Source organism: Pseudomonas sp. BCRC 81390 (assembly GCF_030341915.1).
Taxonomy (GTDB): Bacteria; Pseudomonadota; Gammaproteobacteria; order Pseudomonadales; family Pseudomonadaceae; genus Aquipseudomonas.
The window spans coordinates 331,475-421,711 of sequence record NZ_JATAAG010000063.1; the positions used below are offsets into that span (position 1 = coordinate 331,475).

Here is a 90,237-nt window from a genome sequence, read left to right on the forward strand (position 1 = left end):
TATTTCAAGAACAACAAGGTGCCCCAGCATGCATTACCCCACCCTGAACTTCGCCCTGGGCGAAACCATCGACATGCTCCGCGACCAGGTCCGCACCTTCGTCGCCGCCGAACTGGCGCCACGCGCCGCGCAGATCGACCACGACAACCTGTTCCCCGCCGACATGTGGCGCAAGTTCGGTGACATGGGCCTGCTGGGCATTACCGTGCCGGAAGAATACGGCGGTGCCGGCCTGGGCTACCTGGCCCACGTGGTGTCGATGGAAGAAATCAGCCGTGGCTCGGCCTCGGTGGCGCTGTCCTACGGCGCCCACTCCAACCTCTGCGTCAACCAGATCAACCGCAATGGCAGCCACCAACAGAAGCTCAAGTACCTGCCCAAGCTGATCAGCGGCGAGCACATCGGCGCCTTGGCCATGAGCGAGCCCAACGCCGGCTCCGACGTGGTGTCGATGAAGCTGCGCGCGGAAAAGCGCGGCGACCACTACGTGCTCAACGGCAGCAAGACCTGGATCACCAACGGCCCCGACGCCAACACCTATGTGATCTATGCCAAGACCGACCTGGACAAGGGCGCGCACGGCATCACCGCATTCATCGTCGAGCGTGACTGGAAAGGCTTCAGCCGCAGCAACAAGTTCGACAAGCTGGGCATGCGCGGCTCCAACACTTGCGAGCTGTTCTTCGACGGCGTCGAAGTGCCCGAAGAAAACATCCTCGGCCAGCTCAACGGCGGTGTGCGCGTGCTGATGAGCGGCCTGGACTACGAACGCGTGGTGCTGTCGGGCGGGCCGACCGGGATCATGCAAAGCTGCATGGACCTGGTGGTGCCGTACATCCACGACCGCAAGCAGTTCGGCCAGAGCATCGGCGAGTTCCAGCTGATCCAGGGCAAGATTGCCGACATGTATACCCAGCTCAACGCCAGCCGCGCCTACCTGTATGCCGTGGCGCAGGCCTGTGACCGTGGCGAGACCACCCGCAAGGACGCTGCCGGGGTCATCCTCTACACCGCCGAGCGCGCCACGCAGATGGCGCTGGAGGCGATCCAGATTCTGGGTGGCAACGGCTACATCAACGAATTCCCGGCAGGCCGCCTGCTGCGCGACGCCAAGCTGTACGAGATCGGTGCCGGCACCAGCGAAATCCGCCGGATGCTGATCGGCCGCGAACTGTTCAACGAAACCCGCTGAGCACAAGGGACGGGCGCACATGGCTACCTTGCATACCCAGATCAACCCGCGTTCGGCGGAGTTCGCCGGCAACCGCGCGGCCATGCTCGAACAGGTCCAGGCCCTGCGTGGCCTGCTCGCCCAGGTGGCCCAGGGCGGCGGGCCCAAGGCCCAGGAACGCCACACCTCACGCGGCAAGCTGCTGCCGCGCGAACGCATCGACCGCCTGCTGGACCCCGGCTCGCCATTCCTCGAGATCGGCCAGCTGGCCGCCCATGAGGTGTATGGCGAAGACGTGCCGGCTGCCGGCGTGATCGCCGGCATCGGCCGCGTCGAAGGCGTGGAATGCATGATCGTGGCCAACGACGCCACGGTCAAAGGCGGTTCCTACTACCCACTGACGGTAAAGAAACACCTGCGCGCGCAGACCATTGCCCTGCAGAACCGCCTGCCGTGCATCTACCTGGTGGACTCCGGCGGCGCCAACCTGCCGCGCCAGGACGAAGTGTTCCCCGACCGCGACCATTTCGGGCGGATCTTCTTCAACCAGGCCAACATGAGTGCCCTGGGCATCCCGCAGATCGCCGTGGTCATGGGCTCGTGCACGGCCGGCGGTGCCTACGTGCCAGCCATGGCCGACGAAGCGATCATGGTGCGCCAGCAGGCCACCATCTTCCTTGCCGGCCCACCGCTGGTAAAGGCCGCCACCGGTGAAGTGGTGAGCGCAGAAGACCTCGGCGGCGCCGATGTGCACTGCCGCACCAGCGGCGTGGCCGACCACTATGCCGACAACGACGAGCACGCCCTGGCCTTGGCCCGGCGCAGCGTGGCCAACCTCAACTGGCGCAAGCTGGGCCAGTTGCAGCGCCAGGCGCCGGTGGCACCGCTGTATGCCGCCGAGGAGCTGTACGGCGTGGTGCCGGCCGATGCCAAGCAGCCGTTCGACGTGCGTGAGGTGATCGCGCGGCTGGTCGACGGCTCGCTGTTCGATGAATTCAAGGCGCTGTTCGGCACCACCCTGGTGTGCGGCTTCGCCCACCTGCACGGCTACCCGGTGGCGATCCTGGCCAACAACGGCATCCTTTTCGCCGAAGCCGCGCAGAAAGGCGCGCACTTCATCGAACTGGCCTGCCAGCGCGGCATCCCGTTGCTGTTCCTGCAGAACATCACCGGTTTCATGGTCGGCAAGAAGTACGAGGAAGGCGGCATCGCCAAGCACGGCGCCAAGCTGGTCACCGCGGTGGCCTGCGCCCAGGTGCCGAAGTTCACGGTGATCATTGGCGGCAGCTTCGGTGCCGGTAACTACGGCATGTGCGGCCGCGCCTACGACCCCCGCTTCCTGTGGATGTGGCCCAACGCGCGGATTGGCGTGATGGGTGCCGAGCAGGCTGCCGGCGTGCTGGCCCAGGTCAAGCGCGAGCAGAGCGAGCGCAGTGGCCAGCCGTTCAGCGCCGAAGACGAAGCCAGGCTCAAGCAACCGATTCTCGACCAGTACGAGCACCAGGGCCACCCCTACTACTCCAGCGCCCGCCTGTGGGACGACGGCGTCATCGACCCGGCGCAGACCCGCGACGTGCTCGGCCTGGCCTTGTCGGCCGCGTTGAACGCAGCGATCGAACCGAGCCGCTTCGGCATTTTCCGGATGTGACCCATGAGCGATTTCAGCACCCTCGAAGTGATTCGCGACCCGCGCGGTTTCGCCACCCTGTGGCTGAGCCGCGAGGACAAGAACAACGCTTTCAACGCCTTGATGATCCGCGAGCTGATCGTCGCCCTCGACCAGCTGGCCGAGGACGCCAGCCTGCGCTTTGTGCTGCTGCGCGGCCGTGGCCGGCACTTCAGCGCCGGCGCCGACCTGGCCTGGATGCAGCAGTCGGCGCAACTGGACTTCAACACCAACCTGGACGACGCCCGCGAGCTGGGCGAGCTGATGTACGCCCTGCACCGCCTCAAGGTACCGACCCTGGCCGTGGTCCAAGGCGCCGCCTTTGGTGGCGCACTCGGCCTGATCAGCTGCTGCGACATGGCCATCGGCGCCGAAGATGCCCAGCTGTGCCTGTCGGAAGTGCGCATCGGCCTGGCCCCGGCGGTGATCAGCCCGTTCGTGGTCAAGGCCATCGGTGAACGCGCCGCACGCCGCTACGCCCTCACCGCCGAACGTTTCAGTGGCGTGCGAGCGCGCGAACTGGGCCTGCTGGCCGAGGTGTACCCAGCCAGCGAGCTGGACGCCCAAGTCGAAGCCTGGGTCGCCAACCTGCTGCAGAACAGCCCGCAAGCGCTGCGCGCCACCAAGGACCTGTTGCGCGAAGTGGACGCCGGTGAACTCAGTCCGGCCCTGCGCCGCTACTGCGAAAACACCATTGCCCGCATCCGCGTCAGCGCCGAAGGCCAGGAGGGCCTGCGCGCCTTCCTGGAGAAACGCCGCCCCGCCTGGCAAACCGATGACAAGAAGGAGCCGCGCCCATGAGCCGCCCCACTTTGACCACCCTGCTGGTCGCCAACCGCGGCGAAATCGCCTGCCGGGTGATGCGCACCGCCAAGGCCATGGGCCTGACCACCGTCGCCGTGCACAGCGCCACCGACCGTGACGCCCGACACAGCCGCGAAGCCGATATCCGCGTCGACCTCGGCGGCAGCAAGGCGGCCGACAGCTACCTGGTGGTCGACAAGATTCTCGCCGCCGCCAAGGCCAGCGGCGCCCAGGCCATTCACCCCGGCTATGGCTTCTTGTCGGAAAACGCAGGCTTTGCCCGTGCCATCGAAGACGCCGGGCTGATCTTCCTCGGCCCACCGGCCAGCGCCATCGATGCCATGGGCAGCAAGTCGGCGGCCAAGGCGCTGATGGAAGCCGCTGGCGTGCCGCTGGTGCCGGGTTACCACGGCGAAGCCCAGGACCTCGACACCTTCCGCGCCGCCGCCGAACGCATCGGCTACCCGGTGCTGCTCAAGGCCAGTGCCGGCGGTGGTGGCAAGGGCATGAAAGTGGTCGAGGAGGAAAGCCAGCTGGCCGACGCCCTGGCCTCAGCCCAGCGCGAGGCGCAATCGTCGTTCGGCGATGCGCGCATGCTGGTGGAAAAGTACGTGCTCAAGCCGCGCCACGTGGAAATCCAGGTGTTCGCCGACCAGCACGGCAACTGCCTGTACCTCAATGAGCGCGACTGCTCGATCCAGCGCCGTCACCAGAAAGTGGTTGAAGAAGCGCCTGCGCCTGGCCTGTCGCCGGAATTGCGCCGGGCCATGGGCGAGGCGGCGGTCCGCGCCGCCCAGGCGATCGGCTATGTCGGCGCAGGCACCGTCGAGTTCCTGCTCGACGCCCGTGGCGAGTTCTTCTTCATGGAGATGAACACCCGCCTGCAGGTGGAGCACCCGGTTACCGAGGCCATCACTGGCCTCGACCTGGTGGCGTGGCAGATCCGCGTGGCCTGCGGCGAACCCCTGCCGATCACCCAGGAACAAGTGCCGCTGATCGGCCATGCCATCGAAGTGCGCCTGTACGCCGAGGACCCGGCCAACGAATTCCTGCCCGCTACCGGCACGCTGGCGCTGTACCGTGAGTCGGCGCCTGGCGAAGGCCGGCGGGTGGACAGTGGCGTCAGCGAGGGCGATGCGATATCGCCATTCTACGACCCGATGCTGGGCAAGCTGATTGCCTGGGGTGAGGACCGCGAGCAGGCACGCCTGCGCTTGCTGGCCATGCTCGATGAATTTGCCATTGGCGGGTTGAAGACCAACATTGCCTTCCTGCGGCGCATTCTTGCGCACCCGGCGTTTGCCACGGCCGAGCTGGACACTGGCTTCATTCCGCGCCACCAGGACGTTCTGCTGCCCGCGCCCCAGGCGTTGCCAGCCGCTTTCTGGGAAGCCGCGGCCGAGGCCTGGCTGCAAGGCCTGGCCGGGCAGCAACGGGATGACGACCGCTGCTCGCCGTGGGCCGAGCGCAGTGGCCTGCGCCTGGGCCTGCCGGCACGCAGCAGCCTGCCTCTGGCCAGTAACGGGCAGGATCAGGCGGTTGCCCTGGAACGCAGCGCCGCGTCCACCTGGCAGCTGCTGGGCGAGCACCTGGTGCATGACCACGCAGGGGTACGCCGCCAGCATCTGGCGATCCGCCGTGGCGGCACGTTGTACCTGCACTGGGACGGCGAGATGCATGCAGTGGAAGCCTTCGACCCGATCGCCGAGGCCGAGGCCAGCCACAGCCATCAGGGCGGTTTGGGTGCGCCGATGAATGGCAGCATCGTGCGGGTGCTGGTCGAGCCAGGGCAACGGGTGGAAGCGGGGACGGCGCTGGTGGTGCTGGAGGCGATGAAGATGGAGCACAGCATTCGCGCGCCGCATGGCGGCACGGTGCAGGCGTTGTTCTGCCAGGAAGGCGATATGGTCAGCGAAGGGACGGTGCTGGTCGAATTGGCGCAGTGACCGAGTTGGCTTGAGGTTTGTGGGGCCTATGAGATCGAGCGCTCGCGCGCGCGGCGCTCGATCTCCAATGCGCCACAATAACCACGCCTGGCACGCGCCAGCTGCACCAGAATCTCAAGCCCTAAAAAACCCCATGCACCCGCACGACCACACCCAGAAATTCGCAACCTTCTTCACATAACAACGCCGGGTAGTTGCTGTTCAAGGCCTTCAGGTACCGCTGCCCGCCCTCTTCCGCCAGCTCACGGAAGATCGCCGGCTTGCCCGGCTGCCGGGCGATGACCAGGCGCCCTGCCTCGGCCGCCAACCCTGGGTCCACCAGCATGCGCATCCCCTGCGGCACGCTGCGGCCACTGCTGGCACTCATCGCGTCATTTTCAACGGTCAGCCAGAACGCCTTGCCTTGGGCGATATAGTCCGTCTGCTCGAACACCCCGGGCTTCGCCTCTTCCGCAGTCCCCAGCTCATCCCAGGCCAGCACCGGGTAGCGGAAACACACGATGTATTGCATGAGGTCCAGCTCGTCCTCGCTGTCATCCACCTCGTAGCTGCCACGCTCTTCACCCACCTGCCCCTGAATCCGCAGCTGCAGGCTGACGTGATAATGCGGCATGCCGATCTCGACGAAGGTGCGGTTCATCGACTCGATCTTCGGTTGACGCCGCTTGTTCAGCCAATGCGCAACGCTGCCCTGAGAAACGCCAACGCGCTCAGCAAGCTGCTCTTGAGTGAGCCCTAGCTCCTCCATCCGGTCGCGGACGAGGGCAATCCATTTATCCATGTTCATCGCTGGCACGATACGGACTGCCCTCTGGCGCTCAATAAACATTTAGTATTATTTCATCGGAAGCGCGAAAATACTCAAGGTATTAGTATCGTCCTGTCCCCAATTCCTACTGGCTTGAGCAGGTATCAGGATGAAACCACCGAAAAACGACGAAACAGATCTCGACAGCGAAGCCGCCCGCCGCGCGCTCGACTATTACCTCAACCCCAACCCGCCGCGCTCCACACTGGACAACCGGATCTGGACGTTGCACGAAAGCGTGACCGGCGACCAGGCCCGGGAGCATGCCATCGCCCTGCTACGTTGCGCCGCCGCTACTGCCCAGGAAACCGCCACCCACCAGCACGGCAGCCAGCGCGAGCTGACTTTCGCCCTGATGCACATGATGGACATGGCGCGCGCGCTGCTGGAGCACAAACGCGCTGTGGAAACAGGCATTTAGGCAATAAAGAAGGGAGAGAACGTGATTGGCCGGTAACGGCAAAGGCCCCGATTGCCGGGACAAGGAAGCGCACCGGTAAAACTTTTTTACCGGATAAGCGAAAAATTCATTTGACTGTCAAATGATAACGATTATTATTGCACTCAACTGATCGCGAGATCAGCTGGATAACCTGGAGCTTAGGTCGCTCTCAGATTATCTCCTCATCAGGCTAATCACGGTTTTGGACCCGGCTTTTTTGCCGGGTCTTTTTTTTGGCTCTTCAGGCTAATGAAGATCGTGATGGCGCGCATGGTAGCAAAAGTGTTTCTGGGCGTGAACGTTCATTGCAGAACATTGCGAAAACAGCACTTGAGAATCAATATCGTTTGACTTACGCTGACGTTGCGTCACGGAAGATGCCCCCACTCCCATCCAGCAAGGAGCTGACCATGAGCCGCCTGCTACTACCGCTCGAGCACCCAACCCCGGCTGCGGGGCACGATACCGAAGCGTCTCTACTGCACGCCTTGAGGCATTTGCCACGGCGCGTACAGCAAGTGTTCCTGCTCAGCCGCCTGGACCAGCTGGGCTTCGCCGCCATCGCCGCCCGCCTCGACCTGCCCCTGGCGAGCATCGAACGGCACATGGGCCAGGCCCTGCAAGCCGGCCACTCACGCCGCGATGCGCTGGCGAGCATCGCCCGGCATTGGTACGTACGCTTGCAGAACCCCGAGGTGACCGCCTGCGAGCGCATCGACTTCCGTCGCTGGCTGGACGCAGACCCGGCGCACCTGCAAGCGTTTCATGACACCGAACTGCATTGGCGCAGCCTGCTGGTACCGGCACGGCAACTGGGGCATGACGGCTGGTACCGGCAAGGACGAGCCGCGCTGTCGCTGGGCGGCTGCTCGGTCGCGCTAGGTCTGGGCGTAGCGGCGCTGGTAGTGCTCGGGTTTTGCGCCTGATCAACGCACTGCGACGCAGTCAGCGCTTTCGCGACAACAGCGCAACCACCCACCCCGCTCAATAATTGAAATCATGGCCCAGCTGGCCCTGCATCCATTCGAGAAATTGCCGCACCCTGTGGGTTTCGGCATGGCCCCGGGGAAACACCAGATGGTGAGCACTGACCGGGGTCGCCAGGTCCTGCGCGAATACCGGCACCAACTCGCCACGGGCAATATAGTCCTGCGCCAGCAACGAACTCTCCAACGCCAGCCCGTAACCGTGGCTGGCGGCTTCAAGGCTCATGTACGAGCGATCGAAACTCAGCGCATACGGCGCTTGCGGCAAGGCTACCCCTTGCTGGGCGAACCACTGCGGCCATTGCACCAATGCGGCCTCCGACAGGATCAGGTTCTGCCCCAGCAGGTCGCTGGGCTGCCTGACCGGTGTGCGTTCGAGCAGCCGCGGCGAAGCCAGCACGGTGGCGCGTTCATGGCGGATGGTGCGCACTTCCAGGCTGGGCCAGTTGGGATAGCCATGGCGGATATCCAGGTCGATCTGGTGACGGCCGAAGTGCAGTGACTCGTACGAGCAGGACAGATTGATCTGGATTTGCGGGTGGCTGTTGCGGAAGTGGTCCAGGCGCGGCAGCAACCAGAGCAGCCCGAAACTGGGGGCGGAATGCAGCCGCAGGCAATCGAAGCCCACGGCGTTACCGGCGCGCTCGGTGGCCATGGCCAGGCTCTGCAGGATGCCCGATACCTCGCGCAGGTATTGCTCACCCGCTGGGGTCAGCGCCACACCGCGTGCCTCGCGAATGAACAATGGTCGCCCAATCAAAGCCTCCAGGTTGGCGATCTGATGGCTGACCGCAGAAGGCGTGAGGTTCAACTGCTCGGCGGCCCGGGCAACGTTGCCGAAGCGGGCGACTTGCTCGAAGGCCTGAATTGCTTTCAGCGAAGGGATTTGCGGGGACTTTCTGAGAAGGTCCAGGCTCATGGGCATTCCTGCAGGGTTCGCGGCGGTACCCTGGGTTTTACCCGTCCATCGAGCCCAGGCACAAGCCAAGGGCTGAATTTTTTTCAGCATCGGGTGAAACCGGCAGCGTTGCTCGGCCCGCCCAGCGAGACGAAGCTGTGCCTATCGGTTCTGCCTGAACCGCCGCTCACAACAACAATCACTGGAGCACTCTCGATGCTGTTAACTGGAAAATTTGCCGTCGTCACTGGCGCTGCCTCGGCCCGCGGTATCGGCCGCGCGACTGCCCAGGCGTTCGCTGAACAAGGCGCCAAGGTCGCGATTCTCGACCTTGATGCAGCCGCCGCCGCCGAAGCCGCCGCTTCCCTCGGCGAAGGCCACATTGGCCTGGCCGCCAACGTTGCCGATGAAGCGCAAGTGCGTGATGCCATCGCCCAGGTGCTGGCCCGGTTCGGACGAATCGACGTGCTGGTCAACAACGCCGGTATCACCCAGCCAGTGAAGACCCTGGACATCACTGGCGCGGATTATGACCGCATTCTGAACGTGAACCTGCGCGGCACGCTGCTGATGTCCCAGGCGGTCATCCCGACCATGCGTGCGCAGCAGGCCGGCAGCATCATCTGCCTGTCGTCGGTGTCTGCACAACGCGGTGGCGGCATTTTCGGCGGCCCCCATTACAGCGCCGCGAAGGCTGGCGTACTCGGCCTCGGCAAGGCCATGGCCCGGGAGCTGGGGCCGGATAACATCCGCGTCAATTCGATCACCCCTGGCCTGATCCACACCGACATCACGGGCGGCCTGATGCAGGATGAGCGCCGTCACGCCATCATCGAAGGCATCCCGCTGGGGCGCCTGGGCGAGGCCCGCGATGTTGCCAATGCGGCATTGTTCCTCGCCAGTGACCTGTCCAGCTACCTCACGGGCATCACTCTGGATGTCAACGGCGGCATGCTGATCCACTGAGCATCCGCCGCATCGTGACCGGCGCCCGAGCCCGGCGCAGGTCACGCGTTCGATAACAACAAGAGATCAGAACGAAATGACCACACTAGCGCTCGATGCGGTGTCCGCCGCACGCAGCAGTGCCTACCGCAAGACGGCCTGGCGACTGATGCCCTTTCTCATGCTCTGCTACCTGTGTGCCTACCTCGACCGGGTCAATGTCGGCTTCGCCAAGCTGCAGATGATGGACGACCTGGCCCTGTCCGAAGCGGTCTATGGCCTGGGTGCCGGCATGTTCTTCATCGGCTACTTCCTCTGCGAGGTGCCCAGCAACATCATCCTGCACAAGGTCGGCGCCCGGCGCTGGATCGCCCGCATCATGATCACCTGGGGCATCATCTCGGCAATGTTCGCCCTGGTGGAGACGGCCTGGCAGTTCTATGCCCTGCGCTTCCTGCTGGGTATCGCCGAGGCGGGCCTGGCACCTGGGCTGCTGCTGTACCTGACCTACTGGTTCCCCTCCTATCGCCGGGCGAAGATGACTGCGCTGTGGTTCATCGCCATTCCGCTCTCGGGGATGATCGGCGGCCCGCTGTCGGGCTGGATCATGGAACGCTTTGCCGGCGTGCACGGCTGGGCGGGCTGGCAGTGGATGTTCCTGCTCGAAGCCATCCCCACGGTGCTGGTGGGGATCCTGGTGCTGAGCTACCTGAAGGATGGCGTCGACCAGGCACACTGGCTGAGCGACGAAGAAAAGGCCCTGGTGCGCAAGGAACTGGCCGAAGACGAGCAACACAAGGTCACGCATGGTTCGGTGTCCGATTTCATCCGCGACCGTCGCCTGTGGCTGCTGGCCGGCATCTACTTCTGCGTGGTGATGGGCCAGTACGCGATCACCTTCTGGCTGCCTACGCTGGTGCGCAATGCCGGTGTCAGCGAGCCCTTGCACATCGGCCTGCTGACCAGCCTGCCGTACCTGTGCGCCATCGTCGCGATGCTGCTGGCCGGACGCAGTGGCGACCGCCACCGTGAGCGCCGCTGGCACCTGGCGATCCCCATGCTGATCGGCGCCCTGGGCTTGAGCCTCGCCGCCGCGCTGGGCAGCAGCCTGACCCTGTCGATCCTCAGCCTGTGCCTGGCTGCGGCCGGGGTGCTGTCCGCTTCCTCGCTGTTCTGGATGTTGCCTACCACGCTGCTGGGCGGGGTTTCGGCAGCAGCCGGCATCGCCGCAGTGAACAGTTTTGCCAACCTCGCCGGGTTCTGCTCGCCGTACCTGATCGGCTGGGTTACCACCACCTTGGGCAGCAACGCCATCGGTATGTATCTCATCACCGCCGTGCTCATCCTTGGCGCCTTCCTGGTGTCGCGAGTACCGGCTCATCTGGTCAATCGCTGATTCGAAAAAAGGAGTCACCCCCATGACTGCTGTGCCTTCCACCAACGAGGCGCTGCCACTGGCTGTGCGCGCCCGCAATATCCGCCGCCATGCATTGCGCATGGGCCAGGTCCAGGGCCAGGGCTATGTTGGCCAGGCCCTGGGCGCTGCCGACCTGCTGGCCGTCGCGTACTTCCACGCGCTGCGTATCGACCCCGGCAACCCAGAGTGGGAGCGGCGCGACCGCTTCTACCTGTCCATCGGGCATTACGCGATCGCCCTCTACGCCGCACTGATCGAGGCCGGCGTGATTCCCGAAGAGGAGCTGGAAACCTACGGCAGCGACGATAGCCGCCTGCCCATGTCGGGCATGGCGGCCTATACCCCCGGCATGGAAATCACCGGCGGTTCGCTGGGTCACGGGCTGGGCATCGCGGTCGGCGCCTGCCTCGGGCTCAAGCGCAAAGGTTCGGACAGCTGGGTGTACAACCTGCTGTCCGATGGCGAACTGAACGAGGGTTCGACCTGGGAGGCGGCGATGTCGGCCAGCCATTGGCGCCTGGACAACCTGATCGCGATCATCGATGTGAACAATCAACAAGCCGATGGCCACTCCAGCGAAGTGCTGGCCTTCGAGCCGATTGTCGAGCGTTGGCAAGCGTTTGGCTGGTTCGTGCAGCGCGTGGATGGCAACGACCTGGATGCGCTGGTCAGCGCCTTCGACCAGGCCCGCGCCCACCCGGCGGCACAACCGCGGGTAATCATCTGTGACACGCGCATGGGCAAAGGTGTGCCGTTCCTGGAAAACCGCGACAAGACGCACTTCATTCGCGTCGATGAAAACGAATGGGATCTCGCCCTGGAGGCGCTGGACGCCGGGAGCCAAGCATGAGCACAGTAAATTCACCGAAGAAACGCCTGACCACCTCGGCCATGATCGCCTCGATTGCCGCCGAAGGTCAGCCAACCCGCCCTGCCCCGTTCGGCCACGCCCTGGCCAGCCTGGCCGAGCAACGCCAGGATATCGTCGGGCTCAGTGCCGACCTGTCCAAGTACACCGACTTGCACATCTTTGCCAAAGCCCACCCCGAGCGGTTCTACCAGATGGGCATGGCCGAGCAGTTGCTGATGAGCGCTGCCGCTGGCATGGCCCGCGAAGGCATGACCCCCTTCGCCACTACCTATGCGGTATTCGCTTCGCGTCGGGCTTATGACTTCATCTGCATGGCGATCGCCGAAGAAAACCTCAACGTCAAGATCGTCTGCGGTTTGCCTGGCCTGACGACCGGTTATGGCCCGAGCCACCAGGCCACGGATGACCTGGCGATCTTCCGGGCGATGCCCAACCTGATGATCGTCGACCCCTGTGATGCGCTGGAAATCGAACAGGCCGTGCCGGCGATCGCCGCCCACCAGGGGCCGGTGTACATGCGCCTGCTGCGCGGCAACGTACCGTTGGTGCTGGATCGCTACGACTACCGCTTCCAGCTGGGCAAGGCCCAGGTGCTGCGTGGTGGCCGCGACGTGTTGCTGATCGCCAGCGGCCTGATGACCATGCGTGCCCTGGAAGCTGCAGAGCAGTTGCACAAGGATGGCGTGGATGTGTCGGTACTGCACGTGCCGACCATCAAGCCGCTGGATGAACAGACCCTCCTCGCCGAGGCACGCAAGCCTGGGCGCCTGGTGGTCACGGCGGAAAACCATTCGATCATCGGTGGCCTCGGCGAGGCGGTGGCGGGCGTGCTGTTGCGTAACGGGGTCACGCCCACCTTCCGCCAGATCGCACTGCCGGATGCGTTTCTCGATGCGGGCGCGCTACCGACACTGCATGACCGCTACGGAATTTCCACCGACGCGGTGTCGAAGCAGATCAAGGCGTGGTTGTAGCGCAGCCAGTCGTTGCGGGTCAGGCTGGGATGGCACCGGCTTAGCCGGTGTTCGCGGGTGACCCCGCTACCACAGGTTGTGCGCAGCGTTTGCGAACAGCCTGTGCAGCCAAGGTGATCGCCAGGTGACACACCGTCACTATCGCCGAGGGTATACTCTTTGCGGTGCCTTGGCCTGGCGAACAGTTGCATCCGGAGAGTGCCCAGTACGAGCGCCTGAACACGAATTTCAGGGCTAGATGCTCGTAACGCTGGACGCTTCTCTCCAGCAACAACCCGCCACGGTGGAAGCCCGGATTTCATGGACTGATTTCTGGACCATAAAAGCCCGGATGCCCATGGAACGAAGCGGCTTTGACTGAAACGAAAAAAGACGCCTAAGCGTCTTTTTTCAATGACCTACAGACTTCCATGGAACTCTGTAGACCGATATTTGGAGCGGGAAACGAGACTCGAACTCGCGACCCCGACCTTGGCAAGGTCGTGCTCTACCAACTGAGCTATTCCCGCGTCGTGATGGGTGCCATTCTAGCGATTTCCAAAATGGCGTCAACCCCTTGATTCAAAAAACTTTTTATTTCCGTTCCGAGCCTTCACGCAGGTGCGGCCAGGCGGCCAGTAGGTAGTGCACCATCGACCACAGCGTCAGCCCCGCCGCCACCAACAGCAGTGCGTAGCCGAGGATGACCCAGAAGGTCACAGCCGGCGGGTTGGCCAGCAGGATCACCAGGGCCAGCATTTGCGCGGCAGTCTTCCACTTGCCCAGGTTGGACACCGCCACCTGCGCCCGTGCCCCCAGTTCGGCCATCCACTCGCGCAATGCCGAGACCACGATCTCGCGGCCGATGATGACTGCCGCCGGCAGGGTCAGCCAGAAATTGGCGTGGGTCTGCACCAGCAGCACCAGCGCCACCGCCACCATCAGCTTGTCGGCCACCGGGTCGAGGAAGGCGCCGAACGGCGTGCTCTGCTGCAGGCGACGCGCCAGGTAACCATCCAGCCAGTCGGTAGCGGCGGCGACGGCGAACACGCTGCTGGCAGCCATGTAGCTCCAGTGGTACGGCAGGTAGAACAGCAGGATGAAAATCGGGATGAGCAGGACGCGCAGAACGGTGAGCAGGTTTGGAATATTCATCGGTACGACTGGCGGCAAGTTGAGCCCGGCATTCTACTCGCTATGCAGGCTGGCATAAATCGACTCGGCAAGCTTTTTACTGATGCCGGGGGCCTTGGCAATTTCGTCGACACTGGCGCGGTTGAGTTCCTGCAGGCCGCCGAAATGTTTCAGCAGGTCGCGGCGGCGCTTGGGCCCTACCCCGGCCACATCCTCCAGGCTGGACACCCGCCGCGCCTTGCCACGCCGTGCGCGGTGGCCGGTAATGGCGAAACGGTGCGCTTCGTCGCGGATCTGCTGGATCAGGTGCAACGCCGGTGAATCGCCCTTGAGGGTGAATTCGTGATGCACATCATTCAGGTACAGGGTTTCGAAGCCGGCCTTGCGCGTTACGCCCTTGGCCACGCCGAGCAGGGTCAGGTCGGTAAAGCCCAGCTCCTGCATGACGTCGCGGGCCATGTTCAGCTGGCCTTTGCCACCGTCTACAAGCAGCACGTCGGGCAGCTTGCCCTCGCCGTCGCGAATGCGCCCGTAGCGGCGGGTCAGCGCCTGGTGCATGGCGGCGTAGTCGTCGCCGGCGGTGACGCCTTCGATGTTGAAACGGCGGTAGTCGGACTTCAACGGGCCTTCCGGGCCGAACACCACGCAGCTGGCCACGGTGGCCTCGCCGCTGGAATGGCTGATGTCGTAGCACTCCAGGCGCTGCGGCACTTCGTCCAGGCCCAGCACCTCGGCCAGCGCTTCGAAGCGGGCGGCCATGTGCTGGCGGTTGGCCAGGCGCGCATTGAGGGCCTGCTCGGCGTTGGTCACCGCCAGCTGCTGCCAGCGGGCGCGGGTGCCGCGCACGCGGTGGCTGATGGCCAGTTCGCGGCCACGCAGGGTCTGCAGGGCTTCGCCGATGGCCGCGAAGTCTTCATGCACCACGTTGACGATCAGCTCGCCGGGCAGTTCGCGCTCGGCATTGCCCAGGTAGTACTGGGCAAGGAACGCGGCCATCACTTCGGCCACCTCCTCCTCGATGCCTACCTGCGGGAAGAAGTTCTTGCTGCCCAGCACCCGCCCGCTACGCACGCTGATCAGGTGCACGCAGGCACCGCCGGGGTTGACGAAGGCGGCGACGACGTCGACGTCACCACTGCCGCCTTCGATGTATTGCTGGTCCTGGACCCGGCGCAACAGGGCGATCTGGTCACGCAGCTCGGCGGCCTTCTCGAAGTTGAGGGCCATGGCGGCCTTCTCCATTTCGGCATTCAGCTCGTTGCCCAGCTGCTGGCTGCGGCCCTCGAGGAACATCACCGAGTGACGCACGTCTTCAGCATACTCCTCGGCGCCTACCAGCCCGGTGCACGGCCCTTTGCAGCGCTTGATCTGGTACTGCAGGCACGGCCGGGTGCGGTTGGCGTAGTAGCTGTCTTCGCACTGGCGCACGGAAAAGGCCTTTTGCAGCAGGCTGAGGCTCTCGCGTATGGCGCCGGCGCTGGGGTACGGGCCAAAGTAGCGGCCCTTGGCCTTCTTCGCCCCGCGGTGAATGCCCAGGCGCGGAAATTCACCGTCGGAAAGAAACACGTAGGGGTAGGATTTATCGTCGCGCAACAGGATGTTGTACGGCGGCCGCCACTCCTTGATCAGGTTCTGCTCCAGCAGCAGCGCCTCGGTTTCGTTGGCGGTGATGGTGGTTTCGACCTGGGCGATGCGCGCCACCAGCGCGGCGGTCTTCGGTGCCAGGCCGGTCTTGCGGAAATAGCTGGCCAGGCGCTTCTTGAGGTTCTTGGCCTTGCCTACGTAAAGCAGGCGAGCTTCGCCATCGAACATCCGGTAGACGCCCGGGCGACCGCTGCAGGTCGCCAGGAAAGCGCTGGCATCGAAAACTTGGGACATGAGGTTCTACAGGCTTGCGTCGACCATACCGTGGCGAACGGCCAGCAAGGTCAGTTCGACGTCGCTGGTGACCGAGAGTTTTTCAAAGATCCGATACCGGTAAGTATTGACGGTCTTGGGCGACAGGCACAACTTGTCGGAGATGATCTGCACTTTCTGGCAGCCGACGATCATCAGGGCAATCTGGATTTCCCGTTCCGACAGGGCATCGAACGGCGAGCCCTGTGGCTGGAAGGGTTTCAGCGCCAGTTGCTGGGCGATCTGCGGGCTGATGTAGCGCTGGCCGGCGAAGGCCAGGCGGATGGCCTGGACCATTTCGTCAAGGCCGGCGCCCTTGGTCAGGTAGCCGGCGGCGCCGGCCTGCAACAGGCGTGTGGGGAACGGGTCTTCCTCACAGACGGTCACAGCGACTACCTTGATGTCCGGGTGGCTGCGCAGCAACTTGCGGGTGGCCTCGAGGCCGCCGATGCCAGGCATTTTCACGTCCATCAGCACCACGTCCGGCTTCAGCTCGCGGGCCAGCTTGAGTGCTGACTCGCCGGAGTCCCCCTCACCCACCACCTGCAGGCCGTCGATGTCGGCCAGCATGCGGGTAATACCGGTTCGTACCAGATCGTGATCGTCAACCACTAGGACCCTAATCAAGCACACACCTCGTCAGCAGGGCGATTGGATCCCGCCACCTTAACAAAATTTTTCATGGCGGGCCTAACGCATTCCTTCTGTCAGAAACGACTGAGCTTCTGCGCTGAACGGTCTTACTGTCTGCCGTGGCCTGGCATGGTGGGTCAAACGCCCCATCAAGTGCCAAAGTGCTGCCTGATCCTCGCCCGACAACTGCCGGAAAGCTGCCAGCAAACCGGCCTCATCCATGCTCAGCCCCTCCAGTGCAGCCGGGGTGCGCGTGCCGTTGAGCACATACAAGGCATCCACGCCCTGGGCCGCCAATGCCGCCAGGTAATCGAGCCGCGGCGTGCGTTCGCCACTCTCGTACTTGCCCTGGGCGTTGGGTTCGACCCCACCGATTTCGCCAAACGCCCGCTGGGTCATGCCCAGGCGCTCACGTTCCTTCCGCAACCGCGGCCCGATTCCATCCATAGCGGTTCTCCTGTTACCAGGGTCCACTATGCCGATGCTCTTTGGCCACTACAAGCCATCATTAAGCTATCAATCGATCGTGCGCTGCATGCGCACGAAACATTCGTCCTCGCCCATTTCGACAAAGCCGTGCCGCTGGTACAGCAGGCGCGCCGGGTTGCTGCGAAACACCATCAACCGCAACAGCGGCAGGCGGCGTTGCCTGGCCCATTGCGCCAGCTGCTCCAGTACCCAACTGCCGACGCCCCGCCCACGCTGCTCGGGAAGCAGGTGCAGTTCGCGGATGAACAACGCCTGGCGGTCCTGGCTGAGGCTGCAAAAGCCCAGCAGGGCGTCACCTTCGGTGACCAGCCACTGCTCACGCCAGCCCCAGGCTTCGTCGAACGCTTCCTCGAGCCACAACAGGCCGTATTCGCGGTAGTACGGCAGCATGGCACGCCGCGTCAGATCGCGGGCGAAGGCGCAGTGGCTGGCGTTGGCGGGGGTAAGGCTCAGCGGCATCAACAGTCGGGCTCTTGGGTTCGTCAATCCTGGGCGTAGCATACCGGCGAGCTGCCGGGCCCTCGTCTATCCAGCTCGTCTTCAAGCCATTCGGCCAGAACCCGGGCATTGTTGCACTCGGTGTCCTTGCCGGCGTAGAGCAAGGTCAGCGTGCCCTCCCCCGCCACGTCCAGCAGCGGATACCAATGCGCGGGATGAGCTGCCAGCTCTTTCCGGTAGCGCCGGGTGAAACCGGTAAAGTCCACGCTTCCCTGATGAAATGCCTTGCGCAACTCATCCGACGGCGCAACTTCGCGCAGCCACTGCCCGTGCAGGTCCTCCTTGCGCTTGTTGCGCGGCCACAGGCGGTCAACCAGCACCCGTTGGCCATCGCCTGGCTCAACCGCATCATAGACACGCTTGCAGCGAATCATCGGTTTCTCCTGCCTTCACCGTCTGTCACAAGCCTAGGTAATTCATTGATCGAGGTCACGGCCAGGCAGCGAATTGTTTCTATGCTCCAGGCCTTCGGCACCTTAGCCAACGCCAACCGGAGCCCTCATGGCTGCCCCGCTACTGGCCAGCCAGCCGCAGCTGGCCGAACAGCACGCCCGCCCGCATGGCTGGGCTTGCCTGCCTCTTCTTCGCATACCCTGATCGGTTCGATCATCGGCGTCGGCGTGGCCAATGCGCTGATGCATGGGCGTGACGGCACCAGCGGTGTGGACTGGGCCCAGGCCAGCAAGGTCGGCTATGCCTTGCTGTTCTCACCCTTGATCGGTTTTGTCTGCGCCGCCCTCCTGCTGGTGGCATTGCGAGCGCTGGTCAAGCGCAAGGCACTGTACCAGGCGCCGCAGGGGCAGACGCCACCGCCGTGGTGGATCCGCGGCGTGTTGATCCTGACCTGCACCGGGGTGTCCTTTGCCCACGGTTCCAACGACGGCCAGAAAGGCATGGGCCTGATCATGCTGATTCTGGTCGGCACCCTGCCGATGGCTTACGCGCTGAACAAGACCATGCCCAATGAGCAGGCGCTGCAGTTTTCCGCCATTGCCGAGGCAACCCGCCAGGCGCTGGTACGCAGTGCCCCGCAAACGGCCCCGGCCGACCCGCGCCAGCTGCTTGCCCGCTTCGTTGCCGAACCCGAGGCCAGCCCGCAACTGGTACCGGCACTGGCTGCGCTGACCGGGACGATCGGCGAAGAGGTCAGCGGCTACGGCTCGCTCAAGCGTGTGCCGGCCGAGGCCATGGCCAATGTGCGCAATGACATGTACCTGGCCAGCGAAGCCATTCGGCTGATCGAGAAACACCAGCTGGTGACCTTCGATAGCGGCACCCGCAGCCATCTGCAGCTGTTCAAGACCCAACTGGACGACGCCACCCGCTATATCCCGCTATGGGTGAAGGTGGCCGTGGCCATCGCGCTCGGGCTGGGGACGATGGTCGGCTGGCGGCGCATCGTGGTGACGGTGGGCGAAAGGATCGGCAAGACCCATCTCAGCTACGCCCAGGGTGCTTCGGCGGAAGTGGTGGCGATGTGCACGATCGGTGCGGCGGACCTGTTCGGGCTACCCGTGTCTACCACCCATGTGCTGAGTTCAGGCGTTGCCGGGGCCATGGTGGCCAACGGGTCTGGCCTACAAAAGCGTACGCTGGTGAACTTGCTGATGGCCTGGGTGCTGACATTGCCGGCGGCGATGTTGTTGGCGGGCAGCCTGTACTGGCTGCTGCGCCCGCTTTTCTGAACGTCACAGGCAAGCCTGGAAGTGTGAATGAGCCCGGCAAGCCCTGACCACTGGCAAATTTGCCAGTAGAGGAAAAGCTCGTAGCTGCTGATGCTGATGCTTCAATCAACCACAGCAGAAGGCTACGCATCATGGCATACCAACATCAAGCGTTAGATCTCAAAAGCGCAAAAGAAAAAACTACTGCCCAAGGCGTGTTCAACGTAAAAGTCTCGCACGCGGGGGGCTCGAAAGAGCTTGTATTAACAAACGTCCATTTCTCCCCAGTGCTCGTTTTCGGATCGGCTGATGGTTACTTCCTGTCAATCGGTTGCAGCACTGGACTGGAGGTCGGACACCACGAGGTCGGGCCGAATGAGGGCGATTATTTCTCACAGCTGGTAGTGCCGGAGGGCAGCAACGGTTTTGCCACTGAGGGCGAAATTTACATCACCGAAGCCACGAACGACCTCCTGAGTGGCAGTTTCACACTCACCTATGACGACGGCTACGCGGCTGAAGGTAACTTCACCGTGCGGCCTTGAACACGGTAGTTTTCCGTCAACGAACAGGCGCCGGGACAGGCCTGTCCGTTGACGATTGGTATTCTTCACCCTGTGGCCGAAACGTTGCCGCAGTCATGGGCACTCAAGGAATGGTCAGGCCACGTTGCACCGCTGGTCGTTCGAGGAACACCGCCAGCACCCGCTGCACTTCCTTGAACTGATCGAAACCGACCAGCTCGCGGGCGTTGTACCGCTCTACCAGGTTGCGCACCCAAGGGAAGATTGCAATGTCGGCGATGCTGTAGTCATCGACCATCCAGTCCCGCCCGTGCAGATGCCGGTCCAGCACTCCGAGCAGGCGCCTGGATTCGTTGACATAGCGATCACGCGGGCGCTTGTCTTCGTATTCCTTGCCAGCAAAGAAGTGGAAAAAGCCGACCTGGCCGAACATCGGCCCGATGCCGCCCATCTGGAACATCAGCCACTGGATCGTCTGATAGCGCTGGGCCGGGTCGCGGCTCAGCAACTGCCCGCTCTTTTCCGCCAGGTACTGCAGGATCGCGCCCGATTCGAACAGCGCCAGCGGCTGGCCGCCTGGCCCGTTGGGGTCGAGGATGGCGGGGATCTTGTTGTTGGCGCTGAGCGAAATGAACTCGGGGCTCAATTGGTCGTCATTGTCGAAGCTGACCTTGTGCGGCTCATAGGCCAGGCCGATTTCCTCCAACATGATCGACACCTTCACGCCATTGGGCGTAGGCAGCGAATACAGCTGCAAGCGCTCGGGGTGCCGCGCCGGCCATTTACGGGTGATGGGGAATGCGCTCAGATCGGTCATGCTTGGCCCCTGCAGAAATGGAAGCCACCACTTTAGGGACAACGTCGCGGTTTGACCATTGCCAGGCAGCTGAGCGAAGGCGCGGCTCCCTGCCGCGCCCGCGTGGCGATCAGTAACGCGGTGCTACAGCCTCGGCTCCCTGCGAGATGATGACCTCGACGCGGCGGTTGAGCTGGCGTGATTGCGCGTCGGCATTGGTCGCCACCGGGTACTCCTTGCCATAGCCAACGCTGGTGATACGCGCGGCCGCCACGCCCTGGCGCCGCAAGGCATTGGCCACGGCCCCGGCGCGGCGCTCGGACAACTGCTGGTTGAAGGCCTCGCTACCAGTGGCGTCGGTAAAGCCTTCCACCAGCACCTTGCGCTCCGGGTTGGCCAGCAGGTACTCGGCCAGTTGCCGGATGTTACGCTGGCTGCCGCCACGCAACTCCGCGCGGCCGGTATCGAACAACACATCGCCGAAGGTCACCACCGTACCGCGCTCGGTCTGTTTGGCCTTGAGCGCCTGTAGCGCCTTCAGCTGGGCGGTGCGCACATCCAGACGCGCCTGGGTGCGCTGCGCCTCGATACCTTGCAGGCCCGCTTCCGCCTGGCGCAGCAGGATGGTCTGCTCGGCGCTTTCGATCTTGCGCTGGGCCAGGTAGGCCAGTTGCTCGACGTCGGGGGATTTCCGATTGTTCAGCGAAGCCCCTTCGGCCTTGCCCAGGGCGATGTAGGCTTCCTGGGTTTCCAGTGCGGCAATCCGGCTGGACTCAGGCTTGCCTTGCAGTACCGAGTAGGCCTCACGGGCTTCCAGCAGGCGGGCATTTTCCGGCGTGGCAGCGCAGCCGGCCAGCAACAGGCCAAGGAGCGGAACCATTGTAAACAGTGGGCGTTTCGACATGTTCGTGTCCTTCAGTGGATGGCGTTCTGCGGCGCTTCGAGCATCTCCTGGCGGAGCACCTCGATGCCTTTGCGGGCGATATCCAGTTGTTCCTGGCGTTTACTGGCCATGGCCTTGCGCTCGGCCAGACGGGCATCGGCCTCAGCCTGCTCGGCCAACCGGCGGACCTGCTCGAGGTCGTCCTGGCCGAGGGCGCGATCCATGGCGCTGAGTTTTTCCTGGGCCGCGCGCATCTCGACCGGGGCATATTGCGTGGCATCGGCAGACACCGCGCGGTTGACGGCGCTTCGCGTCAGTTCGATCTGCTCGCTGGGCACCAGGGCGCTGGCGCAGCCGCCGAGCAATACCAGCGAGCCGATGAGCAGGCTTTTGACTGTGGATCTGGCACGCATGAAGGGTCTCTCCTTGAATGCGTCTGCAAAGGTGTCGGGCACGGCATTGCCGCCGTTGCCGGAGTGTCGATGCAGAAGGTTGGGAATGAACCAGGATGGGGCGAGAAGCCCGCCCGCGTCAGCGGGCCGGGCGAAGGGGCAGCGTGAAACCTGTGGTCATCCTGGGCTTCTTGTGGTGAAGACGCGGCCAGAGTAGTGCGAAAAGCGGGAAGCCCAAATCGGACCTATCCGTGAAACACGTGCGATTTTTCAACAGGAAGGCGGCATAACGCCGGGCTCAACCTTGCCCGTGCGCCTTGAGCTTGAGCTTTTCCGTGTCCACGCGCACGAACACCGAGTCGGCGCTGACCGTCAGTACATCACCGGCCCAGACCTCGCAGAGTACCCGCGTCTTGCGCCCGACTTCACCTTCCACGCGGGCCTTGAGCAGCAGTTCGACGCCCATCGGTGTCGGTTTCAGGTAGCTCAGGTTGAGCGTGCCAGTGACGCAATCGATACGCGGCAGGCTGCCCGCTTCGCGGCCTTCGGCGCGGTAGTGGTAGGCCATCGCCGTCCAGTTGGAGTGGCAGTCCACCAGCATCGCCAGCAAACCTCCGTAGACCAGGCCGGGCCAGCCGATGAAGGTGCTGTCCGGGGCATGTCGGCATAACAGATGGATGCCGTCGGTGTCCCAGTGGCTTTGCAGGTGCAGGCCGCTGGGATGGGAGCAACCGCAGCCATAGCAGGTGCCATCGGGTGCAGCCAGGGCCTGGAGGGAAAGGGGCTGGTCGTTCATACGCTTCCTGTGCTTGTTGGAATGGGGGCGGATAACGCCCCCATTTAAGCAGAAACATCAGGCTGGCTGGGTGACTGCCTTGCCGCGTTTCTGGGTCAGCGACACCAGCAGGATGAACAGGGTAACCCCAGCGGTCATCAGCGTCTCGTAGCGATAGGCATCGCTGAACAGCATGTAGCCCAGGACCATGACGATGGTGCCGATCACCAGCCAGGTCAGCCACGGGAACAGCCACATCTTCAGCTCCAGCTGGCGCCCTTCACGCTCGGCACGGGCACGCATGCGCAGCTGCGACACGGCAATCACCAGGTACACCAGCAAGGCGATGGCACCGGTGGTGGACAGCAGGAAGCCGAACACTTTGCCAGGGAACACATAGTTGACGAAGCAACCGGCAAAACCGGCCAGGGTCGAGAACATCACCGCCACGGTCGGTACCCCGGCGCCCGAGATGCGCTTGGTCACGCTCAGCGCCTGATCACGGGCACCCAGCGAATAGAGCATGCGTGACGCGGTGTACAGGCCCGAGTTCATGCAACTGGTCACGGCCACCAGCACCACCAGGTCGACCAGCAGCTTGGCGCCCGGCACATTCAGCACTTCCAGCACGCGCTGGAACGAACCCACCGCTTTCAACCCCGGGTCGTTCCAGGCCACCAGCGACACCACCAGGAAGATCGACGCCAGGTAGAAGATGGCGATGCGGTACACCACCAGGTTGGTGGCACGGCGGATCTTGTCTTTCGGGTTGGCGGTCTCGTCCGCAGCAATGGTGACGATTTCCGCACCGAAGAACGAGAAGATGGTGATCAGCACGCCGCCCAGCACGGTACCGAAACCGTTGGGCATGAAGCCACCGTGGTCCCACAGCCGGCTGACCCCGGACACCTCGGCCAGCGGCCACGCACCGAACACCGCCAGGCTGCAGACCACGATGAAGGCGATGATCGCCACCACCTTGACCAGGGCGAACCAGTATTCGAAAGCGCCGAAGTTCTTCACGCTGATCAGGTTGGTACCCGACAGCACCAGCATGATCAGCAAGGCGAACAGCCAGGACGGCACCGCTGGAAAGTAGGCATGCAGGATATCGGCGCCGGCAATCGCCTCGACCGGGATGATCAGCACCCAGAACCACCAGTACAGCCAGCCGATGGTGAAGCCGGCCCAGGGGCCGATGGCTTCGGAGGCATAGGTGGAGAACGAACCGCTATTGGGGTTGGCGATGGCCATTTCTCCCAGCATGCGCATGACCAGCAGTACCAGCAGGCCGGTCATGGCGTAGGAAATGAGGATGGCCGGGCCAGCGGTGGCGATGGCGTTGGAAGAACCGATGAACAGGCCGGCGCCGATGATGCCGGCAATGGAGATCATGGAAACCTGACGGGAGGTCAGGCCGTGCTGCAAGGAGCGCTGTTTGTTGTTATGTAGCGAAGCCATGAACAACCCTCGAATGGCTCGGCCGCAGCAAAGCGGCGGAAGACTGGAGCAGAATTCTGGTCAATTTCTGATGCTGGTTATTGTTGTTTTGCAGATGCTGGAAAGGTAACTGACCTCCTCTTCGCACAACCGGTTGTCATCGTTGATCCAGGTCAGTATTAATCTATAGGCCGGGGTCAACAAACGACCTTTTCGAAGCACATGATTCCGATATGGAATGAACTCCTTCCTTTTTTGCTCGGTATTTGCTCCCCATGTCCAAACGCCTGATGCCTTCGACCACCGCCCTCCAGTGCTTCGAAGCGGCCGCGCGCCACCTCAGCTTCACCCGCGCGGCGCAGGAACTGCACCTGACCCAGAGCGCAGTCAGCAAGCAGGTGGCACAGCTCGAGGACATGCTGGCGCACTCGCTGTTCCAGCGCATTCGCCGCCGCCTGCACCTGACCCCGGCCGGTGCGCTGTACCTCACCGAAGTGAACAAGATCCTCACCCAGATCGACATTTCCAGCCGTTACATCCTCAGCTATGGCGACGAGACCGAAGTGCTGCGCATTGCCACCCAGCCCACCTTCGGTGCGCGCTGGCTGGTGCCGCGGTTGAAGGGTTTTGGTGACCGCTACCCGCGCATTCACCTGGACATCCGCAACGAGCTGGAGCCATTCGACCTGGTCCAGGCCAAGGCCGATATCGCCTTCTTCTTCGGCCAGGGCACCTGGCCCGGGGCGACTTGCATCGAGCTGTTCAGTGAGGAAGTGGTACCGGTGTGCAGCCCACAGTTGCTGGCCAGCTGTCGTTTCGACAGCGCCCAGGCACTGACCGAACACCGCCTGCTGCAATGCGTGTCGCGCCCGGAGGCCTGGCACGAATGGTTCCTGGGCTTGGGCTTGCACAGCCAGAACAGCTACCACGGGCCGCGCTTCGACACGTTCTACCTGTGCATCCGCGCGGCCATTGCCGGCTGCGGCATCGCCTTGATCCCGCGCTACCTGGTGGCCGAAGAGCTGAGCGAGGGCAAGTTGGTGGTGGCCTGGGACCACCCGGTGGCGAGCAATGGCCGGCACTTCATCGCGCATGCCGAACATGCAGCCGAAGTGCCCAAGGTGAGGGCCTTCGTGCAGTGGATTCGCGAGCGGGTGGCTGAGGGGGATTGAGTTAACCTGTACCGGCCTCTTCGCGGGCTCGCCCGCTCCCACAGGATCACCACAGGTTCGGACCTTGTGCAGTACCTGTGGGAGCGGGCAAGCCCGCGAAGAGGCCGGTACAGACATCACAAAAAAATTAGGTAGATCACGAATCGAAGGAATGACCCCAATCGAATAATTCGTTTGCGGAATAACTGGCCAACACGCTTGGATAATAAGAAACCCGAACAAAGGTCCGCGTGCCCATGAATCAGGAAAGTATCAGCCAGTCCATTGCCATCGTTCATCCGATCACACTTTCCCATGGCCGTAATGCCGAAGTCTGGGACACCGACGGCAAACGCTACATCGACTTTGTCGGTGGTATCGGTGTACTCAACCTGGGCCATTGCAACCCGGCGGTGGTCGAGGCGATCCAGGCCCAGGCCAGCCGCCTCACCCACTCCGCCTTCAACGCCGCCCCACACGGCCCGTATCTGGCCTTGATGGAGCAACTGAGCCAGTTCGTGCCGGTCAGCTACCCGTTGGCAGGCACGCTTACCAACAGCGGCGCCGAAGCTGCGGAGAACGCCCTGAAAGTGGCCCGCGGTGCCACCGGCAAGCGCGCTATCATCGCCTTCGATGGCGCCTTCCACGGCCGCACCCTGGCCACCCTGAACCTCAACGGCAAGGTTGCCCCATACAAGCAACGGGTCGGTGAACTACCCGGGCCGGTCTACCACCTGCCCTACCCCAGCACCGACACCGGGGTTACCTGCGAACAGGCACTCAAGGCCATGGACCGCCTGTTCAGCGTCGAACTGGCGGTGGAGGACGTCGCCGCGTTCATCCTCGAACCAGTACAGGGCGAAGGTGGCTTCCTCGCCCTTGACCCGATTTTCGCCCAGGCGCTGCGCCGCTTCTGCGACCAACACGGTATCCTGATCATCATTGACGAGATCCAGTCGGGCTTCGGCCGCACCGGCCAGCGCTTCGCCTTCCCCCGTCTGGGCATCGAGCCGGACCTGCTGTTGTTGGCCAAGAGCATTGCCGGTGGCATGCCGCTAGGCGCCGTGGTCGGGCGCAAGGAATTGATGGCGGCGCTGCCCAAGGGCGGCCTGGGCGGCACCTATTCGGGCAACCCGATCGCCTGCGCGGCAGCCCTGGCCAGCCTGGCGCAGATGAGCGACGAAAACATCGCCACCTGGGGTGAGCGCCAGGAGCAGGCGATCGTTCGCCGTTTCGAGCGCTGGAAGGATTCGGGCCTGACGCCGTTCATCGGCCGCCTGACCGGCGTCGGCGCCATGCGCGGCGTCGAGCTGGTCAATGCCGACGGCAGCCCGGCACCCGCGCAACTGGCCAAGGTGATGGAAGCGGCACGGGCCAGGGGCCTGCTGCTGATGCCCAGCGGCAAGGCCCGGCACATCATTCGTCTGCTGGCGCCGCTGACCATCGAAGCCGAGGTGCTCGAGGAAGGCCTGGACATCCTCGAACAGTGCCTGGCGGAGCTGGGCTGAAGCTCAAGGCCCAGTGTTTGCGGTTTGACAAAGTCGCACTCGAAGGCAATCCAGCCGCCTTCGAGTTCGGCATGGCCGTAGACGATCGGGGCCATAGTAGGTCAGGCCGTTCTCCAGCGCCATGCAGATATGCGTGGCCGACCTCGGGACCGCGAGTGCACGTGAACGCGCGCCGGTCTGCCTCAGTTCATCCCGGCCGCCTGACGCAATACCCCGGCCTTGCTCGACTCACCGGTTATCACAGCAGTGTGCGGGTGAAAGGTCCAGGCGCTGTCGGCACCGATCCCCTCTCCCCAAATGGCCAGGTCCGGCAGCCACTGGCCGAGCTGCGCGCCGTAGGTGTTTTTGAACAAGGCGAAGTCCGACTGGCTTGGCAGACGCATGCCGAGCGACCGGCAGAGTTTCTCGGTATTACTCCACGTCGAACTGGCGGCAAGAATTTCCAGCCCGACCAGGCCAGTGATGATCAACGTGTACTGCTGCGTGCTACCTGCGGCGAGTGAAGCGGTGATGGTGGTACTACCGTTTCGCAAGACGCTGACATTACCGGCTCCGTCCACCGTAGCAACACTCGCATCGCTGCTCTTGTAGCCTGTCGCGCCGAGCAGGGGCCGGGCGAAACGCATCTGCGCCGGCAATTGCTGCGGCAGCTTGATCTTGCCGTTGTGATAGAACACCGGCAGCCGCAAGGCGGAAAGATCCACCACATGGCCGCCGGTAAAGCCATCGCTGATGTCGAACTCGAGGGCCGGGCTGGGGCCGTCGGTGCCTACCGTGTAGTAGACCTTGAGTTTGCCACTGCCCTTGACGAAAAACTGGCTGGCAAAACGCAGGGTGATGTTTTGGTCGTTATGGTTTACCGGCAGGCTCTTGCTGGCCAGCTGTGTGCCATCGGCCTTGGCCAGCACGACAGTCAACTCCTCGCCTGCATACATGGCGTCGAGTTGGATATCGACCGCTGCGCCTTGTACTGGCAGGCGGTCCGGGTCCAGCCAGCCGGCAATGGCGTGATGCGAAGTCGGCGTGTTGAGGTTGCTCATGGGGCGCTCCTGTCGAGGGCGGCGTTGCGACTGACCACCAGGCCCTGCTATCGAGTCTGAAATTAAGTGCGCTGGGCGCGCAGTTTTTGAACCAGGTCGACCTGGGCGGGCAGGCTATAGCCGCCGTACCGGCTATCTCCCCAGGTCAGCACGCGGCCATCCTGGGTCAATGCGGTGAAGGCAAGTGAGTTAGCGTAGATTGCCCTGACGTTGATCAATTGCCCGGCGAGGGCATTGGCGTTGCCGCCATGGCTGGCAGCGCCCCAGCATCTGACCGAGCCATCAGCGAACAATGCGGCGAACGCTGCGCCTGTAGCGCTGACTTGCACCACATCGGCGCGTTTGGCGATGTCGGCGGGCAGATTCCCGCCGTTCGACGCATGCCCCCACGCCACGATGTGCCCGTTACTGCGCCTGGCACAGAAGGCGCTAGCGGTAGCAGTTACCTCGATGACGTCGGTCAGCCGCGCGATCTCGGCAGGCACGCGTCCGCCGCTGGATGCATAACCGAACGCCAGTACCTGGCGCTGGCTGGTCAGCAAGCAGAAAGCTGTATTCGTGTGCGCCTCGATCGATTCGATGTCATCGCGTTGAGCGATGGCTGCAGGTACATTGCCGACATAGCGAAAGTCCCCCCAAACGAACACCTTCTTGCGCCCGTCGATAGTGATTCGCCGGCCAATGAAAGTGCCGCCGGTACCTTGCAGTTCCACTACATCGTCAAGTATCTGGTGGGCTGGCGGCATAACACCGCCATACATCGAATCTCCCCAGGCCACCACACCGCCATTACTGCGCAGGGCCGCGAATGCGTAGTGAGTGGCGACTATGTCATCAACGTCACGCAGGTCGAGAATATATTGCGGAATCCGCCCACCGTGCGCACGGTTGCCCCAGCCGGTCAGGCATCGATCGCCAGTGCTCGTGCCATACAGTGCGATGAAGGCATCGTAGTTGGAGCGAACCTTGAGAAAATTCCGCCGCACCACATCCTCGGGCCGCATGATCGAACCGTAGCCCGCCTGGCCCCAGCAAGTGATCGCACCATTCAAACGCCTGGCCGCCATGGCCAGGCCATTGACCGAGAGATCGACCACATCGTTGAGCGCAGGTGCCGCGGCGATGCTACCCCACGACCTAAGCCCGTAAGCGCCTGGCACCAAGGTATCGGTCAGGGCAGTGAAGCCCCTAGAGTTGCCCAGCACGTTGGCCACATTGAGCACGATGCTCTGCGCGCGGGTACGCACTTCGAGCAAACGCTCTGGCTGGGTATCGCGCCAGGTCTGCGCCGGTGTCCAGTTGGCGTCGCCACTGTAGCGCCATTCGGCGATGATCGGGCTGGAGGTCAATGCATGCACGGCCGTCAGGCGCTTCGGCGGTGTTATATCAGCCCTGCCATCAACGTTGTAGCGCGCCCCCATGACTCTCAATGGCGCAGCGCTGACCACCTGGTTGACCGAGTAGAACTGCTCCAGCGATTGCTCGATCCGGCCATCGACGAAGCGTTTGATCCTGTAGCTCAGCTTCAGCCCATGGTTCATGTGGGTCGTGATGATCCCAGACGCGACTGTGATATGCAGTGCCAACCCAGGCTCGCCTGCCTGCACGGTATGGGTAATAGTGTCCATATGCCCGGACAGCAGCCCCACCACATCGACCAGCACTTCATCGCCGATCTCCAGCCCGGCGGTCGCTGCAATCATCGCCGTAGCCTGGCCCTTGAGGTCGAACGGGTTGATATTGCCCTGTACTGCCTCGGCGATTACGGCGTTCGGCAAGGCGCCGCGCTGCACCCGGAACTTGATGAGGCCGGACCAATCTGAAGGGCGCTTGAGGGCGAAACGAATGATCTCGTATTGCACATCAACCTCACCGTTCTCGCTGGCCAGTACATAGCGCAGGTCGATCGGCAGAATGCGCGCCTGCCCCTCCTCGCCCCTGGCCACCGAATCGTGGACCTCGGTGATGCTATTGGGCTGATCACCATTCCAGTAGACCACCACCTTGTCACCGGCAGCCAGCCCAGCCGCAGCCGGAATCGTCACCGTCGCCGCGATACCGAGCATGGAAGGGTCGAGCACATCCTGCTGCACTTCGTTGACCACGGGCAGGGGCAAGCCAAGCTGCGGCTGTTTGCCCAGCACCAGGTCAAGGTCGAACGACACCTGGTCCGGTTGCCCAGGCTGCACGATGCGGTAGTAAACCGCCACGTCCAAGGTCTGGGTCAGGCCGGGATCGAGCTGCACGCGTGGAATTTGGAACTTGATGCTGGTGCCGCCCGAGGCGGGTACATTCTGGGTGTCCAGATAAACCCCGCCGGTTGAAGTACTCCATTCGATTTCAACGGTACTAGGCGAGGTGATCGTGTTCGGCAGCGGCACGACCAGGTCCACCCCGTGTGCGTATTCGGCCAGCGCGGGGTCGAGCACGCCGTTGGCGGGGTCTGGATCGAGCGTAGGCGCAACCAAGGTTTCCAAGGTGTCACCGACATCCAGCAAGGCCGGCTCGGACAGCAACTGTGCCTTGCCACGGGTGACCGAGTAGGAGATATCCAGCGTGCCACCATCGAGCGGCTGCAGCACCTTGCTGCCATCCAGACGAAACACAGCATCCTGTCCAGCCTGGGCGCTGCTGATACGCAGCGGCGCGGGCTTTTCGAGCAGCAGCGTGGTATCCGGACGTACGCCCCGCCATGTCAGGGTGACCAGATCATTGGCTTGCAGCTTGGCGGCGGCCGGGACCACCACGATGGTGGGGTCGAGGTCGGCGTCTACATACCCCTGGCTGATGCCATTGAGCTGCGGCGACGGCAGCTTGAGCGCGGCTCCGACGAAATTCACCCGGGTGCGCTTGGAATATTCGATCTTGGCACCTTGATAGCACTCGTAGCTGGCAATACCCCGGCCACCCCATAACGGCTGCAGGTATTGGGCCGGCAGGGCGAATACCAGGGTTCGGGTGCCACGTACCACCACCTGCGTGCCCAGGTCGACGACCGTGCTCACCCCCTGGGCATCCTCACCGGTCCACAGCGCATGAATCTGGTCACCGACCTTGAACCCTGCGGGCGGCGGATCGATTTCGACACTGAGCCCAGCCGAACCTGGCGAGCCCGGTTGCAGGCGCGTCACACTCTGGCCCGTCTGCGGGTCCACCACATGCGGCGCCACCAAGCCTTTGGCCAGGTCGTTGGGGATCAGCGTGTCGGGTGACCAGTCGTAGGACTCGTTGCCCACCTCGTCGACCACGTAGTAACTGATTTCCACATTGACGTCGCTGGAGCCGTCGACCACCGCATCGGGGATATCAGCGATGACATCCTTGCCGACCTGGCGGCTGGTCACCTCATGCTCAAGCATGTGCCCCGACCAGCTCAGCTGGATGCGATCATAGCGGCGCATCTTGGCATACGGCGGCACCGTCACCTGCACGTTCCTGCTGTTCAGGTCGATCCTGGCGTGGGATACCGTGACGGGTGCCAACTGATCTTGAAGGGTTGAATCTTCGCCAGGATAATTGAGCCGCACCAGCACATTGAGGCGCAAGGACTGCTCCTCGGCTGTCGCACCGGGCGCGGTGACACTGTAATAGAGTTCGGTAATGCCCGCCGGAATGTCATCGGCTGGTATGTTCAGCGTCAGCGGCTGGCCCTGCTGCCCGATGCGCACTTTGTGCGTCCAGACCTGATCGTCGTCCCAATAGACCTTGATCACATCGTCCACTTGCATGTTCGGGTACGCCGGTATGACCACCGGCAGGCCAGCACTGCCTTCATTGATGAGATCACCGCTGACACCCACTTCGGCGCCTTTGGTCTTGAGCGGGCGCACACCCTCGGGAATATATATATGACCCAGGCTCCCAGGCGGGATACTGTTGGGATCGAGTTTCAATAGGTAGGCAATGAAATCATCGATATCGTTCTGCAGTGCGTCAGCAGGGGTAGTTGGCATTTTATCCTCCGCTATTAATATTAACAGGCGCAGAAAGCTGATGATCGATAATCAGCCTTAACCTTTCAGCTTGCGCGTGAGCACGCGTTGTTGTATTTGTACTGTTCATTCGAAGTATTGATCTTCTGGGCGATACTCTACCAACCGACCATTGGCCGCATAAGTATCCAGTGCCAATACAGGCAGGTACCCGCCAGCGGTATCCTGATTGAATTCTCGCTGATAGCGTCTCGCATTTTCTCTGGCGGTTGCGGTGCTTCGATAATAAAATGCCTCCAGCGGCAAGTCCGCCGGTACATTGTCGGGCCAGACGTTCATCACCGCTTCGTTCCAATCTTTTGCGGAACGTAGTTTTCTGACTTCCGCCGCCAACTGAAACCCCGGCTGGTCTGTATCAAAGGCACAGCTGCCGCTCTGGCCGCCGTTATAGCGGCTGTTCCACTGTTGAGCCGTCGTGATACCCAAGCTTCGGCAGTTTCCCTGATGAGAGCACGGATTATTTCTGCCGGATGTGCCGCCATTTTGCGGATACATACAGCGCAACGTAATGGGCTGAGCTGCCGGAGCACCCGACGCTTTTAATATATAGCCCTGCGTATAAACTGGCGCTTGAACCACTTGGGTATCGGCCGCAAAGAAACTGAACGAAACAGCATTATAACGTTTAGAGTCAGGCGAATTGTTCCAAGCTCGAAAGTTCCCAACGCCGGTTCCACGCACCCACACGCCATTGCAGTTGTAACGGGCACTTCCATCCGGGCAGGCAGGCGCCGTATCCACATATCGGGCGTTGACTCGTGCTGCTACAGCGTAACCTTCGTATAACTGCTCAGATTGAGCGAAACCGAAGACAAGGGGATCATTCGGCTGGTAGCGCAGAAGCGGTAACCATTCGCCCGTGGCCCGATACCAGCTCAATTGGTGTCTCTGCCCCCGCCACAATGCGCCCGGAACGCCCAAGCGGTAATACAGTGCCTGCACGGCCACTTTGGCCGGAGTTTGGTCATCCCAATTGGCCACCTCGACGGTCTCGTGATGCGGCCGAATGCTCACGTCGTAAACCTTGTCCTGGGCCAACGCTTCGAAACGGTTCATGAGGATGAAGCCGGTCTTCTCCGTAACCGTCGCCGCCGGCAAATCACTGCGCAGGTAGACAAACATCTCACTGCCACGTTGGCTGGCCGCCGAATCATGCTCCCAGAACTTGTACGGATGGTTCTGCGCCATTGGCCTTACCAGCACGCCGCTACAGGCATAGTCGGGTTGATTGGCAGCGCATTTCTCGGGGGTATCAGCCAGACGCATGTTTAGCGCGTCAGCAATCTCGGGACCACTCATGGCCCAGATACCGGAGGTGAACAGGCATAGCAGGGCCATACCGCAAATTTGCAGCACTACGCGATTCATGGTCGACTCCTGAAAAGGCTATGGCACACGTTCTGCAACCAGCAGCGGTGCATTGGGCGAAGCACTGCACCGGCGGTGACAGGGTCCTTCAGCCTGGGGGATATCCCCCCGAGCCCCTAGAGATACGGTACAGCCGGCCAGACATTGCAGCCCTCGGCGAGTGCTTGCTGGTGCGTGGCATCTGGACGTATGGGTTCCATGTTGTAGGTCGGTTTGTCACGTATCGCGCGTCCCTTGTCGGTGCCAGCCAAATGGCAGACCAGTTGCCTGCGCATGCCAGCCCCATACCGATCCCCACTCCAACGCGGATCATCGCCATATTTTCTCAGCAACTCCGCATACATCGCTTCCGTCTCGTTCGCAGCGATGCGCCGGCCGTGCGCCGTTGGCGTGACCGCCAGGGTCCATACGTCTTTGCCCAAGTGCGGGTCGTCACGCTGAATCCAGCTCGCGCTTTGAATATAGGGCTGAGTAGAACTTGTCTGAATTGGCCGCGGCAGGTCTCGATGCTGCGCACCTGCCTCACAGGAGAAGTGTGCAGCGCTGTTGGCGGCCTGCGGAAAGTCGAACCTGACCACCGGCACCCATGACCCGGTGTGCTGATAATAATCAAACTGGTTTTTCATGGCTTGCTTGCGGCCGGCCGCAACATTGTAGAAAAAGGCAGCCACCGGAACTTTATCGTTATTCCAGGTCGCCACGCGCAACTCGGTTTGAGTCTCCAGCGCATCACGGGTATTGGCGATCGCCTGGCGGGCTGCGATAAAGTCCTTGAACGCCTCGGTACGTTGCGCACGGCCAAGGCTTTTTTTCAAGCTGAAACCACATTGTTTCTTATGACGGTCGCTTGTGGTGGATGCCTGCAGACCGTTGAAATGACGCGTCCACCCTACTGCATCGGTAATCCCGAGTGCCTGACAACTCTCTTCAGCTTCAGCAGTTTTATTATTATCCAAACAGCCACGATCTCCGCGAAAGTCGGTCCAGGCATCGATTGGAAACGCACAAACTACATTCAGCTTTTTATCAGGATCGTTCACAAACTGACGAGGCGTGAATATGATCCCGTTGTTCGCCGACAGGCCAGGATCTCGGTAAGCGATTTGATCGGCACGCATCCAGGATACTGAAACCCCACCCGAAGCTACCGATGCCGGGCTAGGGTTCCAAACATGATATTTGAGAGGGTCGGTCGGCGCGGGAACCTTTTCCGGATTTCCAACTTTTTCGTCCCAACGATGCGTGGCCCTCAACATCACCCCGCTGCAGTCAACAGCCGGATCTACGCCACAGTTGGATCGTGTATCGGAGTACCAACTATCAATCTGCTTGACGACATCTTCACATGTGACGGCGCCTGCAGCCCCAATAAATGTCGACAGTGGCATCACGGCACAGGCGATTCCCGCCTTTATCCTGTTCATCCTGGCATCCTCTTGCCGAAGTATTTCCCGACTTCGATGCTAAGGATGCCCAAGGGCAGCCACAACTAGCAGAAATGCTAGTTTTCCAACTTTCCGTCTATGGAAGTTGCAATGACGCTTTTATCGCCGTGCTGCAGCGCTTACAGCCCCAGCTCTTCGGGGCTGAGCATGTCGCACTCGAAGGCAATCCAGCCGCCTTCGAGTTCGGCGTGGCCGTTGACGATCGGGCCGTAGTAGGTCAGGCCGTTTTCCAGGGTCACGCAGATGTGCGTGGCGGACTTTTCCGGGGCTGCGAGCGTACCGACGAAATGCACCTTCTTCAGCGTTTCGGTGACGGCCTCCAGGCCAACGCGCATGCCCGAGTTCTCCGAGGCTTCGGCGTCGCCGCCACGGTCTTCGGCGCTGACGGTAATGGTGGCGATGTACAGGTACTGGATGCTCAAGCGGGGTTACCTCGGTGGGTGGGTAGGCGTATGGGCGCGTAGAGTACGGCAGGTGATCACGCTTGTCTCTACTGGCCGCATCGCCGGCAAGCCAGCTCCCCCAAAATGCTTGAGCGCTATGCGGTTGAGCTTGCACCAGGTGATCTGCCGGGCCTGATCTGTTAGGGTGCCCGCCGATGCACGCCACATACACGAGGATCCCCGAGTGAGCGCCGAAGAACCCCTGATCGCCGACCTGTTCGAAGTCGACAAACGCCTGTCCCTCAAGCCTGTGGTGGACTTCAACAGCTACCTGCGCAATGCCTTCGGCGAAGGCCCGTGCCGCTGCCACCGCTGCGCCGAAGGTGGCGAGCAGAGCAGCTACAGCCACCCCCACACCTTCACCTTCGACGGCCGCCCGTGGCACCGCCGCTTCGCCAGCACGGCGGCCAGCGACGTCGCCCAGGTGCTGAAAAAGGCCTGGCTGTCATACACCAAGGCTGACCTGAACCTGGTCGGCAACCTGGACCTGACCACGCTCAAGACCTTTACCGAAGCCGCCCTGCACAGCCGTCTGCTGGCCCTGCTGCCGGCCAGCGGCCTGGCGCGCGAAGAAGATGGCCGCTGGCTGCTGCTGGCCCAGGCTGACTGACAGCCCGGCGGCACGGCAGGATTCTGCCGGTCTGCTAACGTGGTGGAATCCGACCATTCGCAGGTAGTCCGCCATGGCCCGCACAACGCCCATCGAGCTGTACCGCAATATCGGCATCGTCGCCCACGTGGATGCTGGCAAGACCACCACCACCGAACGGATCCTGTTCTACACCGGGGTCAACCACAAGATGGGCGAGGTGCACGACGGCGCCGCGACCATGGACTGGATGGCCCAGGAACAGGAACGCGGCATCACCATCACTTCGGCGGCGACCACCGCGTTCTGGCAAGGCTCGACCAAGCAGTTCGCCCACAAGTACCGCTTCAACATCATCGACACCCCGGGACACGTCGACTTCACCATCGAGGTGGAGCGCTCGCTACGCGTACTGGATGGCGCGGTGGTGGTATTCAGCGGCGCCGACGGGGTCGAGCCACAGTCCGAGACGGTGTGGCGCCAGGCCAACAAGTACCACGTGCCGCGCCTGGCCTATATCAACAAGATGGACCGCCAGGGCGCCGACTTCCTGCGCGTGGTCAAGCAGATCGACCAGCGCCTGGGCCACCACCCGGTACCGATCCAGCTGGCCATCGGCAGCGAGGAAAACTTCCAGGGCCAGATCGACCTGGTGAAGATGAAGGCCATCTACTGGAACGACGCCGACCAGGGCACCAGCTATCGCGAAGAAGCCATCCCCGCCGAACTGCAGGCGCTGGCCGATGAATGGCGGGCGCACATGGTCGAGGCGGCAGCCGAGGCCGATGACGAGCTGCTCGGCAAGTTTCTCGAAGGCGAAGAACTGAGCACCGAAGAGATCAAGGCCGGCCTGCGCAAGCGCACCCTGAACAACGAAATCGTGCCGACCATCCTTGGCTCGTCGTTCAAGAACAAGGGCGTGCCGCTGATGCTCGACGCGGTCATCGACTATCTGCCCGCGCCGTCGGAAATCCCCGCTATCAAGGGCACCGACCCGGACGACGAAGAGAAACACCTGGAGCGCCACGCCGACGACAGCGAGCCATTCTCGGCGCTGGCCTTCAAGATCGCCACCGACCCGTTCGTCGGCACCCTGACCTTCGCCCGGGTCTATTCCGGCGTGCTCAGCTCCGGTAACGCGGTGCTCAATTCGGTCAAGGGAAAGAAGGAACGCATCGGCCGCATGGTGCAGATGCACGCCAACCAACGGGCGGAAATCAAGGACGTGTGCGCCGGCGATATCGCCGCACTGATCGGCATGAAGGACGTGACCACCGGCGATACCCTGTGCGACATGGACAAGCCGATCATCCTCGAGCGCATGGACTTCCCCGACCCGGTGATTTCCGTGGCCGTGGAACCAAAGACCAAGGCCGACCAGGAAAAAATGGGCATCGCCCTGGGCAAGCTGGCCCAGGAAGATCCGTCATTTCGCGTGCGCACTGACGAAGAGACCGGCCAGACCATCATCTCGGGCATGGGTGAGCTGCACCTGGACATCATCGTCGACCGCATGCGCCGCGAGTTCAACGTCGAGGCCAATATTGGCAAGCCGCAGGTGGCCTACCGCGAGAAGATCCGCAACACCTGCGAGATCGAGGGCCGTTTCGTCCGCCAGTCCGGTGGCCGTGGCCAGTACGGCCACTGCTGGATCCGCTTCGCCCCCGGCGATGAGGGCAAGGAAGGCCTGGAGTTCATCAACGAGATCGTCGGTGGCGTGGTACCGCGCGAGTACATCCCGGCGATCCAGAAGGGTATCGAAGAGCAGATGAAGAACGGCGTGCTCGCCGGCTACCCGCTGATCAACCTGAAGGCTGCGGTGTACGACGGCTCGTACCACGATGTCGACTCCAACGAAATGGCCTACAAGATCGCGGCCTCGATGGCCACCAAGCAGCTGTCGCAGAAAGGTGGTGCGGTGCTGCTGGAGCCGGTGATGAAAGTCGAGGTGGTAACGCCGGAGGAGTACCAGGGTGACATCCTCGGTGACCTCAGCCGGCGCCGCGGGATGATCCAGGACGGTGATGAAACGCCGGCCGGCAAGGTGATCCGTGCCGAAGTGCCGCTGGGCGAGATGTTCGGCTACGCCACCTCGATGCGCTCGATGACCCAGGGCCGGGCGAGCTTCTCGATGAAGTTCACCCGCTATGCCGAGGCGCCGACAAGCATTGCCGATGTCATCGTGAAGAAGAACCGCGGGGAATAAGTCCTTCCCTTGCACCGGCCTCTTCGCGGGCATGCCCGCGAAGAGGCCAGCACAGGCAACAGCCCTTCTCAGTGCTGCTCCCCCGCCCGCTTCAACAGCTTCTTGCAGCGCTCCGACAAATGCACCACGCGCATATGCTTGCCGGCCTTGGCATAGCGTTCGCGCAAGGTCTGCAGCGCCGCAACTGCCGAGTAATCGACAAAGCTCAGATGCTGGCAGTCCAGCGTGACCCGGGCCGGGTCGTTGGCGGTGTCGAACTGTTCGAGGAAGGCGGTGGTCGAGGCAAAGAACAGCGTGCCATGCAGCCGGTAGTGCTTGCCCCCTTCGCCGTCTTCATGGCTGTCGGCATACAGCTCCCGCGCATGCTGCCAGGCAAAGTTCAGCGCGGCGATGATGATGCCGAACAGCACCGCCACCGCCAGGTCGGTGAACACCGTGACCACGGTTACCGCAATGATCGCCAGCACATCGTTCAGCGGCACCTTGTGCAGCACCCGCAGCGACGCCCAGGCGAAGGTCTGCTGCGCCACCACGAACATCACCCCGACCAGTGCTGCCAGCGGAATGCGTTCTATCAGCGGGGCCAGGAACAGCACGAACAGCAACACCATGCCTCCGGCCACCACCCCCGACAGTCGCCCACGGCCATTGGAGCTGAGGTTGATCACGGTCTGGCCAATCATCGCGCAACCGCCCATGCCGCCGCACAGGCCGGACACCATGTTGGCCGCGCCAAGGGCCACGCATTCGCGGTCCGGGAAGCCACGGCTTTCGGTGATTTCATCGGTCAGGTTGAGGGTCAGCAGGGTTTCCAGCAGGCCGACCATGGCCATCAGCACCGCATAAGGTGCGACGATCTTCAGGGTTGCCAGGTTCCACGGCACGTCCGGCAGCGCCAGCTGCGGCAGGCCCCCGGCAATCTGTGCCATGTCGCCCAGGGTGCGGGTAGGCAGGCCAAGCAGGTACACCAGCAAGCCGACGCCAAGGATCGCCACCAGTGCCGGCGGCACCGCGCGGGTCAGCTTCGGCAACAGGTAGACCACCAGCATGGTCAGCGCCACCAGCCCGACCATCAGGTACAGCGGGGTACCACTGAGCCATTGCCCACCTTGCTTGAAGTGTTCCAGCTGGGCCAGGGCGATGACGATCGCCAGGCCGTTGACGAAACCGAGCATCACCGGGTACGGCACCAGGCGCACCAGCTTGCCCAGGCGCAGCAAGCCGAACAGGGCCATCACTGCACCACCCAACAGTACCGTCGCCAGCAGGTATTGCACACCGTGTTGCACCACCAGGGCGACGATCACCACCGCCATCGAGCCGGCCGCGCCGGAAATCATCCCCGGCCGGCCGCCGAACAGTGCCGTCAGGGTGCAGATGATGAACGCCCCGTACAGGCCCATCAGCGGGTTGAGGTGGGCCACCAGGGCGAACGCAATGCATTCGGGCACCAAGGCGAACGAAGTGGTCAGGCCGGCGAGCAGGTCGGCGCGAAGTCGGGCGGGTTTCATGGGGATCCTGTGGTGCAGTCCGGAGCGGACGGGGAAAAACGAGGGGCGCGATGTTACGGAATTTGTCTGCCAGCAGCCACCGTTCAGCGCACCCGGTCCCGGCTTTGTATGGCCAGGTCCAGCGCACGCTGCATGTCCAGGCGCGCCGAGCGCCCCAGGTCAGGGTGGTCCAGTCGCCCGCCGCGCTCCGACGGCAATATCGGCGCAGTCAGGTCTTCGGCATCCACGGCCTCGAAGTCCTGTTCGCTGCCCAGGGTCAGCGCGCTGCGCCGCAACAGCATGCGCACCTGCTGCGGGGTCAGGGCCGGGTTGATCGCCAGCATGGTCGCCACGGTGGCCGTGACCAACGGCGTGGCGTATGACGTGCCGCAGTGCGGCCGATCAGCGGCCACCGGACGGATGCAGGCGGCAGCACTGACATCCACGCGCATGTCGATGTTCGAGCTGTGGCGCTTGCGGACATGCCGAGGGTCTTCGACCGGCACCGCCTGGTCACTGCGCTGATGCCCGCCCACCACCAGCAGCTGCTCGGTGACGAACGAGGAAGGCAGCCGATATTCATCGGTGCCCGACCAGGACGCCCCATTGCCGGCCGAGTTCACCACCAGCACATCGGGATGCCTGGCCCGCAGCCAGAGGAAGAATTCTTCGAGCAACTCTTCATAGCCACTCATCGCCAGCCCCGAGCGCACCAGTGACTCGACCTCATCCCCCTGCAGGTTCTTCGCCCCGACCCGGTGGATGCCCCAGCTCCAGTTCAACACCCGCACGCCGTCTTCGACCAGGTTCACCGAGGCAGCGATATTGGCGGTGATCCCGGCATCCGAGTTGCGCCCGACAATCACCTCGAAACCGGGGCTGTGCCGGCCCAGCCCGGGCAGGAAGCCTTCGCCCCGGGCCGCCAGGATGCCGGCCACATGGCTCCCATGGCTGCCCGGGCGATCGCCGTCGGGGGCATACAGGCAGGTCTGCCCTTTGCCACAAGCGCCCCGGTAGGCACTGAAGGGCGGCGCATCGAAGTCCACGTCGCGCTCGATCACCCCTACGCGTACCGGTTGCACCGGCACCCCGGAAGCGGGAATGCGCCGCTGGTAGAAGTACAGCGCATCCAGGAAACGGTTGGCCGCCCATTCGTCTGCCTGGTCGATGGCCGATTGGCCGTCGCCATCACCCTCCTCGCCACGTTCCGGGGCGGACTCTTCAACGATCACCGCATCCACGCTGACCTCGGTGCCGAGGCGCAGGACCAGCGCATCGCGCTGCACCAGGTCGCGCACCGGCAAGCGCAACTGGTAGACATTGAGCGGCGGGATGGCACCGACCACCTGGGCACCGTACTTGCCGGCAATGCGCCGGGCTTCGGCGGCGCCATCGTACTTTTCTTCGATCAACAGGCTGACCAGGTCGAGGTAGGTGGTCAGGCCATCCATGTTCTTCGCCACTTCGCCAGGCCCGGCGGCGACCACGTGGCTGCGCTGCGTGCTCAGCCAGACGGCGTTGCTGGTACGTTCACCGTCTTGCAGCCACAGTGGCGCGCTGCGCTGGCCTGCCGTGGGCAGCGTCAGTCTGAGCGTGTTGCCTTGCCGCTCGATGGCGGCCTCGGCGAGCTGCGATCCGCCCAGCCGGACCGTCGGCACAGCGGCACCCAGGCCCTCGGCGCGCAAGCACCAGTGCTGTGCGCCTTCGCCCAATAGATCGCCGCAACGCTGCAGTTGTTTGATGCGCAGCGTGTCTGGCTGCGCCGACACGGCACTGCTGAAAATGGCCATCAGAACGATGACATGGCGCTTCATGCGATCAGCCCCCCGCCTTTCCTGTCATTGCGACTACCCGACATGCGCCAAGGTTCAGCGCCATGCAGAGCAACTTGTGACCTGGGCCCGGCACAAGCGCTACAAATTTGCCATCATGTTCATTCCACCCGCGGAGATCATCCCCATGCCGCTACGCCCCCTTTTCGCCTCGCTGCTGCTGGCCACCAGCCTTACCGTCCACGCCGCCACCGAGGTCGTGCCGCTGCAACACCGCAGCAGCGCCGAACTGCTGCCGGCAGCGCAGGCGTTCATCGGCAAGGACGGCAGCGTCACTGCCTTCGAGAACAAGCTGATCGTCAACGCCAGCGCCGAGCGCATCGACGACCTGCGCGCCCTGCTGCAACAACTGGACACTGCACCCAAGCGCCTGCTGATCAGCGTCGACAACAATGACAGCAACTTCCAGGACAACCGCGGCAACGCGCGCGTCATCCACTACGGCACCAGCAACCGCGATGGTGGCATGCAACAGGTTCAGGCCAGCGAAGGCCAGCCGGCGCTGATCCAGGTTGGCCAGAGCATCCCGGTTACCAGCACCAGCACCGACAGCTACGGGCGCTTCCAGAGCAACACCGAATACCGCAACGTGACCCAGGGTTTCTACGTTACCCCAAGCCTGAGTGGCGATACGGTTCGTCTGCAAATAAGCACCAATAATGACCGCATCAGCCAGGAACGTGCCGATGTAGTGAAAGTGCAAAGCACCGACACGACGGTCACCGGCAGGCTGGGTGAGTGGATCACCCTGGCGGGGTTCAACCAGCAGAGCCAAGCCGAGCGCAGTGCATCCAGCCACAGTTACAGCACCCAGCGCGGTGAAAACATGACGTTGCGGGTCAAAGTCGACCTTGTCGACTGATCCCAGGCAACTCAAGGCCTCGACCAAAGGCCTTGAAACTGACTACCGAGTCGCATTAGACCAAAGATGTAGTAAGCACAAAAAAGCACTACAAAACATTTGACAGGGTCTTTTTGCCAAGGGCATGATGGCCTCGCTCCCGCTAATCAGGGGCCCTGGCAAGGGCCTTCGAGACGCGCTCCTCCCACCCCTGGAGGCGTCTCGTGTCAATACGGCCCACAAGGCGGTTCGACGGGATTGCGACTGCAACGAAGAAGTTGTCCCGAGGGACGGAAGCGCATCACCGCAGTACTGGCAATCGCGTAGCACCGCAGCAAGGCAACCACGAGCCGACCTGCCGGAGTTCCTTGCGCCTGGCCTGCATCCCCTTCCCCTTCGAGCCTTCGCGTTCGCCGCCGCACTTCCTCGAACAGGACAGCCGCCAGCTTCCCTGATCGGCCCCGAGCATCAGCACAATTACCCCAAGATCGATGCGACGAGGTTTATTTCCATGGCACTGACACGCGAACAGCAAATTGCAGCCCTCGAGAAAGACTGGGCCGAGAACCCGCGCTGGAAAGGCGTGACCCGTACCTACACCGCCGCTGATGTCGTTCGCCTGCGTGGCTCCCTGCAGCCGGAGCACACCCTGGCCCGCCTGGGTGCAGAAAAACTGTGGAAGCTGGTCACCGAAGGTGCCCACCCGTCCTTCCGCCCAGAAAAAGATTTCGTCAACTGCATGGGCGCCCTGACCGGCGGCCAGGCAGTGCAGCAGGTCAAGGCTGGCATCCAGGCCATCTACCTGTCGGGCTGGCAGGTTGCCGCCGACAACAACTCGGCCGAGTCGATGTACCCTGACCAGTCGCTGTACCCGGTCGACTCGGTGCCGACCGTGGTCAAGCGCATCAACAACGCCTTCCGTCGCGCCGACCAGATCCAGTGGAAAGCCGGCAAGAACCCGGGCGACGACGGCTACATCGATTACTTCGCGCCGATCGTGGCGGACGCCGAAGCCGGTTTCGGCGGTGTGCTGAACGCCTACGAGCTGATGAAGAACATGATCGAAGCGGGCGCCGCAGGCGTGCACTTCGAAGACCAGCTGGCCTCGGTGAAGAAGTGCGGCCACATGGGTGGCAAGGTGCTGGTACCGACCCAGGAAGCCGTGCAGAAGCTGGTGGCCGCGCGTCTGGCCGCTGACGTGTCGGGCGTACCGACGATCATCCTGGCCCGTACCGACGCCAACGCCGCCGACCTGCTGACCAGCGACTGCGACCCGTACGACCAGCCATTCGTGGTGGGCGAGCGCACCCGCGAAGGCTTCTACAAGGTACGCGCTGGCCTCGACCAGGCCATCGCCCGCGGCCTGGCCTACGCCCCGTACGCCGACCTGATCTGGTGTGAAACCGCCAAGCCGGACCTGGACGAAGCCCGCCGCTTCGCCGAAGCGATCAAGAAGGAATACCCAGACCAGATCCTGTCGTACAACTGCTCGCCTTCCTTCAACTGGAAGAAGAACCTGGACGACGCGACCATCGCCAAGTTCCAGCGCGAGCTGTCGGCAATGGGCTACAAGCACCAGTTCATTACCCTGGCTGGCATTCACAACATGTGGCACGGCATGTTCAACCTGGCGCACGACTACGCCCGCAACGACATGACCGCCTACGTCAAGCTGCAGGAGCAGGAATTCGCCGATGCCAGCAAAGGCTACACCTTCGTGGCGCACCAGCAGGAAGTGGGCACCGGCTACTTCGACGACATGACCACCGTTATCCAGGGTGGTGCTTCGTCGGTGACTGCGCTGACCGGCTCGACCGAGGAGGAGCAGTTCCACTGATTGTGGGTTGCGGTTGAATAAAGGCCCGGGGCTTGCGAAAGCCCTGGGCCTTTGTTTTTGCCTGCACCGAAGCGTTCAGAGTTATGCGGGACCTGGTATTTTTGACAGTTTCGTCAATCCAGTGCTTCGCTGAACATTGTGGCTCCACCTACAAGGAGTTACATCATGTCGACCACCAGCAAAGCAGGACACCTAGACCCTCAATTCGCTTCGCAGGGGCGCTTTTCGCACAGCGCTTACGACCACCTCGGCCCGATCACTCTCGATTCAAACCAGAAAACCCTTATCTCTTCTGCACCAAGGGCCGCGTCCGTCATCAAGATGCTGCGCCTGGAGCCTAACGGTGCGCTTGATACCGGATTTGGTGTGCAAGGGGTTGCAACGGTGGAGTATGACGGGGCTCTGCGTGTGTTCCTGACTGGGATCGTTACGGACGAAACCGGGCGAATTTTCATAGTCGCCGATTATAACTATGCCCCGGATTCGTATCACCCGATGATCATTCGCTTGCTGCCCAATGGAGCGCCCGACACCAGCTTCGGCGAAGACAATAAAGCTTATCGCGTCTACCGAGCGATCAGTTCCACGTCGAAAGATGGGGCGATCAAACTTCGCTCGGACGTCCAAAGTCAAAGCCGCTCCTTGAACGCATCGAATTCCGTCGGCATATGGGACGGCATCCTCTACTTCCACTCGCGCGACCATATCGTGGCAGCTACGCTGGCAGGCGACCTGGCAACCGAGTTCAATGGAACAGGCTATTGGCGAGCCACCCACGACAACAGCCCTGTCTTATTGAGGGCAATGACCACAAGTGAGGGCAGCATTTATGCAGCCTTCGCCCCTCTGCCTGGAGAAGAATTCGAGGAGTATGTCTTCGTAACCCGCCTTGACAGGCACGGCAAGGTCGACGCAAGTTTTGCCGAGGATGGTTACCTGAGACTGGCCACCCCTGGCTACCCGGTGCTTCCGGCAGTACTCAGGCAATCCGTCTCCAACCAGCACTTTGTTCTGGCCTGCAGCATCGACGTCAATACCTATGATGAGGGAACTGCATTGATGGCCTTCAACAGCGATGGCACCTTGACCGACACCTTTAACAACGGGAACCCCGTCATCATCGAAAAGAACCCAGAGATTGTTGCCTCCCCCAATGACCTGGCCTTCGACGCGAACACCAGCGAAGCGGAAAAGCTGTACCTTGCCGTGCTTTATGAAGACAAAAACCTTTACTCCCCTTTTACGACCCTGCGCCTGAACAGCGACGGCAAACTGGACCCCACATATGGCGCCGATGGCTGGGCCTTTATCGGGGAAAGTGGACTTGCCAGTAGCATCACTTGCCAACCCAATGGGCAACTGCTGGTCGCCAGCAACCTCAAGCTTCCAACCGACCCCAGAGCCGGACTCTACCTGACACGCCTGCTCGCCTAGAACAGACAGGACTCCGCTGCTCGGCCGTTCGCGGACTGCCCGCGAACGAGCCGGGGCAGGCAACAGCAAAACCCAGGATCAGGGCTATGCTTGTGGCAACCCGGAAGCAAGGACCGCCCATGCCCCGCCCAAGCCACCTGACCCTGCTCGCCCTGGCCGCGGCTGCCCTCTATATATATGCACTGGCCAGCGACAACACCCTGCTCGCCCTGCTCGCCAAACCCGTTCCGGTATTGGTGCTGATCGCCTGGCTGCGCAGCGCAGCCGCCACACCCTACCGGCGCTGGATCACCCTCGGCCTGGCGTTGTCGCTGCTCGGCGACATCCTGCTGGCCATCCCCACCGACCTGTTCGTCTTCGGCCTGGCCGCCTTTCTCTGCGCCCACCTGGCCTATCTGCGCGGCTACTGCAGCAGAACCTTGCGCCCAGCCTGGCCCGCACTGCTGCTGAGTACAATCACCGGCCTCACCTTGTTTGGCGTGCTTGCCAGGCACGGCCTTGGGCCGCTCCTGCTTCCGGTGTCGGCCTACGCCCTGGCCATCAGCGCGATGCTCTGGCGCGCCCTGGCCAGCGGCGGCCTGGCGGCGCTGGGGGCTGGCCTGTTCGTGCTCTCCGACAGCCTGATCGGCATCGACCGCTTCGTCAGCCCGTTCGCCGCCGCACCGTACCTGATCATCCTGACCTACTGGCTCGGCCAATGGGCAATCGCCTCGTCAGCCAGTCATCGGCCAATCGGTAAAGTATTGACCCAGAGCGGTGCGAGCGGTGTCGGAAGTTGCTAGAACAGGCGTTTTTCGCGTTTGCAAGTAGGGGCAACCGCCAGATGAACTTTTCAAGGCGCAGAACAGCCGAATTATCAGGCATCAGGGCAAATGATATTAATTATCATTACGAAGTTTGCCCTTCGTTACCAGCGGCAAGAAACATAATTAACAAAACCGCACGCAATGCCCTAACCTCAAGGCTTTCAGCCGGTTACACGCGGGTTTTGTACTTAATCCTACGAATAAATTTGCGACAGAAATTTTACTTGCACCGGGTTTACCCATAAAATCAGCCCGATTGATTCAGCTGCGACATTTGGTCACTGCACGTGCGACACCAGGTCGCCGCTCTACACTTATTTCAGACTGCAGAGCTGGGTCTCTGTATAAGGATTTCTAGCATGTCCGATTCGGCAGGACTCATCGCCCACAACTGGGGCTTTGCCATCTTCCTCCTGGGTGTCGTCGGCCTGTGCGCCTTCATGCTCGGCCTGTCCAGCCTGCTCGGTAGCAAGGCCTGGGGTCGCGCCAAGAACGAACCCTTCGAATCCGGCATGCTGCCCGTCGGCAGCGCCCGCCTGCGCCTGTCCGCCAAATTCTATCTGGTCGCGATGCTGTTCGTGATCTTCGATATCGAAGCCCTCTTTCTCTTTGCATGGTCTGTGTCCGTCCGCGAAAGCGGCTGGACCGGATTCGTCGAAGCACTCGTTTTCATAGCAATTCTGTTGGCAGGTCTTGTCTACCTTTGGCGCGTCGGGGCACTTGATTGGGCTCCCGAAGGTCGCCGCAAGCGGCAAGCGAAGCTGAAACAATGAGGCTTTGGCATGCAATACAATCTCACCAGAATCGATCCGGATGCGCCCAACGAGCAGTACCCGGTCGGTGAACGGGAAACCGTCACCGATCAACTGCTGGAGGACCAGGTCCACAAGAACATCTTCATGGGCAAGCTCGAAGATGTGCTGCGTGGCGCGGTCAACTGGGGTCGCAAGAACTCCCTCTGGCCGTACAACTTCGGCCTGTCCTGCTGCTACGTGGAAATGACCACGGCCTTCACGGCACCCCACGACATCGCCCGCTTCGGCGCCGAAGTCATCCGGGCCTCGCCGCGTCAGGCCGACTTCATGGTCATCGCCGGTACCTGTTTCGTCAAAATGGCGCCGATCATCCAGCGCCTGTACGAGCAGATGCTCGAGCCGAAATGGGTCATTTCCATGGGTTCGTGTGCCAACTCCGGCGGCATGTACGACATCTACTCGGTCGTTCAGGGGGTCGACAAGTTCCTCCCCGTGGACGTCTATGTGCCCGGCTGCCCGCCGCGCCCTGAGGCTTTCCTGCAAGGCTTGATGCTGCTGCAGGAGTCGATCGGCCAAGAACGACGCCCGCTTTCCTGGGTTGTTGGTGATCAAGGCATCTACCGTGCCGAGATGCCAGCCCAGAAGGACCTGCGTCGTGAGCAGCGCATTGCCGTAACCAACCTGCGCAGCCCCGACGAAGTCTGATCCAGCGACCTGCCGCCCGCTCCTTGGAGCCGGCGGCCTGGCTTCATTCTTAACGTTGACCCAAAGCGACCGAGACCATGACAGCGGACAACGCTATTTTCATTCCGCCCTACAAGGCAGACGACCAGGATGTGGTCGTCGAACTGCACAACCGTTTTGGCGCCGAAGCATTCGTCGCCCAGGAAACCCGCACCGGCATGCCCGTGCTGTGGGTCAAGCGCGAGCAGCTCAAGGAAGTGCTCAGCTTCCTGCGCGGCGTGGCCAAGCCGTACAGCATGCTGTACGACCTGCACGGCGTCGACGAACGCCTGCGTACCCAGCGCCGCGGCCTGCCAGCCGCCGACTTCAGCGTGTTCTACCACCTGCTGTCGATCGAGCGTAACAGCGATGTGATGATCAAGGTGTCGCTCAGCGAAGGCGACCTGAACCTGCCGACCGTGACCGGTATCTGGCCGAACGCCAACTGGTACGAGCGCGAAGTCTGGGACATGTTCGGCATCGACTTTGCCGGCCACCCGCACCTCAGCCGCATCATGATGCCGCCCACCTGGGAAGGCCACCCGCTGCGCAAGGACTACCCGGCCCGCGCCACCGAGTTCGATCCCTACAGCCTGACCCTGGCCAAGCAGCAGCTTGAAGAGGAATCGGCACGCTTCAACCCGGAAGCCTGGGGCATGAAGCGTCAGGGCGCCAACGAGGACTACATGTTCCTCAACCTCGGCCCCAACCACCCTTCGGCGCACGGTGCCTTCCGTATCGTCCTGCAGCTGGACGGTGAAGAAATCGTCGACTGCGTACCGGACATCGGCTACCACCACCGTGGTGCCGAGAAGATGGCCGAGCGCCAGTCATGGCACAGCTTCATCCCCTACACCGACCGTATCGACTACCTCGGTGGGGTGATGAACAACCTGCCGTACGTGCTCGCGGTCGAGAAGCTGGCCGGTATCAAGGTGCCACAGAAGGTCGACACCATCCGCGTGATGCTGGCCGAGTTCTTCCGTATCACCAGCCACCTGCTGTTCCTGGGTACCTATATCCAGGACGTCGGCGCCATGACCCCGGTGTTCTTCACCTTCACCGACCGCCAGCGCGCCTACACCGTGATCGAAGCGATCACCGGTTTCCGCCTGCACCCGGCCTGGTACCGCATCGGTGGTGTCGCCCACGACCTGCCGCGCGGCTGGGACAAGCTGGTCAAGGACTTCGTCGAATGGCTGCCGAAACGCCTCGACGAGTACGAAAAAGCTGCCCTGCAGAACAGCATCCTCAAGGGCCGTACCATCGGCGTTGCCGCGTACAACACCAAGGAAGCCCTGGCCTGGGGTACTACCGGTGCCGGCCTGCGTGCCACCGGTTGCAACTTCGACCTGCGCAAGGCCCGCCCCTACTCCGGCTACGAGAACTTCGAGTTCGAAGTACCGCTGGCCCACAACGGCGATGCCTACGATCGCTGCATGGTCCGTGTCGAGGAGATGCGCCAGAGTATCCGCATCATCGACCAGTGCCTGCGCAACATGCCGGAAGGCCCGTACAAGGCGGACCACCCGCTGACCACGCCGCCGCCGAAAGAGCGCACCCTGCAGCACATCGAGACCCTGATCACGCACTTCCTGCAAGTCTCGTGGGGCCCGGTCATGCCGGCCAACGAGTCGTTCCAGATGATCGAGGCGACCAAGGGCATCAACAGTTACTACCTGACGAGCGATGGCGGCACCATGAGCTACCGCACCCGGATCCGTACCCCGAGCTACCCGCACCTGCAGCAGATCCCTTCGGTGATCAAAGGCAGCATGGTCGCCGACCTCATTGCGTACCTGGGCAGTATCGACTTCGTTATGGCTGACGTGGACCGCTAAGCATGAACAGCACGCTTATCCAGACAGACCGTTTCGCCCTGAGCGAAACCGAGCGCTCGGCCATCGAGCACGAAATGCATCACTACGAGGACCCGCGCGCGGCGTCCATCGAAGCCCTGAAGATCGTCCAGAAGGAACGTGGCTGGGTACCGGACGGTGCCATCCACGCCATCGGCGAAGTCCTGGGTATCCCGGCCAGCGACGTCGAGGGTGTGGCCACCTTCTACAGCCAGATCTTCCGTCAGCCGGTCGGCCGCCACATCATCCGCGTGTGCGACAGCATGGTCTGCTACATCGGCGGCCATGAGTCGGTGGTCAGCCAGATCCAGAGCGAGCTGGGCATCGGCCTCGGCCAGACCACCGCCGACGGTCGCTTCACCCTGCTGCCGGTGTGCTGCCTGGGCAACTGCGACAAGGCCCCGGCGCTGATGATCGATGACGACACCTTCGGTGACGTGCAGCCGGTTGGCGTTTCCAAACTGCTGGAGGGTTACGTATGACCATTACTTCCTTCGGCCCGGCCAACCGCATCGCGCGCACGGCCGAAACCCACCCGCTGACCTGGCGCCTGCGTGACGACGGCGAGCCGGTCTGGCTGGCCGAGTACGAGTCGAAGAACGGCTATGCCGCGGCGCGCAAGGCGCTGGCGCAGATGTCGGCCGACGACATCGTGCAGAGCGTCAAGGACTCCGGCCTCAAGGGCCGTGGTGGTGCAGGCTTCCCCACTGGCGTGAAGTGGGGCCTGATGCCCAAAGACGAATCCATGAACATCCGCTACCTGCTGTGCAACGCGGACGAAATGGAGCCGAACACCTGGAAGGACCGCATGCTGATGGAGCAACAGCCCCATCTGCTGGTCGAGGGCATGCTGATCAGCGCCCGCGCGCTGAAGGCCTACCGTGGCTACATCTTCCTGCGCGGCGAATACACCACCGCCGCCAAGCACCTCAACCGCGCCATTGAGGAAGCCAAGGCCGCCGGCCTGCTGGGCAAGAACATCCTCGGCAGCGGCTTCGATTTCGAGCTGTTCGTGCACACCGGTGCCGGCCGCTACATCTGCGGTGAAGAAACCGCGCTGATCAACTCGCTGGAAGGCCGCCGCGCCAACCCGCGCTCGAAGCCGCCCTTCCCTGCCGCCGTGGGCGTGTGGGGCAAGCCGACCTGTGTCAACAACGTCGAAACCCTGTGCAACGTGCCGGCCATCGTCGCCAACGGCAACGACTGGTACAAGTCGCTGGCCCGCGAAGGCAGCGAAGACCACGGCACCAAGCTGATGGGCTTCTCCGGCAAGGTGAAGAACCCGGGCCTGTGGGAACTGCCATTCGGCGTCACCGCCCGCGAGCTGTTCGAAGACTACGCCGGCGGCATGCGCGACGGCTTCAAGCTCAAGTGCTGGCAGCCAGGCGGCGCCGGTACCGGCTTCCTGCTGCCCGAGCACCTCGACGCACAGATGTACGCCGGCGGCATCGCCAAGGTCGGCACCCGCATGGGTACCGGCCTGGCCATGGCGGTCGACGACAGCATCAACATGGTGTCGCTGCTGCGCAACATGGAAGAGTTCTTCGCCCGCGAGTCGTGCGGCTGGTGCACGCCCTGCCGTGACGGCCTGCCGTGGAGCGTGAAGATGCTGCGCGCACTGGAAAAAGGCCAGGGCCGCGCCGAAGACATCGAGACGCTGCTGGGCCTGGTCAACTTCCTCGGCCCAGGCCGCACCTTCTGTGCTCACGCACCGGGTGCCGTCGAGCCGTTGGGCAGTGCCATCAAATACTTCCGCTCCGAGTTCGAAGCCGGGGTTGCTCCAGCAGCCGCTGGCGACACCCTGCGCCCGGATCTGGCCAAGCCAATCCAGGCCGGGCCGATCGTGGTCGGCGCATAACAAGATGATCAGGCGAGTGGTCCGTGCCACTCGCCAGCTTGCCGCCAGGCCCGAGTCGCTCGTGGCGTGTCGCAAGCTCACCGTTTTCCATTAGCCACGCCCGCTCACGCGGGCCAACGAAGAACTTTGAACAATGGCCACTATCCACGTAGACGGCAAAGCGCTCGAAGTCAACGGTGCAGACAACCTGTTACAGGCCTGTCTGTCGCTCGGCCTCGACATCCCTTATTTCTGCTGGCACCCGGCGCTTGGTAGCGTTGGCGCCTGCCGGCAATGTGCGGTCAAGCAGTACACCGACGAGAACGACACCCGTGGTCGTATCGTCATGTCCTGCATGACCCCTGCCTCCGACGGCACCTGGATTTCCATCGACGATGAAGAGTCCAAGGCGTTCCGCGCCAGCGTCGTCGAATGGCTGATGACCAACCACCCGCACGACTGCCCGGTGTGCGAGGAAGGCGGTCACTGCCACCTGCAGGACATGACGGTAATGACCGGCCACAACGAGCGCCGCTACCGTTTCACCAAGCGTACCCACCAGAACCAGGACCTCGGCCCGTTCATCGCCCATGAGATGAACCGCTGCATCGCCTGCTACCGCTGCGTGCGCTACTACAAGGACTATGCCGGCGGTACCGACCTGGGCGTATACGGCGCCCACGACAACGTGTACTTCGGCCGCGTCGAAGACGGCGTGCTGGAAAGCGAATTCTCCGGCAACCTGACCGAGGTCTGCCCGACCGGCGTGTTCACCGACAAGACCCACTCCGAGCGCTACAACCGCAAGTGGGACATGCAGTTCGCCCCGAGCATCTGCCACGGCTGCTCCAGCGGCTGCAACATCAGCCCGGGCGAGCGCTACGGCGAACTGCGCCGGGTGGAAAACCGCTTCAACGGTTCGGTCAACCAGTACTTCCTGTGCGACCGTGGCCGCTTCGGCTACGGCTACGTCAACCGCAAGGATCGCCCCCGCCAGCCGCAACTGGCCGACGGCACCAAGCTGAGCCTGGACGCCGCCCTGGACAAGGCCGCCGACCTGCTGCGCGGGCGTACCATCGTCGGTATCGGCTCGCCGCGCGCCAGCCTGGAAAGCAACTACGGCCTGCGTGAGCTGGTCGGCGCCGAGTACTTCTACTCGGGTATGGAAGCCGGCGAACTGGCCCGCGTGCGCCTGGCCCTGGACGTGCTGAACAACAGCCCGCTGCCGGTGCCGACCCTGCGCGACATCGAAGACCACGACGCCGTGTTCGTGCTCGGCGAAGACCTGACCCAGACCGCAGCCCGCGTCGCCCTGGCCGTGCGCCAGGCCACCAAGGGCAAGGCCGAGGCCATGGCCGAAGCGATGAAGGTACAGCCGTGGCTCGACGCGGCCGTGAAGAACATCGGCCAACACGCGCTGTACCCGCTGTTCATCGCTTCGCTGGCGGAAACCAAGCTGGACGACGTCGCCGAAGAATGCGTGCATGCCGCCCCGGCCGACCTGGCCCGCATCGGTTTCGCCGTGGCCCACGCCATCGACCCGAGCGCGCCTGCCGTTGCCGGCCTGGATGCCGAAGCGCAAGCACTGGCCCAGCGCATCGCCGACGCCCTGGTCGCGGCCCAGCGCCCCCTGGTGGTCGCCGGTACCTCGCTGGCCGACCCGGCGCTGATCGAAGCCGCCGCCAACATCGCCAAGGCCCTGAAGCTGCGCGAGAAGAACGGTTCGCTGAGCCTGGTGGTGCCTGAAGCCAACAGCCTGGGCATGGCCATGCTCGGTGGTGAGTCCGTCGACGCTGCGCTGGACGCCGTCATCAGCGGCAAGGCCGACGCCATCGTGGTGCTGGAAAACGACCTGTACACCCGCGTGCCAGCGGCCAAGGTCGACGCAGCCCTGGCCGCGGCCAAGGTGGTGATCGTTGCCGACCACTCGAAAACCGCGACCGTCGATCGCGCCCACCTGGTGCTGCCGGCCGCCTCGTTCGCCGAAGGCGACGGCACCCTGGTCAGCCAGGAAGGCCGTGCCCAGCGCTTCTTCCAGGTGTTCGACCCGCAGTACCTGGACAGCAGCATCCTGGTTCACGAAGGCTGGCGCTGGATGCACGCCCTGCGTGCCACCCTGCTGAACAAGCCGGTCGACTGGACCCAGCTCGACCACGTCACCAGCGCCTGCGCCGAAGCCGCCCCGCAACTGGCTGGCATCGTCAACGCCGCGCCATCTGCCGCGTTCCGCATCAAGGGCCTGAAGCTGGCCCGCGAACCGCTGCGTTATTCCGGCCGTACCGCCATGCGCGCCAACATCAGCGTGCACGAGCCACGTACCCCGCAGGACAAGGACACCGCGTTCGCCTTCTCCATGGAAGGCTACTCGGGCTCCGCCGAACCGCGCCAGCAGGTGCCGTTCGCCTGGTCGCCGGGCTGGAACTCGCCGCAGGCCTGGAACAAGTTCCAGGACGAGGTCGGTGGCCACCTGCGCGCCGGTGACCCGGGCGTGCGCCTGATCGAATCGCAAGGCGACCGCCTGAACTGGTTCACCCGCATTCCGGGGGCCTTCAACCCGGCCCGTGGCACCTGGACCGCGGTGCCGTTCTTCCACCTGTTCGGCAGCGAAGAAAGCTCCTCGCGCGCCGCCCCGGTGCAGGAACGCATCCCGACTGCCTATGTCGCCCTGGCCAAGTCCGAAGCCGACCGCCTGGGCGTCAACGACGGCGCCCTGCTGAGCCTGACGGTCGGCGGTGTGGCGCTGCGCCTGCCGCTGCGCATCAATGAACAGCTGGGCGCTGGCCTGGTCGCATTGCCGAAAGGCCTGGCCGGCATTCCGCCAGCCATCTTCGGTGCATCCGTCGAAGGTCTGCAGGAGGCGGCACAATGAGCTGGTTCACCCCCGAAGTGATCGATGTGATCCTCTCCGTGCTGCGGGCCATCGTGGTCCTGCTGGCGGTGGTGGTCTGCGGTGCGCTGCTCAGCTTCGTCGAGCGTCGCCTGCTGGGCTGGTGGCAGGACCGTTACGGTCCGAACCGCGTCGGCCCGTTCGGCATGTTCCAGATCGCTGCCGACATGCTGAAGATGTTCTTCAAGGAAGACTGGAACCCACCCTTCGTCGACCGCGTGATCTTCACCCTGGCACCGGTGGTGGCCATGAGCGCCCTGCTGATCGCCTTCGTGGTCATCCCGATCACCCCGACCTGGGGCGTCGCCGACCTCAACATCGGCCTGCTGTTCTTCTTCGCCATGGCCGGCCTGTCGGTGTACGCGGTGCTGTTCGCCGGCTGGTCGTCGAACAACAAGTACGCCCTGCTGGGCAGCTTGCGTGCCTCGGCCCAGACCGTGTCGTACGAAGTGTTCCTGGGCCTGGCGCTGATGGGCGTGGTGGTGCAGGTAGGCTCGTTCAACATGCGCGACATCGTCGACTACCAGGCACAGAACCTGTGGTTCATCATTCCGCAGTTCTTCGGCTTCTGCACCTTCTTCATCGCTGGCGTCGCCGTGACTCACCGTCACCCGTTCGACCAGCCGGAAGCGGAACAGGAACTGGCCGACGGCTACCACATCGAGTATGCCGGCATGAAATGGGGCATGTTCTTCGTCGGTGAGTACATCGGCATCATCCTCATCTCGGCGCTGCTGGTGACCCTGTTCTTCGGCGGCTGGCACGGCCCGTTCGGCATCCTGCCGCAGCTGTCGTTCCTGTGGTTCGCGCTGAAGACCGCATTCTTCATCATGCTGTTCATCCTGCTGCGCGCCTCGATCCCGCGCCCACGCTATGACCAAGTGATGGACTTCAGCTGGAAGTTCTGCCTGCCGCTGACCCTGATCAATTTGCTGGTGACCGCTGCGCTCGTGCTCTACAACGCGCCAGCCGTCGCGGCCCAGTGAGGATTTGACCCATGTTCAAGTATATCGGCGACATCGTTAAGGGCACCGGCACCCAGCTGCGCAGCCTGGCCATGGTGTTCTCCCACGGGTTCCGCAAGCGCGATACCCTGCAGTACCCCGAAGAACCCGTGTACCTGCCGCCGCGCTACCGCGGCCGCATCGTCCTCACCCGCGACCCTGATGGCGAGGAGCGCTGCGTGGCGTGCAACCTCTGCGCGGTGGCCTGCCCGGTCGGCTGCATCTCGCTGCAGAAGGCCGAGACCGAGGACGGCCGCTGGTATCCGGAGTTCTTCCGCATCAACTTCTCGCGCTGCATCTTCTGCGGCCTGTGTGAAGAAGCGTGCCCGACCACCGCGATCCAGCTGACTCCGGATTTCGAAATGGCCGAGTTCAAGCGTCAGGACCTGGTGTACGAGAAAGAAGATCTGCTGATCTCCGGCCCCGGCAAGAACCCTGACTACAACTTCTACCGTGTTGCGGGTATGGCGATCGCTGGCAAGCCGAAAGGCGCTGCGCAGAACGAAGCCGAGCCGATCAACGTGAAGAGCTTGCTCCCATAAGGACAGAAAGATGGAATTCGCTTTCTATTTCGCATCCGGGATCGCCGTGCTCTCCACCCTTCGGGTGGTGACCGGTACCAACCCCGTGCACGCCTTGCTGTACCTGATCATTTCGCTGATTTCCGTGGCCATGATCTTCTTCGCCCTGGGTGCGCCGTTCGCCGGCGCCCTGGAAGTGATCGCCTACGCCGGCGCCATCATGGTGCTGTTCGTGTTCGTGGTGATGATGCTCAACCTCGGGCCGGCTTCGGTCGCCCAGGAACGCGGCTGGCTCAAGCCCGGCATCTGGGCCGGGCCAGTGATCCTCGCCGCCCTGCTGCTGCTGGAGCTGCTGTACGTGCTGTTCGTCGCCCCGAGCGGCGCCGCCATCAGCGGTACCACCGTGGGCCCGAAAGCCGTGGGCATCAGCCTGTTCGGCCCGTACCTGCTGGTGGTCGAACTGGCGTCGATGCTGCTGCTGGCTGCAGCCGTCACTGCCTTCCACCTGGGCCGCAACGAGGCGAAGGAGTAAATCATGGGTGCTATCCCTCTCGAGCATGGTCTGGCGGTCGCCGGCATCCTGTTCTGCTTAGGTCTGGTTGGCCTGATGGTCCGCCGCAACATCCTTTTCGTGCTCATGAGCCTGGAAGTCATGATGAACGCCTCTGCCCTGGCGTTCATCGTCGCCGGTGCCCGTTGGGTCCAGCCCGACGGCCAGGTGATGTTCATTCTGGTGATCAGCCTGGCAGCCGCCGAGGCCAGTATTGGCCTGGCCATCCTGCTGCAGCTGTATCGCCGCTTCCACACTCTCGACATCGATGCTGCCAGTGAGATGCGCGGATGAACCTTCTCTTCCTGACTTTCGTCTTCCCCCTCCTCGGCTTCCTGCTGCTGTCGTTCTCGCGCGGGCGCTTTTCGGAGAACCTGTCGGCCCTGATCGGCGTCGGCTCGGTGGGCCTGTCGGCCGCCGTGGCCGCCTACGTCATCTGGCAATTCAATGTCGCCCCGCCTGAAGGCGGCGCGTACAGCCAACTGCTGTGGCAGTGGATGTCGGTGGACGGCTTCGCGCCGAGCTTCACCCTGTACCTGGACGGCCTGTCCGTGACCATGCTCGGCGTGGTCACCGGTGTCGGCTTCCTGATCCACCTGTTCGCTTCCTGGTACATGCGTGGCGAAGCCGGTTACTCGCGCTTCTTCTCGTACACCAACCTGTTCATCGCCAGCATGCTGTTCCTGGTCCTCGGCGATAACCTGCTGTTCATCTACTTCGGCTGGGAAGGCGTGGGCCTGTGCTCGTACCTGTTGATCGGTTTCTACTACAGCAACCGCAACAACGGTAACGCGGCACTCAAGGCATTCATCGTCACCCGCATCGGCGACGTGTTCATGGCCATCGGCCTGTTCATCCTGTTCGCCCAGCTGGGCACCCTGAACGTGCAGCAGCTGCTGGTGCTGGCACCGCAGAAGTTCCAGGCTGGCGACACCTGGATGGTCCTGGCCACGCTGATGCTGCTGGGTGGTGCGGTCGGTAAGTCGGCACAGCTGCCACTGCAGACCTGGCTGGCCGACGCGATGGCCGGCCCGACGCCGGTCTCCGCACTGATCCACGCGGCAACCATGGTGACCGCGGGCGTGTACCTGATCGCCCGCACCAACGGCCTGTTCCTGCTGGCGCCGGACATCCTGCACCTGGTTGGCGTGGTCGGTGGCGTGACCCTGGTACTGGCCGGCTTCGCCGCGCTGGTGCAGACCGACATCAAGCGTATCCTCGCCTACTCGACCATGAGCCAGATCGGCTACATGTTCCTCGCCCTGGGCGTGGGTGCCTGGGACGCGGCGATCTTCCACCTGATGACCCACGCCTTCTTCAAGGCCCTGCTGTTCCTGGCTTCCGGTGCGGTGATCGTTGCCTGTCACCACGAGCAGGACATCTTCAAGATGGGCGGCCTGTGGAAGAAACTGCCGCTGGCCTACGCCAGCTTCGTGGTCGGCGGTGCTGCCCTGGCCGCCCTGCCGATCGTGACCGTCGGCTTCTACTCCAAGGACGAGATCCTCTGGGAAGCCTTCGCCAGCGGTAACACCGGCCTGCTGTATGCCGGCCTGGTCGGTGCATTCATGACCTCGCTGTACACCTTCCGTCTGATCTTCATCGCCTTCCACGGCGAAGCCAAGACCGAAGCCCACGCAGGCCACGGCATCAGCCATTGGCTGCCGCTGGGCGTGCTGATCGTGCTGTCGACCTTCGTCGGCGCCTGGATCACCCCGCCGTTGGCAGGCGTGCTGCCGGAAAGCGCCGGCCACGCCGGTGGCGAAGCCAAGCACGCGCTGGAGATCACCTCGGGTGCCATTGCCATCGCCGGTATCCTGCTGTCGGCCCTGCTGTTCCTGGGCAAGCGCCGCTTCGTCAGCGCCGTGGCCAACAGTGGCATCGGCCGTGTCCTGTCGGCCTGGTGGTTCGCTGCCTGGGGCTTCGACTGGATCTACGACAAGCTCTTCGTCAAACCGTACCTGTTGATCAGCCATATCCTGCGCAAGGACCCGGTTGACCGCACCATCGGCCTGATTCCTCGGATGGCGCGTGGCGGCCACGTCGCCATGAGCAAGACCGAGACTGGCCAGCTGCGCTGGTACACCGCCTCTATCGCCGTGGGTGCCGTGCTGGTGCTCGGTGCCGTGGTAGTGGCTGCGGTATGACTATGAATCTTGCGACTTTGCCAAAGGAAACCAACCCGTCATGATTTTGCCTTGGCTGATCCTGATCCCCTTCATCGGCGGCTTCCTGTGCTGGCTGGGTGAGCGCTTCGGCGCCACCCTGCCGCGCTGGATCGCGCTGCTGACCATGTCCCTGCTGCTCGGCATCGGCCTGTGGCTGTGGGCCAACGGCAACTACACCCTCGCCCCTGCTCCTGGCGCCGAGCCGGCCTGGGCCCTGGAATACAAAGTCCAGTGGATCCAGCGCTTCGGCATCAGCATCCACCTGGCCCTCGACGGCCTGTCGCTGCTGATGATCCTGCTCACCGGCCTGCTCGGTGTGCTGTCGGTACTGTGCTCCTGGAAAGAAATCCAGCGCCACGTCGGCTTCTTCCACCTCAACCTGATGTGGATCCTCGGCGGCGTGGTCGGTGTATTCCTGGCCCTGGACCTGTTCCTGTTCTTCTTCTTCTGGGAAATGATGCTGGTGCCGATGTACTTCCTCATCGCGCTCTGGGGTCACAGCTCGGCAGACGGCAAGAAGACCCGGATCTACGCGGCGACCAAGTTCTTCATCTTCACCCAGGCCAGCGGCCTGATCATGCTGGTGGCGATCCTTGGCCTGGTGCTGGTCAACTACACCAACACCGGGGTGATCACCTTCAACTACAGCGACCTGCTGAAAGCCGAACTGCCAGCCGGTACCGAGTACCTGCTGATGCTGGGCTTCTTCATCGCCTTCGCGGTGAAACTGCCGGTGGTGCCGTTCCACTCCTGGCTGCCTGACGCTCACGCCCAGGCGCCGACCGCAGGTTCCGTGGACCTCGCCGGTATCTTGCTGAAGACTGCGGCCTACGGCCTGCTGCGCTTCGCCCTGCCGCTGTTCCCGAATGCCTCGGCCGAGTTCGCGCCGATCGCCATGACCCTGGGCCTGATCGGTATCTTCTACGGCGCCTTCCTGGCCTTCGCGCAAACCGACATCAAGCGCCTGGTCGCGTTCTCCAGCGTCTCGCACATGGGCTTCGTGCTGATCGGTATCTACTCCGGCAGCCAGCAGGCGCTGCAAGGCGCGGTGATCCAGATGCTGGCCCACGGCCTGTCGGCTGCCGCGCTGTTCATTCTGGCCGGCCAGCTGTACGAGCGCCTGCACACCCGTGACATGCGCGAAATGGGCGGCCTGTGGCACCGCATCGCCTACCTGCCGGCCATCAGCCTGTTCTTCGCCGCCGCCTCCCTGGGCCTGCCCGGTACCGGCAACTTCGTCGGCGAATTCCTGATCCTGATCGGCAGCTTCGCCAGCGTGCCGTGGATCACCGTGATCGCCACCACTGGCCTGGTGTTCGGTTCGGTGTACTCGCTGATCATGATCCACCGCGCCTACTTCGGCCCGGCCAAGGCCGACAGCGTGCTGGCCGGCATGGACGGTCGCGAGCTGATCATGGTCCTGGGTCTGGCAGTACTGCTGATCCTGCTGGGCGTGTATCCGCAGCCGTTCCTCGACACCTCTGCCGCCACCATGAGTGGTGTGCAGCAGTGGCTCGGTTCCGCTTTCACTCAACTCGCTTCGGCCCGGTAAGAGCGCTATGGAATTCACCACTCAACACTTCATCGCATTGGCGCCGATGCTGATCACCACCATCACCACGGTGGTGGTGATGCTGGCGATCGCCTGGAAGCGCAACCACTCGCAGACCTTCCTGCTGTCCACCGTGGGCCTCAACCTGGCCCTGCTGTCGATCCTGCCGGCGCTGAAGGTTGCGCCGCTGGCGGTCACCTCGCTGGTGACCATCGACAAGTTCGCCTGCCTGTACATGGCGATCATGCTGGTGGCCACGCTGGCTTGCGTCACCCTCGCCCACGCCTACCTCGGCGAAGGCGCCAAGGGCTTCCCGGGCAACCGTGAAGAACTCTACCTGCTGTTGCTGATGTCGGCCCTTGGCGGCCTGGTGCTGGTCAGCGCCAACCACCTGGCCGGCCTGTTCATCGGCCTGGAACTGCTGTCGGTACCGGTTTACGGCCTGGTGGCGTATGCCTTCTTCAACAAGCGCTCGCTCGAGGCCGGCATCAAGTACATGGTGCTGTCGGCTGCCGGCTCGGCGTTCCTGCTGTTCGGCATGGCCCTGCTGTACGCCGACGCCGGCAGCCTGAGCTTCGACCAGATCGGCAAGGCCCTGGCCGCCACCAGCATGCCAAGCCTGCTGGCCCAGCTGGGCCTGGCCATGATGCTGGTCGGCCTGGCCTTCAAGCTGTCGCTGGTACCGTTCCACCTGTGGACCCCGGACGTGTACGAAGGCGCCCCGGCGCCGGTCGCCGCGTTCCTGGCCACTGCCAGCAAGGTGGCGGTGTTTGCCGTGGTAGTACGCCTGTTCATGCTCTCCCCTGCGGCCAGCAGCGGCGTGCTGAGCACCGTGCTGGCGGTGATTGCCGTGGCCTCGATCCTGATCGGTAACCTGCTGGCGCTGACCCAGAGCAACCTCAAGCGCCTGCTCGGTTACTCGTCCATCGCCCACTTCGGCTACCTGGTCATCGCCCTGGTTGCCAGCAAGGGCCTGGCCCTGGAAGCCATGGGCGTGTACTTGGTCACCTACGTGATCACCAGCCTTGGCGCATTTGGTGTCATCACCCTGATGTCGTCCCCATACGGCGGCCGTGACGCCGATGCGCTGTACGAGTACCGCGGCCTGTTCTGGCGCCGCCCGTACCTGACCGCGGTACTGACCGTGATGATGCTGTCGCTGGCCGGTATCCCGCTGACCGCCGGCTTCATCGGCAAGTTCTACATCATCGCCACCGGCGTCGAGTCGCACCTGTGGTGGCTGGTCGGTGCACTGGTGATCGGTAGCGCCATCGGTGTCTACTACTACCTGCGCGTCATGGTCACCCTGTACCTGGTCGAGCCGAACCTGCGTCGCCACGACGCCCCGCTGAAGTGGGAACAGCGTACCGGCGGCGTCATGCTGCTGGCCATCGCCATTCTCGCCTTCGTGCTTGGCGTGTACCCGCAACCGCTGCTGGAAATGGTCCAGCAGGCAGGCCTGCAACTGATCGGCTGATTACCCCGGCAAAACAAGACACCCCGCTCATGCGGGGTGTTTTTTTATCTGCCTTGTTTTTCCTGCAGGCACCTCTCCCGCCTCAAGCTTTTGATCAGCGCCAAGGCTGATGCGAAGCTCTCGCAAGCTTTTGCCAAGTTTCTTCGTGCTTCAAGGGTGATTTCGCTCGTCTCAACGCCGTTGTCATTTGCCCTGTCACCTGGAGTCGTACCATGCGTTGCGTTTTGCCCCTATCGTCCTGCCTCGGCCTGCTGGCTGCTTTGGCTGCCAACCAGCCTGCGGCAGCCTCCTCGGTCGAACTGGACCAGGTGCTGGTCACTGACGAGGAGCAGAACGACCTGAGCGCAGCCAGCGAACGCCTGCGCGAAGTGCCAGGGGCTAGCAACCTGGTGGACATGCAGCGCGCAGGACAGGGCCGGCTCGCAAGCAACCAGGACGTGCTTGCCTACCAGCCGGGGGTATTCGCCCAATCGGCGGGCAACGATGGCATCAAGTTGTCGATCCGCGGCTCGGGCATCAACCGCGCCCCAGGGGCCCATGGCTCCGGGGTGTACACGCTGTTCGACGGCCTGCCCCTGACCGGCCCGGGCGGCACACCCTACGAACTGTTCGAGCCACTGTGGCTGAGCCGTGCCGAAGTGCTGCGCGGCGCCAATGGCTTCGACCAGGGCGCGCTGGCCCTGGGCGGAGCGCTCAACTACATCACCCACACCGGCTACGACGCCGCGCCGCTGCAGCTGCGCTACGAAGTCGGCAGCCGTGGCTACCAGCACCGGCAGGTCAGTTCCGGCCAGGTACTGGGCAAACTCGACTATTACCTGGCCTTGACCGATTCGGAATATGACGGCTACCAGGCGCACAGCAGCGGCAGTGCCAAGGGCGTTGCCGCCAATTTCGGCTACCGCTTCAACCCTGACCTGGAAACGCGCTTCTACCTGCGTTATCGGGAAACCGAGAACGAACTGGCCGGGCGCCTGACCAAGGAGCAGATCAAGCACCACCCCCGCGCTGCCAACCCGAACTACCTGGCCCGCGACGACAGCCGCCCGCAGCCGGGCAGCACCTGGCTGGGCAACAAGACCACCTTCTACCTCGACGACGACGCACGCCTGGAAGCCGGCCTGGTCTACCACGACTACCCGATGGACCTGCGCGAAGGCCCGATGCGCCTGAAGGTGGCCTACACCGATGTCAGCGGCACCTTGAATTACTTCCGCCGCGACACCCTGATGGGTCATGACAGCAAGACCACCGTAGGCTGGCGCACCACCAAGCACCTGCCCAACAGCGGCGCCTCGCAATTCGAACGGACGGGTGACGTGTTCGGCAAGCGTACCCGCGACTTCACCTACCAGGGTTCGGACACGGTGCTGCACGCCGGCAACGACCTGGAACTTGTGCCGGACCTGTGGCTGACCACTGGCCTGGCGCTGATCTACACCCGCCGCGAAAGTGCGGTCACCTACCCTGCCGAAGGCGGCAAGGTGAGCCTGCATGACTGGGACTATGCACCTCGCCTGGGGCTGCGCTATGACATCCGCCCGGACCTGCAGGTGTACGGCAACCTGAGCCGCTCGGTCGAACCTCCACATCCCTGGTCGCTGATCTGGAGCGCGCCGACCGCCTACCAACCGATCGAAATGCAGAACCAGACAGCCACCACGCTGGAGCTGGGCGCGCGCGGCGATTCGGCAATAGGCCATTGGGACCTGGCCTGGTACTACGCGCAGGTGCGCCATGAACTGCTGGCTGTGGAAATCCTCCAGGGCGCACCGGCCAAGGAATTCAATGCCAGCGCCACCGTGCACCAGGGGCTGGAGGCAGGCCTCGACAGCACGCTGTGGGAACGCGCCGGGGCTGGCAGGCTCAGCTTGCGCCAGGCCTACACCTTCAGTGACTTCCACTACCGCGACGACGACCAGTTCGGCGACAACCGCCTGCCCGGCATCCCGATGCACTACTACCAGGCCGAGCTGCGCCACGACTGGCCCAGCGGGTTCTACGCGGGGATCAACACGCAGCTGGCGTCGAAAGTGCAAGTCGACTATGCCAACAGCTACCACGCCGACGCCTATGCCTTGCTCGGCGCGCGCCTCGGCTGGAATTCACCGAAACAGGACTGGCAGACCTGGCTTGACCTGCGCAATCTGACCAACAAACGCTATGCGGCAACGGTGACACCCGGCTACAACGACGCGGGCAAGGACGTGGCCCGCTCGACACCGGGCGAAGGGTTCGCTGTGTATGCCGGGGTTTCCTACAGCTTCCGTTGAAGCGCTGCACACAGCTGGCCTGGTGTCCCAAAGGGCTGCTGCGCAGCCCTTCGCGACACCAGGCCGCTCAAGGCGGTCAAACCGCCCTGTTCAACTTCACCCACGAAGCGAACTTGTCGATGAAACCCTGCAGGAACGGCCGGGTCTTGTCGTTGAGCTTGCCGGCCTCGTCGAACAGGCTGGCCGCACCGCCAATGTAGGCTTCGGGCATTTGCATGCATGGCATGTCCAGGAATACCAGCGACTGCCGCACGGCATGGTTGGCACCAAAGCCACCAATGGCTCCCGGCGATACACTGACCACCGCCGTCGGCTTGCCACTCCAGGCACTTTGCCCGTAGGGCCGCGAGCCGACATCGATGGCATTCTTCAGGCAGCCCGGCACCGAACGGTTGTACTCCGGGGTGACGAACAGCACTGCATCGCTGCGGCGGATCTCATCGCGAAAACGCTTCCACGATTGCGGCGGCGCATCGGCCTCGACATCCTCGTTGTACAGCGGCAAGTCGCCGATCTCGACAATCTTCAAGGCCAGGCTGGACGGCGCCAGCTCCGAGAGTGCGCGGGCAACCTTGCGGTTGTAGGAGTCCTTGCGCAAGCTACCGACGACGACTGCTACCGAATACACCTGGGTCATGGCAATTTCCAACCTTTGCTGGGTAAAGGGACGTTGTAGTTATAGATGACCGTTGTTCGCCACTTTGGTTTTTTTTCCGGCAGGCGAAAACTTCCGAGGCGGTTCCACGGTCTATCCGTTCAGACATTCCCTACGAAATTCAGAGGTTTTCACACAAATGGCAGCAGTAATGGTCGGCCAATTCCACGCCCGTGACGCCGAAGGCCGCATCTACCCCGTGCACGAGTTTCAGGAGTCGACCCTGCAAGTGGACGGCAGCACGCTGGGCGCGCCCATCACCACTTACCGCCTGGCCATCGGCGACAAGGTCAACCACCTGGGTGAAAACCGCTTCGAACTGGCCCGCAGCGGCGTCGAGCTCATTCGCATTCCCTGATGCAATCCACCGTGTAGCGGCCACTTTCGCTCTGCAGGCCATGCACGTCGGCGAGAAAGCCCGGGAAGCCCTGGTTGAACGCCCTGGCAAAGGCCAGGTAGTCGAGTATCGACCGGGTTGCTTCGGTGAACCGTTCCCCCGGCATGATCAAGGGAATGCCTGGCGGGTACGGCACCAGCATCACCGCCGCCACCCGCCCCGACAGTGCCTCGATCGGCACCGCCTCCACTTCGCCACGCACCATCTGGTCATAGGCACTGGCCGGGCTCATGGCGACCTCCGGCAAGCGGGTGAACAACCGCTTCAGTTGCTTGGCGGTGGCATTGGTGCGGTAGCAGCCATGCAACTGGTCGCACAGCTCGCGCAAGCCCATGCCCTGGTAGCGGGACGTATCGGCAGCCATTACGCTGGGCAGGCAGTCGTTCAACGGTGTGTTGCCGTCATAGTGGCGCTTGAACTCCAGCAACTCGGTGAGCAACGTGCTCCACTTGCCCTTGGTAATGCCCATGGAGAACAGCACCAGGAAGCTGTACAACCCGGTCTTTTCCACCACCAGCCCGCGCTCCCAGAGAAACTTGCTGACCACCGCAGCCGGGATGCCATGTTCGCCCAGCGCACCGCCCGCACTCAGGCCAGGCATTACCAGCGTCACTTTCAGCGGGTCGAGCAGCACATAGTCATCCGCCACCTCGGTGAAACCATGCCACTCGGCGCCCGGCTGCAATAGCCAGTCCTGCGCGGCCAGGCGATGAATGCCTTCGGTGCCTGGCGGCTGCCAGATGCTGAACCACCAGTCGTCTGCGGCAATGTGCTCGCGCAGGTTGGCCAGGGCCCGGCGGAAACTCAGGGCCTCGTCGAACATTTCTTGCAGCAGTGAATGCCCGGCCGGGCCCTCCATCATGGTCGAGGCCACGTCCAGCGAGGCGAGGATGCTGTACTGCGGCGAGGTCGAAATGTGCATCATGAACGCTTCGTTGAAGCGGTCCCGGTCCAGTTGGCGCCTGGCCCCATCCTGCACGTGAATCATCGAGGCCTGGCTGAACGCGGCCAATAGCTTGTGGGTGGAATGGGTGCTGAACACCAGCGGGCTGTCCGCCGCACAGGCCGTGCCCATGGCGTAGCGCCCGGTGAAGAAGCCGTGGAACGCCGCGTAGGCGAACCAGGCCTCGTCGAAGTGCAGCACCTCGACACTGGGGCCCAGGGTCTGCTTGATCAGCCCGGCGTGGTAGCACAGGCCGTCGTAGGTGGAGTTGGTCACCACTGCCAACTTGATGCGCTGCCCACGGTCGCGCGCAAGCGGGTTGGCCTGGATCTTGGCCTGGATCGACGCGGGGCTGAACTCACTGAGCGGGATCGGCCCGATGATCCCCAGTTCGTTGCGTTCGGGGCACAGGTACAGAGGGATGGCGCCGGTCATGATGATCGCATGCACCACCGACTTGTGGCAGTTGCGGTCCACCAGTACCAGGTCGTCACGGCCAACCATGGCGTGCCAGACGATCTTGTTGGCGGTGGAGGTGCCATTGATGACGAAGAAGGTGTGGTCGGCGCCGAAGTTGCGCGCCGCCCTGGCCTCGGCTGCGGCCAGGGGGCCGGTGTGGTCGAGCAGCGAGCCCAGTTCCGGCACCGAAACCGACAGGTCCGAGCGCAGGGTATTCTCCCCGAAGAATTGATGGAAAGCCTGGCCCACCGGGCTTTTACGGTAGGCCACACCGCCACCGTGGCCCGGCGTGTGCCAGGAATAGTTGGATTGCGCGGTGTGCTGCACCAGGGCCTTGAAGAACGGTGGCAGCAGCCCGTCGAGGTAAGTGTGCGCCGCACGGGCGACCTGGCGCGCGAGAAACGGCACGGTGTCTTCGAACAGATAGAGGATGCCACGCAGCTGGTTCAGCTCGCTCATGGCTTCGGCAGGGGCATTTTCCAGGGTGACCTGCTCGCCCAGGGCGAAAATCGGCAGGTTGGGCGCACGCAGCCGAGCCAGGCGGATCAGCTCGGCCATGTTCTGCAGCAGATGGGTATTCTCGGCGACACCTTCGGCCGCAATTAGCATGCAGGCCAGGCCGTGGTGGGTGGTGGCGACCAGGCGCGCTTCGGCGTGGTCGGCGGCCTTGATGACGGTAAAGCCGTCCTGGCTCAGCTCCTCGGCGATACCGCGCACACGCTCGCCGGCAACGCTGTCGGCCTTGATGGCACGATGGACGATGAGGATGGGGAACTTGAGGTCCTTGTACATCAGGTGGCTACCTCCGAAGGACATGGAGTCCCAATGAGGTTAGCTGCAGGAACGGCCTCGTGTCGCAAAAGGGCCGCAACGCGGCCGCAACACCTCGCGGCAGGCTATCAACCGGCTGGCGTCTCGGTCAGCACCTGCCACATCGAGGGCCCACCAGCCGACTTGGCAATCGCCGCCAGGCGCTCGGCATGCGCCTCCAGCTCCTCGGCATTGGCCATGATCACCCGCCCCGGTGCACGCCCGACAATCCGGCGGATCTCGCTGCCACCCGCCGCCTGGCCGTCATCCTCGGCGTCGGCACCGTGGCCCGCCAGCGACAGGCTGGTCTGGCCACCGGTCATCGCCAGGTAGACGTCAGCCAGCAGTTCCGAGTCGAGCAGTGCGCCGTGCAGTTCACGGCCCGAGTTGTCGATGTCGTAGCGTTTGCACAGCGCATCGAGGCTGTTGCGCTGCCCCGGATGGCGCGCGCGCGCCAGCAGCAGGGTGTCGAGGACGGTGCAGTGCTGCGAGATGTCGGCGCGGTCGTGCTGGCCCAGCAGGGCGAACTCGTTGTTGATGAAGCCAACGTCGAACGCCGCGTTGTGGATGACCAGCGTGGCGCCCTGGATGAATTCGAAGAATTCCTCGGCGACATCGGCGAAGCGCGGCTTGCCGACCAGGAAGGCATCGGTGATGCCGTGGACGTTGATGGCGCCCTCGTCGCTCTCGCGGTCCGGCTGCAGGTAGACGTGGAAATGCCGCCCGGTCAGGCGCCGACCGATCACCTCGACACAGCCGATCTCGATGATCCGGTGGCCTTCGCTGACCGGCATGCCCGTGGTTTCGGTATCGAGAATGACAAACCGCTTATCTTGCTGCTGCTCCACGCGGGGCGCTCCAACTTGCATCAGTCACAAAGGCGGCGATTGTACCCCAGCTCAGCGCTGCGCGCGCACCTCATCGACCCCACGGTTGGCCAGCTGGTCGGCGCGTTCGTTGCCGGGGTGGCCGATATGGCCACGCACCCATTTCCAGGTCACCTTGTGGCGGTTGACCTGTTCATCCAGCAATTGCCACAGGTCGGCGTTCTTCACCGGTTCCTTGCTGGCGGTCTTCCAGCCGCGCTTCTTCCAGTTGACCATCCATTCGTTGATGCCTTTCATCACGTACTGCGAGTCAGTGGTCAGCACCACCTCGCATTCGCGCTTGAGCGCCATCAGCCCCTGGATCGCCGCCATCAGTTCCATGCGGTTGTTGGTGGTTTCGCGTTCGCCGCCCCACAGTTCCTTCTCGACGCCCTTGTAGATCATAAGGACACCCCAGCCGCCCGGGCCAGGATTGCCCTTGCAGGCACCATCGGTAAACATCTCGACGCTTTCGCTCATGTACCACTCATGTTCAGTGCTTTTCAGTGTCCGGATTGACCACCGTACGGTTGACCTTGGCCAGCGGCAGCGGCAGCAGCTTGCCCATCGGTTCGCGACGTTCCGGGCGCAGCGGCCGCAGGCCTACCACCATCTTGCGCGCCACCAGCAGGTAGACGCCGCCACCGGAACCCTGCCAGCCCCCGGCCAGGCGTTCCCAGCCCGCCAGGCGCTGCTGCCAGGCGGCAGAGGCGAGCGGCGGACGATAGCACCCGAAGCGGCGTTTCTCCAGCGCGAAGCCCAGCAGGTTGAGCCAGTCCCCCACCCGCGAAGGCGAGATGCAGCGGGCCTTGCGCAAGGCGCCATGGCTGAACAGATGGCGTACGCCCCAACCGCTCCATGGGTTGATGCCGATAATCAGCAGGTGCCCGCCAGGGCGCACCGCGCTGGCCGCCTCGCGCAGCAAGCCGTGGGGCGACAGGCTGAAATCCAGGCCATGCTGCAGCACCACCACGTCGGCGGCGTGCTCGCTGAGCGGCCAGGCCTGTTCTTCACAGACGATTTCAACTCCAGGCAGCGGCGCCCCCAGGCGCACGTTGCGTTGCACCTGCGGGGCGCTGGGTGGCGGCTCGGCGCACGGCCCGTAATGCACAAGATAGCCACCGAAGAAGCGCCCGAGCTCTTCTTCCAGCAGTTTTTCCTCCTCCTTGAGCATCAGTTGGCCGAGTGGGCCGTTGAACCACTCACGGGCCAGGCTGATCAGCTTGACCCAGTCCGGGTCGGCCTGGGCAAAGGCTTGGTCGGTCATTGCGCTCTCCCTCGAAGGTTCTCGCACCGCGCCATCGCGGCTAAGATGCCCTCATGTGCCACGCTAGGCGAATCGGATCCGCACCATGATACAGATCGATGCTCTCCCCGCTTTCTCCGACAACTACATCTGGTTGTTACAGGATACTGCCAAACGCCGCTGCGCGGTGGTCGATCCGGGAGATGCCGGCCCAGTGGAAGGCTGGCTGTCGGCGCACCCGGGCTGGGTGCTGAGCGACATTCTCGTCACCCACCATCACCATGACCACGTCGGCGGCGTGGAACGGCTCAAGCAGCTGACCGGGGCGCGGGTCTGCGGCCCGGCCCGGGAACGCATTCCGTGCCGCGACATGGCGCTGGACGACGGCGACCAGGTGACCGTGCTGGATGTGACTTTCAGGGTGCTGGCCGTGCCCGGCCACACCCTCGGCCATATCGCCTTCTTCAGCGACCAGCCGGCAACCCCCGTGCTGTTCAGTGGCGACACCCTGTTCGCCGCCGGTTGCGGACGCATGTTCGAAGGCACTGCTGAACAGATGCAGCCAGCCCTGGCCCGGCTGGCGGCGCTGCCGGAGCACACCGAGGTGTACTGCGCCCATGAATACACCTTGAGCAACCTGCGTTTCGCCCAGGCGGTGGAACCTGGCAACCTGCATGTTCAGCAACGGTTCGCGGACGTTACCCGCTTGCGTGCCGACAATTGCATCACCTTGCCATCAACGATCGGCCTGGAACGCCTGACCAACCCCTTCCTGCGCACCTCTGAAACATTAGTTAAACAAAAAGCAGACGAATGGAAGGGACATTCAAACCCCTCGCATGTCGCTGTTTTTGCTGCCTTGAGGTCTTGGAAGGACACCTTCTGATAACTCCAAGATATATCGCAAGCGAGGCTCAACGGTTGACCCGGCCCGGAGCGGTTTCTAGAATCGCCGAAATTTTTCGCCCGGAAACCTGTGTCAGCCGATGTCTTCACGTAGCCGCAGAACCTCTCATTCCGTCGCCCTGACGCGCCTGGCCCAAATCAGTGCGCTGGCCCTGGCCGCCACCCTGGTGGGCTGCCAGAGCACCCGTCAGCTCGACGAATCCGATAGCGTTCGCGCGCATAACTACCAGGCACGGATCAAGCACAAGCCATCCCCGTTGCAGGTCAAGCCGGCCGAGCAGCCGCAGGACGTGTGGGAACGCATGCGCCAGGGTTTTGCCCTGCAGGACAACATCGACGTCAACCCGCGCATCGAACAGCAGCGCCTGTGGTTCGCCAGCAACCCGAGCTTCATCGAAACCGCCGGCGAGCGCGGCAGCCTCTACCTGCACTACATCGTCGAGCGCCTTGAAGAGCGCGACATGCCGCTGGAACTGGCCCTGCTGCCAGCCATCGAAAGCGCCTACAACCCGATGGCCTACTCGCGCGCCCACGCCGCGGGGATGTGGCAGTTCATCCCCTCCACCGGTCGTCACTTCAACCTGCGCCAGACCAACTTCTACGATGGCCGTCGCGACGTGACCGCCTCGACCAACGCCGCGCTGGACTACCTCAGCCGCCTGCACGACATGTTCAACGGTGACTGGCTGCTGGCCCTGGCCGCCTACAACGCCGGCGAAGGCACGGTCAGCCGCGCCATCGAACGCAACGAACGGCTCGGCCTGCCGACCGACTACTGGAACCTGCCGCTGCCCCAGGAAACCCGCGACTACGTGCCCAAGCTGCTGGCCCTGTCGCAGGTGGTGCTGACGCCGGAAGCCTATGGCGTGAACCTCAACCCGATCGCCAACGAACCCTACTTCGAGGCGGTGGCCATCAACGACCGTCTCGACCTGTCGCGTGTGGCCGCCTTCGCCAACATCGACGAGGACGAGCTGATCCAGCTCAACCCGGCATACAAGAAACGCATGACCGTGGACGGCCCGCAGCAACTGCTGGTGCCGACCGCAAAAGCGCAGTTGCTGAGCGACAGCCTGTCCAACCTCAAGCCCGAGCAACTGGTCAGCCTGCAGCCGAACCAGGCCGTGTTCGCCCGTGCCGTGGCCGAAGCCCAGGCACCGGTGGCGGCGCGCAGCTACCGGGTCAAGCGCGGCGACAACCTGGGCAGTATTGCCAAGGCCAATCGCGTTTCGGTCAAGGACATCAAGCGCTGGAACCGGCTCTCTGGCAATAGCGTACGCGCTGGCCAGGTCCTGGCCCTGCGCGGGGGCACTGCACCAAGCGCGGCTGCCAACCGGGTAGCAGCATCCGGCAAGCGTTCCACCCAATACAAGGTGCGCAAGGGCGACTCGCTGTACCTGGTGGCCAAGCGCTTCAACGTCGAAATGCAACACCTCAAGCGCTGGAACCCGCGCAGCGGTCACGCCCTGAAGCCGGGCCAGACCCTGACCGTGTACCTCTCGCATTGATGCAGTGATTGTGGCCTCTACGCGGCCCTGTGGTAGCGGCCTTGTGTCGCGATAGGGCTGCGCAGCAGCCCCTGCAACCGATGCTGCGAAGCTGAAATCCTGGGGCCGCTACGCGCCCCCTTCGCGACGCAAGGCCGCTCCCACAGCTACCGTGCCACCCGCGAAAACCGGCAAGGGGCTGTACCGCCACCGCCTCCTTCAAGGCCTCTCTTTTTCCAACTCCAGCAAGCTGTTACTGTACCCCGATCAAAGCCCAACGCCTCTGGATCGGATGCCGACTTGATACGTCCCCTCCTGCTGTCACTCAGCCTGGCCTTGAGCTTTCCCGCAGTCGCGATGGTGAGCGAAAGCCACGGATACGCGCAGTTCGGCACGCTCAAGTACCCAGCCACATTCACCCATTTCGACTGGGTCAACCCGCATGCGCCCAAGGGCGGCACCTTGCGCGCCATGGCCTTCGGTACCTTCGACACCCTCAACCCCTACACCTTCAAGGGGTCGAGCCCGATTACCACGCCCAACTTCCAGCAATACGGCATCAGCGAGCTGAACGAGCCGCTGATGGTCGGCACCGGCCAGTACGACCCGTCCGGCGACGAGCCGACCTCCAGCTATGGCCTGATCGCGCGCTCGGTGGAGTACAGCGAGGACCGCAGCTGGGTGGTATTCAACCTGCGCCCGGAAGCCCGCTGGCATGATGGCAAGCCGATCACCTCGGCCGATGTGGCGTTCTCCTACCGCACGTTGCTCAAGGACGGCCACCCGATCTACCGCACCAACCTGCAGGAAGTGCAGCGGGTGGATATCCTCGGCCCGCTGCGCATCCGCTTCGTGTTCAAGCGCGCCGGCAACCCGCTGCTGATCCTGCGCCTGGGCGAGATGCCGGTGCTGCCCAGGCATTACTGGCAGAACCGCGACTTCAAGGCCACCACCTTCGAGCCGCCGCTGGGCAGTGGCCCGTACCGCATCACCGAGGTCCAGCCCGGGCGCCGGCTGGTATTCGAGCGGGTGAAGAACTACTGGGGCAAGGACCTGGCGGTGAACCGTGGCAAGTACAACTTCAACCGCGTCGAATATGAGTTCTATCGCGATGCCACGGTGGCCTTCGAAGCGTTCAAGGCCGGCGAGTTCGACATCTATATCGAACACCAGGCGAAGAACTGGGCCAACGGTTACAACTTCCCCGCCGTGCGCCGTGGCGAGGTGATCAAGGCGCAGATCCCGCACCGCATTCCGACCCAGACCCAGGGCCTGTTCATGAACAGCCGGCGGGCGACCTTCAGCGACCCACGGGTACGCCAGGCACTGGGATTGATGCTCGACTTCGAGTGGACCAACCGCGCGCTGTTCAGCGGCGCCTACCGCCGCTCGACCAGTTACTACCCCAACAGCGATTTCACCGCCAGCGGCCTGCCCACCGGCAAGGAGTGGCTGCTGCTGGCGCCCTTCCGCGACCAGTTGCCGGCCAGGCTGTTCAGCGAACCGTACAAGGTCAGCCAGACCGATGGCCGCGGCATCGGCCGCCAGACCCTGCGCCAGGCGCTCGGCTTGCTCGCCGAAGCCGGCTGGAAGCTCGATGGCCAGCGCCTGGTCAACAGCAAGGGCCAGCAATTACGCATGGAGCTGCTGTTGGTCAACCCCAACCTCGAACGCATCCTGCAGCCTTATGTCGAAAACCTGGCCAGCATCGGCATCGATGCACACTTGCGTACCGTCGACCGTGCCCAGTACAAACAGCGTCTGGACCAGTTCGATTTCGACATGATCCTGATGACCCTGAACCAGACCCTGAGCCCTGGCCTTGAACAGTGGCTGTACTTCCACTCCAGCCAGGCCACGACCAAGGGCAGCAAGAACTATGCTGGGGTCAGGGACCCGGTGGTCGACCACCTGCTCGACACCCTGCTCGCCGCCCGCACCCGCGATGACCAGGTGGCTGCCGCCCGCGCCCTGGACCGGGTGCTCTCATGGCAGTACTACATGATCCCCAACTGGTACCTCGACAATCATCGCCTGGCCTACCGCAACCGGTTCGCCTTCGTCACCACGCCGCCCTACACCCTCGGGCTGAACAGCTGGTGGATCAAGACTTCGGAGAAAGCCCAATGATGCCAACGCACCGCCTGCGCCGGCTGGCCGGCAGCCTGTTGCTCGCCTGCCTGAGCCTTCCCGCCCTGGCCGCACCGCAACACGCACTTACCCTGTACGACGAGCCCCCGAAATACCCGGCCGACTTCAAGCACTTCGACTACGTCAACCCCGACGCGCCCAAGGGCGGCACCTTCCGCCAGTCCAGCTTCGGCGGCTTCGACAGCCTCAACCCATTCATCAACAAGGGCGTATCGGCCGAGAACATCAGCATCATCTACGACACCCTGATGCGCCAGAGCCAGGACGAGCCGTTTACCGAATACGGCCTGGTGGCCGGCAAGATCGAGAAGGCCCCGGACAACAGCTGGGTGCGCTTCTACCTGCGCCCGGAAGCACGCTTCCACGACGGCCACCCGATGCGCGCCGACGACGTGGTATTCACCTTCAATGCCCTGATCAAGGACGGTGCGCCGCTGTACCGCCAGTATTATTCCGACGTTGCCGAAGTGGTCGCCGAAGACCCGCTGAAGGTGCTGTTCCGCTTCAAGCACAAGAACAACCGTGAGCTGCCGCTGATTCTTGGCCAGCTGCCGGTGCTGCCCAAGCACTGGTACGAAAACCGCGAATTCAACCGCGGTAACCTGGAAATCCCGCTGGGCAGCGGCCCGTACAAGGTCGCCGAAGTGAAAGCCGGGCGCTCGGTACGCTACGAGCGGGTCAAGGATTACTGGGCCAAGGACCTGCCGATCAACCGCGGCTTCTACAACTTCGACGTGATGACCTTCGATTCCTACCGCGACACCACCGTCGCCCTCGAAGCATTGAAGGCAGGGGCGTTCGACTATGCGCTGGAAGTCAGCGCGAAAAACTGGGCCACGGCGTACAACGTACCTGCGGTACGCGACGGTCGCCTGATCAAGGAAGAGCTGCCCAACGGCAACCCCACCGGCATGCAGGGCTTCATCTTCAACATCCGCCGCCCGGTGTTCCAGGATATCCGCGTGCGCCAAGCGCTGAGCCTGCTGCTGGACTACGAGTGGACCAACAAACAGCTGTTCAACGGCGCCTACACCCGGACCGGCAGCTACTTCGAAAACTCGGAAATGGCTGCCCGCGGCCTGCCCAGCCCCAGCGAGTTGAAAATCCTCGAACCGCTGCGCGGCAAAGTGCCCGAGCAGGTGTTCAGCGAGGCCTTCCACAACCCGGTCAGCGACGGTAGCGGGATGATCCGCGAACAGCAGCGCCAAGCCTACAAGCTGCTGCAGCAAGCCGGCTGGAAAATCGTCGACGACAAGATGGTCGACGCCCAGGGCAAGCCGGTGAGCATCGAGTTCCTGCTGGCCCAGACCGAGTTCGAGCGCATCCTGCTGCCGTTCAAGCGCAACCTCGCCGACCTCGGTATCGAGCTGAATATCCGCCGGGTCGACGTGTCCCAGTACATCACCCGCCTGCGTTCACGCGACTACGACATGATTGTCGGCGGCTACCCGCAGTCCAACTCGCCGGGCAACGAGCAGCGCGAGTTCTGGTCCAGCGCCGCCGCCGACAACCCTGGCAGCCGCAACTTCATCGGCCTGCGCGACCCGGCCATCGACCAGCTGGTGGAACAATTGATCAACGCCGATTCGCGCCAGAGCCTGATCGACCATTGCCGCGCCCTCGACCGCGTGCTGCTGTGGGGCTACTACGTGATCCCCAACTGGCACATCAAGACTTGGCGCGTGGCCTACTGGAACCACATCGGCCACCCCAAGGTATCGCCCAAGTACGACATCGGCATCGACACCTGGTGGATCAAGCCCGGCGTGACGCCGGCGGTCAGCGAAGCCCCTGCGGACGAGGCCAACTGAGATGCTGGCCTATATCCTGCGCCGCCTGCTGCTGATCATCCCGACCTTGTTCGGCATTTTGATCATCAACTTCATCATCGTCCAGGCCGCCCCCGGCGGCCCGGTCGAACAGATGATCGCCAAGCTCGAAGGCTTCGAAGGCGCCACCAGCCGGATTGCCGGTGGCGGCGCCGAAGTGTCGGTGGCCGGTTCCAACTACCGTGGCGCCCAGGGCCTGGACCCGGCGTTGATTGCCGAGATCGAGCGCATGTACGGCTTCGACAAGTCGGCACCCGAGCGCCTGTGGATCATGATCAAGAACTACGCCCGCCTGGACTTCGGCGACAGCTTCTTCCGTGATGCCAAGGTCATCGACCTGATCATCGAGAAAATGCCGGTGTCGATTTCGCTGGGGCTGTGGAGCACGCTGATCATGTACCTGGTGTCGATCCCGCTGGGTATCGCCAAGGCGGTGCGCCACGGCAGCCACTTCGACGTGTGGACCAGTTCGGCGATCATCGTCGGCTATGCCATCCCGGCGTTCCTGTTCGCCATTCTGCTGATCGTGCTGTTCGCCGGCGGCAGCTACTTCGACTGGTTCCCGCTGCGTGGCCTCACTTCCAACAACTTCGACGAGCTGAGCACCACCGGCAAGGTGCTGGACTACTTCTGGCACCTGGTCCTGCCGATCACCGCGCTGGTCATCGGCAACTTCGCCACCATGACCTTGCTGACCAAGAACAGCTTCCTCGACGAGATCAACAAGCAATACGTGGTCACCGCCAAGGCCAAGGGCCTGAGCCGACCGCGCGTGCTGTACGGCCACGTGTTCCGCAATGCCATGCTGCTGGTGATCGCCGGGTTCCCTTCGGCATTCATCGGGATCTTCTTCACCGGCTCGTTGCTGATCGAGGTGATCTTCAGCCTCGACGGCCTGGGCCTGATGAGTTTCGAGGCGGCCATCAACCGCGACTACCCGGTGGTCTTCGGCACCCTGTTCATCTTCACCCTGCTGGGGCTGGTGGTGAAACTGATCGGCGACCTGACCTACACCCTGGTCGATCCACGTATCGACTTCGCCAGCCGGGAGCACTGACATGGCCTTGTCCCCTCTCAACCGTCGACGCTTCGAGCGCTTCAAGGCCAACCGCCGTGGCTGGTGGTCACTGTGGCTGTTCCTGATCCTGTTCGGCCTGAGCCTGGGCGCCGAGCTGATCGCCAACGACAAGCCGATTGCCGTGCGCTACGACGGCGCGTGGTATTTCCCGGCGTTCAAGCGCTACCCGGAAACCACCTTCGGCGGCGAATTCCCGCTGGAAGCCAACTACAAGAGCCCGTACATCCGCGAACTGCTGGCGAAGAAAGACAGCTTCGTACTGTGGGCACCGATCCCGTTCAGCTACCAGAGCATCAACTACGACCTGCGCGTGCCGGCCCCGGCGCCACCGTCGGCAGACAACTGGCTGGGCACCGACGACCAGGGCCGCGACGTGCTGGCACGGGTCATCTACGGCTTCCGTATTTCGGTACTGTTCGCCTTGACCCTGACCCTGCTCAGTTCCATCGTCGGCGTGATCGCCGGGGCGCTGCAGGGCTTCTATGGTGGCTGGGTCGACCTGGCCGGGCAGCGCTTCCTGGAAGTCTGGTCCGGCCTGCCGGTGCTGTACCTGCTGATCATCCTGGCCAGTTTCGTGCAGCCGAACTTCTGGTGGCTGCTGGGCATCATGCTGCTGTTTTCGTGGATGAGCCTGGTGGACGTGGTACGCGCCGAATTCCTCCGCGGGCGCAACCTGGAGTACGTGCGCGCCGCGCGTGCCCTGGGCATGCGCAATGGCGCGATCATGTACCGGCACATCCTGCCCAACGCGATGATCTCGACCATGACCTTCATGCCGTTCATCCTCACCGGCGCCATCGGCACCCTCACCGCGCTGGACTTCCTCGGTTTCGGCCTGCCGCCCGGCGCACCGTCGCTGGGCGAGCTGGTTGCCCAGGGCAAGTCCAACCTGCAGGCGCCCTGGCTGGGCATCAGTGCCTTCGCCGTGCTGGCGCTGATGCTGAGCCTGCTGGTGTTCATCGGCGAATCCGCCCGCGATGCCTTCGACCCGAGGAAGTGACATGAGTGAACAGAACCTGATCGAAGTGCGCGACCTGGCGGTGGAGTTCGTCACCGGGGAGCAGGTCAACCGCGTGGTGGATGGCATCAGCTTCGATATCCGCAAGGGTGAGACGCTGGCCCTGGTCGGCGAGAGCGGCTCGGGCAAGTCGGTGACCGCGCACTCGATCCTGCGCCTGCTGCCCTACCCCCTGGCCCGGCACCCCAGCGGCAGCATCCGCTTCGAGGGCAAGGACCTCCTGCAACAGAACGAGAAGAGCCTGCAGCGCATCCGCGGCAACCGCATTGCAATGATCTTCCAGGAGCCGATGACCTCGCTGAACCCGTTGCACTGCATCGAGAAGCAGATCAACGAGATTCTTTTGCTGCACAAGGGCCTGAGCGGCAAGGAAGCGACGGCACGTACGCTGGAGCTGCTGGAAATGGTCGGTATCCCCGAGCCGCGCAAGCGCTTGAAGGCCCTGCCCCACGAGCTATCGGGCGGGCAGCGCCAGCGGGTGATGATCGCCATGGCGCTGGCCAACGAACCCGACCTGCTGATTGCCGACGAACCGACCACGGCGCTGGATGTGACCGTGCAGTTGAAGATCCTCGACCTGCTCAAGGAACTGCAGGCGCGCCTGGGCATGGCCTTGTTGCTGATCAGCCACGACCTCAACCTGGTGCGGCGCATTGCCCACCGGGTGTGCGTGATGCAACGCGGGCAGATCGTCGAGCAGGCTGAATGCAGCCGATTGTTCAGCGCCCCGCAGCACCACTACACGCAAATGCTGATCAACGCCGAGCCCAGCGGGCTGCCGGCCCACAACCCGGTGGGCGCACCGTTGCTGGAGGTGGATGACCTCAAGGTGTGGTTCCCGATCAAGAAAGGCTTGCTGCGGCGTACGGTCGACCATGTGAAGGCCGTGGACGGTGTCAACTTCAGCCTGCCGCAGGGGCAGACGCTGGGGATTGTCGGCGAGTCTGGCTCGGGCAAGTCGACGCTGGGCCTGGCGATCCTGCGGCTGATTGCCAGCCAGGGCGGGATTCGCTTCCACGGGCAACAGCTCGAATGCCTCAACCAGAAGGCAGTACGGCCACTACGGCGGGAAATGCAGGTGGTGTTCCAGGACCCGTTCGGCAGCCTGAGCCCGCGCATGTGCGTGGCGGACATCGTCGGTGAAGGGCTGCGCATTCACAAGATCGGCACGCCGCAGGAACAGGAAGCGGCGATCATCGCGGCGCTGGAGGAAGTCGGGCTGGACCCGCGCACCCGGCATCGCTACCCGCATGAGTTTTCCGGTGGCCAGCGCCAGCGCATTGCCATTGCCCGGGCCCTGGTGTTGAAGCCGGCGCTGATCCTGCTGGATGAACCCACATCGGCACTGGACCGCACCGTGCAGCGGCAAGTGGTGGAACTGCTGCGCAATCTGCAGCAGAAGTACAACCTGACCTACCTGTTCATCAGCCATGACCTGGCGGTGGTCAAGGCGCTGAGCCACCAGTTGATGGTGATCAAGCATGGCCAGGTGGTGGAGCAAGGGGACGCGCAGGCGATCTTCCATGCGCCACAGCACCCGTATACCCGGCAGTTGCTGGAAGCGGCGTTTCTGGAGGTGGAGGCGTCGTAGCTAGCCACCGCCAGGGCGGGCCCTTTGCGGGCAGATCCGCGAAGGCGCCCGCCCTGGCACGCCACGAACTTCTGTGGACCGCGCGCCCCGGTCGGCCATTCAGAAATCGATGGTGCCCGAGAACTTCACCAGCCGCGGATCGCCCTGGGTCAGGTAACCGCCATTGGCCGAAGCCCAGTAGTTCTTGTCAGTCAGGTTTTCCACGTTGACCCGCAAGGTCAGGTCTTTCTCCGCTACTTTCAGCGTATAGCGGCCACCGACGTCGAAACGGTTCCAGGTCGGCAGGCTGACATTGTTCGCCGCATCGACGAACTGACCACCGGTACGTAGCATCCGCGCATTCAGCGCCAGCCCCGGCACACCCGGCACGTCCCAGTCGACACTGGCATTGAGCTGGAAGGTCGGCACCCCGATGGCGTGGTTGCCGTCATTGCTGCCGTTGGCAGTGTTCTTCTGCTCCGAGCTCATGCGGGTACCACCGGCCATCAGCCGCAGGCCTTCGACGGGCTCGCCGAACAGGCTCAGTTCCAGGCCTTTGTTGACCTGTTCGCCGTCGCGGATGAAGACGTTGTCCAAGGTGTAGCCGTCCGACGGCTTCTCGATGCGGAACACGGCCAGGTTCGCGCCAAAGGTCTGCCGGTCGAACTTGATACCGGCTTCAAGCTGCTTGGTGCGACCCGGGGGGAACATCTGGCTGGCGTTGGAGACATTGGCCGGCGCCGTTGGCCCCTGGGCGAGGCCTTCGATACGGTTGGCGTACAGCGAAACGCTATCGGTGGCTTTGAACACGACGCCGTATACCGGCGTGGTAATCGACTTGTCGTAAGGGTCGCCTCGGCGGCTACCGTCATTGGCTGGGTTGGCCTCGCCCTGCGAAGTGGTGCCATCGTAGCTATAGCTTTCCACCCGCAATTGCTGGCGGCGCACCCCGTAGGTCAGCAACAGGCGGTCCTCGAATACGCCGACGGTGTCGGAAATCGCGATGCTGCGGGCGCGGGTCTTGCCGGTGACACCTGGGTCGCCCATTTCGCCACCTGTGCTGGTGACGTTACTCGGCTTGGCCTGCTGCACAGTGTCGTAGATGTTGGTGCTGATCGGCGAATAGAAGGTGTAGGCGTTTTCCGCCTGGGTCCACAAGGTGTTCGCCCCCACGGCGATCTGGTGGCTGATCGCTCCGGTCTGCAACCGGCCATTGAGGCCGGCACTGAAGCTGCTGTTGTCTTCACCATGGACAATGTCGGAAGGCGTAATCGTCGCCGCGCCGCTGTTGCCGACCAACACCGGGGTGCCATAGGTGCCGTGTTCGCGGGTATGCCGCGCACCGCCGGCCAGGTAGGCCGTCCAGCTGTCGTTCAGGTCCCACTCGCCGCGCGCCATGCCAAAGGTATCTTCCGACTCACTGTAGCTCCAGGCCTGGCCATAGTTGTGACTGGCATCCGGCGCGGTCGGCAGGCGGGTGGTGGAGCCGCCCAGGCGCACCGAGTTGCGCAGGTGGTTGATCCGCTGCTTCTGGTAGCCGATGTCGGTCGACAGGCGGAAATTGTCGCCGCGGTAGTCAAGGCCTGCGGTAAACAGCTTGGTGCGCTGGTCCTGATCGTCGACCGCCGTTTCGCCTTCGCGCTGGCTGAGGTTCAGGCGCGCGCCGAAGCGGTTGTCTTCACCGAAGCGCTGGCCGATATCCAGGTGTTCGCCAATGCGCCCGTCGGTGCTGATGTCCTGGGTGTAGCGGCGTGTCGGCAAGTCTTCGGCGCGCTTGGGCTGCAGGTTGACATTGCCACCCAGGCCAGTGCCGGTCGGGCTGACACCATTGAGAAAGGCGTTCGGCCCCTTGAACACTTCGACCCGTTCCACGCCATCGGTGGACATGATCTGGCGCGGCAGGATGCCGTACAGGCCATTGAAAGAGATGTCATCGCCGGCCAGCGGCAATCCCCTGATCACGAACACCTTGGACTGGTTGCCAAAGCCGTACGACTCGCGCACCGAAGGGTCGTTGGCGAGCACGTCGCCGATGTCTTCGGCCTGCTGGTCTTCGATGACCTTGGCGGTGTAGCTGGTCATGGTGAACGGCACATCCATGTAGTCCTGGTTGCCGAGCACGCCCATCTGCCCACCACGGGCAACCTGGCCACCGGCGAACGCCTCGGGCATTGCGCCTGGCCGCGCCTTCAGGGCATCGGCATTGATGTCGGTAGCCTCCAGCTGGATCGGTTCGCCAGCGTGGGCCAGCAACGGGACGAAACAGCAGAACGCCAGCAGAGCTGGCCGTGACGGTGGCGGCGAAGGCATGTCAGGTTCCGGGGCGAGATAAATGATTTTGCTAATGCTAATGCTTCGCAAACATATATGGCAAATCTGACTACCCCGCCGCCATGCCTAGCCCAGGTCTTCGCTCACCCGCTCCACCGCATCCACCACCTTGCGTGCCCCGGCCTGGATGGCGCTGATGGCCGTACCAGCCTGGAGCGCCAACTGCAATGCGCTGGCCGCCTCCATCCGGCTACGCTCGACCTCGCTGACTGCCTGGCCGGCCAGGTCCTGGTTACGTGCGACCACGGCATCGATCTCGGCGGTGGCCGTGCTGGTGCGTGCCGCCAGCTTGCGTACCTCATCGGCCACTACCGCAAAGCCTCGGCCCTGCTCGCCGGCACGTGCCGCCTCAATGGCCGCGTTGAGTGCCAGCAGGTTGGTCTGCGCGGCAATCCCGCCAATGGTCTGCACGATGGCGCTGATGCTGGTCGATTGCTCGCCCAGCGCACTGATGGTGACCCCCGCAGCCTGCATCTGGCGAGCCACGTCGTGCATGGTCTGCTCCATGACGTGCATCACCGCCACGCCTTCGCTGGCGCCAGCGTCGGTGCTGCGGGAAACGTCCAGCGCCATCTGCGCCGCACGCTTGACCTCCGCCTCCCGCCGCACCTGGCTAGTCACCACCGAGGCGAACTTGACCACCTTCACCAGGCGCCCCCGGGCGTCGGTGACCGGGTTGTAGCTGGCTTCCAGCCAGACCTCACGGCCTTGCCGGTCCAGGCGGCAGAAGCGACCCGCCACATAACGGCCGGTATTGAGCGTCTGCCAGAGCACGGCGTAGTCAGGGCTGCTGGCTTGTTCGGCGCTGCAGAACATCCGGTGATGCCTGCCCACCACCTGCTCGAGCCGATAGCTCATGGCATCGAGAAACATCGGGTTTGCCTCCAGCACGGTGCCATCGAGTCCGAACTGGATCACCGCCGTCGAACGCAGCAACGCGTCAAGCAGTGCCTGGCCCTGCTGGGCCGGGGTCGGCAGCCACTGCGCCAGTGGCTGGCCAACGGCACTGCCGGGCTCTGCGCCCAGGGCGGCAGCGCATGCCGGGTTGAGTTCCAGCACGCGGCCCTGGGCATCCAGCCGCATGAAAGGTCCCTGTTCGATCTGGGCCAGACGCTGGCGAAGGCTCAGTATTTCCGCATCGCGCTCGGCGAGCGCGGCTTTGAGTTGCCGATTGAACATGGAAGTACCTGCGTAATGACAAGATGTGATCAGGCCAACGGGCCTGCCAACCGGGTGCGGCAGTACCACTGCCGGAACACCTCGACCGGCATTGGCCTGGCGATGTGGTAGCCCTGCGCCTCGGCACAGCCCCAATCTTTGGCCTGGGCAAGCTGCTCGGCCGTCTCGATACCCTCGGCAGCCACTTGATAACCCAGGCTGCTGGCCAGGCTGACGAGCGACTGCACCAGCAAAGCCTCCTTGCCCCCACGCGCGGACCGCTGCACAAGGCTTCTGTCCAGTTTGACCAGCGAGGCCGGAAGGCGAGTGAGGTAGGCCCAGTTGCTGTAACCGGTGCCGAAGTCGTCGATGGCGACAGCAATGCCGGCCTGGCCGGCGCGCTGCAATTGCCGGTGCACCTCTTCGGGCTGCTCCATCAGCACACTTTCGGTGAACTCCAGCTGTACGCGGCCCGGCTCAACCGCCTGGTGTTGCAGTTCGGCCAGCAAGGTGTCCATGAACGTCGCGCTTTCCAGGTCCCGCGCGGTGACGTTGAAGCTGACGCTGAAATCCAGGCCGCGGGTGCACTGCAGAATGCGCAGCACGGCACGCATTACCCAGAGGCTGAGGTTGGCCATCAGCGCGGTTTGTTCTGCCAGCGGGATGAACTCGCCGGGCGCAACGTCCCCCAGCAGCGGGTGGCGCCAGCGCAACAAGGCCTCGGCAGAGCGACACTTACCGCAGGGCAGCTCGACCCGCGGCTGCAGGTGCAGGCTCAGTTCATCTTCGCTGTGCAACGCCTGCGCCAGCGCTGCGAGCAACATGAACGCACGACGTTGGGCCGCATCCACCTCGGTCTGGTACCAGGCATGCCGTCCCGCACTGCGCCGTGCCGTATCGGCAGCGGCCACGGCGCGGCGCAGCCACTCCAGGCTGTTGCGCTCATCTTCCAGCGGGGTGATGGGCGCGATGCCGATGCCTGCGTCGAGCAGCACGGGTATCTGGTGACAATGGGCAGGCGCCTGGAGCGCCTGGAGGATGCGCTGGCAAAGCGGCAGGACAGCAGCGGCATCCTCGAGCAGCACGGCGAACCGGGTGGGGCTGATCTTGTACAACGACAAGCCGCTTTCCAGCTGGCTGGCAATGCGCGACTTGGCCTGCAAGGTCAAGTCATGGGCAAAATTGTACCCCAGCCCGCGAATCAGCTCGCTCAGCGCCTCTGCCGACATGATGTCGACGGCCAGCAGTGTCATCGATTGGCCGCGATCCAGCCCCGCGCCAACGTCACATTCGAGCTTCAGGCGGTTGAACAGCCCTGTGGCCTGGTCGTGAAAGTTGTTGCGGCGCATGCCGGCGATGATCTGCATGGCCATGTCGGCGAAGGCCAGCAGCATCCCGCGCTGAGCGTCGTTCAGCGGTGCGCGCGGTGCGGTGTCGATGATGCAGAAGCTGCCAATCGCCACCCGCTGCTCGACCCGTAGCGGCGCACCGCAGTAGTAGCGAATGCCCGGTTCCCCGGTCACCAGCGGGTTGTCCGCAAAGCGCGGGTCGGCAGCAGCGTCGAGTATCTCCAGCGGCTGCGCCTGCAGGATGGTGTGAGCACAGAACGATACGTCCCTGGCCGTGCCCGGTGCCTCCAGGCCAGCGCGGGCAGTGAACCATTGCTGGCATTCACCGACTATCGAAACCAGGCAGATGGGTGCCGCAAAATAATGCCGGGCCAGCTCTACCAGCGCACGCAACTCACTGCTCTGCTCCTGATGCTGCACGCACCACTCGGCAACTGTGGCCAGACGCTCCTGCTCGTAGGTCGGAACGGGCGCAACCTTCATGTCGTTTCACCTGTCCCACCGGGGGAGCCAAAAAAGTAATAGCACTACGCTACACCCAATATGTGTACAACACAAAATATTTGTACAAGTATTGTATAGATTTTACGACCGCCGACCGTTGGGGTCATTGTGCAGTCATCAGAAAAATTGACGATTATCGTCTTTCATCATCAATCAAAACCCGCATAAATTTTCTACCGCCCTCTTTCAGCAAACACGGTAGAGCCATGCCCACCCAGCCAGTAACGCCCACTTCCTCCGTCATTGACATCCTGGCCCAGCGTTCCAGCCTGCCAAACCCGGCGCTCGACCCGTGCCAGGCCAGCGATCTGTTGCTGGCCCATTACGGGATTGCCGGCGAACTGTCGGCCATGGGCAGCCAACAGGACCTCAACCTGCGGGTTGACACCGCTCAGGGCAGCTTCGTGCTCAAGGCATGCCACGGCAGTTATGCGCGAGAGGAACTTGAAGCTCAACATGCAGCGCTGGCCTACCTGCGCGAACAGGGCCTGCCCGTGCCGACCGTGCGTCCGGCCAACGACGGCCAGGCGTTGCTGGAAGTGGAAGTGAACGGCCAGGCCCTGCGCATGCGCCTGCTCGATTACATCGAAGGCCAGCCGCTGACCCGCCTCGGGCACATGCCAACGTACCTGATGGCCGAGCTGGGCGGCCTCTGCGCCAGGCTGGACAAAGCCCTCGCCGGGTTCGACCACCCAGGCCTGGCGCGGACCCTGCAATGGGACCCGCAGCACGCACAGGCGCTGATCCAGCACCTGTTGCCGGTACTGTCCGACCCCGCACGACGCGCGCGTGTCGAACAGGCCAGCGCCGTGGCAGCCGCGCATCTGGCCCCGCTGGTCGGGCAACTGCCGACCCAGGCCGTGCACCTGGACATCACTGACGACAATGCGGTGTGGGCCCGCGACGCTGCGCGCCAATGGCAGCTGCAGGGCGTGATCGATTTCGGCGACCTGCTGCGTACCTGGCGCATCGCCGACCTGTCGGTAACCTGCGCGGCGTTGCTGCACCACGCAGAGGGTGACCCGCTACGCGTCCTGCCGGCCGTGCACGCCTACCAGGCGCTCAATCCACTGAGCGAAGCCGAGCTACGCGCCCTGTGGCCACTGGTGGTCAACCGCGCCGCCGTGCTGGTACTGAGCAGCGAGCAGCAGCTCAGCATCGATCCGGGCAACCAGTACATCCGCGACAACATCGCCCATGAATGGGAAATCTTCGACACCGCCACTGCCGTGCCTTTCGCGCTGATGGAAGTAGCCATCCTGCAAGCGGCGGGGCTGCAACCTGCCACGCCAGACCTGAGCACCTGCGCGCCCCTGCTCCCGGAGCTGAATGAGCAGCCCGTCATTCGCTTGGACCTCGGCGTGCTCAGCGTGCATTACCAGGCAGGCAACTGGGAACAACCAGGCTTCGACCAGCACCTGCTGAGCATGCAGCCGGCCCCGGCCTGCAGCCTGCACGGCCAGTATCGCCTGTCGCAAACCCATATCGACCGCCCCGAAGAGCCCGCCACCTGCGCCCTCGGCGTCGAGTTGCACGTGCCCAATGGCAGCCTGGTGCAAGCGCCGGAAAGCGGTACCTGGCAGCGCCAGGGCGACAGCCGTGGTTGCCTGCGCAGCGCCCATTGGGCCTTGTGGCTGCAAGGCCTGGAAGGCGCCCCCGCCGACGGCCAGGTCGTGGAGAAAGGCCAGTCGCTGGGCAGCAGTTGTGGCTTCCTCAGCGTGCAGTTGTGCCTGGACAGCAGCATCCAGCCGCCCTTCTTCGCCACCCCCTCGCATGCGCCGGCCTGGCTGGCCCTGTGCCCGTCGCCGGCGGCACTGCTGGGCTTCGACTGCGATGCCGAACCGCTGCCGGACCCGCAGGCCCTGCTGGCCCGCCGCGACGCCAGCTTCGCCCGCTCGCAGAAGCACTACTACGCACAGCCGCCACATATCGAGCGTGGCTGGCGCAACTACCTGATCGACATGCAGGGCCGCTCGTACCTGGACATGCTCAACAACGTCGCCGTGCTGGGCCACGGCCACCCGCGCATGGTCGCCGAATCGGCGCGGCAATGGTCGCTGCTGAACACCAACTCGCGCTTCCACTATGCGGCCATCAGCGAGTTCTCCGAACGCCTGCTGGCGCTGGCACCCGCAGGCTTCGACCGGGTGTTCATGGTCAACAGCGGCACCGAAGCCAACGACCTGGCCATTCGCCTGGCCTGGGCCTACAGCGGCGGGCGCGACATCCTCAGCGTGCTGGAGGCCTACCACGGCTGGTCGGTGGCCACCGATGCCATCTCCACCTCGATCGCCGACAACCCGCAAGCCCTGGAAACCCGTCCGGACTGGGTGCACCCGGTAGAAGCGCCGAACACCTTCCGCGGCCGCTTCCGTGGGTCCGACAGCGCCGCGCAGTACTTGCACGATGTCGACGCCAAGCTGGCCGACCTCGACGCCCGTGGCCGCCAACTGGCAGGCATCATCTGCGAGCCGGTGTATGGCAACGCCGGGGGCATTGCGTTGCCGGTCGGTTACCTGCGCCAGGCCTATGCCAAGGTCCGCGCCCGTGGCGGGGTATGCATCGCCGACGAAGTGCAGGTCGGGTATGGCCGCCTGGGCGAGTACTTCTGGGGCTTCGAGGAACAGGGCGTGGTGCCCGATATCATCACCATGGCCAAGGGCATGGGCAACGGCCAGCCGCTTGGCGTGGTCATCACCCGCCGCGAAATTGCCGAAGCCCTGGAAGCCGAGGGCTACTTCTTCTCCTCGGCCGGCGGTAGCCCGGTCAGCTGCCGCATCGGCATGGCCGTGCTGGACGTGATGCAGGAGGAAGGCCTGTGGGACAACGCCCGCGACACCGGGCGCTACTTCAAGGCACGCCTGCAAGCGTTGGTGGACAAGCACCCGCTGGCCGGCGCCGCGCATGGCTCAGGCTTCTACCTGGGGCTGGAACTGGTGCGCGACCGCGAAACCCTCGAACCGGCCACCGAGGAAACCATGGCGCTGTGCGACCGCCTGCGTGACCTGGGGATTTTCATGCAGCCGACCGGCGATTACCTGAACATCCTCAAGATCAAGCCACCGATGTGCACTACCCGGGCAAGCGTCGACTACTTTGTCGACAGCATCGACCGGGTGCTGGGCGAAGGCCTGTAAAGGGCTGTCAAGCGGGCCGGCGAGTGGTCATAATTTCCGGCCCGATCATCAGGTTTGCCGCCATGGCCTTCAGCAGTGATTCCCTGGCAATCTTCCTCGCCGTGCTGGAGGCGGGTTCGTTCTCCGCCGCCGCGCGCAAGCTGGGGCGCGTGCCTTCCGCCGTGAGCATGGCGATCGCCCAGCTCGAGGCCGAGCTCGACCTGGTGCTGTTCGACCGGGCCACGCGCAAGGCCTTGCCCACCAGTGCCGCCCTGGCACTGGAGCCCCAGGCCAGGCAGGTGATGTGCCAGCTCAACCTGCTCGACGCGCAGGCCCTGCAGCTGCACAAGGGCCTGGAAAAACGCCTGACCATTGCCATGGCGCCCGAACTGCAGACCGGCCGCTGGAGCCAGCCACTGGAAATCCTTGCCGAGGAATTCCCCAGCCTGGAGATCGAAGTGCGCTCGGCCACCCAGACCGAGGCCATTCGCCTGCTGCATGACGGCAGCGTGCAACTGGCGCTGGTGTTCGAGCGGCCCGGCATCGACGAGCGCGAGTCATTCCTTGAAGCCGGCAGCCAGTTGCTGGTGGCCGTGGCGTCACCACGCCATCCCGCCGGGCAGAACCGTGTCGCACCGTTACCCGAAGAGGCTTTCGCCGAACAACGGCAGATCATCGTGGCCTCGGGCAAGGCCACCGGTTCGGACCCGCGCATGGTGCTGTCGCGACGCATCTGGCTGACCGACAGCTACCTGGCCACGCTGGACCTGGTGCAGTCCGGCCTGGGCTGGGCCTACCTGCCGCAGCCGCTGGTGGAACCGCTGATTGCGTCGGGTGCGTTGGCGGAAGTGCGCTTCGACAACATGGCCAGCCGCCTACGGTTGTGGGTCGACATCATCTGGGTCAAGCCGCGCCCGCTGGGGCTGGGTGCGCGACGCTACCTGGAGGTCATGCGCCAGCTGTTCGAGAAGGAGCCGCCGCGGGCCTGATCGTGGCTGGGTCGGCAGCCTCCAAGACCATTGAAAACGCAAGAAGCGAAACTTCCTACAAGCTTTTGGGACGCCCAAACCTCCTCTGCGAATTGATTCCTCGCTAGTGTTCTGCCCTCCAAGCAGACGCCATTCAAGGTGCACTAGCCGAAAAGGAATTTCACATGCAGAGCCAGGCAGAAACGGCCATTCGCTACCCACAGCGCCTCCATGACTTCGCCACCCGACAGCGCAAACCAGAAGAAGCCCTCTATCTTCTGCTCGACCCGTTTGCCGGGTGTCCGCCCGAGCACCCCTTGAGCATTCCGGCGCTCATCGACGCGCTAGGCAGTGAAGCCGTAACCCGCATCGACTGCTCCGGGCTGGTCCAGGACCCGCAATACTGGCCAGCCCTGGTCCAGCTCGCCAAACCTGGTTCAGTGCTCCCAACCCTGGCCGCCCTCAGCGCGACCTGCGCCGCACGGGAGGCAACGGCCACCTGGCACCATGTGTGTGGCTGGCTGCTCAGCGAGCAACCCGCCGACCTCATCGGTCGGCACATCAGCCAGCAATGCCAGGTGCTGCATCAGCCACCACCGCATGGCATCACGGCCTGGTTCCAGCCTGTGCGTTTGGCCTTGCTGCGCGCGACCATGAGAAACGCAGCCGAGGTGCTCGGGCCCATTCGTAGCTGGTTACACCCGGATGGCCATGGCGGTTGCGCGGTGTTTGCATGGCAACCATTGGCTGGCGAGTTGGTCGTCCCCGAAGCCGTGAGGGCGACCCAGCACGTCGCTCCGCAGATCATTCAACTGCTCGCTGCCTGGCGTCGCTTGAATGCCGTGCAGCAAACCTATGCTCCTTGGCGCTTCGCAGGCGCAGCGGGTTTGCCGGACCACGCGCCCGCCCATGCCATGAACCTGATCCTCAAAGCCTTCAGACAAGGCCTGCGCGAACGCGCCGATCTCCAGTGCATGTGCCTGCACCTGCTCATGATTCACCCACTGCTCCTGCAGCACCCGACCATACAGCACGATGTGGCACTGGCGGCTGCCGGCGAGCGACGCCTGGCAGCCCGCTTCGCCAGCTACGACGACCGCACCTGGTCGCACATCGTCGCGGCTTTGCCGCAGGCAAGGAGTTACTCATGAGCATCAGCAAAGCCATCCACATCGCCATGCAGGAAGAGATTCCCAACACCTACGGGCGCTGTCATTTCTGCGAACGCTCCGGCCTGCCGATCCTGCTGCTGCGCGAAGCCTACGCCCCGCGCCCGGATACCGAGCGCCCCTATCGTCTGGCGCACGACAGCGAGATCACTTTTCACCCGATGCACACCGATCAGTTGCGCCTGTTGCGCCAGGGTTACGTCTACGTGCTGCTCGACCGGGAAATCTGGCAAGCCTACGAGGTTGCGGCAGCCGGGACCCTCAAGCGTTTCCCGGTGTCGCAGATGCCCCTGGCGCCACCCAGGCCAGTGCCCCAGTGGTGCGCCACCGAGGGCCATGACGTCATCGCCTCGTTCATCAACATCGATACCCTGCTCTACCGCAAAGCCTGGATCGCCTTCGCCAACGACCCCTGGCCGCGGGTGGTACTCGACCGCTACCGGCAAGGTATCGCCAGCGGCGACCCGGGCGCCCTCGCCCGCTTTGTCGAGGTGGACCTGGACACCGCGCGCAACGACCCTGCCAGCCTCGGCATCGCCATGACCGACAGCTTCCGCTTCGGCCTGGAGGATGTGCTGGAGTTCTCGACGTTTTCCTCCGCCAGGTATGCC

The 90,237-nt window shown here is 63.4% G+C and carries 73 protein-coding genes, 1 tRNA gene and 2 pseudogenes; 46 read left to right on the plus strand and 30 right to left on the minus strand.

The features are described 5' to 3' along the window. Positions 1-28: 28 nt before the first annotated feature. The 4 genes from QSV36_RS16310 to QSV36_RS16325 are packed head-to-tail and all read left to right on the plus strand — an operon-like array spanning position 29 to position 5,587. Positions 29-1,192, plus strand: a complete 1,164-nt coding sequence (locus QSV36_RS16310; protein ID WP_289133267.1) for an isovaleryl-CoA dehydrogenase — start codon at positions 29-31, stop codon at positions 1,190-1,192. 19 nt (positions 1,193-1,211) lie between these two features. Further along, positions 1,212-2,819, plus strand: coding sequence for a carboxyl transferase domain-containing protein (locus tag QSV36_RS16315; protein WP_289133269.1), 1,608 nt, complete (start codon positions 1,212-1,214; stop codon positions 2,817-2,819). Positions 2,820-2,822: 3 nt separating this feature from the next. Next, the gene (locus tag QSV36_RS16320) at positions 2,823-3,638 is read left to right on the plus strand and encodes a gamma-carboxygeranoyl-CoA hydratase (RefSeq protein ID WP_289133271.1); all 816 of its coding nucleotides are present in this window, start codon (positions 2,823-2,825) and stop codon (positions 3,636-3,638) included. After that, complete coding sequence (locus tag QSV36_RS16325) at positions 3,635-5,587, plus strand: acetyl/propionyl/methylcrotonyl-CoA carboxylase subunit alpha (RefSeq protein WP_289133273.1); 1,953 nt, start codon at positions 3,635-3,637, stop codon at positions 5,585-5,587. The genes QSV36_RS16320 and QSV36_RS16325 overlap by 4 nt, the downstream gene beginning before the upstream one ends. A gap of 121 nt (positions 5,588-5,708) precedes the next feature. On the opposite strand, the gene QSV36_RS16330 is transcribed toward QSV36_RS16325, so the two are convergent. Beyond that, positions 5,709-6,416, minus strand: coding sequence for a LexA family transcriptional regulator (locus QSV36_RS16330; RefSeq protein ID WP_289133275.1), 708 nt, complete (start codon positions 6,414-6,416; stop codon positions 5,709-5,711). A gap of 88 nt (positions 6,417-6,504) precedes the next feature. Here QSV36_RS16330 and QSV36_RS16335 point away from each other — a divergent pair, with 88 nt between their 5' ends. Together QSV36_RS16335 and QSV36_RS16340 are read left to right on the plus strand one after the other, a co-directional pair. Continuing rightward, complete coding sequence (locus tag QSV36_RS16335; RefSeq protein WP_289133276.1) at positions 6,505-6,816, plus strand: DUF6124 family protein; 312 nt, start codon at positions 6,505-6,507, stop codon at positions 6,814-6,816. A gap of 431 nt (positions 6,817-7,247) precedes the next feature. Continuing rightward, the gene (locus QSV36_RS16340) at positions 7,248-7,763 is read left to right on the plus strand and encodes a DUF4880 domain-containing protein (protein WP_289133278.1); all 516 of its coding nucleotides are present in this window, start codon (positions 7,248-7,250) and stop codon (positions 7,761-7,763) included. A 58-nt stretch (positions 7,764-7,821) separates the two neighbouring features. Here QSV36_RS16340 and QSV36_RS16345 read toward each other — a convergent pair whose 3' ends face one another. Then, positions 7,822-8,742, minus strand: coding sequence for a LysR substrate-binding domain-containing protein (locus QSV36_RS16345; protein ID WP_289133280.1), 921 nt, complete (start codon positions 8,740-8,742; stop codon positions 7,822-7,824). A gap of 195 nt (positions 8,743-8,937) precedes the next feature. Between QSV36_RS16345 and QSV36_RS16350 the strand changes: the two genes are divergently transcribed. From QSV36_RS16350 to QSV36_RS16365, 4 genes are all read left to right on the plus strand, one after another. Continuing rightward, entirely contained in the window at positions 8,938-9,687 is a 750-nt protein-coding gene (locus tag QSV36_RS16350) for an SDR family NAD(P)-dependent oxidoreductase (protein ID WP_289133282.1), read from the plus strand. 76 nt (positions 9,688-9,763) lie between these two features. Beyond that, positions 9,764-11,062 carry an MFS transporter gene (locus QSV36_RS16355; protein WP_289133284.1) on the plus strand — a complete coding sequence of 433 codons (1,299 nt, stop codon included), beginning with the start codon at positions 9,764-9,766 and terminating at the stop codon, positions 11,060-11,062. 22 nt (positions 11,063-11,084) lie between these two features. Next, positions 11,085-11,933 carry a transketolase gene (locus QSV36_RS16360; protein WP_289133286.1) on the plus strand — a complete coding sequence of 283 codons (849 nt, stop codon included), beginning with the start codon at positions 11,085-11,087 and terminating at the stop codon, positions 11,931-11,933. Next, entirely contained in the window at positions 11,930-12,928 is a 999-nt protein-coding gene (locus QSV36_RS16365; RefSeq protein ID WP_289133288.1) for a transketolase family protein, read from the plus strand. The genes QSV36_RS16360 and QSV36_RS16365 overlap by 4 nt, the downstream gene beginning before the upstream one ends. 433 nt (positions 12,929-13,361) lie before the next feature. Here QSV36_RS16365 and QSV36_RS16370 read toward each other — a convergent pair. The 7 genes from QSV36_RS16370 to QSV36_RS16400 all read right to left on the minus strand — a co-directional run bounded on the left by QSV36_RS16370 (position 13,362) and on the right by QSV36_RS16400 (position 17,931). Then, positions 13,362-13,437: transfer RNA gene (locus tag QSV36_RS16370), tRNA-Gly, on the minus strand. A gap of 64 nt (positions 13,438-13,501) precedes the next feature. Next, complete coding sequence (gene pgsA / locus QSV36_RS16375; protein ID WP_289133290.1) at positions 13,502-14,062, minus strand: CDP-diacylglycerol--glycerol-3-phosphate 3-phosphatidyltransferase; 561 nt, start codon at positions 14,060-14,062, stop codon at positions 13,502-13,504. Positions 14,063-14,095: 33 nt separating this feature from the next. Further along, positions 14,096-15,919, minus strand: coding sequence for an excinuclease ABC subunit UvrC (uvrC, locus tag QSV36_RS16380; RefSeq protein ID WP_289133291.1), 1,824 nt, complete (start codon positions 15,917-15,919; stop codon positions 14,096-14,098). A gap of 6 nt (positions 15,920-15,925) precedes the next feature. Beyond that, positions 15,926-16,564, minus strand: a complete 639-nt coding sequence (gene gacA / locus QSV36_RS16385) for a response regulator transcription factor GacA (protein ID WP_003251380.1) — start codon at positions 16,562-16,564, stop codon at positions 15,926-15,928. A gap of 63 nt (positions 16,565-16,627) precedes the next feature. After that, the gene (locus QSV36_RS16390; protein ID WP_289133293.1) at positions 16,628-17,017 is read right to left on the minus strand and encodes a helix-turn-helix domain-containing protein; all 390 of its coding nucleotides are present in this window, start codon (positions 17,015-17,017) and stop codon (positions 16,628-16,630) included. A gap of 69 nt (positions 17,018-17,086) precedes the next feature. After that, positions 17,087-17,518: a GNAT family N-acetyltransferase gene (locus tag QSV36_RS16395; protein ID WP_289133295.1), complete on the minus strand. Its 432-nt coding sequence runs from the start codon at positions 17,516-17,518 to the stop codon at positions 17,087-17,089. Between the two features lie 23 nt (positions 17,519-17,541). Then, a complete protein-coding gene (locus QSV36_RS16400; protein ID WP_289133297.1) occupies positions 17,542-17,931 on the minus strand; it encodes a DUF488 domain-containing protein in 390 nt (129 codons plus the stop codon). A gap of 186 nt (positions 17,932-18,117) precedes the next feature. On the opposite strand from QSV36_RS16400, the pseudogene QSV36_RS16405 reads away from it, so the two are divergent. Both QSV36_RS16405 and QSV36_RS16410 read left to right on the plus strand, forming a co-directional pair. Then, positions 18,118-19,242, plus strand: a pseudogene (locus tag QSV36_RS16405) (inorganic phosphate transporter); the annotation flags it as partial. A 131-nt stretch (positions 19,243-19,373) separates the two neighbouring features. Then, positions 19,374-19,766: a hypothetical protein gene (locus tag QSV36_RS16410; protein ID WP_289133299.1), complete on the plus strand. Its 393-nt coding sequence runs from the start codon at positions 19,374-19,376 to the stop codon at positions 19,764-19,766. A 103-nt stretch (positions 19,767-19,869) separates the two neighbouring features. Here QSV36_RS16410 and QSV36_RS16415 read toward each other — a convergent pair whose 3' ends face one another. The 5 genes from QSV36_RS16415 to QSV36_RS16435 all read right to left on the minus strand — a co-directional run bounded on the left by QSV36_RS16415 (position 19,870) and on the right by QSV36_RS16435 (position 24,052). Beyond that, on the minus strand, positions 19,870-20,562 hold the full coding sequence (locus QSV36_RS16415; RefSeq protein ID WP_289133300.1) for a glutathione S-transferase N-terminal domain-containing protein: 693 nt from the start codon (positions 20,560-20,562) through the stop codon (positions 19,870-19,872). A 109-nt stretch (positions 20,563-20,671) separates the two neighbouring features. Further along, positions 20,672-21,445: an OmpA family protein gene (locus QSV36_RS16420; RefSeq protein WP_289133302.1), complete on the minus strand. Its 774-nt coding sequence runs from the start codon at positions 21,443-21,445 to the stop codon at positions 20,672-20,674. Positions 21,446-21,456: 11 nt separating this feature from the next. Continuing rightward, on the minus strand, positions 21,457-21,837 hold the full coding sequence (locus QSV36_RS16425) for a DUF4398 domain-containing protein (protein ID WP_289133304.1): 381 nt from the start codon (positions 21,835-21,837) through the stop codon (positions 21,457-21,459). Positions 21,838-22,114: 277 nt separating this feature from the next. Beyond that, on the minus strand, positions 22,115-22,612 hold the full coding sequence (locus QSV36_RS16430; protein ID WP_289133305.1) for a PaaI family thioesterase: 498 nt from the start codon (positions 22,610-22,612) through the stop codon (positions 22,115-22,117). A gap of 57 nt (positions 22,613-22,669) precedes the next feature. Continuing rightward, positions 22,670-24,052, minus strand: coding sequence for an amino acid permease (locus tag QSV36_RS16435; protein ID WP_289133306.1), 1,383 nt, complete (start codon positions 24,050-24,052; stop codon positions 22,670-22,672). A gap of 254 nt (positions 24,053-24,306) precedes the next feature. Here QSV36_RS16435 and gcvA point away from each other — a divergent pair, with 254 nt between their 5' ends. Both gcvA and QSV36_RS16445 read left to right on the plus strand, forming a co-directional pair. Further along, on the plus strand, positions 24,307-25,203 hold the full coding sequence (gene gcvA / locus QSV36_RS16440; protein ID WP_289133309.1) for a transcriptional regulator GcvA: 897 nt from the start codon (positions 24,307-24,309) through the stop codon (positions 25,201-25,203). 236 nt (positions 25,204-25,439) lie between these two features. Then, positions 25,440-26,690: a 2-aminoadipate transaminase gene (locus QSV36_RS16445; RefSeq protein WP_289133311.1), complete on the plus strand. Its 1,251-nt coding sequence runs from the start codon at positions 25,440-25,442 to the stop codon at positions 26,688-26,690. 182 nt (positions 26,691-26,872) lie between these two features. Here the strand turns inward: QSV36_RS16445 and QSV36_RS16450 are convergent, their stop codons facing one another. The 5 genes from QSV36_RS16450 to QSV36_RS16470 form a co-directional block, all read right to left on the minus strand. Then, positions 26,873-27,730 (minus strand): Ig-like domain-containing protein, encoded by an 858-nt coding sequence (locus QSV36_RS16450; protein WP_289133313.1) that lies wholly within the window; start codon positions 27,728-27,730, stop codon positions 26,873-26,875. A 62-nt stretch (positions 27,731-27,792) separates the two neighbouring features. Next, positions 27,793-31,683, minus strand: coding sequence for an RCC1 domain-containing protein (locus QSV36_RS16455; protein WP_289133315.1), 3,891 nt, complete (start codon positions 31,681-31,683; stop codon positions 27,793-27,795). A 105-nt stretch (positions 31,684-31,788) separates the two neighbouring features. Further along, entirely contained in the window at positions 31,789-33,090 is a 1,302-nt protein-coding gene (locus tag QSV36_RS16460; protein ID WP_289133317.1) for a hypothetical protein, read from the minus strand. 116 nt (positions 33,091-33,206) lie between these two features. Beyond that, positions 33,207-34,514 (minus strand): DUF2599 domain-containing protein, encoded by a 1,308-nt coding sequence (locus tag QSV36_RS16465; RefSeq protein ID WP_289133318.1) that lies wholly within the window; start codon positions 34,512-34,514, stop codon positions 33,207-33,209. 140 nt (positions 34,515-34,654) lie between these two features. Continuing rightward, positions 34,655-34,957 carry a hypothetical protein gene (locus QSV36_RS16470; RefSeq protein ID WP_289133320.1) on the minus strand — a complete coding sequence of 101 codons (303 nt, stop codon included), beginning with the start codon at positions 34,955-34,957 and terminating at the stop codon, positions 34,655-34,657. 205 nt (positions 34,958-35,162) lie between these two features. Between QSV36_RS16470 and QSV36_RS16475 the strand changes: the two genes are divergently transcribed. Both QSV36_RS16475 and fusA read left to right on the plus strand, forming a co-directional pair. Then, the gene (locus QSV36_RS16475) at positions 35,163-35,588 is read left to right on the plus strand and encodes a hypothetical protein (protein ID WP_289133321.1); all 426 of its coding nucleotides are present in this window, start codon (positions 35,163-35,165) and stop codon (positions 35,586-35,588) included. Positions 35,589-35,661: 73 nt separating this feature from the next. Beyond that, a complete protein-coding gene (gene fusA, locus QSV36_RS16480; protein ID WP_289133324.1) occupies positions 35,662-37,773 on the plus strand; it encodes an elongation factor G in 2,112 nt (703 codons plus the stop codon). Positions 37,774-37,841: 68 nt separating this feature from the next. On the opposite strand, the gene QSV36_RS16485 is transcribed toward fusA, so the two are convergent. Then, a complete protein-coding gene (locus QSV36_RS16485; RefSeq protein ID WP_289133325.1) occupies positions 37,842-39,284 on the minus strand; it encodes a SulP family inorganic anion transporter in 1,443 nt (480 codons plus the stop codon). A gap of 83 nt (positions 39,285-39,367) precedes the next feature. Then, complete coding sequence (locus tag QSV36_RS16490; protein WP_289133327.1) at positions 39,368-41,077, minus strand: S8/S53 family peptidase; 1,710 nt, start codon at positions 41,075-41,077, stop codon at positions 39,368-39,370. A 145-nt stretch (positions 41,078-41,222) separates the two neighbouring features. Between QSV36_RS16490 and QSV36_RS16495 the strand changes: the two genes are divergently transcribed. The 18 genes from QSV36_RS16495 to QSV36_RS16580 all read left to right on the plus strand — a co-directional run bounded on the left by QSV36_RS16495 (position 41,223) and on the right by QSV36_RS16580 (position 63,616). Then, positions 41,223-41,957, plus strand: coding sequence for a secretin N-terminal domain-containing protein (locus QSV36_RS16495; RefSeq protein WP_289133329.1), 735 nt, complete (start codon positions 41,223-41,225; stop codon positions 41,955-41,957). A gap of 490 nt (positions 41,958-42,447) precedes the next feature. Further along, complete coding sequence (gene aceA / locus QSV36_RS16500; protein WP_170030726.1) at positions 42,448-43,773, plus strand: isocitrate lyase; 1,326 nt, start codon at positions 42,448-42,450, stop codon at positions 43,771-43,773. A 165-nt stretch (positions 43,774-43,938) separates the two neighbouring features. Beyond that, on the plus strand, positions 43,939-45,207 hold the full coding sequence (locus tag QSV36_RS16505) for a delta-60 repeat domain-containing protein (RefSeq protein ID WP_289133332.1): 1,269 nt from the start codon (positions 43,939-43,941) through the stop codon (positions 45,205-45,207). A gap of 119 nt (positions 45,208-45,326) precedes the next feature. After that, entirely contained in the window at positions 45,327-45,989 is a 663-nt protein-coding gene (locus tag QSV36_RS16510; RefSeq protein ID WP_289133334.1) for a lysoplasmalogenase, read from the plus strand. 383 nt (positions 45,990-46,372) lie between these two features. Beyond that, a complete protein-coding gene (locus QSV36_RS16515) occupies positions 46,373-46,786 on the plus strand; it encodes an NADH-quinone oxidoreductase subunit A (protein WP_003251427.1) in 414 nt (137 codons plus the stop codon). 9 nt (positions 46,787-46,795) lie between these two features. Continuing rightward, positions 46,796-47,473 (plus strand): NuoB/complex I 20 kDa subunit family protein, encoded by a 678-nt coding sequence (locus QSV36_RS16520; protein ID WP_003251429.1) that lies wholly within the window; start codon positions 46,796-46,798, stop codon positions 47,471-47,473. Positions 47,474-47,550: 77 nt separating this feature from the next. Beyond that, a complete protein-coding gene (gene nuoC, locus QSV36_RS16525) occupies positions 47,551-49,332 on the plus strand; it encodes an NADH-quinone oxidoreductase subunit C/D (RefSeq protein WP_170030734.1) in 1,782 nt (593 codons plus the stop codon). Positions 49,333-49,334: 2 nt separating this feature from the next. After that, positions 49,335-49,832, plus strand: a complete 498-nt coding sequence (gene nuoE, locus QSV36_RS16530) for an NADH-quinone oxidoreductase subunit NuoE (RefSeq protein WP_289133337.1) — start codon at positions 49,335-49,337, stop codon at positions 49,830-49,832. Then, positions 49,829-51,208: an NADH-quinone oxidoreductase subunit NuoF gene (nuoF, locus tag QSV36_RS16535; protein WP_289133339.1), complete on the plus strand. Its 1,380-nt coding sequence runs from the start codon at positions 49,829-49,831 to the stop codon at positions 51,206-51,208. Before nuoE ends, nuoF begins: the two co-directional genes overlap by 4 nt. A gap of 133 nt (positions 51,209-51,341) precedes the next feature. After that, on the plus strand, positions 51,342-54,056 hold the full coding sequence (gene nuoG, locus QSV36_RS16540; RefSeq protein ID WP_289133341.1) for an NADH-quinone oxidoreductase subunit NuoG: 2,715 nt from the start codon (positions 51,342-51,344) through the stop codon (positions 54,054-54,056). Then, complete coding sequence (gene nuoH / locus QSV36_RS16545; protein WP_186674746.1) at positions 54,053-55,060, plus strand: NADH-quinone oxidoreductase subunit NuoH; 1,008 nt, start codon at positions 54,053-54,055, stop codon at positions 55,058-55,060. Before nuoG ends, nuoH begins: the two co-directional genes overlap by 4 nt. An 11-nt stretch (positions 55,061-55,071) precedes the next feature. Further along, positions 55,072-55,620 carry an NADH-quinone oxidoreductase subunit NuoI gene (nuoI, locus tag QSV36_RS16550; RefSeq protein WP_016488223.1) on the plus strand — a complete coding sequence of 183 codons (549 nt, stop codon included), beginning with the start codon at positions 55,072-55,074 and terminating at the stop codon, positions 55,618-55,620. A 10-nt stretch (positions 55,621-55,630) separates the two neighbouring features. After that, positions 55,631-56,131, plus strand: coding sequence for an NADH-quinone oxidoreductase subunit J (gene nuoJ / locus QSV36_RS16555; RefSeq protein WP_170030742.1), 501 nt, complete (start codon positions 55,631-55,633; stop codon positions 56,129-56,131). 3 nt (positions 56,132-56,134) lie between these two features. Continuing rightward, on the plus strand, positions 56,135-56,443 hold the full coding sequence (gene nuoK / locus QSV36_RS16560; protein WP_008096201.1) for an NADH-quinone oxidoreductase subunit NuoK: 309 nt from the start codon (positions 56,135-56,137) through the stop codon (positions 56,441-56,443). Then, positions 56,440-58,293, plus strand: coding sequence for an NADH-quinone oxidoreductase subunit L (gene nuoL, locus QSV36_RS16565; RefSeq protein ID WP_289133343.1), 1,854 nt, complete (start codon positions 56,440-56,442; stop codon positions 58,291-58,293). The genes nuoK and nuoL overlap by 4 nt, the downstream gene beginning before the upstream one ends. A 40-nt stretch (positions 58,294-58,333) precedes the next feature. After that, a complete protein-coding gene (gene nuoM, locus QSV36_RS16570) occupies positions 58,334-59,866 on the plus strand; it encodes an NADH-quinone oxidoreductase subunit M (RefSeq protein WP_289133345.1) in 1,533 nt (510 codons plus the stop codon). A 7-nt stretch (positions 59,867-59,873) separates the two neighbouring features. Next, positions 59,874-61,343: an NADH-quinone oxidoreductase subunit NuoN gene (nuoN, locus tag QSV36_RS16575; RefSeq protein WP_225778493.1), complete on the plus strand. Its 1,470-nt coding sequence runs from the start codon at positions 59,874-59,876 to the stop codon at positions 61,341-61,343. A gap of 212 nt (positions 61,344-61,555) precedes the next feature. Beyond that, the gene (locus QSV36_RS16580; protein WP_289133349.1) at positions 61,556-63,616 is read left to right on the plus strand and encodes a TonB-dependent receptor family protein; all 2,061 of its coding nucleotides are present in this window, start codon (positions 61,556-61,558) and stop codon (positions 63,614-63,616) included. A 76-nt stretch (positions 63,617-63,692) separates the two neighbouring features. Here QSV36_RS16580 and QSV36_RS16585 read toward each other — a convergent pair whose 3' ends face one another. Then, a complete protein-coding gene (locus QSV36_RS16585) occupies positions 63,693-64,253 on the minus strand; it encodes an NADPH-dependent FMN reductase (protein ID WP_225778500.1) in 561 nt (186 codons plus the stop codon). Positions 64,254-64,410: 157 nt separating this feature from the next. Between QSV36_RS16585 and QSV36_RS16590 the strand changes: the two genes are divergently transcribed. Continuing rightward, positions 64,411-64,629 carry a hypothetical protein gene (locus QSV36_RS16590; protein WP_225778501.1) on the plus strand — a complete coding sequence of 73 codons (219 nt, stop codon included), beginning with the start codon at positions 64,411-64,413 and terminating at the stop codon, positions 64,627-64,629. Here the strand turns inward: QSV36_RS16590 and QSV36_RS16595 are convergent. From QSV36_RS16595 to QSV36_RS16610, 4 genes are all read right to left on the minus strand, one after another. Further along, entirely contained in the window at positions 64,613-66,862 is a 2,250-nt protein-coding gene (locus QSV36_RS16595) for an Orn/Lys/Arg family decarboxylase (protein ID WP_289133387.1), read from the minus strand. The genes QSV36_RS16590 and QSV36_RS16595 overlap by 17 nt on opposite strands. Positions 66,863-66,969: 107 nt before the next feature. Next, entirely contained in the window at positions 66,970-67,728 is a 759-nt protein-coding gene (dnaQ, locus tag QSV36_RS16600) for a DNA polymerase III subunit epsilon (RefSeq protein WP_225778503.1), read from the minus strand. A 51-nt stretch (positions 67,729-67,779) separates the two neighbouring features. Further along, the gene (gene rnhA / locus QSV36_RS16605; protein WP_289133353.1) at positions 67,780-68,226 is read right to left on the minus strand and encodes a ribonuclease HI; all 447 of its coding nucleotides are present in this window, start codon (positions 68,224-68,226) and stop codon (positions 67,780-67,782) included. 13 nt (positions 68,227-68,239) lie between these two features. Beyond that, positions 68,240-69,013, minus strand: coding sequence for a class I SAM-dependent methyltransferase (locus QSV36_RS16610; protein WP_289133355.1), 774 nt, complete (start codon positions 69,011-69,013; stop codon positions 68,240-68,242). A gap of 85 nt (positions 69,014-69,098) precedes the next feature. Here QSV36_RS16610 and gloB point away from each other — a divergent pair, with 85 nt between their 5' ends. From gloB to QSV36_RS16645, 7 genes are all read left to right on the plus strand, one after another. Further along, positions 69,099-69,878: a hydroxyacylglutathione hydrolase gene (gene gloB, locus QSV36_RS16615; protein WP_289133356.1), complete on the plus strand. Its 780-nt coding sequence runs from the start codon at positions 69,099-69,101 to the stop codon at positions 69,876-69,878. A 100-nt stretch (positions 69,879-69,978) separates the two neighbouring features. Further along, positions 69,979-71,406: a lytic transglycosylase domain-containing protein gene (locus QSV36_RS16620; RefSeq protein WP_289133358.1), complete on the plus strand. Its 1,428-nt coding sequence runs from the start codon at positions 69,979-69,981 to the stop codon at positions 71,404-71,406. A 279-nt stretch (positions 71,407-71,685) separates the two neighbouring features. Further along, positions 71,686-73,515: an extracellular solute-binding protein gene (locus tag QSV36_RS16625; protein ID WP_289133359.1), complete on the plus strand. Its 1,830-nt coding sequence runs from the start codon at positions 71,686-71,688 to the stop codon at positions 73,513-73,515. Continuing rightward, a complete protein-coding gene (locus tag QSV36_RS16630; protein ID WP_289133361.1) occupies positions 73,512-75,347 on the plus strand; it encodes an extracellular solute-binding protein in 1,836 nt (611 codons plus the stop codon). Before QSV36_RS16625 ends, QSV36_RS16630 begins: the two co-directional genes overlap by 4 nt. Position 75,348: 1 nt before the next feature. Next, a complete protein-coding gene (locus QSV36_RS16635; RefSeq protein WP_225778509.1) occupies positions 75,349-76,422 on the plus strand; it encodes a microcin C ABC transporter permease YejB in 1,074 nt (357 codons plus the stop codon). 1 nt (position 76,423) lies between these two features. Continuing rightward, positions 76,424-77,443, plus strand: coding sequence for an ABC transporter permease (locus tag QSV36_RS16640; RefSeq protein WP_170030782.1), 1,020 nt, complete (start codon positions 76,424-76,426; stop codon positions 77,441-77,443). A gap of 1 nt (position 77,444) precedes the next feature. Continuing rightward, positions 77,445-79,052, plus strand: a complete 1,608-nt coding sequence (locus tag QSV36_RS16645; RefSeq protein ID WP_289133363.1) for an ABC transporter ATP-binding protein — start codon at positions 77,445-77,447, stop codon at positions 79,050-79,052. A 99-nt stretch (positions 79,053-79,151) separates the two neighbouring features. Here the strand turns inward: QSV36_RS16645 and QSV36_RS16650 are convergent, their stop codons facing one another. The 4 genes and pseudogenes from QSV36_RS16650 to QSV36_RS16660 form a co-directional block, all read right to left on the minus strand. Beyond that, a complete protein-coding gene (locus QSV36_RS16650) occupies positions 79,152-81,341 on the minus strand; it encodes a TonB-dependent receptor (RefSeq protein WP_289133365.1) in 2,190 nt (729 codons plus the stop codon). Between the two features lie 87 nt (positions 81,342-81,428). Then, complete coding sequence (locus QSV36_RS26100) at positions 81,429-81,935, minus strand: methyl-accepting chemotaxis protein (protein WP_502945673.1); 507 nt, start codon at positions 81,933-81,935, stop codon at positions 81,429-81,431. Between the two features lie 30 nt (positions 81,936-81,965). Then, positions 81,966-82,541, minus strand: a pseudogene (locus QSV36_RS26105) (PAS domain-containing protein); the annotation flags it as partial. Positions 82,542-82,570: 29 nt separating this feature from the next. Next, entirely contained in the window at positions 82,571-84,352 is a 1,782-nt protein-coding gene (locus tag QSV36_RS16660; RefSeq protein WP_289133369.1) for an EAL domain-containing protein, read from the minus strand. A gap of 227 nt (positions 84,353-84,579) precedes the next feature. Between QSV36_RS16660 and QSV36_RS16665 the strand changes: the two genes are divergently transcribed. The 4 genes from QSV36_RS16665 to QSV36_RS16680 form a co-directional block, all read left to right on the plus strand. After that, positions 84,580-87,510 (plus strand): aminotransferase, encoded by a 2,931-nt coding sequence (locus QSV36_RS16665; RefSeq protein WP_289133371.1) that lies wholly within the window; start codon positions 84,580-84,582, stop codon positions 87,508-87,510. Positions 87,511-87,572: 62 nt separating this feature from the next. After that, positions 87,573-88,478 (plus strand): LysR family transcriptional regulator, encoded by a 906-nt coding sequence (locus QSV36_RS16670; RefSeq protein WP_289133373.1) that lies wholly within the window; start codon positions 87,573-87,575, stop codon positions 88,476-88,478. 164 nt (positions 88,479-88,642) lie between these two features. After that, complete coding sequence (locus QSV36_RS16675; RefSeq protein WP_289133375.1) at positions 88,643-89,608, plus strand: hypothetical protein; 966 nt, start codon at positions 88,643-88,645, stop codon at positions 89,606-89,608. Then, positions 89,605-90,237: T6SS effector BTH_I2691 family protein (locus QSV36_RS16680; protein WP_289133377.1), on the plus strand; the 633-nt coding region annotated here is incomplete at its 3' end. The genes QSV36_RS16675 and QSV36_RS16680, both read left to right, overlap by 4 nt.

What these genes read in the sequence shown, in the direction of transcription:
- nuoJ (WP_170030742.1), top strand. Translation starts at nt 55,631, where the DNA reads ATGGAATTCGCTTTCTATTTCGCATCCGGGATCGCCGTGCTCTCCACC.
- nuoF (WP_289133339.1), top strand. Translation starts at nt 49,829, where the DNA reads ATGACCATTACTTCCTTCGGCCCGGCCAACCGCATCGCGCGCACGGCC.
- QSV36_RS16350 (WP_289133282.1), top strand. Translation starts at nt 8,938, where the DNA reads ATGCTGTTAACTGGAAAATTTGCCGTCGTCACTGGCGCTGCCTCGGCC.
- QSV36_RS26100 (WP_502945673.1), bottom strand. Translation starts at nt 81,935, where the DNA reads ATGGCGCTGGACGTTTCCCGCAGCACCGACGCTGGCGCCAGCGAAGGC.
- QSV36_RS16430 (WP_289133305.1), bottom strand. Translation starts at nt 22,612, where the DNA reads ATGAACGACCAGCCCCTTTCCCTCCAGGCCCTGGCTGCACCCGATGGC.
- QSV36_RS16410 (WP_289133299.1), top strand. Translation starts at nt 19,374, where the DNA reads ATGGCATACCAACATCAAGCGTTAGATCTCAAAAGCGCAAAAGAAAAA.
- QSV36_RS16490 (WP_289133327.1), bottom strand. Translation starts at nt 41,077, where the DNA reads ATGAAGCGCCATGTCATCGTTCTGATGGCCATTTTCAGCAGTGCCGTG.
- QSV36_RS16495 (WP_289133329.1), top strand. Translation starts at nt 41,223, where the DNA reads ATGCCGCTACGCCCCCTTTTCGCCTCGCTGCTGCTGGCCACCAGCCTT.
- QSV36_RS16640 (WP_170030782.1), top strand. Translation starts at nt 76,424, where the DNA reads ATGGCCTTGTCCCCTCTCAACCGTCGACGCTTCGAGCGCTTCAAGGCC.
- QSV36_RS16630 (WP_289133361.1), top strand. Translation starts at nt 73,512, where the DNA reads ATGATGCCAACGCACCGCCTGCGCCGGCTGGCCGGCAGCCTGTTGCTC.
- QSV36_RS16365 (WP_289133288.1), top strand. Translation starts at nt 11,930, where the DNA reads ATGAGCACAGTAAATTCACCGAAGAAACGCCTGACCACCTCGGCCATG.
- QSV36_RS16390 (WP_289133293.1), bottom strand. Translation starts at nt 17,017, where the DNA reads ATGGATGGAATCGGGCCGCGGTTGCGGAAGGAACGTGAGCGCCTGGGC.
- QSV36_RS16635 (WP_225778509.1), top strand. Translation starts at nt 75,349, where the DNA reads ATGCTGGCCTATATCCTGCGCCGCCTGCTGCTGATCATCCCGACCTTG.
- nuoM (WP_289133345.1), top strand. Translation starts at nt 58,334, where the DNA reads ATGATTTTGCCTTGGCTGATCCTGATCCCCTTCATCGGCGGCTTCCTG.
- nuoC (WP_170030734.1), top strand. Translation starts at nt 47,551, where the DNA reads ATGACAGCGGACAACGCTATTTTCATTCCGCCCTACAAGGCAGACGAC.
- QSV36_RS16315 (WP_289133269.1), top strand. Translation starts at nt 1,212, where the DNA reads ATGGCTACCTTGCATACCCAGATCAACCCGCGTTCGGCGGAGTTCGCC.
- QSV36_RS16675 (WP_289133375.1), top strand. Translation starts at nt 88,643, where the DNA reads ATGCAGAGCCAGGCAGAAACGGCCATTCGCTACCCACAGCGCCTCCAT.
- QSV36_RS16465 (WP_289133318.1), bottom strand. Translation starts at nt 34,514, where the DNA reads ATGAACAGGATAAAGGCGGGAATCGCCTGTGCCGTGATGCCACTGTCG.
- QSV36_RS16420 (WP_289133302.1), bottom strand. Translation starts at nt 21,445, where the DNA reads ATGTCGAAACGCCCACTGTTTACAATGGTTCCGCTCCTTGGCCTGTTG.
- QSV36_RS16590 (WP_225778501.1), top strand. Translation starts at nt 64,411, where the DNA reads ATGGCAGCAGTAATGGTCGGCCAATTCCACGCCCGTGACGCCGAAGGC.
- QSV36_RS16450 (WP_289133313.1), bottom strand. Translation starts at nt 27,730, where the DNA reads ATGAGCAACCTCAACACGCCGACTTCGCATCACGCCATTGCCGGCTGG.
- nuoL (WP_289133343.1), top strand. Translation starts at nt 56,440, where the DNA reads ATGAACCTTCTCTTCCTGACTTTCGTCTTCCCCCTCCTCGGCTTCCTG.
- QSV36_RS16620 (WP_289133358.1), top strand. Translation starts at nt 69,979, where the DNA reads ATGTCTTCACGTAGCCGCAGAACCTCTCATTCCGTCGCCCTGACGCGC.
- QSV36_RS16460 (WP_289133317.1), bottom strand. Translation starts at nt 33,090, where the DNA reads ATGAATCGCGTAGTGCTGCAAATTTGCGGTATGGCCCTGCTATGCCTG.
- fusA (WP_289133324.1), top strand. Translation starts at nt 35,662, where the DNA reads ATGGCCCGCACAACGCCCATCGAGCTGTACCGCAATATCGGCATCGTC.
- QSV36_RS16395 (WP_289133295.1), bottom strand. Translation starts at nt 17,518, where the DNA reads ATGCCGCTGAGCCTTACCCCCGCCAACGCCAGCCACTGCGCCTTCGCC.
- QSV36_RS16325 (WP_289133273.1), top strand. Translation starts at nt 3,635, where the DNA reads ATGAGCCGCCCCACTTTGACCACCCTGCTGGTCGCCAACCGCGGCGAA.
- QSV36_RS16400 (WP_289133297.1), bottom strand. Translation starts at nt 17,931, where the DNA reads ATGATTCGCTGCAAGCGTGTCTATGATGCGGTTGAGCCAGGCGATGGC.
- nuoE (WP_289133337.1), top strand. Translation starts at nt 49,335, where the DNA reads ATGAACAGCACGCTTATCCAGACAGACCGTTTCGCCCTGAGCGAAACC.
- aceA (WP_170030726.1), top strand. Translation starts at nt 42,448, where the DNA reads ATGGCACTGACACGCGAACAGCAAATTGCAGCCCTCGAGAAAGACTGG.
- QSV36_RS16355 (WP_289133284.1), top strand. Translation starts at nt 9,764, where the DNA reads ATGACCACACTAGCGCTCGATGCGGTGTCCGCCGCACGCAGCAGTGCC.
- QSV36_RS16670 (WP_289133373.1), top strand. Translation starts at nt 87,573, where the DNA reads ATGGCCTTCAGCAGTGATTCCCTGGCAATCTTCCTCGCCGTGCTGGAG.
- QSV36_RS16345 (WP_289133280.1), bottom strand. Translation starts at nt 8,742, where the DNA reads ATGAGCCTGGACCTTCTCAGAAAGTCCCCGCAAATCCCTTCGCTGAAA.
- QSV36_RS16335 (WP_289133276.1), top strand. Translation starts at nt 6,505, where the DNA reads ATGAAACCACCGAAAAACGACGAAACAGATCTCGACAGCGAAGCCGCC.
- QSV36_RS16665 (WP_289133371.1), top strand. Translation starts at nt 84,580, where the DNA reads ATGCCCACCCAGCCAGTAACGCCCACTTCCTCCGTCATTGACATCCTG.
- QSV36_RS16320 (WP_289133271.1), top strand. Translation starts at nt 2,823, where the DNA reads ATGAGCGATTTCAGCACCCTCGAAGTGATTCGCGACCCGCGCGGTTTC.
- QSV36_RS16485 (WP_289133325.1), bottom strand. Translation starts at nt 39,284, where the DNA reads ATGAAACCCGCCCGACTTCGCGCCGACCTGCTCGCCGGCCTGACCACT.
- QSV36_RS16595 (WP_289133387.1), bottom strand. Translation starts at nt 66,862, where the DNA reads ATGTACAAGGACCTCAAGTTCCCCATCCTCATCGTCCATCGTGCCATC.
- QSV36_RS16455 (WP_289133315.1), bottom strand. Translation starts at nt 31,683, where the DNA reads ATGCCAACTACCCCTGCTGACGCACTGCAGAACGATATCGATGATTTC.
- QSV36_RS16585 (WP_225778500.1), bottom strand. Translation starts at nt 64,253, where the DNA reads ATGACCCAGGTGTATTCGGTAGCAGTCGTCGTCGGTAGCTTGCGCAAG.
- QSV36_RS16445 (WP_289133311.1), top strand. Translation starts at nt 25,440, where the DNA reads ATGAATCAGGAAAGTATCAGCCAGTCCATTGCCATCGTTCATCCGATC.
- nuoN (WP_225778493.1), top strand. Translation starts at nt 59,874, where the DNA reads ATGGAATTCACCACTCAACACTTCATCGCATTGGCGCCGATGCTGATC.
- QSV36_RS16435 (WP_289133306.1), bottom strand. Translation starts at nt 24,052, where the DNA reads ATGGCTTCGCTACATAACAACAAACAGCGCTCCTTGCAGCACGGCCTG.
- QSV36_RS16340 (WP_289133278.1), top strand. Translation starts at nt 7,248, where the DNA reads ATGAGCCGCCTGCTACTACCGCTCGAGCACCCAACCCCGGCTGCGGGG.
- QSV36_RS16510 (WP_289133334.1), top strand. Translation starts at nt 45,327, where the DNA reads ATGCCCCGCCCAAGCCACCTGACCCTGCTCGCCCTGGCCGCGGCTGCC.
- nuoK (WP_008096201.1), top strand. Translation starts at nt 56,135, where the DNA reads ATGGGTGCTATCCCTCTCGAGCATGGTCTGGCGGTCGCCGGCATCCTG.
- QSV36_RS16505 (WP_289133332.1), top strand. Translation starts at nt 43,939, where the DNA reads ATGTCGACCACCAGCAAAGCAGGACACCTAGACCCTCAATTCGCTTCG.
- QSV36_RS16425 (WP_289133304.1), bottom strand. Translation starts at nt 21,837, where the DNA reads ATGCGTGCCAGATCCACAGTCAAAAGCCTGCTCATCGGCTCGCTGGTA.
- QSV36_RS16415 (WP_289133300.1), bottom strand. Translation starts at nt 20,562, where the DNA reads ATGACCGATCTGAGCGCATTCCCCATCACCCGTAAATGGCCGGCGCGG.
- nuoI (WP_016488223.1), top strand. Translation starts at nt 55,072, where the DNA reads ATGTTCAAGTATATCGGCGACATCGTTAAGGGCACCGGCACCCAGCTG.
- QSV36_RS16650 (WP_289133365.1), bottom strand. Translation starts at nt 81,341, where the DNA reads ATGCCTTCGCCGCCACCGTCACGGCCAGCTCTGCTGGCGTTCTGCTGT.
- pgsA (WP_289133290.1), bottom strand. Translation starts at nt 14,062, where the DNA reads ATGAATATTCCAAACCTGCTCACCGTTCTGCGCGTCCTGCTCATCCCG.
- QSV36_RS16330 (WP_289133275.1), bottom strand. Translation starts at nt 6,416, where the DNA reads ATGTTTATTGAGCGCCAGAGGGCAGTCCGTATCGTGCCAGCGATGAAC.
- uvrC (WP_289133291.1), bottom strand. Translation starts at nt 15,919, where the DNA reads ATGTCCCAAGTTTTCGATGCCAGCGCTTTCCTGGCGACCTGCAGCGGT.
- QSV36_RS16645 (WP_289133363.1), top strand. Translation starts at nt 77,445, where the DNA reads ATGAGTGAACAGAACCTGATCGAAGTGCGCGACCTGGCGGTGGAGTTC.
- QSV36_RS16520 (WP_003251429.1), top strand. Translation starts at nt 46,796, where the DNA reads ATGCAATACAATCTCACCAGAATCGATCCGGATGCGCCCAACGAGCAG.
- rnhA (WP_289133353.1), bottom strand. Translation starts at nt 68,226, where the DNA reads ATGAGCGAAAGCGTCGAGATGTTTACCGATGGTGCCTGCAAGGGCAAT.
- nuoH (WP_186674746.1), top strand. Translation starts at nt 54,053, where the DNA reads ATGAGCTGGTTCACCCCCGAAGTGATCGATGTGATCCTCTCCGTGCTG.
- gcvA (WP_289133309.1), top strand. Translation starts at nt 24,307, where the DNA reads ATGTCCAAACGCCTGATGCCTTCGACCACCGCCCTCCAGTGCTTCGAA.
- QSV36_RS16660 (WP_289133369.1), bottom strand. Translation starts at nt 84,352, where the DNA reads ATGAAGGTTGCGCCCGTTCCGACCTACGAGCAGGAGCGTCTGGCCACA.
- gloB (WP_289133356.1), top strand. Translation starts at nt 69,099, where the DNA reads ATGATACAGATCGATGCTCTCCCCGCTTTCTCCGACAACTACATCTGG.
- nuoG (WP_289133341.1), top strand. Translation starts at nt 51,342, where the DNA reads ATGGCCACTATCCACGTAGACGGCAAAGCGCTCGAAGTCAACGGTGCA.
- QSV36_RS16610 (WP_289133355.1), bottom strand. Translation starts at nt 69,013, where the DNA reads ATGACCGACCAAGCCTTTGCCCAGGCCGACCCGGACTGGGTCAAGCTG.
- QSV36_RS16515 (WP_003251427.1), top strand. Translation starts at nt 46,373, where the DNA reads ATGTCCGATTCGGCAGGACTCATCGCCCACAACTGGGGCTTTGCCATC.
- QSV36_RS16360 (WP_289133286.1), top strand. Translation starts at nt 11,085, where the DNA reads ATGACTGCTGTGCCTTCCACCAACGAGGCGCTGCCACTGGCTGTGCGC.
- QSV36_RS16580 (WP_289133349.1), top strand. Translation starts at nt 61,556, where the DNA reads ATGCGTTGCGTTTTGCCCCTATCGTCCTGCCTCGGCCTGCTGGCTGCT.
- QSV36_RS16310 (WP_289133267.1), top strand. Translation starts at nt 29, where the DNA reads ATGCATTACCCCACCCTGAACTTCGCCCTGGGCGAAACCATCGACATG.